General features: G+C 69.0%; 92 protein-coding genes, 1 other RNA gene, 1 pseudogene and 1 CRISPR repeat array (1 of these 95 running past the window's edge). Of the genes and pseudogenes, 49 read left to right on the forward strand and 45 right to left on the reverse strand.

Annotated elements, in window-relative coordinates; translation table 11 throughout:
* Positions 1–126: 126 nt before the first annotated feature.
* Both AB3X07_RS09145 and AB3X07_RS09150 read right to left on the reverse strand, forming a co-directional pair.
* Positions 127–894 (reverse strand): TatD family hydrolase, encoded by a 768-nt coding sequence (locus tag AB3X07_RS09145; protein ID WP_369944174.1) that lies wholly within the window; start codon positions 892–894, stop codon positions 127–129.
* Positions 895–903: 9 nt separating this feature from the next.
* Positions 904–1,137 (reverse strand): DUF6116 family protein, encoded by a 234-nt coding sequence (locus AB3X07_RS09150; protein WP_369944175.1) that lies wholly within the window; start codon positions 1,135–1,137, stop codon positions 904–906.
* Positions 1,138–1,311: 174 nt separating this feature from the next.
* Here AB3X07_RS09150 and AB3X07_RS09155 point away from each other — a divergent pair, with 174 nt between their 5' ends.
* The 13 genes from AB3X07_RS09155 to AB3X07_RS09215 all read left to right on the forward strand — a co-directional run bounded on the left by AB3X07_RS09155 (position 1,312) and on the right by AB3X07_RS09215 (position 15,749).
* Complete coding sequence (locus tag AB3X07_RS09155) at positions 1,312–2,136, forward strand: glycine zipper 2TM domain-containing protein (RefSeq protein WP_369944176.1); 825 nt, start codon at positions 1,312–1,314, stop codon at positions 2,134–2,136.
* A gap of 111 nt (positions 2,137–2,247) precedes the next feature.
* On the forward strand, positions 2,248–3,411 hold the full coding sequence (locus tag AB3X07_RS09160; protein ID WP_369944178.1) for an acyl-CoA dehydrogenase family protein: 1,164 nt from the start codon (positions 2,248–2,250) through the stop codon (positions 3,409–3,411).
* A 56-nt stretch (positions 3,412–3,467) separates the two neighbouring features.
* A complete protein-coding gene (locus AB3X07_RS09165; RefSeq protein WP_369944180.1) occupies positions 3,468–4,007 on the forward strand; it encodes a GNAT family N-acetyltransferase in 540 nt (179 codons plus the stop codon).
* Positions 4,008–4,115: 108 nt separating this feature from the next.
* Positions 4,116–4,781 (forward strand): glutathione S-transferase family protein, encoded by a 666-nt coding sequence (locus tag AB3X07_RS09170; protein ID WP_369944182.1) that lies wholly within the window; start codon positions 4,116–4,118, stop codon positions 4,779–4,781.
* A gap of 79 nt (positions 4,782–4,860) precedes the next feature.
* On the forward strand, positions 4,861–5,415 hold the full coding sequence (locus AB3X07_RS09175) for an NADPH-dependent FMN reductase (RefSeq protein ID WP_369944184.1): 555 nt from the start codon (positions 4,861–4,863) through the stop codon (positions 5,413–5,415).
* A gap of 271 nt (positions 5,416–5,686) precedes the next feature.
* The gene (locus tag AB3X07_RS09180; RefSeq protein ID WP_369944185.1) at positions 5,687–7,105 is read left to right on the forward strand and encodes a replicative DNA helicase; all 1,419 of its coding nucleotides are present in this window, start codon (positions 5,687–5,689) and stop codon (positions 7,103–7,105) included.
* A gap of 164 nt (positions 7,106–7,269) precedes the next feature.
* Complete coding sequence (locus AB3X07_RS09185; protein WP_369944187.1) at positions 7,270–8,379, forward strand: FIST signal transduction protein; 1,110 nt, start codon at positions 7,270–7,272, stop codon at positions 8,377–8,379.
* Positions 8,380–8,381: 2 nt separating this feature from the next.
* Positions 8,382–9,512 (forward strand): sensor histidine kinase, encoded by a 1,131-nt coding sequence (locus AB3X07_RS09190; protein ID WP_369944188.1) that lies wholly within the window; start codon positions 8,382–8,384, stop codon positions 9,510–9,512.
* Between the two features lie 3 nt (positions 9,513–9,515).
* Complete coding sequence (locus AB3X07_RS09195; protein ID WP_369944189.1) at positions 9,516–10,622, forward strand: HDOD domain-containing protein; 1,107 nt, start codon at positions 9,516–9,518, stop codon at positions 10,620–10,622.
* Positions 10,619–11,770 (forward strand): HD domain-containing phosphohydrolase, encoded by a 1,152-nt coding sequence (locus AB3X07_RS09200; protein WP_369944191.1) that lies wholly within the window; start codon positions 10,619–10,621, stop codon positions 11,768–11,770. Before AB3X07_RS09195 ends, AB3X07_RS09200 begins: the two co-directional genes overlap by 4 nt.
* Before the next feature lie 195 nt (positions 11,771–11,965).
* Positions 11,966–13,387, forward strand: a complete 1,422-nt coding sequence (locus AB3X07_RS09205) for a cryptochrome/photolyase family protein (protein ID WP_369944193.1) — start codon at positions 11,966–11,968, stop codon at positions 13,385–13,387.
* A gap of 104 nt (positions 13,388–13,491) precedes the next feature.
* Positions 13,492–14,946: a WS/DGAT/MGAT family O-acyltransferase gene (locus AB3X07_RS09210; protein ID WP_369944194.1), complete on the forward strand. Its 1,455-nt coding sequence runs from the start codon at positions 13,492–13,494 to the stop codon at positions 14,944–14,946.
* Positions 14,947–15,050: 104 nt separating this feature from the next.
* Positions 15,051–15,749, forward strand: coding sequence for an OmpA family protein (locus AB3X07_RS09215; protein WP_369944195.1), 699 nt, complete (start codon positions 15,051–15,053; stop codon positions 15,747–15,749).
* 124 nt (positions 15,750–15,873) lie between these two features.
* Here the strand turns inward: AB3X07_RS09215 and AB3X07_RS09220 are convergent, their stop codons facing one another.
* On the reverse strand, positions 15,874–16,974 hold the full coding sequence (locus AB3X07_RS09220; protein WP_369944196.1) for a LysR family transcriptional regulator: 1,101 nt from the start codon (positions 16,972–16,974) through the stop codon (positions 15,874–15,876).
* A 128-nt stretch (positions 16,975–17,102) separates the two neighbouring features.
* Here AB3X07_RS09220 and AB3X07_RS09225 point away from each other — a divergent pair, with 128 nt between their 5' ends.
* The 6 genes from AB3X07_RS09225 to AB3X07_RS09250 all read left to right on the forward strand — a co-directional run bounded on the left by AB3X07_RS09225 (position 17,103) and on the right by AB3X07_RS09250 (position 24,848).
* Positions 17,103–17,327 carry a hypothetical protein gene (locus AB3X07_RS09225; RefSeq protein WP_369944197.1) on the forward strand — a complete coding sequence of 75 codons (225 nt, stop codon included), beginning with the start codon at positions 17,103–17,105 and terminating at the stop codon, positions 17,325–17,327.
* Positions 17,324–18,097: an SDR family NAD(P)-dependent oxidoreductase gene (locus AB3X07_RS09230; RefSeq protein ID WP_369944198.1), complete on the forward strand. Its 774-nt coding sequence runs from the start codon at positions 17,324–17,326 to the stop codon at positions 18,095–18,097. Before AB3X07_RS09225 ends, AB3X07_RS09230 begins: the two co-directional genes overlap by 4 nt.
* Before the next feature lie 11 nt (positions 18,098–18,108).
* Positions 18,109–19,302 (forward strand): efflux RND transporter periplasmic adaptor subunit, encoded by a 1,194-nt coding sequence (locus AB3X07_RS09235; protein WP_369944199.1) that lies wholly within the window; start codon positions 18,109–18,111, stop codon positions 19,300–19,302.
* A gap of 161 nt (positions 19,303–19,463) precedes the next feature.
* Positions 19,464–22,637: an efflux RND transporter permease subunit gene (locus AB3X07_RS09240; RefSeq protein ID WP_369944201.1), complete on the forward strand. Its 3,174-nt coding sequence runs from the start codon at positions 19,464–19,466 to the stop codon at positions 22,635–22,637.
* Between the two features lie 31 nt (positions 22,638–22,668).
* Positions 22,669–23,403, forward strand: a complete 735-nt coding sequence (locus AB3X07_RS09245; protein WP_369944202.1) for an SDR family oxidoreductase — start codon at positions 22,669–22,671, stop codon at positions 23,401–23,403.
* Positions 23,397–24,848, forward strand: a complete 1,452-nt coding sequence (locus AB3X07_RS09250) for an efflux transporter outer membrane subunit (RefSeq protein ID WP_369944203.1) — start codon at positions 23,397–23,399, stop codon at positions 24,846–24,848. The genes AB3X07_RS09245 and AB3X07_RS09250 overlap by 7 nt, the downstream gene beginning before the upstream one ends.
* 145 nt (positions 24,849–24,993) lie before the next feature.
* Here the strand turns inward: AB3X07_RS09250 and AB3X07_RS09255 are convergent, their stop codons facing one another.
* The 4 genes from AB3X07_RS09255 to AB3X07_RS09270 form a co-directional block, all read right to left on the reverse strand.
* On the reverse strand, positions 24,994–26,010 hold the full coding sequence (locus AB3X07_RS09255) for a sensor domain-containing diguanylate cyclase (RefSeq protein ID WP_369944205.1): 1,017 nt from the start codon (positions 26,008–26,010) through the stop codon (positions 24,994–24,996).
* Between the two features lie 118 nt (positions 26,011–26,128).
* Positions 26,129–26,302: a hypothetical protein gene (locus tag AB3X07_RS09260; protein ID WP_369944207.1), complete on the reverse strand. Its 174-nt coding sequence runs from the start codon at positions 26,300–26,302 to the stop codon at positions 26,129–26,131.
* 623 nt (positions 26,303–26,925) lie between these two features.
* Positions 26,926–27,277, reverse strand: a transfer-messenger RNA (tmRNA) gene (gene ssrA / locus AB3X07_RS09265).
* Positions 27,278–27,354: 77 nt separating this feature from the next.
* Positions 27,355–27,918 (reverse strand): hypothetical protein, encoded by a 564-nt coding sequence (locus AB3X07_RS09270; protein ID WP_369944868.1) that lies wholly within the window; start codon positions 27,916–27,918, stop codon positions 27,355–27,357.
* Between AB3X07_RS09270 and AB3X07_RS09275 the strand changes: the two genes are divergently transcribed.
* On the forward strand, positions 27,881–30,268 hold the full coding sequence (locus AB3X07_RS09275) for a S8 family peptidase (RefSeq protein ID WP_369944702.1): 2,388 nt from the start codon (positions 27,881–27,883) through the stop codon (positions 30,266–30,268). The genes AB3X07_RS09270 and AB3X07_RS09275 overlap by 38 nt on opposite strands.
* 682 nt (positions 30,269–30,950) lie before the next feature.
* On the opposite strand, the gene smpB is transcribed toward AB3X07_RS09275, so the two are convergent.
* Entirely contained in the window at positions 30,951–31,454 is a 504-nt protein-coding gene (gene smpB, locus AB3X07_RS09280; RefSeq protein ID WP_369937944.1) for an SsrA-binding protein SmpB, read from the reverse strand.
* 61 nt (positions 31,455–31,515) lie between these two features.
* On the opposite strand from smpB, the gene AB3X07_RS09285 reads away from it, so the two are divergent.
* Positions 31,516–31,947, forward strand: a complete 432-nt coding sequence (locus tag AB3X07_RS09285; RefSeq protein ID WP_369944208.1) for a type II toxin-antitoxin system RatA family toxin — start codon at positions 31,516–31,518, stop codon at positions 31,945–31,947.
* 5 nt (positions 31,948–31,952) lie between these two features.
* Positions 31,953–32,207 (forward strand): RnfH family protein, encoded by a 255-nt coding sequence (locus AB3X07_RS09290; RefSeq protein WP_369944704.1) that lies wholly within the window; start codon positions 31,953–31,955, stop codon positions 32,205–32,207.
* Positions 32,208–32,228: 21 nt separating this feature from the next.
* On the opposite strand, the gene AB3X07_RS09295 is transcribed toward AB3X07_RS09290, so the two are convergent.
* On the reverse strand, positions 32,229–32,627 hold the full coding sequence (locus tag AB3X07_RS09295) for an outer membrane protein assembly factor BamE (protein ID WP_369944209.1): 399 nt from the start codon (positions 32,625–32,627) through the stop codon (positions 32,229–32,231).
* Positions 32,628–32,730: 103 nt separating this feature from the next.
* Here AB3X07_RS09295 and fur point away from each other — a divergent pair, with 103 nt between their 5' ends.
* Positions 32,731–33,153 (forward strand): ferric iron uptake transcriptional regulator, encoded by a 423-nt coding sequence (gene fur, locus AB3X07_RS09300; RefSeq protein ID WP_179565169.1) that lies wholly within the window; start codon positions 32,731–32,733, stop codon positions 33,151–33,153.
* Positions 33,154–33,587: 434 nt separating this feature from the next.
* Here the strand turns inward: fur and recN are convergent, their stop codons facing one another.
* Positions 33,588–35,255: a DNA repair protein RecN gene (gene recN, locus AB3X07_RS09305; protein ID WP_369944211.1), complete on the reverse strand. Its 1,668-nt coding sequence runs from the start codon at positions 35,253–35,255 to the stop codon at positions 33,588–33,590.
* A gap of 113 nt (positions 35,256–35,368) precedes the next feature.
* On the opposite strand from recN, the gene hrcA reads away from it, so the two are divergent.
* From hrcA to AB3X07_RS09350, 9 genes are all read left to right on the forward strand, one after another.
* A complete protein-coding gene (hrcA, locus tag AB3X07_RS09310) occupies positions 35,369–36,427 on the forward strand; it encodes a heat-inducible transcriptional repressor HrcA (protein ID WP_369944212.1) in 1,059 nt (352 codons plus the stop codon).
* A gap of 182 nt (positions 36,428–36,609) precedes the next feature.
* Positions 36,610–37,131 (forward strand): nucleotide exchange factor GrpE, encoded by a 522-nt coding sequence (grpE, locus tag AB3X07_RS09315; protein WP_369944214.1) that lies wholly within the window; start codon positions 36,610–36,612, stop codon positions 37,129–37,131.
* A 150-nt stretch (positions 37,132–37,281) separates the two neighbouring features.
* Complete coding sequence (gene dnaK, locus AB3X07_RS09320) at positions 37,282–39,207, forward strand: molecular chaperone DnaK (protein WP_369944216.1); 1,926 nt, start codon at positions 37,282–37,284, stop codon at positions 39,205–39,207.
* Positions 39,208–39,357: 150 nt separating this feature from the next.
* Positions 39,358–40,488, forward strand: a complete 1,131-nt coding sequence (dnaJ, locus tag AB3X07_RS09325) for a molecular chaperone DnaJ (protein WP_369944218.1) — start codon at positions 39,358–39,360, stop codon at positions 40,486–40,488.
* A 159-nt stretch (positions 40,489–40,647) separates the two neighbouring features.
* Positions 40,648–42,729, forward strand: coding sequence for a hypothetical protein (locus tag AB3X07_RS09330; protein WP_369944219.1), 2,082 nt, complete (start codon positions 40,648–40,650; stop codon positions 42,727–42,729).
* Entirely contained in the window at positions 42,726–43,442 is a 717-nt protein-coding gene (locus AB3X07_RS09335; RefSeq protein WP_369944220.1) for a DUF3142 domain-containing protein, read from the forward strand. Before AB3X07_RS09330 ends, AB3X07_RS09335 begins: the two co-directional genes overlap by 4 nt.
* Positions 43,443–43,583: 141 nt before the next feature.
* Positions 43,584–44,492 (forward strand): pyridoxal kinase, encoded by a 909-nt coding sequence (pdxY, locus tag AB3X07_RS09340; RefSeq protein ID WP_369944222.1) that lies wholly within the window; start codon positions 43,584–43,586, stop codon positions 44,490–44,492.
* Complete coding sequence (locus AB3X07_RS09345) at positions 44,489–45,604, forward strand: prephenate dehydrogenase (RefSeq protein WP_369944223.1); 1,116 nt, start codon at positions 44,489–44,491, stop codon at positions 45,602–45,604. Before pdxY ends, AB3X07_RS09345 begins: the two co-directional genes overlap by 4 nt.
* A 123-nt stretch (positions 45,605–45,727) precedes the next feature.
* On the forward strand, positions 45,728–46,114 hold the full coding sequence (locus tag AB3X07_RS09350; protein ID WP_369944225.1) for a DUF2750 domain-containing protein: 387 nt from the start codon (positions 45,728–45,730) through the stop codon (positions 46,112–46,114).
* 269 nt (positions 46,115–46,383) lie between these two features.
* Here the strand turns inward: AB3X07_RS09350 and AB3X07_RS09355 are convergent, their stop codons facing one another.
* From AB3X07_RS09355 to AB3X07_RS09375, 5 genes are all read right to left on the reverse strand, one after another.
* On the reverse strand, positions 46,384–46,593 hold the full coding sequence (locus AB3X07_RS09355; protein WP_369944226.1) for a hypothetical protein: 210 nt from the start codon (positions 46,591–46,593) through the stop codon (positions 46,384–46,386).
* A gap of 128 nt (positions 46,594–46,721) precedes the next feature.
* Positions 46,722–48,488: an ABC transporter transmembrane domain-containing protein gene (locus AB3X07_RS09360; RefSeq protein WP_369944227.1), complete on the reverse strand. Its 1,767-nt coding sequence runs from the start codon at positions 48,486–48,488 to the stop codon at positions 46,722–46,724.
* Positions 48,485–49,087: an IMPACT family protein gene (locus tag AB3X07_RS09365; protein ID WP_369944228.1), complete on the reverse strand. Its 603-nt coding sequence runs from the start codon at positions 49,085–49,087 to the stop codon at positions 48,485–48,487. The genes AB3X07_RS09360 and AB3X07_RS09365 overlap by 4 nt, the downstream gene beginning before the upstream one ends.
* A gap of 317 nt (positions 49,088–49,404) precedes the next feature.
* Positions 49,405–50,571, reverse strand: coding sequence for a hypothetical protein (locus tag AB3X07_RS09370; RefSeq protein ID WP_369944229.1), 1,167 nt, complete (start codon positions 50,569–50,571; stop codon positions 49,405–49,407).
* On the reverse strand, positions 50,568–51,122 hold the full coding sequence (locus AB3X07_RS09375) for an RNA polymerase sigma factor (protein ID WP_369944231.1): 555 nt from the start codon (positions 51,120–51,122) through the stop codon (positions 50,568–50,570). Before AB3X07_RS09375 ends, AB3X07_RS09370 begins: the two co-directional genes overlap by 4 nt.
* 200 nt (positions 51,123–51,322) lie before the next feature.
* Between AB3X07_RS09375 and AB3X07_RS09380 the strand changes: the two genes are divergently transcribed.
* Positions 51,323–54,193: an EAL domain-containing protein gene (locus AB3X07_RS09380; protein WP_369944233.1), complete on the forward strand. Its 2,871-nt coding sequence runs from the start codon at positions 51,323–51,325 to the stop codon at positions 54,191–54,193.
* Positions 54,194–55,090: 897 nt separating this feature from the next.
* On the opposite strand, the gene AB3X07_RS09385 is transcribed toward AB3X07_RS09380, so the two are convergent.
* The 9 genes and pseudogenes from AB3X07_RS09385 to AB3X07_RS09425 form a co-directional block, all read right to left on the reverse strand.
* The gene (locus AB3X07_RS09385; RefSeq protein WP_369944234.1) at positions 55,091–55,684 is read right to left on the reverse strand and encodes a TIGR00730 family Rossman fold protein; all 594 of its coding nucleotides are present in this window, start codon (positions 55,682–55,684) and stop codon (positions 55,091–55,093) included.
* A 34-nt stretch (positions 55,685–55,718) separates the two neighbouring features.
* Positions 55,719–55,907: a hypothetical protein gene (locus AB3X07_RS09390; RefSeq protein WP_369944235.1), complete on the reverse strand. Its 189-nt coding sequence runs from the start codon at positions 55,905–55,907 to the stop codon at positions 55,719–55,721.
* A gap of 80 nt (positions 55,908–55,987) precedes the next feature.
* Positions 55,988–57,424 (reverse strand): dihydrolipoyl dehydrogenase, encoded by a 1,437-nt coding sequence (gene lpdA / locus AB3X07_RS09395; protein ID WP_369944236.1) that lies wholly within the window; start codon positions 57,422–57,424, stop codon positions 55,988–55,990.
* A 146-nt stretch (positions 57,425–57,570) separates the two neighbouring features.
* Positions 57,571–58,782 carry a dihydrolipoyllysine-residue succinyltransferase gene (gene sucB / locus AB3X07_RS09400; protein ID WP_369944238.1) on the reverse strand — a complete coding sequence of 404 codons (1,212 nt, stop codon included), beginning with the start codon at positions 58,780–58,782 and terminating at the stop codon, positions 57,571–57,573.
* 46 nt (positions 58,783–58,828) lie between these two features.
* Positions 58,829–61,654, reverse strand: a complete 2,826-nt coding sequence (locus AB3X07_RS09405) for a 2-oxoglutarate dehydrogenase E1 component (RefSeq protein WP_369944240.1) — start codon at positions 61,652–61,654, stop codon at positions 58,829–58,831.
* 183 nt (positions 61,655–61,837) lie between these two features.
* Entirely contained in the window at positions 61,838–62,740 is a 903-nt protein-coding gene (locus AB3X07_RS09410) for a GNAT family N-acetyltransferase (protein WP_369944241.1), read from the reverse strand.
* Between the two features lie 21 nt (positions 62,741–62,761).
* Positions 62,762–63,994, reverse strand: a pseudogene (locus tag AB3X07_RS09415) (JmjC domain-containing protein); the annotation flags it as partial.
* 262 nt (positions 63,995–64,256) lie between these two features.
* Positions 64,257–64,853, reverse strand: coding sequence for a DUF3060 domain-containing protein (locus AB3X07_RS09420; RefSeq protein ID WP_369944242.1), 597 nt, complete (start codon positions 64,851–64,853; stop codon positions 64,257–64,259).
* A 156-nt stretch (positions 64,854–65,009) separates the two neighbouring features.
* A complete protein-coding gene (locus AB3X07_RS09425; protein ID WP_369944243.1) occupies positions 65,010–65,513 on the reverse strand; it encodes a DUF3060 domain-containing protein in 504 nt (167 codons plus the stop codon).
* Positions 65,514–65,683: 170 nt separating this feature from the next.
* On the opposite strand from AB3X07_RS09425, the gene AB3X07_RS09430 reads away from it, so the two are divergent.
* Positions 65,684–66,898, forward strand: a complete 1,215-nt coding sequence (locus AB3X07_RS09430; RefSeq protein WP_369944245.1) for an OmpA family protein — start codon at positions 65,684–65,686, stop codon at positions 66,896–66,898.
* Between the two features lie 162 nt (positions 66,899–67,060).
* Here the strand turns inward: AB3X07_RS09430 and AB3X07_RS09435 are convergent, their stop codons facing one another.
* From AB3X07_RS09435 to AB3X07_RS09445, 3 genes are all read right to left on the reverse strand, one after another.
* Positions 67,061–67,678: a DUF3060 domain-containing protein gene (locus AB3X07_RS09435; protein ID WP_369944246.1), complete on the reverse strand. Its 618-nt coding sequence runs from the start codon at positions 67,676–67,678 to the stop codon at positions 67,061–67,063.
* Between the two features lie 64 nt (positions 67,679–67,742).
* Positions 67,743–69,110 (reverse strand): adenylosuccinate lyase, encoded by a 1,368-nt coding sequence (purB, locus tag AB3X07_RS09440; protein WP_369944247.1) that lies wholly within the window; start codon positions 69,108–69,110, stop codon positions 67,743–67,745.
* A gap of 38 nt (positions 69,111–69,148) precedes the next feature.
* Entirely contained in the window at positions 69,149–70,471 is a 1,323-nt protein-coding gene (locus AB3X07_RS09445; protein ID WP_369944249.1) for a hemolysin family protein, read from the reverse strand.
* 460 nt (positions 70,472–70,931) lie between these two features.
* Between AB3X07_RS09445 and AB3X07_RS09450 the strand changes: the two genes are divergently transcribed.
* Together AB3X07_RS09450 and AB3X07_RS09455 are read left to right on the forward strand one after the other, a co-directional pair.
* Positions 70,932–71,921 (forward strand): YiiG family protein, encoded by a 990-nt coding sequence (locus AB3X07_RS09450; RefSeq protein WP_369944250.1) that lies wholly within the window; start codon positions 70,932–70,934, stop codon positions 71,919–71,921.
* Positions 71,922–72,373: 452 nt separating this feature from the next.
* Positions 72,374–73,786, forward strand: coding sequence for a class II fumarate hydratase (locus AB3X07_RS09455; protein WP_369944252.1), 1,413 nt, complete (start codon positions 72,374–72,376; stop codon positions 73,784–73,786).
* A 222-nt stretch (positions 73,787–74,008) separates the two neighbouring features.
* On the opposite strand, the gene AB3X07_RS09460 is transcribed toward AB3X07_RS09455, so the two are convergent.
* The 7 genes from AB3X07_RS09460 to AB3X07_RS09490 are packed head-to-tail and all read right to left on the reverse strand — an operon-like array spanning position 74,009 to position 78,427.
* On the reverse strand, positions 74,009–74,449 hold the full coding sequence (locus AB3X07_RS09460; protein WP_369944253.1) for a hypothetical protein: 441 nt from the start codon (positions 74,447–74,449) through the stop codon (positions 74,009–74,011).
* 51 nt (positions 74,450–74,500) lie between these two features.
* Entirely contained in the window at positions 74,501–75,064 is a 564-nt protein-coding gene (locus tag AB3X07_RS09465; protein WP_369944254.1) for a DUF2884 family protein, read from the reverse strand.
* A 40-nt stretch (positions 75,065–75,104) separates the two neighbouring features.
* Positions 75,105–75,929, reverse strand: a complete 825-nt coding sequence (locus AB3X07_RS09470) for a GIN domain-containing protein (RefSeq protein WP_369944255.1) — start codon at positions 75,927–75,929, stop codon at positions 75,105–75,107.
* A gap of 47 nt (positions 75,930–75,976) precedes the next feature.
* Entirely contained in the window at positions 75,977–76,957 is a 981-nt protein-coding gene (locus AB3X07_RS09475) for an ABC transporter permease (protein WP_369944256.1), read from the reverse strand.
* On the reverse strand, positions 76,954–77,835 hold the full coding sequence (locus AB3X07_RS09480) for an ABC transporter ATP-binding protein (RefSeq protein WP_369944257.1): 882 nt from the start codon (positions 77,833–77,835) through the stop codon (positions 76,954–76,956). The genes AB3X07_RS09475 and AB3X07_RS09480 overlap by 4 nt, the downstream gene beginning before the upstream one ends.
* The gene (locus AB3X07_RS09485; RefSeq protein WP_369944258.1) at positions 77,832–78,194 is read right to left on the reverse strand and encodes a GntR family transcriptional regulator; all 363 of its coding nucleotides are present in this window, start codon (positions 78,192–78,194) and stop codon (positions 77,832–77,834) included. The genes AB3X07_RS09480 and AB3X07_RS09485 overlap by 4 nt, the downstream gene beginning before the upstream one ends.
* A gap of 2 nt (positions 78,195–78,196) precedes the next feature.
* Positions 78,197–78,427 (reverse strand): hypothetical protein, encoded by a 231-nt coding sequence (locus AB3X07_RS09490; RefSeq protein WP_369944259.1) that lies wholly within the window; start codon positions 78,425–78,427, stop codon positions 78,197–78,199.
* 130 nt (positions 78,428–78,557) lie between these two features.
* Between AB3X07_RS09490 and AB3X07_RS09495 the strand changes: the two genes are divergently transcribed.
* The 7 genes from AB3X07_RS09495 (at position 78,558) to AB3X07_RS09525 (ending at position 85,540) form a co-directional block, all read left to right on the forward strand.
* Entirely contained in the window at positions 78,558–79,124 is a 567-nt protein-coding gene (locus tag AB3X07_RS09495; RefSeq protein ID WP_369944260.1) for a glutathione peroxidase, read from the forward strand.
* Between the two features lie 86 nt (positions 79,125–79,210).
* Positions 79,211–80,176 (forward strand): FKBP-type peptidyl-prolyl cis-trans isomerase N-terminal domain-containing protein, encoded by a 966-nt coding sequence (locus AB3X07_RS09500; RefSeq protein WP_369944261.1) that lies wholly within the window; start codon positions 79,211–79,213, stop codon positions 80,174–80,176.
* Positions 80,177–80,191: 15 nt separating this feature from the next.
* Positions 80,192–81,538 (forward strand): UDP-glucose dehydrogenase family protein, encoded by a 1,347-nt coding sequence (locus tag AB3X07_RS09505; RefSeq protein WP_369944262.1) that lies wholly within the window; start codon positions 80,192–80,194, stop codon positions 81,536–81,538.
* On the forward strand, positions 81,501–81,764 hold the full coding sequence (locus AB3X07_RS09510; protein WP_369944263.1) for a SlyX family protein: 264 nt from the start codon (positions 81,501–81,503) through the stop codon (positions 81,762–81,764). Before AB3X07_RS09505 ends, AB3X07_RS09510 begins: the two co-directional genes overlap by 38 nt.
* A 22-nt stretch (positions 81,765–81,786) precedes the next feature.
* The gene (locus AB3X07_RS09515) at positions 81,787–82,515 is read left to right on the forward strand and encodes a DUF2058 family protein (protein ID WP_369944264.1); all 729 of its coding nucleotides are present in this window, start codon (positions 81,787–81,789) and stop codon (positions 82,513–82,515) included.
* A 5-nt stretch (positions 82,516–82,520) separates the two neighbouring features.
* Positions 82,521–84,665 (forward strand): acyltransferase family protein, encoded by a 2,145-nt coding sequence (locus AB3X07_RS09520; RefSeq protein ID WP_369944265.1) that lies wholly within the window; start codon positions 82,521–82,523, stop codon positions 84,663–84,665.
* Between the two features lie 134 nt (positions 84,666–84,799).
* Positions 84,800–85,540, forward strand: coding sequence for a transporter (locus tag AB3X07_RS09525; RefSeq protein ID WP_369944266.1), 741 nt, complete (start codon positions 84,800–84,802; stop codon positions 85,538–85,540).
* A 70-nt stretch (positions 85,541–85,610) separates the two neighbouring features.
* Positions 85,611–89,367: a CRISPR direct-repeat array (repeat unit 31 nt; unit sequence GTTTCAATCCACGCGTCCGTGAGGACGCGAC).
* 330 nt (positions 89,368–89,697) lie between these two features.
* Here the strand turns inward: AB3X07_RS09525 and AB3X07_RS09530 are convergent.
* The 4 genes from AB3X07_RS09530 to AB3X07_RS09545 form a co-directional block, all read right to left on the reverse strand.
* Complete coding sequence (locus tag AB3X07_RS09530) at positions 89,698–90,609, reverse strand: NAD-dependent epimerase/dehydratase family protein (protein ID WP_369944267.1); 912 nt, start codon at positions 90,607–90,609, stop codon at positions 89,698–89,700.
* 76 nt (positions 90,610–90,685) lie between these two features.
* A complete protein-coding gene (gene metH, locus AB3X07_RS09535; RefSeq protein ID WP_369944268.1) occupies positions 90,686–93,451 on the reverse strand; it encodes a methionine synthase in 2,766 nt (921 codons plus the stop codon).
* A gap of 106 nt (positions 93,452–93,557) precedes the next feature.
* On the reverse strand, positions 93,558–94,724 hold the full coding sequence (locus AB3X07_RS09540; protein ID WP_369944269.1) for a homocysteine S-methyltransferase family protein: 1,167 nt from the start codon (positions 94,722–94,724) through the stop codon (positions 93,558–93,560).
* Positions 94,721–95,722: an ArsR/SmtB family transcription factor gene (locus tag AB3X07_RS09545; protein WP_369944270.1), complete on the reverse strand. Its 1,002-nt coding sequence runs from the start codon at positions 95,720–95,722 to the stop codon at positions 94,721–94,723. The genes AB3X07_RS09540 and AB3X07_RS09545 overlap by 4 nt, the downstream gene beginning before the upstream one ends.
* Before the next feature lie 93 nt (positions 95,723–95,815).
* Here AB3X07_RS09545 and AB3X07_RS09550 point away from each other — a divergent pair, with 93 nt between their 5' ends.
* Positions 95,816–96,997 (forward strand): acyl-CoA dehydrogenase family protein, encoded by a 1,182-nt coding sequence (locus AB3X07_RS09550; RefSeq protein WP_369944271.1) that lies wholly within the window; start codon positions 95,816–95,818, stop codon positions 96,995–96,997.
* Between the two features lie 332 nt (positions 96,998–97,329).
* Here AB3X07_RS09550 and AB3X07_RS09555 read toward each other — a convergent pair whose 3' ends face one another.
* From AB3X07_RS09555 to AB3X07_RS09570, 4 genes are read right to left on the reverse strand one after another with little or no spacing between them, the layout of a single operon-like run.
* Complete coding sequence (locus AB3X07_RS09555; RefSeq protein ID WP_369944272.1) at positions 97,330–100,503, reverse strand: multidrug efflux RND transporter permease subunit; 3,174 nt, start codon at positions 100,501–100,503, stop codon at positions 97,330–97,332.
* 12 nt (positions 100,504–100,515) lie between these two features.
* Complete coding sequence (locus AB3X07_RS09560) at positions 100,516–101,793, reverse strand: efflux RND transporter periplasmic adaptor subunit (RefSeq protein WP_369944273.1); 1,278 nt, start codon at positions 101,791–101,793, stop codon at positions 100,516–100,518.
* Entirely contained in the window at positions 101,790–102,440 is a 651-nt protein-coding gene (locus AB3X07_RS09565) for a TetR/AcrR family transcriptional regulator (RefSeq protein ID WP_369944274.1), read from the reverse strand. The genes AB3X07_RS09560 and AB3X07_RS09565 overlap by 4 nt, the downstream gene beginning before the upstream one ends.
* A 30-nt stretch (positions 102,441–102,470) precedes the next feature.
* The gene (locus AB3X07_RS09570; protein WP_369944275.1) at positions 102,471–102,665 is read right to left on the reverse strand and encodes a hypothetical protein; all 195 of its coding nucleotides are present in this window, start codon (positions 102,663–102,665) and stop codon (positions 102,471–102,473) included.
* Between the two features lie 17 nt (positions 102,666–102,682).
* On the opposite strand from AB3X07_RS09570, the gene AB3X07_RS09575 reads away from it, so the two are divergent.
* The 5 genes from AB3X07_RS09575 to AB3X07_RS09595 all read left to right on the forward strand — a co-directional run bounded on the left by AB3X07_RS09575 (position 102,683) and on the right by AB3X07_RS09595 (position 112,133).
* The gene (locus AB3X07_RS09575) at positions 102,683–107,788 is read left to right on the forward strand and encodes an NAD-glutamate dehydrogenase (RefSeq protein ID WP_369944276.1); all 5,106 of its coding nucleotides are present in this window, start codon (positions 102,683–102,685) and stop codon (positions 107,786–107,788) included.
* Positions 107,789–108,189: 401 nt separating this feature from the next.
* Positions 108,190–108,960: an NAD kinase gene (locus AB3X07_RS09580; RefSeq protein ID WP_369944706.1), complete on the forward strand. Its 771-nt coding sequence runs from the start codon at positions 108,190–108,192 to the stop codon at positions 108,958–108,960.
* A 135-nt stretch (positions 108,961–109,095) separates the two neighbouring features.
* The gene (locus AB3X07_RS09585) at positions 109,096–110,061 is read left to right on the forward strand and encodes a 5'-nucleotidase (RefSeq protein ID WP_369944277.1); all 966 of its coding nucleotides are present in this window, start codon (positions 109,096–109,098) and stop codon (positions 110,059–110,061) included.
* Positions 110,058–110,867, forward strand: a complete 810-nt coding sequence (locus AB3X07_RS09590) for a transferase (protein ID WP_369944278.1) — start codon at positions 110,058–110,060, stop codon at positions 110,865–110,867. The genes AB3X07_RS09585 and AB3X07_RS09590 overlap by 4 nt, the downstream gene beginning before the upstream one ends.
* A gap of 267 nt (positions 110,868–111,134) precedes the next feature.
* Positions 111,135–112,133 (forward strand): YncE family protein, encoded by a 999-nt coding sequence (locus tag AB3X07_RS09595; protein WP_369944279.1) that lies wholly within the window; start codon positions 111,135–111,137, stop codon positions 112,131–112,133.
* A gap of 81 nt (positions 112,134–112,214) precedes the next feature.
* On the opposite strand, the gene AB3X07_RS09600 is transcribed toward AB3X07_RS09595, so the two are convergent.
* The 3 genes from AB3X07_RS09600 to sbcB form a co-directional block, all read right to left on the reverse strand.
* Positions 112,215–112,751, reverse strand: coding sequence for a DUF2939 domain-containing protein (locus AB3X07_RS09600; RefSeq protein WP_369944280.1), 537 nt, complete (start codon positions 112,749–112,751; stop codon positions 112,215–112,217).
* Between the two features lie 111 nt (positions 112,752–112,862).
* On the reverse strand, positions 112,863–113,549 hold the full coding sequence (locus AB3X07_RS09605; protein WP_369944281.1) for a DUF2461 domain-containing protein: 687 nt from the start codon (positions 113,547–113,549) through the stop codon (positions 112,863–112,865).
* On the reverse strand, positions 113,546–114,318 hold the 3' portion of the coding sequence (gene sbcB / locus AB3X07_RS09610; RefSeq protein WP_369944282.1) for an exodeoxyribonuclease I. 667 nt of this gene lie beyond the right edge of the window; 773 of the gene's 1,440 nt are visible here — the last part of the coding sequence; its start codon lies off the right edge, out of view; it ends in the stop codon at positions 113,546–113,548. Before sbcB ends, AB3X07_RS09605 begins: the two co-directional genes overlap by 4 nt.

Consider the following 114,318-nt stretch of genomic DNA (forward strand, 5'->3'; position numbering starts at 1 on the left):
GCGGAGAGGAAGCCATTCGCAATAGGCGCACACTATCAGAAGCGCATGCAGGCCGACGCTGCGCGAACGCGACGAGGCCGTCACCAGTTCACAGTTTCGCGAGAAAGCCGCGCCGGGCGCGGCTGCTCACGCGTCCAGGCCGAACAGCCGCCGTGCGTTGTCGGTGGTGTGCGCGGCGATGGCGGCCGCTGGCGCGTCGCGCAGCGCGGCGATGGTCTCCAGGACCGTGCGCAGCCGTGCCGGCTCGTTGCGCTGGCCGCGGATCGACGCATCGGGCTGGTCCGGCGCATCGGTTTCCAGCAGCAACTGCTGCAGCGGCACCGCGGCGGCCAGCCGGCGTAGCCGTTGCGCGCGGTCGTAGGTGACCGGGCCGCCGAGGCCGATCAGGAAATCCAGCGCGTGCAGTTGCTGCGCCTGCTCGGCGCTGCCGCCGAAGCTGTGCACCACGCCGCGCAGGCGCCCCACCTTGCGGATCGCCAGGATCACCGCGTCGACCGCGCGCCGCGCGTGCACGATCACCGGCAGGTCGAACTCGCGCGCCAGGTGCAACTGGCCGATGAAGTAGCGCTGCTGTTCGGTGGGGTCCAATCCCTCGACGAAGAAGTCCAGGCCGCATTCGCCGATCGCGCACGGACGTTCGCGCGCGATCCACTCGCCGAGCAACGCCAGATGCTCGGGCCGGTGCTGGTCGAGGAACAGCGGATGCAGGCCGTAGGCCGGATACAGCCCGTCGCTCGCCGCGCATACCGCGCGCAGCTTGGGCCATGCCGCCGCCGTCACCGCCGGCACCACCTGGGCGACGACGCCGGCCGCTTGCGCGCGCGCGAGCACCGCGGCGCGGTCGCCGTCGAATTCGTCCGCGTCCAGATGGCAGTGGCTGTCGATCAGGCGCATCGGCGGCGCTCAGCCGCGACCGCGCCGCGCGCGTGCCGGAACCGGCTCCGGCACGGCCGGCGTGCGCGTCTTCCAGTTGGCCAGCAGCAAGGTGCCCAGGCCGAACACGATCTCGTCGAGGAACGGAATCGGGTCGGGGATCAGCACGCTCGCCACGAACAGCGCGGCGGTCATCTTGAACAGCGTCGGGTAGCGCAATTTGCCGGCCCAGCGCAGCAGCGGCAGCATGATGGGATTGGGCATGACACGTCTCCGGCCGGTGGATGAAAACGCTAACACGCCCGATATGGCGGCATCCCTGCCGCGGGACCAGTCGGCGTCGCTGAATGTGGCTGAATAGGGAGCGGATTGGTTCAGCTTGGGCATGGTAATCACAGCACCGTAGATAGCGCGGCCCACAACCGCAGGAGAGCAACGATGAAGAGCAATACCACCACCATTCTGGTCGCGGCGGGTGCCTTGCTGGTCGGCGGCGCGGCCACCGCGGCGTTCATGAACAATCGCGACAAGCAGGAGTTCGCTGGCAGCGGCGACGTGCGCCCGGCGCTGGACGCGCGCGGCGACAGCGCGATCGGCAACGATGTCGGCGGCAAGCTGGAATACGCCGATGTGGTCCGGGTCGATCCGATCACGCAGAAGCAGCAGCGCTACGCCGAGGTGATCGGCACCGAGCCGCTGCGCGAGACCTCCACCACCACCACCCCGCGTCAGGTCTGCAACGACGTGGTGGTACAGGAGCGCCTGCCCGAGCGCGACGGCAACGTCGGCGGCACCGTGGTCGGCGCGGTGGTCGGCGGCCTGCTCGGCAACCAGATCGGCCACGGCAACGGGCGCAAGGCCGCCACCGCGGCCGGCGCGGTGGCCGGCGGCTTCATCGGCAACCGGGTCGATCGCAATCACGTGGGCGGCCGCGTGGTCGATCGCACCGAGCGCCAGTGCCACACCGAGAACAGCACCGCGCAGTCCTCGACCATCACCGGCTACAACGTGACCTACCGCAACGACGACGGCACCACCGGCACCATGCGCATGGACAGCAAGCCGGGCAGCCGCATCGCCATGGGCACCCAGGACGTGGTCAAGGGTTACGACGTGACCTACCGCTACGACGGTCAGCAGAAGACCGTGCGCATGGACGACAAGCCCAACAGCGACCGCCTGCCGGTGCTCGACGGGCGCCTGGTCACGCAGACCGCCTCGGCCCGCGACGCGATGGCCAACGACGCGATCAGCCAGCGCTGATCCAGCGCCGCGGTAGTCTCCAGCGAAAGGCCGGCCTGGAGCCGGCCTTTCGCTTTTCGCCGATGGCGCGCGCGCCGATACAATGCGGCTTTCCGTCCGTGCGAGTCCGCCATGCCGTTGCCTTGCGACGATCTGTTGAACGTGGCCGCATTGCTCAGCGAGGAGGAGCGCGCGATCCAGCAGGCGGTGGCGCGCTTCGTCGATGCGCGGGTGCTGCCGATCATCGGCGATGCGTTCGACCAGGCGCGGTTTCCCGCCGAGCTGGTGCCGGAGCTGGCGCGGTTGGGCCTGCTCGGGGCGACGCTGCCGCCCGCCGAGGGCGGCGCCGGGCTCAATGCGGTCTGCTACGGCCTGATCTGCCAGGAACTGGAGCGCGGCGACAGCGGCCTGCGCAGTTTCGTCAGCGTGCAGTCCTCGTTGTGCATGTATCCGATCCATGCCTACGGCAGCGAGGCGCAACGCCAGCGCTGGTTGCCGGCGATGGCCGCGGGCAGCGCGATCGGCTGCTTCGGCCTCACCGAGTCCCAGGGCGGCTCCGATCCGGCGGCGATGCAGACCCGCGCGGTCCGCGATGGCGACGGCTGGCGCCTGCGCGGCAGCAAGCTGTGGATCACCAACGGCAGCCTGGCCGACGTGGCGATCGTGTGGGCGCAGACCGAGGACGGCATCCAGGGCTTCCTGGTCGAGGCCGGCACGCCGGGTTTCAGTACCCAGCCGATCGCGCACAAGATGAGCCTGCGCGCCTCGGTCACCTCGGCGCTGTTCCTCGACGAGGTGCACGTGCCCGACAGCCAGCGCCTGCCCGGCGCGCGCGGACTGAAGGGCCCGCTGGGTTGCCTGACCCAGGCCCGCTACGGCATCAGCTGGGGCGCGATCGGCGCGGCCATCGCCTGCCTGCGCGAGGCGCTGGGGTACGCCGGCGAGCGCGTACTGTTCGGGCGGCCGCTGGCGGCCACGCAGAGCGCGCAGTTGAAGCTGGCCGACATGGCCCGGCGCATCGCCACCGCGCAGCTGCTGGCGCTGCAACTGGGCCGGCTCAAGGACGCCGGCACATTGCAGCCGGCGCAGGTGTCGCTGGCCAAGTGGAACAACGTGCGCATGGCGCTGGACATCGCCCGCGAATGCCGCGACCTGCTCGGCGCGGCCGGGATCAGCACCGAGTACGGCGCGATCCGTCATGCGCTGAACCTGGAATCGGTGATCACCTACGAAGGGACCGAGACCGTGCACCAGTTGGTGGTCGGCCGCGAGCTGACCGGTATCAACGCGTTCTGAGCGGTGGGTTCGACAAGGAGCGCGGCCGCGTCGGCCGCGCGCGAGGAGACAAGGACATGAGCATTTTCGATCTGCGCTTGGAGACCGAGCGCCTGCTGTTGCGCCCGCCGAGCGCGGCGGATTTCGAGGCATTCGCCCGGTTCACCGCCGATGCGGAGGCGATGCGCCACCTCGGCGGGGTGCAGGCGCCATCGGTGGCCTGGCGCAGCCTGGCCGCGCTGGTGGGGAGCTGGCAGTTGCAGGGATTCTCGATGTTCTCGGTGATCGAGAAGCGTAGCGGGCAGTGGATCGGCCGGGTCGGGCCGTGGCAGCCGCATGGCTGGCCGGGGACCGAGGTGGGTTGGTCGATCGTGCGCGCGTCCTGGGGCCAGGGCTATGCGCCGGAGGCCGCCGCGGCGACGATCGACTGGGCGTTCGCGCAGTTGGGGTGGACCGAGGTGATCCACACCATCGCCGCCGACAACGCCAATTCCAAGGCGGTGGCGGCCAAGCTGGGGTCGGGCTACCTGCGCCAGGCGCGCTTACCCGAGCCGTTGCAGGAGCACGAGGTGGAGGTGTGGGGGCAGTCGCGCGCGCAGTGGCAGGCGCGACTCTGAGCCACGCCCATGGCGAAGATCCGGTACTCCGTCAGGGACTGAGTCCCCGCTCTTGCGAATCCCCATTCCCGATTCCCCAATCCCGGCTCTCCAGCAAGGAGCGAACGCATGGCGACCGAACCGCTTCCCCTCACCGTGTACGGCATGGCGCTGTCCGGCAATTGCTACAAGGTGCGGCTGTTGCTGGAGCAGCTCGGCGTTGGCTATCGCTGGGTCGAGATCGATAGCGTCAACGGCCAGACCCGCACCCCGGCGTTCCTGGCCAGGAATCCCAACGGCAAGGTGCCGCTGCTGGAACGCGCGGACGGCAGCACGCTGGCCGAATCCAACGCCATCCTGTGCTGGCTGGCCGAAGGCAGCGCGTATCTGCCCGCCGATTCCTGGCAGCGCGCGCAGGCGCTGAGCTGGCTGTTCTTCGAGCAGTACAGCCACGAGCCGTACGTGGCGGTGGCGCGCTTCGTCCGCGGCTGGACGCCGGCCGATTCGCCGCGCCGCGCCGAGTTGCCGCGCCTGCGCGAGGGCGCGATGCGGGCGCTGGCGGTGATGGAGCAGCACCTGCAGGCGCAGGCCTGGTTCACCGGTCCGGACTACGGCATCGCCGATATCGCGCTGTTCGCCTACACCCACTGCGCCGACGACGCCGGCATCGCGCTGGCGCGCTATCCGGCGCTGGTGGATTGGCTACTGCGGGTGCGTGCGACGCCGGGCTTCGTGCCGCTGCCGCCGTTGCCGGAGGACGTGCAAGCGCGGCTGGCGCTGGCCGAGCGCGGCTGAGGCCGGCGGCGCGCGGCGTTCACCTGCTCGCCGCGTGCCGCCGGCTAGCCTGCAGGTCCATTCGGTCAGGAGCAAGGCCATGAGTCAGTACCGTATCGCCGTGTTCGTCGGCAGCCTGCGCAAGGAGTCGTTCAACCGGCGCTTGGCGCATGCGCTGGAGCGACTCGCCGGCGACCGTGCGCGTTTCGAGTACGTCGAGATCGGCGACCTGCCGCTGTACGACCAGGACCGCGACCATGACTATCCGGAGCAGGGCAAGCGCCTGAAGACGCAGGTCAGCGGCGCCGACGCGGTGCTGTTCGTGACGCCGGAGTACAACCGCTCCATCCCGGGCGTGCTCAAGAACGCCATCGACCTGGGCTCGCGGCCTTACGGCGAGAGCGCCTTCGCCGGCAAGCCGGCCGCGGTCTGCGGCACCTCGCCGGGCACGCTCGGCACCGCGCTGGCGCAGCAGCACCTGCGCAACGTGCTGGCCTACCTGGACATGCCGGTGCTGGGCCAGCCGGAGGTGTTCTTGCGGTTCAAGGAAGGCCTGATCGAGGCCGACGGCCGCATCGGCAGCGAGGACACGCGCAAGTTCCTGCAGGGCTTCGTGGACAAGTTCATCGCCTGGATCGACGAACTGCAGGCCTGAGCGCCGCTGCCGGGTGCGCGCCCGTGCGTTGGCGGGCGGCCGGGCAAGAGCGGCCCGCGGCCACGGTCGCGGCGGCTGCGACGCGTGCCGGCCATGCTGCTGCGTCGGCGGCCGCCGGCGCCTTGCGCCGCGGGGCGCGCGGGCGGTTCTCAACGGGTTGTCCACAGACTTGTCCCTAGCCGCGCCGTGCCGCGCTGACTAAGATGCCCGACCGGGTCGCGCCGTCCGCGCCGCCCGGCGTCCCGCGCCCCCAGCAGAGAAGATCCAGCCCATGTCCGCCCGTCCCGGCTACCGCGGCGACCGCAAAAGCGAGCGTGGCGAGCGCAGCGAAACGCGCATCGACCAACTGCGGGTCCCGCCGCATTCGACCGAGGCCGAGCAGGCCGTGCTCGGTGGCCTGATGCTGGCCCCGGACGCCTACGACCGGGTCAACGACCAGCTCACCGACAACGACTTCTACCGGCGCGATCACCAATTGATCTACCGCGCGATCCGCGAGCTGGCCGAAAAGGGCCGTCCGTTCGACGCGGTGACCCTGGGCGAATGGTTCGAATCGCAGGGCAAGCTCGACATGGTCGGCGACGGCGCCTACCTGATCGAACTGGCCAGCACCACGCCGTCGGCGGCCAACATCGCCGCCTACGCCGAGATCGTGCGCGACAAGGCGGTGCTGCGGCAGTTGATCGAGGTCGGCACCACCATCGTCAACGACGGCTTCCAGCCGGAAGGCCGCGAGAGCGCCGAACTGCTGGCATCGGCGGAAAAGGCCGTGTTCCAGATCGCCGAGGCCGGCGCGCGCGGACGCAGCGATTTCGTGGCGATGCCCGGCGCGTTGAAGGACGCCTTCGAGGAACTGCGCAACCGCTTCGAGAACGGCGGCAACATCACCGGCCTGCCGACCGGCTACAGCGACTTCGATGCGATGACCGCCGGTCTGCAGCCGACCGACCTGATCATCCTCGCCGCGCGTCCGGCGATGGGCAAGACCACCTTCGCGCTGAACATCGCCGAGTACGCGGCGATCAAGTCGAAGAAGGCGGTGGCGGTGTTCTCGATGGAAATGTCGGCCTCGCAGCTGGCGATGCGCCTGATCTCCTCCAACGGCCGCATCAACGCGCAGCGCCTGCGCACCGGCCAGCTCGAGGACGAGGACTGGGCCCGTGTCACCGGCGCGATCAAGATGCTCAAGGAGACCAAGATCTTCATCGACGACACGCCGGGCGTGTCGCCGGAAGTACTGCGCTCCAAGGCCCGCCGGCTCAAGCGCGAGCACGACCTGGGCCTGATCGTGATCGACTACCTGCAGCTGATGTCGGTGCCCGGCAACAGCGAGAACCGCGCCACCGAGATCTCGGAGATCTCGCGTTCGCTCAAGGGCCTGGCCAAGGAGCTGGGGGTGCCGGTGATCGCGCTGTCGCAGCTCAACCGCTCGCTGGAAACGCGCACCGACAAGCGCCCGGTGATGGCCGATTTGCGCGAATCGGGCGCGATCGAGCAGGACGCGGACATGATCGTGTTCATCTACCGCGACGACTACTACAACAAGGAAAATTCGCCGGACAAGGGCCTGGCCGAAATCATCATCGGCAAGCACCGCGGCGGCCCGACCGGGTCGTGCAAGCTCAAGTTCTTCGGCGAATACACCCGCTTCGACAATCTGGCGCACGATTCGGTGGGCGCGTTCGAATAACGGGAACGGCGGCGAAGCGGCTGCCGGTTGTTGCAGCGCGGCAGGCCGCGCCGCGCCGCGCATTCATCGCGGCGTAGCGATATCTCCATCACAGAGCGCCGCGCAGGCGCTCAACTGCGCCGCGCGCGGGTCGATAGGCCGGGAAACCTCCCGGACTCCACGTCATGGCGCTGGCCGTCACCCAAGCGGAAACCTCCGAGCGCGATGCCGCCGTCGCGGTGGCGGCGCTGCGTGCCCAGCTCGGGGCGGCGCCGCTGGACCTCGTGCTGGTGTTCTGCGACGCCCGCTACGACCTGGACGCGCTGGGTCCGGCGCTCAAGGCCGGTTTCGACTGCCCGGTGATCGGCTGTACCGCCGCCGGGCAGGTCGGTGCCTGTGGATTCGAGCGTGGCACGATCGTTGTGGCCGGCCTGCGCGGCGGCGTGCTGCAGGCGCAGCCCTTGCTGATCGCGCCCCTGGGCGACCTGCAGGCGCAGACCGCGGTGGCGGCCGCCGCGGTGCAGGCGGCGGCCGCCGACAAGGCCGGGCGCTGCTTCGCGCTGCTGTTGGTCGATGGCCTGTCCACCTGCGAGGAATACCTGGCCGCGGCGCTGTACCGGATGATCGGCGACGTGCCACTGCTCGGCGGCTCGGCCGCCGACGACCTGCGCTTCGAGCGCACCCGGGTCTACCACGACGGCCGCTTCCTGGCCGATGCGGCGGTGCTGACCCTGTTCCATTCGACGCATCCGTTCGTGGTGTTCAAGCTGCAGCATTTCGTCGCCAGCGACATCGAGCTGGTGGTCACCGAGGCCGACCCGGCGCGGCGCCTGATCCGCGAGATCAACGGCGAGCCCGCGGCGCTGGCCTACGCCGCGGCGATCGGGGTGCCGCTGCCGGCGCTGGACCCGCAGGTGTTCTCGACCCATCCGCTGGTGCTGACCCTGGCCGGCGAGCCGTACGTGCGCTCGATCCTGCGCGTCAACGACGACCTGTCGCTGACCTGCTACTGCGCGGTGGAGGAGGGCATGGTGGTATCGGTGGGCAAGGCGGTGGACGCGATGGAGACCCTGCAACAGGGCTTTGCGGAGATGCGCGAAACGGTGCCGGACCCGGCGCTGGTGATCGGCTGCGACTGCGTCCTGCGCCGCCTGGAGTTCGGCCAGTCGCCCCTGCAGCAGGAGGTCGGCGCATTCATGGCGCGGCAGCGGGTGTTCGGCTTTTCCACCTTCGGCGAGCAGTTCAATGGCCTGCACGTCAACCAGACCTTCACCGGCGTGGCGATCGGGAGATGAGCATGGGTGCCGATGCCGCGATGCAGGCAATGCCGCAGCACCTGCTGGCGTCTTGCATGGATGCCGACGCGGCGCTGATCGTCGAACTGCGGCGGCAACTGGCCGCGCGCGACAAGGTGATCGCGGTGCTGAAGAAGCGGGTCACCGCGCGCGACGACGCGGTGGCCTCGCCGTTGGCGACGCTGCAGCAGAACATCGCGCTGGGCAAGGTGGTGGCGCTCAAGACCCAGGAGCTCAACCGCGAGCGGCAGGAACTGGAGCAGGCGCTGGCCGAACTGGGCAAGGCGCAGAGCGCGCTGCTGCAGGCGCAGAAGATGGAATCCATCGGCCAGCTCGCCGCCGGCATCGCCCACGAGATCAACACCCCGGCACAGTACGTGCGCGACAACCTGGCCTTCGTCTGCAAGGCCAAGCAGATCCTCGACCAGGTGTTCGACATGACCTTCGCCATCGTCGATGCGGCGCGTGCGCAGGGCGTGGCGCCGGAGCTGGTCGCGGCGCTCGACGCGCAGGTGAGCTCGTCCAAGTTCCAGTACCTGCGCCGGCAGACCCCGGAAGCGCTGCAGCAGTCGCTGGAAGGGCTGGATCGCATCACCAGGATCGTCAGCGCGATGAAGGCGTTCTCGCATCCGTCCGCCGGTGTGAAGGAACCGACGGACCTGCGCGAACTGATCGAGACCACCATCACTGTCGCGCGCAACGAATGGAAGTACGTGGCCGAGGTCCAGACCGAGTTCGGCGCCGACGTGCCGCCGGTGCCGTGCCTGCGCGACGAGATCGCCCAGGTGCTGCTGAACCTGCTGGTCAACGCGGCGCACGCGATCGAGGACACGCTGGTGCCGGGTCGACGTGAGCAGGGCCGGATCCGCATCGTCCTGCGCCGGGCCGGCGATTGCCACGTGGACCTGTGCGTCGGCGACGACGGTGCGGGCATTCCCGAGGCGATCCGCGACAAGGTGTTCGATCCGTTCTTCACCACCAAGCCGGTCGGCAAGGGCACCGGCCAGGGCCTGGCGATCGCCTACTCGACGGTGGTGGAAAAACACCAGGGACGGATCTTCTTCGAATCGGCAGTCGGGCAGTCCGGCACCACCTTCGTGGTACGGCTGCCGTTGCGCGCCGACGCGGGGTGAGCGATGCGCGTGCTGTTCGTCGACGACGAGACGCAGGCGCTGGCCGGCCTGGAGCGCACCCTGTTCATGGCCGAGCGCGGCTGGGAGCTGGCCTTCGCCGCTAGCGGCGCCGACGCGCTGCGCGCGTTGCGCACGCAGCCCGCCGACGTGGTGGTCTCGGACATGCGCATGCCGCTGCTGGACGGCGCCGAGCTGCTGCGCCGGATGCGCGACAGTTGCCCGCGCAGCGTGCGCATCCTGTTGTCCGGGCAGACCGACCAGGACGCGGCGCTGCGGGCGCTGGACGTGGCGCAGCAGTTTCTGCTCAAGCCCTGCGACGGCGATGCGCTGATCGGCGTGATCGACCGCATGGCCGCGCTGCGGCGGCTGCTCGACGCGCCGACGTTGCAGGCGGCGGTCGGCCGCATCGGCGGGCTGCCGGCGGCGCCGCGCCTGCACGCGCAGTTCGAGAGCCTGCTGCACGATCCGCAGGCCGATGCCGCGCAGGTGGCCGCGGTGGTGCAGGCCGATCCGGCGCTGGCGGCGAAGGTGCTGCAACTGGCCAACTTCGGCTTGTTCGGCGACGGCCAGCCGGTGGCGGGGATCCACGATGCGGTGCGCCGGATCGGGCTGGGGCTGCTGCGCACGCTGGCGTCGGCCAGCGATGCCTTCCAGCGCGATGCCGCCGGCGCGGCCGAGGCGAGCGGCGTCGTTGCATTGCGCGCCTCGCGGCTGGCCACGGTGATCGGCGCGGACCATGCCGCCGAGGACGTGGTCGCAACCGCGGCCCTGCTCGCCGACATCGGCGCGCTGCTGCCCGGGATCGCGCGGCTGTGTCGCGAGGCGGATCCGCAGGGATGCGGCGTGCCGTCGGTGGCGGAGGTCGGCGCCTATCTGCTTGGGATATGGGGGCTGCCCGCGGCGGTGGTGGAGGCGGTGGCGCATCACCGCCATCCGCAGCGGGCCGCGCAGTGCCGGTTCGAGGCGGTCGGGGTGGTCCACGTGGCGGTGGCGTTGGCGCACGGGCAGGCGCCGGACACGGCGTACCTGCAGTCGATGGGCGTGGCCGCGCAGGTGCCGCAGTGGCAGGCGGCGTGCGCGCGGATGCGCCAAGACGAGCATATGCCATGAGCGAACCGATGCTGCCGCGCATCCTGTGCGTGGACGACGAACCCAATCTGCTGGCGGCGGTGGAGCGCAACCTGTTCGGCCAGTTCGACGTGGCCACCGCCACGGGTGGCGCGCAGGCGCTGGAGATCATCGCCGGCGGCGCGCCGTTCGCGGCGATCGTCTCGGACATGCGCATGCCGGGCATGGACGGCGCCACCTTCCTGGCCGCGGCGCGTGCGCTGGCGCCGGACAGCGTGCGCCTGTTGCTGACAGGGCAGACCGACGCACCGTCGGCGATCGCGGCGATCAACCAGGGCGCGATCTTCCGCTTCCTGTGCAAACCGTGCCCGACCGAGGACCTGGTCGCGGTGCTGGAGCAGGCGGTGGCCTTGCACCGCACCACGCTGCTGGAGCGCAGCCTGCTGGAGACCACGCTGGCCGGCACCACGCGCCTGCTCACCGAGGTGCTGTCGATGGTCGCGCCGTGGGCGTTCCAACGCTCGGCGCAGGTGCAGGCCTGCGTCGGCCACGTCACCGCCAAGCTGGCCTGGCCCAATCGCTGGACGGTCGAGGTGGCCGCGGCGCTGAGCCATATCGGCTGCGTCAGCGTGCCTGGCGATGTGCTCCAGCGTGAGATCGCCGGCGCTCCGTTGTCCGAGCAGGAGCAGCAGTTGGTCGATGGTCATCCGCTGGTCGCGCATCGCCTGCTGGCGGCGATCCCGCGCATGCGCCAGGTGGCGGAGATCGTGCGCTACCAGGCCATGCCGCCGCCGACCGACGCCGCACCCGAGGTGCAGCGTGGCGCGCAGCTGCTGCGCGCGGCGCTGCTGGTGGTACGCAACCTGGCGCGCAAGCTTCCGCCGGCGCAGGCGGTGCAGCAACTGCGCCACGTCGAGCCGCCGCTGCCGCCGGATCTGGTCGAGGCGCTGGCCGATCTGAAACTGCACGCGCGCAGCGGTATCCGCAAGGCCATGGTCGGCGATCTGGTGCCGGGCTGGCGCCTGGAGCAGGATGTGGTGTCCAAGCGCGGATTGATGCTGCTCGCGCACGGCAGCGAACTGAGCCTCACCTCGATCCTGGCCTTGCGCAACCTGCAGGCGGCCGGTGCCATCGTCGAGCCGCTGCTCGTCAGCTATGGCGGCGATGCGCAGGGCGACGCGGCGACGTAGGCGGTCGTGGGGTGTCGGGTCGGCGCAGCGTGGACGCGCCCGCGGCGAACACGTCGATGCGCATGCATGTGCGCGACCCGCGCGCGACCACCTGTCGCCGCCGCGGCGCATCCGGCGCGCGACGGCCGCCCCATGCTCACGCCGGCTGCGCAGGCGCCCCGTATCCTTGCGCGTCCTTCCCGGCCCGTGTCGCCCATGAGCTACGCCATCGTCTGGTTCCGGCGCGATCTGCGCCTGCAGGATCACCCCGCGCTGCACGCGGCGCTGGCCGCCGGGCACACGCCGGTGCCGGTCTACATCCACAGCCCCGGCGACGAAGGCGCCTGGGCCGCCGGCGCGGCGTCGCTGAGCTGGCTGAAGCGTTCGCTGGCCGCGCTCGATGCGCAGCTGCGCGCCCTCGGGTCGCGCCTGATCCTGCGCGAGGGGCCGGCCGAGACGGTGCTGCGCGACCTGATCGCCGACTGCGGCGCGGTCGCGGTGCACTGGAACCGCCGCTACGAACCGGCTACCCAGCCGCGCGACGCCCGGCTCAAGGCCGCGTTGCGGGCGCAGGGCCTGGAGGTGCGCAGTCACAACGGCGCGCTGCTGTTCGAACCGTGGCAACTGGCGACCCAGCAGGGCGGCCCGTACAAGGTGTTCACGCCGTTCTGGCGCAGCGCCTTGAGTCATTGGCAACTGCCGGCGCCGCTGGCCGCGCCGAAGACGCTGTCGCCGCCGCCGGCCGCGTTGCACAGCCTGCCGCTGCAGCGGCTCGGCCTGGCGCCCGCGCTCGGGTGGGACCGCGGCTTCTGGGAGGTGTGGCAACCGGGCGAAGCGGGCGCGCACGAGGCGCTGGAGGTGTTCGTCGATGGCGCGCTGCGCGGCTATGTCGAAGGCCGCGACCGCCCGGACCAGGTCGGTACCTCGCGGCTGTCGCCGCACCTGCACTTCGGCGAGATCGCGCCGTGGCGGATCGTGGCCGAACTGGAAAAGCAACGCAGCGCGGCCAGCGGCGCGGCGATCGACGGCTACATCCGCCAGCTCGGCTGGCGCGATTTCGCCCATCATTTGTTGCACCATTTCCCGACCACGCCCGAGCACAACCTCAATCCGCGCTTCGACCGCTTCCGCTGGGTCACGCCGGATCCGGCGCAGCTACGGGCCTGGCAACGCGGCCGCACCGGGGTGCCGATCGTCGATGCCGGCTTGCGCGAGCTGTGGCACACCGGCTGGATGCACAACCGGGTGCGGATGATCGTCGCCAGCTACCTGTGCAAGCACCTGCGCGTGCACTGGTCCGAAGGCGCGCGCTGGTTCTGGGACACGCTGGTCGATGCCGACCTGGCCAACAACACGCTCGGCTGGCAATGGGTGGCCGGCACCGGCGCCGACGCCGCGCCGTACTTCCGCGTGTTCAACCCGGTGACCCAGGCGCAGAAGTTCGATCCGCAGGGGCGCTACATCGCGCGCTGGGTGCCGGAACTGGCGGCGCTGCCGGTCGCCGAGCGTTTCGCGCCGTGGCTGTCGCCGCAGCGCCTGGCCGCGAGCGCGCCGCGTTATCCGCGGCAGCCGATCGTGGACCTGGCCGCCGGGCGCGACGCGGCGCTGGCGGCCTACCGCGCCACCGGCGGCGCCTGAGCGCGGCGCGGCAGTGGCGCGCCGCCGGGTGAACCGCGCCGCGTGCCGCGATTGACGCCCTTCGCCGCGCCATGATTCACTCCGGCCACGCACAGGGAGCATGCATGGCCGCCAGCACAGCCCGCCGCAAGCCGCGGCGCGAACCGATGTCGCGTGTGGATACCGCCTGGCTGCGGATGGAGCGGCCGACCAATCCGATGATGATCACCGGCGTGCTGATGCTCGACGAGCCGCTGTCGCTGCCGCAGTTCAAGCAATTGGTGCGCAAGCGCTTCCTGTCCTTCCCGCGCTTCCAGCAGAAGCCGGTGGACACCGCCACCGGCGCCTACTGGCAGCACGACGACGACTTCGACCTGGATTGGCACGTGCGCCTGTCGGCCTTGCCCGGGCGCGGCGGCCAGAAGGCGCTGGAGCGTTTCGCCGGGCAGATGGCGTCCACGCCCTTGGACAAGACCAAGCCGCTGTGGCAATTCCATCTGATCGAGCGCTACGAAGGCGGTTCGGCGCTGGTCGCGCGCATCCACCACAGCTACGCCGACGGCATCGCGCTGGTGCAGGTGCTGCTGTCGCTGACCGACCTGCAGCGCGTGCCGGACCCGTCCGCGCAACTGGGGCGGGCCTGGCTGAAGGACGACGGCAAGGACGTGGTGCGCCGGGTCGGCGCGATCGACCGCTACCTGAAGCTGGGCGGGCGCATGCTCGACAAGGGCCGCGAGATGTACCAGGACCCGAACCTGGCGCAGATGCTGGCCAGGGAGGGCGGCCTGATCGGCCGCGAACTGGCCAATGCGCTGTTGCTGTCCGACGATCCGCCGACGCTGTTGCGCGGGCGCCTGGGCGTCAGCAAGCGGGTGGCGTGGGCCGAGCCGCTGCGCCTGGACGACGTCAAGGCGGTCGGCCGCGCCTGCGACTGCACGGTCAACGACGTGCTGATGGCGACGATGGCCGGCGCGCTGCGCGACTACATGCTCGAACGCGGCGAGCCGCTGGACGGGGTGACGCTGCGCGCCACCGTGCCGGTCAACCTGCGGCCGCTGGAGCATGCGCGCAAGCTCGGCAACCATTTCGGGCTGGTGTTCCTGGACCTGCCGGTGGGCGAGGCCAATCCGGTGCGGCGCCTGCAGCGCGTCGCCGCGGCGATGCAGCAGCTCAAGCAGTCGCGCCAGGCGATGGTGGTGTTCGGCCTGCTGGCGGCGGTGGGCATGGCGCCGGCGGCGCTGCAGTCGGCGGCGCTGGATCTGTTCAGCCGCAAGGCCAGCACCGTGGCGACCAATGTGCCGGGACCGCAGCAGCCGCTGTACCTGGCCGGCAGCCGGGTGCGCGAGATGATGTTCTGGGTGCCGCAGACCGGGTCGATCGGGGTCGGCGTGTCGATCATGAGTTACAACCACCGCGTGCATTTCGGCCTGATCGGCGATGCGCGGCTGATTCCCGATCCGGATGCGGTGATGCGCCGCATCGGCGCCGAGTTCGACAAGCTGCTGTACCTGGCGCTGATGGGCGACTGGGACCATCCGCTGCAGGCGGCGGACGCCGAGGCCTTGCTGCCGCTTTCCTGAACGCCGCGTCTGCGCCCGAGCCTTGCGAACGGGTCCGTTCATGCGGGTCTCGCGGGCCACTGTTTATGCTTGATCCCACCTCAATTCAGGTTCGGGAGAGCGCGATGAAACGTACCGCCATCCAAGGCATTTCCGTGGCGCTGGCCAGCGCGCTGGTGCTGTCCGCCTGCGCCACCGGCGGCTCCTACGTGCAGCGCGACCAGTACGGCAATCCGACCGAGCAGCAGAACAACCGCACCGGCCGCGGCGCGCTGATCGGCACCGCGGTCGGCGTCGCCGCCGGCCTGCTCAGCGGCAGCAGCGCCACCGAGCGCCGCCAGCACGCGATGATCGGCGCCGGCATCGGCGCGCTCAGCGGCGCGGCGATCGGCAACTACCAAGACCGCCAGGAACGCGCGCTGCGCGAGCGCACCGCCAACACCGGCATCGACGTGCGCCGCGACGGCGACAACATCACCTTGAACCTGCCCGACGGCATCACCTTCGACTTCAACCAGTCCACGCTCAAGCCGCAGTTCTATTCGGCGCTCAACGGCGTGGCCAGGACCCTGGGCGAATACAACCAGACCATGATCGAGGTGGTGGGGCATACCGACAGCATCGGCAGCGACGCGGTCAATCAGCGCCTGTCCGAACAGCGCGCCGCCTCGGTGGCGGCGTACCTGACCGCGCAGGGCGTGCAGAGCGAGCGCATCGAGACGCTGGGCGCCGGCAAGAAGTATCCGATCGCCGACAACAGCACCGAGGCCGGGCGCGCGCAGAACCGCCGCGTCGAGATCCGCGTGGTGCCGCTGCGTTCCTGAGCGCGGCCTGCGCTGGCGTAAACGCGAACGGGCCGCATGCAGCGGCCCGTTCGCGTTTCCGGTTCGGTAGGCTCGCCGCGGCGAGCACAAGGTCGCGCGCCGCGGTGACGCGCGGCGCCGACGCTCAGACCAGCGCTTCCTCCTCCAGTTCCGGCGCCGCCTCGGCGTCTTCCCGTACCTTCGGCAACGGCTGCGGCTGCGGCTGCGGCTGCGCCAGCGACGGCGCCTGGGTGGTCATCGCCACGCCGCCGCACAGGGTGAACTCCGCGCCATCGTCGGCCAACTGATTGGCGAGCTTGGCCGGGCACTGCGCCATCATGTAGCTGACGTCGAAGTTGAGCTTCTCGACCAGGAAATCGACGAAGGCGCGCACCTTCGGCGAGAGCATGCGCCCGCCCGGGAACACCGCGTTGAAGTCCAGGTCCGGCCCGACCCAGCCGCCGAGCACGCGCCGCGCCTTGCCGGCCTCGATCAGCGGCTTGATCGTCGCATCGCTGGCCAGCACCAGGCCTTCGCCGCAGACCAGGCCGCCGATCAGCGCCGCCGAATCGTTGGCCAGCAGGATCGGCTGGATCGGGAACTCGCCGCTCTGCTTGCCGTTGCGCAGCGGCCAGCACAGCCGGTTGCCGCCGTTGCGGCCAGTGCTCAGCGCCAGCGTGCGATGGTGCTGCAGGTCGTCCGGGTGCAGCGGCTCGCCGTGGCGCTCGATGTAGTAGGGACTGGCGAACACCTGGGTGCGGAAGGTGGCGAGCTTGCGCGCGACCATGGTCGAATCCGGCAGCGCGCCCATGTGCAGGGCCACGTCCACGCCCTCGGCGATCGGATCGACCTTGTCGCTGGTCATGACCATTTCCAGGCGCACTTCCGGGTGCTGCTTGTGGAACTCGCCCAGGATCGGCGCGACCCAGGAGATGCCGGCGGAGTAGGGCACGCTGAAACGCAGCCAGCCGCGCGGACCGGCCTGCAACTGGCCGACCGCGCTTTCGGCTTCCTCCAGTTCGCGGGCGATGCGCTGGCAGTGCTCGTGATAGACCGCGCCGGCCTCGGTCAGCCCCAGGCGGCGCGTGGTCCGGTGCAGCAGGCGCGCGCCCAGCCGCGCCTCCAGGTCCTGCACCTTGCGGCTGACGGTGGTCTTGGGCAGGCCGAGCGCATTGGCCGCGGCGATGAAGCTGCCTTGCTCGACCACCTTGACGAAGATCAGGGTGTCGTTCAGATCGTGGGTCATGGCGGATTCCTGAGGGAATGGGAGGATTGGACCGGTGACGGGACGATTATTCCCCTTAATTCGGACTAATCAAGTGCGACTTTGACGCCTAATTTGTACGCATCCGCCGCCAGCCAGGCCATTTGCCCATGTCGATGCGCACTCTGTTCCAGTTTTTCCTGGGCGCTCGCCGCCCGAACCAGCTAGATGGTACGCCGATCGACGCCGTGGAAACCGGTTACCCGCGTGCATTTCGTGAATTCACGCCGCCGCCGCGGCGCCAGGCCGGCAGCGCGTTGCAGCTGGGCCAGTCCGCTGGTGGCCGGCTTGGGCGAATCGCGATTGTCCCGTTTGCGGGAGTAAAAGTCCCGTGAGCGGGATGTTGGACCCCGAGGTGCTGGTGCTCGGCGGCACTGGCAACATCGGGCTCGGCGTGGTCGCTGCCCTGCTCGAAGCCGGCAGCCCGGTGCTGGCGGTGGCGCGCGAGCGTGGCCGCCTGCGCGCCTTGCGCGACCGCTACAGCGACGAGCCGGCGCTGGACACGCTGTCGGGCTCGGTGGCCAACGACGCCACTGCCGCGGCCCTGGCCACCGCGGTGGCGCAACGTACGCGCCCGCTGGCCGGCATCGTCGCCTGTCTCGGCAGCCCGCTGCGCGCCGGGCGCCTGCTCGACCAGCCGCTGAGCGCCTTGCGCCGGCGCCTGGACGCCGACCTGCTGCCGCAGCTGGCCGCGGCGCGGCACCTGCTGCCGCTGCTGGCGCAGGCCGAGCGCGGCGGCCGCTACCTGCTGCTGGGCAGCCCGTGCGCGCTGCGCGCGTGGGCCGGGCACGGCGACAGTTCGGTGGTCGCCGCGGCGATCCGCATGCTCGCCCAGGTCCTGCACGAAGAGGCCAAGCCGCTGGGCGTGCGTGTGCAGTTGCTGTCGCTGACCCAGCCGGTGTGCCGCGGCGATGCCGCCGCGGACGATTGCCCGGAGTGGTTCACCGCGCTGAGCGTGGGCCGCGCCGCGGTGGCGCTGCTCGCCGACGACGGCGTGCCCGGCCGGGCCGTGGTCGAGGTCGACAAACGCCAGTACGCGCAGCCACGCACTTCCTTGATGACCGCCGCCCCTTTTTCCCCTTCCACTCACCAGGTGTTTCCATGAACCCCATTCCCATGTCTCTCCCGTCCCCGCCGCGCGCCTGGCGCCCGCTGGCGATCGCGCTGCTGACCCTGGCCCTGGCCGCCTGCGGCGGCAAGGCCGATGGTCAGGGCGCGCCGCCGCCGCCGGCGGTCGGCGTCGCTCCCGTCCTGCAAAAGGAAATCAGCCAGTGGGACGAGTTCAGCGGCCGCGTCGAGGCGGTCGAGCACGTCGACCTGCGCCCGCGCGTGTCCGGCTACATCGACAAGGTCAACTATGTCGAAGGCCAGGAAGTGAAGAAGGGCGACGTGCTGTTCACCATCGACGCGCGCAGCTACCGCGCCGAACTGGCGCGCGCCAATGCCGATCTGGCGCGGGCGCGCACCCAGGCCACGCTCAGCGGCAGCGAGGCGGCGCGCGCCAAGAAGCTCTCCGACCAGCAGGCGATCTCCACCGAGAGCTGGGAACAGCGCCACGCCGCCGCGGAACAGGCCAAGGCCGATGTGCTCGCCGCGCAGGCCGCGGTGGACAACGCGCGCCTGAACCTGGAATGGACCCAGGTGCGCGCGCCGATCGACGGCCGTGCCGGACGCGCGATGGTCACCGCCGGCAACCTGGTCAGCGCCGGCGACAGCGCCAGCGTGCTGACCACGCTGGTGTCGCTGGACAAGGTGCACGTGTACTTCGATGCCGACGAAGGCACCTTCCTGCGCTATGCGCAGATGGCGCGCAAGGGCGAGCGGCCGAGCGAGCGCGACGGGCAGTTGCCGGTGCAGATCGGCCTGGTCGGCGAGGACGGGTTCCCGCATGCCGGCAAGGTCGATTTCCTGGACAACCAGATCGCCCGCAGCACCGGCACCATCCGCGTCCGCGCGGTGCTGGACAACGCCGAGCGCACCTTCACCCCGGGCCTGTTCGCGCGCGTGCGCCTGCTCGGCAGCGGCCGCTTCAAGGCGCTGCTGATCGACGACCGCTCGGTGCTGACCGACCAGGACCGCAAGTACGTGTACGTGGTCGACAAGGACGGCAAGGCGCAGCGCCGCGACGTGCAACTGGGGCGCGACGCCGAAGGCCTGCGCATCGTGCTGGGCGGGCTGAACCCGGGCGACCGGGTCATCGTCGACGGCGTGCAGAAGGTGTTCATGCCGGGCATGCCGGTCCAGGCCAAGCCGATCGCGCTGGCCACCGCCTCGCCGGCCGCCGCACCCAAGACGGTCGCGCTCGACTGAGTCGTCCCGACTGACGCGGGCGGCGCGCGCAGCGCCGCAGGCCAGTCGCATTGGCGGCCGGCCATTGCCGGCCGGACCGCTGCGGTGGTCCGGCGCCGCCGCCGCATTGCCCGCGTTTCCGTTCGGCCACCCGATCCATCCCGTTTCCAGGACCACCACCCATGGACTTTTCCAGATTCTTCATCGACCGGCCGATCTTCGCCGCCGTGCTGTCGATCGTCATTTTCGCCGCGGGACTGATCGCGATCCCGATGCTGCCCATCGGCGAGTATCCCGACGTGGTGCCGCCCTCGGTGGTGGTGCGCACGGTGTATCCGGGCGCCAACCCCAAGGTCATCGCCGAGACCGTCGCCACGCCGCTGGAAGAGGCGATCAATGGCGTGGAAGGCATGATGTACCTCAAGTCGGTGGCCGGCTCCGACGGCGTGCTGCAGATGACCATCACCTTCCGTCCGGGCATCGACCCCGACGACGCCGCGGTCAAGGTGCAGAACCGCGTCGCCCAGGCGCAGGCGCGCCTGCCCGAGGATGTGCGCCGGCAGGGCGTGACCACGCAGAAGCAGTCGCCGACCTTCCTGATGGTGGTGCACCTGACCTCGCCCAAGGGCAAGTACGACACGCTGTACCTGCGCAACTACGCGCGCCTACACGTCAAGGACGCGCTGGCGCGGATCCAGGGCGTGGGCGATGCGCAGGTGTTCGGCGGCGGCGACTACGCGATGCGCGCCTGGCTGGACCCGGAGCGCATCGCCGCGCGCGGGCTCACCGCCGGCGACGTGGTCGCGGCGATGCGCGAGCAGAACGTGCAGGTGTCCGCCGGCCAGCTCGGCGCCGAGCCGATGCCCGAGAGCAAGTTCCTGACCCTGATCAACGCCCAGGGCCGCCTGCGCAGCGAGCGCGAGTTCGCCGACATCGTGCTCAAGGTCGGCGCCGACGGCGAAACCGTGCGCCTGGGCGACGTCGCGCGTCTGGAGCTGGGCGCCGGCGACTACACCCTGCGTTCGCAGCTGGACGGCAAGAACGCGGTCGGCATCGGCATCTTCCAGGCGCCGGGCGCCAATGCGCTGCAGATCCGCGACCAGGTCATCGCCGAGATGGACACGCTGACCAAGCAGTTTCCGGACGACGTGAAGTACGAGGCGGTGTACGACACCACCATCTTCGTGCGCGATTCGATCAGCGCGGTGGTGCACACCCTGCTGGAAGCGGTGCTGCTGGTGGTGCTGGTGGTGATCCTGTTCCTGCAGACCTGGCGCGCCTCGATCATTCCGCTGATCGCCGTGCCGGTATCGGTGGTGGGTACCTTCGCCGCGCTGTACGTGCTGGGCTTCTCGATCAACACCCTGACCCTGTTCGGCCTGGTGCTGGCGATCGGCATCGTGGTCGACGACGCGATCGTGGTGGTGGAGAACGTGGAGCGCAACATCGAGGAAGGGCTGAGTCCGCTGGCCGCCGCCCACCAGGCGATGCGCGAGGTGTCCGGCCCGATCATCGCGATCGCGCTGGTGCTGTGCGCGGTGTTCGTGCCGATGGCGTTCCTGTCCGGCGTGACCGGCCAGTTCTACAAGCAGTTCGCGGTGACCATCGCCATCTCCACGGTGATCTCGGCGATCAACTCGCTGACCCTGTCGCCGGCGCTGGCCGCGCGCCTGCTGCGCGCGCACGACGCGCCCAAGGACGCGCCGTCGCGGCTGATGGAGCGCCTGTTCGGCGGTTGGCTGTTCCGTCCGTTCAACCGCTTCTTCAACCGCAGCTCCGATCGCTACCAGGGCAGCGTGTCGAAGATCCTGGGCCGTCGCGGCGTGGTGTTCGTGGTCTACCTCGGCCTGCTCGCGGTCACCGGCGTGATGTTCAAGGCGGTGCCGGCCGGCTTCATCCCGACCCAGGACAAGATGTACCTGATCGCCGGCGTGAAACTGCCCGAAGGCGCCTCGCTGGAACGCACCGACGCGCTGCTGCGCAAGGTCACCACCATCGCCATGCAGACCGACGGCGTCGAGCACGCGATCTCCTTCCCGGGACTGAACGCGCTGCAGTTCACCAATACGCCCAACACGGGCGTGGTGTTCCTGACCTTGAAGCCGTTCGCCAAGCGCCATCGCAGCGCGCTGGAGATCAACGCCGAAATCAACCAGCGCGTGTCCCAGCTGGGCGAGGGCATGGCATTCGCCTTCATGCCGCCGCCGATCCTGGGCCTGGGCAACGGCAACGGCTACCAGTTGTTCATCGAGGACCGCGCCAACCTGGGCTACGGCGCGTTGCAGAACGCGGTCAACGCGATGCAGGGCGCGGTGGCGCAGACCCCGGGCATGAGCTTCCCGATCGGCACCTACCAGGCCAACGTGCCGCAGCTGGACGCGGAAGTCGACCGGGTCAAGGCCAAGGCGCAGGGCGTGGCCCTGACCGACCTGTTCGACACCCTGCAGACCTATCTGGGCTCGGCCTACGTCAACGACTTCAACCAGTTCGGCCGTACCTGGCAGGTGATCGCCCAGGCCGATGCGCCGTTCCGCGAGAGCGTGGAGGACATCGCGCGGCTGCGCACCCGCAACGCCGCCGGCGAAATGGTGCCGATCGGCTCGATGGTGACGATCAAGCAGAGCTTCGGTCCGGACCCGGTGCTGCGCTACAACGGCTATCCGGCGGCCGACCTGGCCGGCGAGGCGGATGCGCGCATGCTGTCCTCGGCCGAGGCCATGGCCAAGATCACCCAGCTCGCCAAGCAGGTGCTGCCCAACGGCATGGAGATCGAGTGGACCGACCTGAGCTACCAGCAGGCCACCCAGGGCAAGGCCGCGCTGGTGGTGTTCCCGCTGGCGGTGCTGCTCGCGTTCCTGGTGCTGGCCGCGCTGTACGAAAGCTGGACGCTGCCGCTGGCGGTGATCCTGATCGTGCCGATGACCCTGCTGTCGGCGCTGTTCGGCGTGTGGTTGACCGGTGGCGACAACAACGTGTTCGTGCAGGTCGGGCTGGTGGTGCTGATGGGCCTGGCGTGCAAGAACGCGATCCTGATCGTCGAGTTCGCCCGCGAGCTGGAGCTGCAGGGCAAGGGCATCGTCGAGTCGGCGCTGGAAGCCTGCCGCCTGCGTCTGCGTCCGATCGTGATGACCTCCATCGCCTTCATCGCCGGCACCGTGCCGTTGGTGTTCTCGCATGGCGCCGGCGCGGAAGTGCGTTCGGCCACCGGCATCACCGTGTTCGCCGGCATGCTGGGCGTGACCCTGTTCGGCCTGTTCCTCACCCCCGTGTTCTACGTCGCCCTGCGCAAGCTGGCCGGGCGTCCGCTGGTGTCGCATGCGCCGGCGCACGCCGCCGATGCGCCGAGCCACGCCTGATCCCTTCCATCCCGCATTCAAGGACATTCGCATGAGCACGACCCAGAAAATCGCCCTCGTCACCGGCGCCACCCGCGGCATCGGCCTGCACACCGTGCGCCAGCTGGCCGAAGCCGGCGTGCACACCCTGCTGGCCGGCCGCGATTCCACCCGCGCCACGGCCGCCGCGCTGGAACTGCAGGGCGAAGGCCTGCCGGTGGAAGCACTGACCCTGGACGTCACCGACGCCGCCAGCATCGCCGCCGCGGTGGCGATGGTGCAGGCGCGCCACGGCCGCCTCGACATCCTGGTCAACAACGCCGGCATCATGATCGACGACATGAAGCTGGCGGTCTCGCAGCAGAGCCTGGACACCTGGCGCACCACTTTCGACACCAACGTGTTCGGCCTGATCGCGGTGACCCAGGCATTCCTGCCGCTGCTGCGCGCCGCGCCGGCCGCGCGCATCGTCAACGTCTCCAGCCTGCTCGGCTCGTTGACGCTGCACAGCCAGCCCGGCTCGCCGATCTACGACTTCAAGGTGCCGGCCTACAACGTCTCCAAGAGCGCGGTGAACGCGTGGACCGTGCAGCTGGCCTACGAACTGCGCGACACCCCGATCAAGGTCAACACCATCCACCCCGGCTACGTGAAGACCGACATGAATGCCGGCGAGGGCGAGCTGGAGGTGGCCGACGGCGCGCGCAGCAGCGTGATGATGGCGCTGCTCGACGCCGACGGCCCGACCGGCAGCTACACCCATGTCGGCCAGGTGCTGCCATGGTGATCCGTCCTGTCATCGGCGCGCTGGCGCTGGCGCTGCTCAGCGCCTGCGCCAGCGTCGGCCCCAACTACCGCGCGCCGGAACAGGCGCCGGTGACCCTGCAGGGCGCGGCGGCGCCGGTGTTCGCCAGCGACTCGCCGGTGGCGTCGTGGTGGGCGCAGTTCGACGATCCGGTGCTGGAGCAACTGGTGCACGAGAGCCTGGTCGCCAACCTCGACCTGCGCATCGCCCTGTCGCGCGTGCACCAGGCCCGCGCGGCCTTCGCCGAGCGGCGCCTGGACCAGGCGCCGCACGTCACCGCCGACGGCAGCTACAGCCGCGGCAAGGCGCCGGATCCGAACGCCGGCGGCGCGCGCGTGCTGACCGAAAGCTACAGCCTCGGCTTCGATGCGGGCTGGGAACTGGACCTGTTCGGGCGCCAGCGCCGTGCCAGCGAAGCGGCGCGCGCCGACCTGGAAGCCGAGCAGGCCGGCATGGCCGATGCGCAGGTGACCGTGGCCGCGGAAGTGGCGCGCAACTACTTCGAGCTGCGTGGCGCGCAGAAGCGCATCGCCGTGGCGCGCACCACGCTGGAGAACCTGCGCGATACCCAGCGCCTGACCGAGACCCGCCTGCAATTGGGCGCCGGCAGCGAACTGGACGTGCAGAGCAGCCGCGCCCGGCTGAAGGCGATCGAGGCCGACATCCCGCTGCTGGAAGTGAGCGAGGCGCAGGCGCGGCATCGCCTGGCGGTGCTGCTCGGGCGCACCCCTGGTGCGCTGGATGAGCTGTTGGCACCACGCGACACGCCGGCCTACGCACGGGCATTGCCGCTGGGCGACACCACCCAGTTGCTGCGCCGCCGCCCGGACGTGCGCATCGCCGAACGCCGGTTGGCGGCGGCGACCGCCCGGGTCGGCGTGGCCACCGCCGACCTGTTTCCGCGGATCAGCCTCAGCGGCTTCGTCGGCTTCTTGTCCGGCGATGCCGGCTCGCTGCTGCAGGGCAGCAGCAAGGCCTGGTCGCTGACCCCGTCGATCAGTTGGGCGGCGTTCGACTTCGGTACCGTGCGGGCGCGGCTGCGCGCCAGCGAAGCGCAGGCCGACGGTGCGGCGGCCGATTACGAGAAGACCGTGCTCGGCGCGCTGGAGGACACCGAAAACGCCTTGACCGCCTACGCCAAGCAACAGGCGCGGCTGGCGATCGTCGTCGATCAGGCGCAGGCCGCACGGCGCGCGGCGGCGCTGGCGGAGATCCGCTACCGCGAGGGGTCGGAGGACTTCCTGACCCTGCTCGACAGCCAGCGCACGCAACTGGCGGCCGACGATGCGCTGGCCGACGCCGAGGCGCAGGTCAACGTCGGCGTGGTGCGGGTGTACAAGGCGCTGGGCGGCTGGGGCCAGGACGCGGTGATGCCGCAGGACGTGGCGCTGGCGCCGCCATCGGCGCCGATGGCGCGGTCGCGCTGATCGCGGTCGGGATGGCGGGCGAGGGTGCTGCGGCGGCAACGCCGCAGTGCTCGCGTGGGGTACACGTGACGGCACGTTGGCTGTGGTGTGGTCGCATTGCCGTGCATCGAGCGCTATCTCGCGCAGACCGCCTCGCCGCGCGCAGTCACGGCTGTCGCGGCGGCTGGCCGTCCTGCGGCACGTCCTCGGCCACCACGTACATGTCGCGTCCGCCGTTCTTGGCCTGGTACAGCGCCGCGTCGGCGCGCGAGAACCAGTCCTGCCAATGCAGTTCGTCGCACAGCATCGCCGCGCCGAAGGAGACGGTGATGCGGCCGCCGGGACCGCGCAAGGTCTCGCGTACGACCTGGTGCAGGCGCTCGCTGAAGCGGATCAACTCGTGGCGCGACTGCAGCCGCGCCACCACCACGAACTCCTCGCCACCGAAGCGGAAGACTTCGTCCGGCGCGCGCACCTCGAAGCGCAGCAGCGCCGCCAGTTCGGCCAGGGTCGCGTCGCCGGCGGCGTGGCCGTAGAGATCGTTGATCACCTTGAAGTGGTCGATGTCCAGGACCACCAACCCGTGCCGACGTTGCTTGCGACGCGGATCGGCCATGCGCTGCGACAGGCTGCGCTCGAGCATGCGCCGGTTCGGCAACCCGGTCAGCGCGTCGTGCGACGCCAGTTGTTCCAGGCGCAGGCGATCCTCCTCCAGGCGCAGCGACAGCATGTAGCCCAGGCCGGTGATCAGCAGCGACACCGCGATCAGCGAGAAAGCGAGTTCGGTGCCGGGGATCGCGCCCGGGCCGCTCGAGGTGAACAGCAGGATCACGATCAAGGTGACGTTACAGGCCAGTCCCACATTGCGCGCGACGATGAAGAAATTGCTCATCATCGCCAGGTACAGCCACGGAATCGCGGCCTGATGCAGCGCGTGGCCGACCAGCGCGCTGCCGAGCAGCCAGCTCAGCGCCAGCAGCGCGTCCATGTGGGTGTCGGCGCGGCGCAGCGCCAGCCACGTCGCCAGCGCCGCCAGCGCGGCCACGCCGATTCCGGCCGCGGCCATCCACGGCTGCGCGTTCGAGAACTGGTAGATACCGAACAGCAGCAACAGCCCGGCCGTGGTCGGCCCGAGGATCCTGATCAGGCCGAGCCGGAACTGGTGCTGCATCGAGACGCTCACGGCGGCAGCAGATCCAGGTCGGCGCGCACGGTCCGACGGCGGCCGTTGGCCGCTGGCCGGCGGCGCTGGTAGAGCGGGGCGTGCGTGCGCATGAACGGCCGGCGTGGTGGCGACGCGGTTACGGTTCGGCGCTGCCGAGCAATCGCAGCCCCTCTGGCTTCAGCGCAAGGTCGCCGTCCTCGCCCTGCGCGGCATAGCCCTGCCGCACCGCCCAGTTCGCCTCCTCCTCGCTGACCGGGGTGGTGGCATGGATGTCGTGCAGGATGCGAAGCTGGTCGCGGGTCAATTGCATGGCGCACCGTGGTCGGCGAATCGAGGGCAATACCGTACAGGCCGAGCGTGATGGGGATGTCGCCGCTGTCGCGGCCATGCACGCCCTTCGTGCCGTGCCGCCTGCCGGTTGTGACACCGTGCGGACACGCCGCGAGGACATCATCGTAACGCCTGCCGACCCATCATATGTTCACCAGCTGTGCGGCCGAGGTCATTCCGGGGCTGCTTCAAGGATGCAGGCATCCGCGGCTGGACCATCTTTCCTCGTGCACCGGCAGGCGCCTCGCCTGCCGGTGCGTTTGTGTGTCCGTCCACGTCCAGGGCGTTCGCGATACGCCAGTCGGTGGCGGTATGCGCCGCGCTGCGATCGGAGATCGGCGCATTGGCCTGAAAGGCTCGCTCACTAGCAGGCGGTGCCGCGGTAGCGTAGAGCTGATGGCGCATGCCGTGGACGCGATGGCATCTTCAATCGGACGCGTTTTCCCGCATCTCGCGGTGGCCGTCGGTAGATGAGGTCGCGGACGCCGAAGGAAACATGGTGGAGCGTCAGGGCACCTGTACGCGGCGATTGGAGTGGGCAAACCGGTCGCGTGGCAAACGCCGGGCAATAAAAAACCCCTGATAAATCAGGGGTTCTCAAGATGGTGGAGGTGGGCGGAATCGAACCGCCGTCCGAAGGCACTCCATCCCCGGCACTACATGCTTAGCTCATCGTTGGATCTCGCCCCGGAACAGCACGATGTGCGAAGCGCATCCCGGGACCAGCCTGCTTTATTTAGCCAATGGCTGACAGGCAGCCACCACCGGCGATTCCGTGATAATGACCCTACGTCGCGAGCACGGACACAAGCGATTTCGGGGCTAGGCCTTAAGCGGCCAGAGCGTAGTTGTCGTCGTTGGCAACTATAAGTTTGCGGCTGGATTTACGAGGAAAGCTGCCCCCTCGGCATGCGCCAAGCGATTTTGCAACCCCCGTCGAAACCAGTGCACCCCCGGGGACAACGTCAAACGCTGACGTCGCACAGTGTAGGGATCGGGGAGGGCAGTCACAAGTCTTGCGACTGGGGCGGCTTAAGCTGGCTTCACTCGGCGGCCGGCACCGGGCACGTTCCGAGGGCTCTCCCCCACATGGAGCATCGCGATGGCGACCAGGCAACAGCGCACGCCCGGCGGCGGGCGCGACCGCAAGCGTGCGACCGCGGCAACCGCGTCCACCGAACAAGCGGCATCATCGAATACGACCAACGCTGCCGACCCCGCGCCGCCGGCGAAGCGGGGCGACGCGGCCAGGAAGGCGGCGCCGCCGAACAAGAGCGCTGTCAGGCCGACCCGCGCGCAGTCCACCAAACAAACGGCCGCCAGTGCGGACAAGCGCGGCCGGGAGCGTGTGGCGACGTCGGCCAGTACCAAGCCTGCGGCGCCCAAGTCGCGAGTGGCGAAGACCGCCAGCGCGGTAGGTGCGGCCAAATACACGCGGCCTGCTTCCGCGGACGCCGCTGTCACCAAGGCCGGATCCGCCGCGCCGTTGCGGCGCAATCCCAATCCGACCGCCGCGACCAGGCGCGCAGCGCCTGCGTCCGTGGACGCCGACGCCGCGATGGCCGCCGCCGGGCCGCTCGTCCCGGCGGCGCGCATGCCCCGTCCCAAGGCCACTGGCGAAGGCTCGCTGGCGCAGGGCAGGGCGCGCACGGTCGTCTACATCCACGGCATCGGCAACAAGCCGCCGGCCGAGGTGTTGCGCTGCCAGTGGGACCGTGCCCTGTTCGGCCGCGCGATGGGCGAGCGCACACGCATGGCCTACTGGGTCAACCGCGAACGCTATCCGTCGCCGGAGCCGGGCGACTGCCAGGATCAGGACCGCGGGCCGGTGCTGAACCAGGCCGAGCAGCGCGTGCTGAGCGCGCTGGGCGTGGTTCCGCAACTGGCCGATCTACGCCAGCTCGCCGACACGCTGGCCGGTAGCGACGCCGAGCGCGCGCGGCTGCACCAACTGCTGGACGAAGTGGAGACTGCGGCGCCGGCACCAGCCGCGGCGACCGCCGATGTACATGCGCAGGGTGTGATCGACGTGCTCAACCGCGCGCTGCTCAAGCTGATCTCCGCGGCGCTGCTGCAGGACGTGCACGACTTGTTCTTCGTGCCGGCGCGGCGCACGCAGATGCGCGAGAGCCTGCTGCAGCGCATCCGCGCCGGCGGTGGCCCGTTCGTGGTGATCGCGCACAGCCAGGGCTCGCTGATCGCCTACGACGTGCTGCGCGAGCTGCAGCCGCAGGAGTGCGAGGTGTCGCTGCTGCTCACGCTCGGCTCGCCGCTGGGGTTGCCGGTGGTGCGCAGCATGTTCAAGGCGTGGACCGGCACGCCGAAGCTGCCGTTTCCGCCCTGCGTGGCGCGCTGGGTCAACGTCGCCGAGCGGCGCGACCCGGTGGCCCTGGACGACGATCTCGGCGACGACATCGCCGATGCCGCTGGCCGCTTCCACAACATCGCCGGGTCGAAGATCAACCCGGATTGGCAGCACAACCCGCATTCCGCCGCCGGCTACCTGTCCATCCCCGACGTGCGCGCCGAGGTGCGGCGCGCGGTGGGGGTGGGCTTCGATCAGCCGATCGCGCATCCGGTACTGATCAAGGACCTGTCCGACCAGTTGGAGGCGCGCGCGCCAGACTATCGGCATGAAGTACTCATCGAGCTGGAGCGGTTGTCCGAGGCCGGCGATCCGGCGCAGCGCAAGCATGAGCTGATCGCCGCGTTGCGCACGCTCACCGAGGCCTCCACGGGCCTGCACGGCGAGGCGCTGGATGCGCAGATCGAACTGGAGGACACCCTGCAGCGCTACGTCTCGGCGCGGTTGACCCGGTTCGAGATCGAGAGCCTGCGCGAGCGCTATCGCGACCTCAACCTGAAGCGTTTGTGGCGTGATGCCGGCAAGCGCGCGCTGATCTACCAGTCGCGCAGCACTATCCAGGTGGACGCGGCGCAGGTGGCCTATCGCGCGTTAGGCGCCGGCATCGGCTGGGCGGTGCTGGACAGCGGCATCGCCGCGGCGCATCCGCACTTCCACGCCGCCGGGCAGCCGCCGACGGTGCTGGCCCAATGGGACTGCACCCAGCGTGGACGTCCGCGCGCGTTGCGCCCGGGCGAGGCCGGCTTCGACACCCTCGACGGCAATGGCCACGGCACCCACGTGGCCGGCATCATCGCCGGGCAATGCGCCGCGCCGTTGCCCGGCGCGTTGGCTGCAGCGCCGCTGCAGTTCGCCGCTATGGCGCCGCTGGCGCGGCTGTACGGGCTGAAGGTGCTGGACGACGACGGCAACGGCCGCGACTCCTGGATCATCAAGGGCGTGCAGCAGGTGGCCGAACTCAACGAGCGTGCCGGCGAACTGGTGGTGCACGGGGTCAACCTGAGCCTGGGTGGCTACTTCGATGCCGAGAGCTACGGTTGCGGCTTCACCCCGCTGTGCAACGAACTGCGCCGGCTCTGGCGGCAGGGCGTGGTGGTGGTGATCGCGGCCGGCAACGACGGCCTGGCCTGGCTGATGCAGGGCGATGGCGAGGCCTACCCGCTGAACCTGGACCTGAGCATCGGCGACCCCGCAAACTTGGAGGAATCGCTGGCGGTAGGCTCGGTGCACAAGAGCAGCCCGCACAGCTATGGCATTTCGTATTTCTCCTCGCGCGGCCCAACCGCCGATGGCCGCTACAAGCCCGATCTGGTCGCGCCGGGCGAAAAGATCCTGTCGGCGCACCATGCCTTCGCGCTCGACGAGCCAGGCACCTGGATGGTGGAGATGAGCGGCACCAGCATGGCCGCGGCGCACGTCTCCGGGCTGCTCGCCGCGTTCCTGTCGGCGCGCCGCGAATTCATCGGCGCCCCGGACCGGGTCAAGCAACTGGTGCTGGCGCAGTGCCTGGACCTGCAGCGCGATCGCTACATGCAGGGCAGCGGACTGCCGAGTCTGATGCGGATGCTTGGTGGGACGTGAGTGAGTGTGGGGCCGGGATGATCAGCCATTCGGCTGCTGAAAAGCTGGGGATTCGGGATTGGGGATTCGCAACGGCGGTCCCGAGGGCGGTACGGCCTCCCCTGTAGGAGCGGCTTTAGCCGCGACGCGGTGAGGCCGGAATTGGGGATTCGGGAGTGGGGATTCGCAACGGCGGCTCCCTGGGCGGCACGGCCTTCCTCGTGGGGGCGGCTTAGCCGCGACGCCGTGAGTCGGGATTGGGAATTCGTGAGTAGGGATTGGCAAAGCGGTTCTCAGGCCGCATCGCCTTTGATATGGGAATCTGCTTTCCGCGTGGGGATGAGTGCCAGTTTCGGGATGAGGGCATGAAGCGCGCTGGCGCGCCTTCTGAAACCGTCGCGTCCGAAGTACCGCGATTTCGTCGCGTCGCGGCTGAAGCCGCTCCCACCAGTGGATTCATGCCGCCGAGGCGCTCTTGCAGCCGCTGAATTTCGGCGTCACTGCGCTGCGCTCGCGGTTGAGCTTGTGCGCGTGAGAGCCGCTGTTGCGACTCTCCAACGCTGGCTTCCCAATCCCAACCCCGAGCTTAGCGTCTCAAGGCTTAAGCCGCTGCCAGAGAAAAGCCTGGACGGGCGGGAACGTGGGGCCAAGCAGGGAGTCCGCGGTTGCGAATCCCAACTCCCGACTCCCCAATCCCCGCCCCTCAGGCATTCTTGTTATGCCGCCGCATGATCCGCTGCTTGTCGCGTGCCCAATCGCGGTCCTTGGCGGCGTCGCGCTTGTCGTGGTCCTGCTTGCCCTTGGCCAGCGCGATCTCGAGCTTGATCTTGTTCTTGCTCCAGTACATCGCGGTGGGCACCAGGGTGTAGCCGTCGCGCTCGACCCGGCCGATCAGCTTGTCGATCTCGTGCCGGTGCAGCAGCAGCTTGCGGGTGCGGCGGTCGTCGGCGACCACGTGGGTGGAGGCCTGGATCAGCGGGGTGAACTGCGCGCCGAACAGGAACAGTTCGCCCTGGCGCACGAACGCATAGCTCTCGCCGATGTTGGCGCGGCCGGCGCGGATCGACTTGACCTCCCAGCCCTGCAGGGCCAGGCCCGCCTCGTAGCGGTCCTCCAGGTGGTATTCGTGGCGCGCGCGCTTGTTCAACGCGATGGTCTTGTTGGCCGTCGCGCCGTTTGCTTTATCCTTGGCGGGTTTCTTGCTCATCTTGCTATTGTCTCCGATTCGGGGTCCTCCCGAACGTCTTGGTCCACTTTCCCCGCACCGAATGCCTATCATCCGCCGCAGCGCCCTGGTCGAACACCCCGCAACGCGCATGTTCGACCTGGTCAATGATGTCGCCGCCTATCCGCGCCGGTTCGCCTGGTGCGATGCGGCGCACGTGCTCGAGCACAGCGACCAGCTGGTGGTGGCGCGGCTGGACCTGGGGCTTGGCTCGTTCCGCACCTGGTTCACCACCGAGAACCGGCTGCAACGCCCGGACCGCATCGATATGCTGCTGCGCGATGGCCCGTTCAAGCGCCTGCAGGGCCAATGGGAGTTCCAGGGGCTCAGCGACCAGGCTAGCAAGGTCAGCCTGATGCTGGACTTCGAGCCGGCCTCGCGACTGCTCGGGCCGGCGCTGGCGCTGGGCTTCCAGAGCCTGGCCGACCGCATGGTCAACGATTTCGTCCGCGTCGCCGACCGCGAAGACCCGTGAGCGGGCTGCGGGTCCAGGTGGTGCTGGCCTGGCCGGAGCGCTTCCTCGCGCGCGACCTGCACCTGCCCGATGGCGCCACCGTCGCCGATGCCGTGGCGGCGGCCGATCTGGCCGAAGCCACGCCAGGAATGCCTTGCGCGGTGCATGGCAGCATCGCCGCGCCGAACCAACCGTTGCATGACGGCGACCGGGTGGAACTGCTCAGGCCCTTGCTGGCCGATCCGAAGGAAGCGCGGCGCCGGCGCGCGAAACCGCGCTAGCGCCGCCGCGCCACTGCGCGCTTACTCGCCGCGGCGCTGCTTCTTCTTGTCCTTGGCCAGGTTGCGGCCGAACTGACGCACGCTGTTCTTGGCCAGTTCCGAATCGCGGTCCGGGAAATAGTCGCCTTCCCAGCGGGTCACGGTGTCGTTGTCGAAGTACACGACGAAGTTCTTGATCTCGGTCTTGCCCAGGCGATCGACGCGCTCGGTGGAGGTGTAGTCCCAGCGCTGGGCGTGGAACGGATCCGGAATCGACGGCGTGCCCAGCAACGCGCTGACCTGCTGCTTGCTCTGCCCGACCTTGAGCTGGTCGACGGCCCCCTGCTTGATCAGGTTGCCTTGATAGATGGGCTGCTTGTAGATGATCCCGCAGCCAGCGGTGGACAGGGCAACAGCGGCGACCAGCAAGAGATTGCGCATCGGGGACAGTACTGAGGGAAATCAGGTCGATGATACACTTCTGACGACCGCCGCGACCCATTCCCAGGCAGCTGGCGCTAAACCAGCTATGAACGGAGACGCCATGGAATCCCACGACCTGCGCAAAGTCGGCCTGAAGGTGACGCATCCGCGGATGCGCATCCTGGAGCTGCTCGAGCAGAAATCGGCGCGCCACCACATGACCGCCGAGGAGATCTACCGCCAGCTGCTGGACCACGGCGACGAGATCGGGTTGGCCACGGTGTACCGGGTGCTGACCCAGTTCGAGGCGGCCGGGCTGGTGCTCAAGCACAATTTCGAAGGCGGCCAGGCGGTGTACGAACTGGACCGCGGCGGCCACCACGACCACATGGTGGACGTGGACACCGGCAACGTCATCGAGTTCGAAAGCGCCGAGATCGAGGAATTGCAGCGCAAGATCGCCGCCGATCACGGCTATGAGCTGGAAGAGCACTCGCTGGTGCTGTACGTGCGCAGCAAGCGCCCGGCCGGCAAGAAGGGCTGAGGCGCGGCGCCTGGGCGGGGCATCTCGAACCTCGCCTGTGGTATGGCCGCAAGCGCGATGCGGAGCCGGCGCCGTTGGTCGCAGCTGAGGTTGCTTACCATTGGGGGCTGCGACAGGCAGGCTGAAGTTTAGGAGGGACTTCCGTCCTGGCAGTTTCTGGTGCCTGGATGGTTTGAGGGCTTCGTTCGTCGCGGCTGAAGCCGCTCTTACAGGGGTCTGCGAGGGGCCGGCTGGTGCAGTGTGGGAGGGACTTCAGTCCCGACAGCCTCTGCATCTTATGGTTCGACTGCTCCGTTCGTCGCGGCTGAAGCCGCTCCTACAGGGTGCACGCTCGTGGCTGGGTGTTGCGGCTGGGGCTGGGCAGGGGCGGCTTGCCTCGAAGCGGATCCGATCCGAGGCCTGCTGCGGGCTTCCCCGCGCAATAGACGGCGGCCTCAGCCGGCGCTCTGCAGCAGCCGCTTGGCGGCGGCGCGGGCTTCCTTGCTGACCTCGACCCCGCCCAGCATCCGCGCCAGTTCCTCCTCGCGCTGGCGCGGCCCCAATAGCTCGACCGCGCTCTGGGTCATGCCCTCGACCGGCGCCTTGCTGACCCGGTAGTGGGCGTGGCCCTGCGCCGCGACCTGCGGCAAATGGGTCACGCACAGCACCTGGCGCTGCTCGCCGAGCGCGCGCAGCTTCTTGCCGACGATGTCGGCGACGGCGCCGCCGATGCCCGAGTCCACTTCGTCGAAGACCATGGTCGGCACCGCGTCCAGGCCCAGCGCGGCGACCTCGATCGCCAGCGAGATGCGCGACAGCTCGCCGCCGGAGGCGACCTTGCGCAGGGCGCGCGGCGGCTGCCCGGCATTGGCCGCGACCAGGAATTCCACGCGCTCGGCGCCGGTCGGATCGGGGCGCTCGACCTCCTGCGCTTCGAGCTGGATTTCGAAGCGGCCGCCGCCCATGCCCAGTTCGCCGATCAGCGCGGTGGTGTCGCGCGACAGCGCCTGCGCGCCGCGCTGGCGGGTGCCGGTGAGGGCGGCGGCGGCCGTGCGCCAGGCCTGCGCCGCGTGCCCGATCTCCGCGTCCAGTGCGTCCAGCCGTTCGCCGGCACCTCGCAGGCCCTCGACCTCGGCCAGCAGCGCGTCGCGGTGCTCGCCCAGGGTGTCCGGGGTGACCCGGTGCTTGCGCGCCAGGTCGTGCAGCCGGCCGAGCCGGCGTTCCATGTCCTCGAACTGCGCAGGGTCGGCATCGAGGTCGTCGCGGACCCGGTCGATCAGCGCCAGTGCCTCTTCCAACTGGATCGCCGCGCTGTCGAGCAGCGCCTGCACCTCGGCCAGGCGTTCGTCGTACTCGCCGACCTTGCCCAGGTCGTGGCGGGTCTGCTGCAGCAGGTCCAGCACCGCCGGCGCCTCGTCGCCGTTGATCCGCTGCGCGGCGGCCTCGCAGGCGCCGATCAGCGCGGCGGCATGGGCCTGGCGGCGATGGTTGGCATCCAGGGCGGCGATCGCCGCCGGCTCCAGGTCCTCGCGCTGCAGTTCGGCCAACTGGTGTTCGAGGAAGCCGATGCGGTCGCTGACGTCGCCCTGCGCCAGCAGCGCCTCGCGTTCGGCCAGCAGCGCCTGCCAGCGTGTGGCGGCGGCGCGCACCGCGGCGCGTTCGGCCTCGTTGCGGGCATAGGCGTCGAGCAGGCCGAGCTGGCTGCCGCGCGACAGCAGCGCCTGGTGCTCGTGCTGGCCGTGGATCTCGACCAGGCGCCCGGCCAGTTCCGCCAGCTGCGACAGGGTCACCGGCCGGCCGTTGATCCAGGCGCGCGAGCCGCCGTCGGCGCGGATCACCCGCCGTAGCTGGCACTGGTCCTCGTCGTCGAGTTCGTTGTCGCGCAGCCATGCGCGGGCCGGGGCGTCCGCCGGCACGGCGAATTCGGCCGACAGTTCGGCGCGGTCGGCGCCGTGGCGGACCACGCCGCTGTCGGCGCGCAGCCCGGACAGGAAGCCGAGTGCGTCCACCATCAGCGACTTGCCGGCGCCGGTCTCGCCGGACACCACGGTCATGCCAGGGCCGAATTCCAGTTCGGTGCCGCGGACCACGGCGAAATCCTTGATCGAGAGATGTCTGAGCATGGGGGTCGCAAATCCAGGGCCGCGCAACGCTAGCACGCGCGGGTAGGTGGGCCAATGACTTGCCAAGCCGGCAGGCAGCCATTATCTAGTGTCCAGTCTCACGGAGTGATTCCATGCGCGCCTCCCCGGTCCACTCCTCGCTCGATCCGCGTGCCCGGCAGCTTCTGCGCACGCTGATCTCGCGCTACATCCGCGATGGCGAACCGGTCGGCTCGCAGACCCTGGCCCGCCACGCCGGGCTGGACGTGAGCCCGGCGACGATCCGCAACATCCTCGCCGACCTGGAGGACGCCGGGCTGCTCAGTTCGCCGCACACCTCGGCCGGGCGCGTGCCCACCGCCACCGGCTACCGCGTGTTCGTCGACAGCCTGGTGCAGATGCGCCCGCCGGCCGAGGGCGAGGTGGCGCGGCTGCGCGCGGAGATGGCCAATGCCGCCGGCACCCAGGCGCTGCTGGGCAGCGCCTCGGAGCTGCTGTCGGCGATGACCCATTTCGTCGGCGTGGTCAGCGCGCCCAAGCGCGAGCAGTTCGCGTTCCGGCACATCGACTTCGTGCCGCTGGACGCGCGGCGGGTGCTGGCGATCCTGGTGTTCGCCGACAACGAGGTGCAGAACCGGGTGATCGAGCCGCGCAAGGCCTACGAGCCGGCCGAGCTGGAGCGCGTCGCCAACTATTTGAATACGCATTTCGCCGGCCGCGCGCTGGCCGACATCCGCGCCAGCCTGCTGCGCGAGCTGCGCCATGCGCGCGACGCGATGGAGCAGTTGCTGGCGCACAGCGTGGAGCTGGCCGAGCAGGCGCTGGCCCCGGCCGGCGACGACATGGTGCTGGCCGGGCAGACCAAGCTGATGGGGGTGCAGGACCTGTCGGACCTGGACCGGCTGCGCGAACTGTTCGAGATCTTCGCCAGCAAGCGCGAGATCCTGCAACTGCTGGAGCGCACCATCCGCGCGCCGGGCGTGCGCATCTTCATCGGCGAGGAGACCGGGGTGGTGCCGCTGGAGAGCGTGTCGCTGGTCACCGCCCCGTACATGGCCGGCGGCCAGGTGCTAGGCGTGCTCGGGGTGATCGGCCCCAAGCGCATGGACTACGACCGGGTGATCCCGCTGGTGCAGACCGCCGCCGACGTGCTGGGCGCCACCCTCGACCCGACCCCACCGGCCGAACGCTAGCTGTGATCTGTCGGTAGCGTGTTCCTCCCGGGCCGGCCAGCCGGCCGCCGCGCACCCGCTTTCCCATTCCCGATTCCCGCCTCCCCATTCCCCCAAAATGCAACACAGCATCTTGAATCCCGTCCCGACGCCCACATAGGTGGTCCGGTAGGGCGGGTGCACCTCCCGCCAGGGAACCGGAAATGAACCAAGACCACCCCGAATTCGATTCTGAACACCTGTCCGAGGCGCAGCAGCCCTCCACCGATCCGCTGCAGGCGGAGCTGGAGACGCTGCGCAGCGAACTGGCGCTGGTCAAGGCCGATGCGCTGCGCGAGCGCGCCGACCTGGAAAACCAGCGCAAGCGCATCGCCCGCGATGTCGAGCAGGCACGCAAGTTCGCCAACGAACGCCTGCTCGGCGACCTGCTGCCGGTGTTCGACAGCCTGGACGCCGGCCTGGCCGCCGCCGGCAGCGAGCCCAGCCCGCTGCGCGACGGCCTGGAGCTGACCTACAAGCAACTGCTCAAGGTCGCCGCCGACAACGGGCTGACCTTGCTCGACCCGACCGGGCAACCGTTCAACCCGGAACACCACCAGGCGATCAGCCAGGCCGAGGCCGAGGGCGTCGCCCCGGGCCACGTGATGCAGGTGTTCCAGAAGGGCTACCTGCTCAACGACCGTCTGCTGCGGCCGGCGCTGGTGGTGGTGGCCAAGCACGACTGAGGCGCGCCGCCGCCGGTGCGCGCCTGAATCGGGCGCGTCCGCGGTGGAACGCTTGTTTGCGGTGATGGCTTGAATGAACCCCGGCCATCCCTATATCCGAACCAGACCCCGGCTGCGGCCGGATACCCGACATTTTCAGGAGTCATTCCAATGGGCAAGATCATCGGCATCGACCTGGGCACGACCAACTCGTGCGTGGCGATCATGGACGGCGGCAAGGCCCGCGTCATCGAGAATTCCGAGGGCGACCGCACCACGCCTTCGATTGTGGCCTACACCAAGGACGGCGAAGTGCTGGTGGGCGCCTCGGCCAAGCGCCAGGCCGTCACCAACCCCAAGAACACCTTCTACGCGGTGAAGCGCCTGATCGGCCGCAAGTTCACCGACGCCGAAGTGCAGAAGGACATCGGCCTGGTGCCGTACGGCATCGTGCAGCACGACAACGGCGACGCCTGGGTGGCCACCGCCGACGGGCGCAAGCTGGCCTCGCAGGAAATCTCCGCGCAGGTGCTGGAGAAGATGAAGAAGACCGCCGAGGCGTTCCTGGGCGAGACCGTCACCGAGGCGGTCATCACCGTGCCGGCGTACTTCAACGACAGCCAGCGCCAGGCGACCAAGGACGCCGGCCGCATCGCCGGTCTGGACGTCAAGCGCATCATCAACGAGCCGACCGCCGCGGCGCTGGCCTACGGCCTGGACAAGGGCCAGGGCGGCGACCGCAAGATCGCCGTGTACGACCTGGGCGGCGGCACCTTCGACGTGTCGATCATCGAGATCGCCAACGTCGACGGCGAGAAGCAGTTCGAAGTGCTGGCCACCAACGGCGACACCTTCCTGGGCGGCGAAGACTTCGACAAGCGCGTCATCGACTACCTCGTCGACGAGTTCAGCAAGGACCAGGGCATCGACCTGCGCAAGGATCCGCTGGCGCTGCAGCGCCTGAAGGACGCCGCCGAGCGCGCCAAGATCGAGCTGTCGTCCTCGCAGCAGACCGAAGTCAACCTGCCGTACGTCACCGCCGACGCGTCTGGTCCGAAGCACCTCAACATCAAGCTGACCCGCGCCAAGCTGGAAGCGCTGGTCGACGACCTGGTCAAGCGCACCATCGAACCGTGCCGCACCGCGTTGAACGACGCCGGCCTGCGCGCCAGCGACATCACCGAGGTGATCCTGGTCGGTGGCCAGACCCGCATGCCGAAGGTGCAGCAGGCGGTGGCCGAGTTCTTCGGCAAGGACCCGCGCAAGGACGTCAACCCCGACGAGGCGGTGGCGCTGGGTGCGGCGATCCAGGGTGGCGTGCTGGCCGGCGACGTCAAGGACGTGCTGCTGCTCGACGTGACCCCGCTGAGCCTGGGCATCGAGACCCTGGGCGGCGTGTTCACCAAGATCATCGAGAAGAACACCACCATCCCGACCAAGGCCTCGCAGACCTTCTCCACCGCCGAGGACAACCAGTCCGCGGTGACGGTGCACGTGCTGCAGGGCGAGCGCGAGCAGGCCCGCTACAACAAGTCGCTGGCCAAGTTCGACCTGTCCGGCATCGAGCCGGCGCCGCGCGGCCTGCCGCAGGTGGAGGTGTCCTTCGACATCGACGCCAACGGCATCCTGCACGTGTCGGCCAAGGACAAGAAGACCAACAAGGAACAGAAGGTCGAGATCAAGGCCGGTTCGGGTCTGTCGGACGACGAGATCCAGCGGATGGTCGCCGACGCGGAAGCCAACCGCGAGGAAGACAAGAAGTTCCACGAACTGGTGCAGGCGCGCAACCAGGCCGACGGCCTGATCCACGCCACCCGCAGCGCGATCACCGAGCACGGCAGCAAGGTCGGCGGCGACGTGATCGGCAAGGTCGAGTCGGCGCTGGCGGATCTGGAAACCGCGATGAAGGGCGACGACAAGGCCCAGATCGAGGCCAAGACCAAGGCGCTGGAAGAGGCCGGCCAGTCGCTGTACGCGGCCGCGGCGGCGGGCGAACAGCAGCCGGGCGGCAACGCCGGCGGCGCGCAGGCGTCCTCCGCGGCCGACGACGTGGTCGACGCCGAGTTCACCGAAGTCAAAGACGACAAGAAGGCCTGATCCAGCCTTAGGGAATCGGCTCGCGAAGGAGCGGTGCTCAGGCTCCGCTCCTTCGCCGTTTAAGGTTCCCGGTTCCAGCGCCGCTATGACGTATCGCCACAGGATGCCCGTTTTGAACCATTCCCCATTCCCGATCGCCCATTCCCTGCCATGAGCAAACGCGACTATTACGAGGTGCTGGGCGTGGCCCGCGGCGCCAGCGACGACGAGCTGAAGAAGGCCTATCGCCGTTGCGCGATGAAGTACCACCCCGACCGCAACCCGGGCGACCAGGCCGCCGAGGCCGCGTTCAAGGAGTGCAAGGAGGCCTACGAGGTCCTGTCCGACGGCAACAAGCGGCGCATGTACGACGCGCACGGCCATGCCGCGTTCGAGCATGGCATGGGCGGCATGGGCGGCGGTCCCGGCGGCCCGGACATGGGCGACATCTTCGGCGACATCTTCGGCAACATCTTCGGCGGGGCCGGCGGCGGCGCGCGCGCGGCGCGGCGCGGTGCCGACATCGGCTACGTGCTGGAGCTGGACCTGGAGGAAGCGGTCGCCGGGATCGAGCGCCGCATCGAGATCCCGACCCTGGGCGAATGCGAGCACTGCCACGGCAGCGGGTCGGAAGACGGCAAGGTCGAGACCTGCGGCACCTGCCACGGCCGTGGCCAGGTGCGCATCCAGCGCGGCATCTTCGCCATGCAGCAGAGCTGCCCGCACTGCGCCGGCCGCGGCCAGATCGTGCAGAACCCCTGCGGCACCTGCCATGGCGCCGGGCGCGTCGAGGAGACCAAGGTGCTGTCGGTCAAGATCCCCGCCGGCGTGGACAATGGCGACCGCATCCGCCTGTCCGGCGAAGGCGAGGCCGGGCCGGCCGGCACGCCGCCGGGCGACCTGTACGTGGAAGTGCGCGTGCGCGAGCACCCGATCTTCCAGCGCGACGGCGACGACCTGCACTGCGAGGTGCCGATCCGCATCTCCCAGGCCGCGCTGGGCGACACCGTGCGCGTGGCCACCCTGGGTGGCGAGGCGGAAATCCGCATTCCCGCCGAGACCCAGACCGGCAAGCTGTTTCGCTTGCGCGGCAAGGGCGTGCGGTCGGTGCGCAGCCGGAGCGAGGGCGATCTGTACTGTCGCGTGGTGGTGGAAACCCCGGTCAATCTCACCGCCGATCAGCGCAAGTTGCTGGAGCAGTTCGAGGCCACCTTCACCGGCGAGGACGCGCGCAAGCATTCGCCCAAGTCGGCGACCTTCATCGACGGCGTGAAGGGCTTCTGGGACCGGATGACGTCCTGATCCTCGCGCGCGTGTGGCGCGCCGGCATGGTGCCGGCGTGACCACCGCACGCTACACGCGTGGCGCAACGCTGCGCGTGCCGGGTTCTGCCGCTGGCGCGCTCCGGCATGCGACACTGCCGCGGCGCCGACCCAGGCGCGTACGCTTGCAGGATCCGCCATGGACGTCGGCCGTGTTTTTCTCGTTTTCCTTCGCCTCGCCGCGCTGTTGGTCTGCGCAGGCGGCGCGGCGCCCGCGCTGGCCAGTTCCGACGCCGGCTGCTCGCCCGGCCTGTCGCTGCAGTTCGGCGAGTACGGCGGCTGCCAGAACACGGTCGCGCTGGCGCCGGGCAGCGACACGCGGATCAACCTGCTGCTGTTGATGCGCGATGGCGCGGCGCCGGCCATCGCGCGTGCCGGCGCGCTCGCGCCGGCGTTCACCTGGGAGGATGCGGTGGCGGTGCTGCAACCGCCCGGACAGCCGCAGAGCAGGGGCGCCGACGCACTCCTCGACGGCGACGCCAACCGCTGCAACAGCCATGCGCGCGGCGGCAGCGCGTTCGACGCCGCGCTCGACGCCAATCCGCGCGTGCCGGCGGCCGAAAAAGCGCGCCTGCGGCAGGCGCGGCCGGCGCAGTGCCCGGACCAGGAAATCGCCGTTCCCACCGAGGTCGCCTCGGCGGCGGGCAGGGAGTTCGCGCAGTACCTGCAGGCCGCCAGCGCGTTCTATGCCGGCGCGTTCGATGCGTCCGCGCAGGGGTTCGATGGGTTGGGCAAGGCGGCCGATCCCTGGCTCAGGGAAACGGCCCGCTACATGCGCGGGCGGGTGGCGCTGAATGCGGCGCAGGTCGACAGCTTCGACGAGTACGGCGTTCAGCGCGATCCGCCACAGGTCGACCGCGCCGCGTTGGCGCGCGCCGAACAGGCATTCGCCGACTACCTGCGCGACTACCCGCGCGGACGCTACGCCGCCTCGGCGCGCGGCCTGCTGCGGCGCCTGGACTGGCTCGGCGGCGACACCCAGAAGCTGGCCGCCGAATACGAGCGTCTGCTGCATCTGCCGGCTGCGCAGCGTGGCCTGTCGGACGCGGAACTGGCAGCGGAAATCGACAACAAGCTGCTCGCGAGCGCCGATCCCGCGGCACTGAGCACGCCATGGTTGCTGGCGGTGGCCGATCTCAAGGCGATGCGCCCGGGCGGCGAGCGCCAGCGGCTCTCGTTGGCGGCACTGCAGGCGCAGCGGCCGAAGTTCGCCGACACGCCGGCGCTGTTCGCGCTGGTGCTCGCCAGCTACCACTACTACGTGGCCGATGCGCCAGCGCAGGCGCTGCGGGTGCTGGAAGCGGAGACCGGCAAGGCCGCGCCCGGGCGCGGCAACGTGGCCTTCGCCATCGCCATGCTCAAGGGCCTGGCACTGGAAGCCAGCGGCGCGCCGGACCTCGCCACCTACTGGCGGCACCTACTCGACAGCGCCGACCCGGCCTCGCAGCGATCGCTGGCGCAACTGGCGCTGGCGCGGCGCCTGGAGCGCGACCGTACGCTCGACCAGGCGTTCGCCCAGGATTCCCCCATCGACCACCAGGCGGTCCGCGACCAATTGCTGATCTATGCCGCCAGCGCCGATCTGCTGCGCCGCCATGCCCTGGCGCCGACCGCATCGGCGCACGAGCGCCAGCTCGCCGCCTTCGTGCTGCTGTACAAGGACCTCACCCGGGGCCAGCCCAAGGCCTTCCTGCAGGACCGCGCGTTGCTGGCCAATCTTCGGCTCGACCGCGACGAGGCGGTGAGCGAGCCGTACTGGCTGCCGCGGTTCTCCTCGCCGCTGGAGGTGTTCTCCAGCGCCGCCGAGCAGGGCGAGGACGCCTGTCCGGCGATCGAGGCGGTGGCCGCGCGCCTGGCCGAGCGCCCTGCCGATGCGCGCGCGCAACTGTGCCTGGCCCGGTTCGTGCAGAACAACCAATGGGACGATTTGCCGATCAACCTGCCGCCGCCAGCCGCCGAACTGGGCGGGGCGCCGGCGCAATTCCCCGGTCCCGTGTACTTCCGCATGCCGGTCTACCAGCGCATCATCGACGACCCGCAGGCGGCCGCCGGCGACAAGGCACACGCCCTGTACGAGGCGATCAGCTGCTATGCGCCCACCGGCTACAACCACTGCGGCGGCAAGGAGGTGCCGGTGGCCGAGCGCAAGCGTTGGTTCCAGCGGCTGAAACGCGACTTCTCGTCCTCGTCGTGGGCGCGGGACCTGAAGTACTACTGGTGAGGCGATCGCTCGGGTACTGCGCCGTGCTGCTGGCGCTGTGCGCCGGCTTCGGCGCAGCCAGCGCCGCGCCGGTGGACGCGCGCCGCCACGACGCGTTCTGGCTGTGGGCCGGAGTGCGTCCGCAGCCGGTGCTGGCCAGCGCGCGGCGCGTGTATCTGCTGCAGGCCGAAGTGCCGATGGAGGCGGGGGCGCCGCCGCGTCTGCTGTCGCAACGCGCCGCGTTGCCGCGGCTGCGCCACTGCCAGGTGTGGATGGTGCTGCGGGTGGAACGCATCGACTGGACGCCGGCCTTGTATGCGGCGGTGCTGGCGCAGTTGCAACGCTGGCGCGAGGCCGGCAACGCGGTGGCGGGCCTGCAGATCGATTTCGATGCCGGCACCGGCCGGCTCGCGCAGTACGTGGCCTTCCTGCGCACCCTGCGCGCGCACCTGCCGGCCGACTACCAACTCGGCGTCACCGGCCTGCTGGACTGGAGCGTCAACGGCCGCGCCGAGGCGCTGGACGCGCTGGGCCAGGTGGTGGACGAGGTGGTCTTGCAGATCTACCAGGGACGCGCGGTGATCCCCGACTACCCGCTCTATGTCGCGCGGCTGGGCAGATTGCGGGTGCCGTTCCGCATCGGCCTGTTGCAGGACGGCGACTGGCAACCGCCGGATGGATTGCAGGCCAATCCATGGTTTCGCGGCTACGTGGTGTTCCTGCGCAACCGCTGAGCGGTCCGGACTGGACGCGCGTTCGCTGATTGGCCGACTGGCGCTGCATGGTCGCGCGGCGTGTCATCCGCCGGCGCTGGGCGCATCTCCGATCGGGGCGCGGGCCCTGCGCGCGCCGGTGCCGCGGCCTAGAATGGGCGCATGAACGCAGACACCGCCAGCCATCTCGTCCACGGCCGCCGCCAGCGCCCGGATGGACCCTCGCCGATCGATGTGATCTCGGTCCAGTCGCAACTGGTGTACGGCCATGCCGGCAACAGCGCGGCGGTGCCGCCGCTGCGCGCGCTGGGCGTGCGCGTGGCCGAGATCCCCACCACCTTGCTGAGCAATGCGCCGTTCTACGCCACGTTGCGCGGCAAGGTGCTGCCGTCGGACTGGTTCGCCGATCTGCTGCTCGGCGCCAGCGAGCGCGGCCTGCCGCAGCGCGCGCGCATGCTGGTGTCCGGCTACTTCGGCAGCGTCGGCAACGGCGCCGCGTTCGCCGACTGGCTCGATGCCACGTTGCCGCAGTGCCCGACATTGCGCTACTGCCTGGACCCGGTGATCGGCGATACCCACACCGGCCCCTATGTCGAACCGGGGCTGGAACGCGTCTTCGCCGAGCGCCTGTTGCCACACGCGTGGCTGGTCACGCCGAACGCGTTCGAACTCGGCCGCCTGACCGGCATGCCGGCGCTGGCCCAGGACGATGCCATCGCCGCCGCGCGCGTGCTGCTGGCGCGCGGACCGCAGTGGGTGCTGGCGCACAGCGTCGGCGGCGATGCCGGGCAACTGGTGACGCTGGCGGTGAGCCGCGAGGCGGTCTATCGCTGGTGCTCGCCGCTGCTGCCGGTGGACGTGGCCGGTACCGGCGACGTGCTGATGTCGCTGCTGGTGGCGTTCCTGCTGCGCGGCGAGGCGTTCGAACTGGCGATCGGCCGCGCCATCGCCGGCGTGCACGCCGCGCTGGAAGCGACGCTGGCCGCCGACTGCGAGGAACTGGATGTGCTCGCCGCCGCGCCGGCGGCGCTGGCCACGCCGCTGCGCTTCGCCGCCGAGCGGCTGGCGTGAGCCTGCGCCCGGTCGTCGGCATCGTCGGCAGTGCCGGCGCCTACGGCCGCTGGCTGGATCGCTTCTTCCGCGAACGCATGCAATTGGAGGTGCTCGGCCACGATCCGGCCGACCCGCAGTCGCTGTCGCCGCAGGCGCTGCTGGCGCGCGCGCAGGTCCTGGTGTTCTCGGCGCCGATCCGGCAGACGCCGGCGGTGATCGGCGAGTACGTGCGCCTGGCCGAGGGACGCGAGCGCGGGCAACTCTGGTTGGACGTGACCTCGGTGAAGCGCGCGCCGGTGGCGGCGATGCTGGCCTCGCAGGCGGAAGTGGCGGGCCTGCATCCGATGACCGCGCCGCCGAAGTCGCCGACCTTGAAGGGCCGGGTGCTGGTGGTCTGCGAAGCGCGGCTGTCGCACTGGCAGGCGTGGCTGCAGCAGGCGTGCGTGGCGCTGGAGGCCGAGTGCGTGCGCAGCACGCCCGACCACCACGACCGGGTGATGGCGCTGGTGCAGGCGATGGTGCACGCCAGCCACCTGGCGCAGGCCGGCGTGCTGCGCGCGCATGCGCCGACGCTGGGGCCGCTGCAGGCGCTGCTGCCTTACCGCTCGGCCTCGTTCGAATTGGATACCGCGATCATCGCGCGCATCCTGGCGCTGAATCCGGCGATCTACGAGGACATCCAGTTCGGCAACCCGTACGTGGGCGAGGTGCTCGACGGCCTGATTGAGCAGCTCTCGCGCCTGCGCGACCACGTGCGCGGCGGCGACGACGCGGCGCGCGGCGCGTTCCGCGCCGAGTTCCTCGACGCCAACCGGCAGGCGCTGGGCGAGGCGGCGATCGCGCAGGGCAACTACAGCTACGAACGCGTCGGCTATCTGCTCGCCGATCTCACCGAACCGCTGACCCTCAGCGTCTACCTGCCGGAGGATCGCGCCGGTTCGTTGCGGACCCTGCTGTACGTGTTCGAGCGCCATGGGGTGAGCCTGACCTCGATCCATTCCTCGCGCACGCCGGCCGGGGAACTGCATTTCCGCATCGGCTTCGATCCGGCCACGCCGGCGACGGCCTTGCAGGCGGCCGCGGCGGAGATCGACGCCAGCGGGATCGGCCGGGTGCTGCCGCAGCAGTGAAGCGGCGCCCATTGCCCCTGTAGGAGCGGCTTTAGCCGCGACATGCACCGTGCGAGCGCGATGTGGGAGGCGCTTCAGTCCCAATGGGTGGCAGCGTCGGCATCAGATGGATGGATAGTGATGATGCATCGAAATAAAATAGAAAACCTCATAAAAATGGATGCGGAAGATCGTTATCGGTACTTTTTGAGGAAGGTCGCTGATTACGAGGAGGTTTGGGGTTTGAAGGGGGCGAACGGTTGGTTGACGGTCGATGCCTGCGATCATGGAAGGATCGGGGTGCCGCTCTGGCCTGAAAAAGAATTCGCGGTGGTAAATTGCGTCGGGGAGTGGGCTCGTGCCAATCCTGAGAAAATAGAGCTATCGGTTTTCATCGAAAGATGGATTCCCGGATTGATTCGGGATAATAGGGTTATATCTGTGTTCCCCGTTGTTGCTGGAAAATCGGTTCATGTCGATCCGAGGTTATTTCTGTCGGAAATCGAGAAGGAAATGGATCAATATGAGTAACGTGTCGCGTGCGCGGGCCGCCGCACAGACGTTGCTTCCTGGCCTCCTCTCGGCTTCAGCCGCGACAGGACGTTCGTCGGTTGGATCCTGTCGCGGCTGAAGCCGCTCCTACAGGGAGGATGGAGGCAATCGGCGCGTCATCCACAGGCGGTGTGGATGGAATGCGCGCAAACATGTGGATAAGTGACTGCGCGCCTTGCAGGACAGGCCTGGCGAGACGCTGGTCAATTATTGACCACGTGTCTCATGCGTGCCTCGCGACGATGCGCTCACACCGCGGTCAGGGTCAGCTCGCCGCCAGTGGTGGTGAATTGCTGGCCGCGGCGGATCAGTTTGCGGCCATCGGCCAGTTCGTAGCGCAGCGCCGGTGCGGCGTGGGCGTCGTGCTGCGCCTGTTGCTGTTGCGGTTCGTCCTGGAACTCGGTGATCAGGTAGGCCTCGCCATCGGGGCCGAGGGCGGGCAATTGGCGGAAGGACATGGCGTTCTCCTGTCGAACGCAGCGTCGAACGAAGGGGCAGCAAGCGCCCATGTGGCGGGCGCGTGGCGCCGCGGACGCTGCACCGGGCGCAGCGCGACCGTAGCCCCGGCGTCGTTAGCGCGGCGTGCTCAGTCGATGAATTGCAGGCGCGCCAGTTCCGCGTACAGGCCGCCCTGCGCCAGCAGTTCGGCGTGGGTGCCCTGGGCGACGATGCGGCCTTTGTCCATCACCACGATGCGGTCGGCCTTGAGCACGGTGGCCAGGCGGTGCGCGATCACCAGCGTGGTGCGTCCGGCCATCAGCCGTTCCAGCGCCTGCTGCACGGCGTGCTCGCTCTGCGCGTCGAGCGCGCTGGTGGCCTCGTCGAGCAACAGCAGCGGCGCATCCTTGAGCAGGGCGCGGGCGATGGCGATGCGTTGTTGCTGGCCGCCGGACAGGCGCGCGCCGCGTTCGCCCAGTTCGCTGGCATAGCCCTGCGGCAACTGGCGGATGAACGCGTCCGCCTCGGCCGCGCGCGCCGCGTCCTCGACCTCGGCATGGCTGGCGTCGAGCCGGCCGTAGCGGATGTTGTCGGCGGCGCTGGCCGCGAACAGGGTCGGGTGCTGCGGCACCAGGGCGATCTGGTCGCGCAACTGCGCCGGGTCCAGATCGCGCAGGTCGGCGTCATCCACCCGCACCGCGCCGGCCTGCGGATCGTGGAAGCGCAACAACAGCGACAGCACGGTGCTCTTGCCCGCGCCGGAGGGGCCGACCAGGGCCACGCTCTCGCCCGGATGCACGTGCAGGTCGAAGCCGTCCAGCGCCGGGTGGTCGGGGCGCTGCGGATAGCGGAACACCACGTTGTCGAAGCGCACCTCGCCACGCAGCGGCTGCGGCAGCGCGCGCGGTTGCGCCGGTGCCACCACTTCGGGACGTTCGGCGAACAGTTCGGCGATGCGGCCCATGCCGCCGGCGGCGCGTTGCAGGTCGTTCCACACCTCGGCCAGGGAGGCCACCGAGCCGCCGCCGAACATGGCGTACAGCACGAACTGGCCGAGCGCGCCGGCGCTCAGTTCGCCGGCCGCCACTTCATGTGCGCCGGACCACAGCACCAGCACGATGGCGCCGAACACCAGCACGATCGCCGCGGCGGTGATCATCGCCTGCGCCCGCACGCGGCGCCGCGCCACGTCGACCGACAACGCCAGCGCCGCGCCGAAGCGACCGCGTTCGTAGGGTTCGCGCGCATGCGCCTGTACCGTGCGCACCGCGCCCAGGGTCTCGGCGGCGAGCGTGTTGGCGTCGGCGACGCGGTCCTGGCTGCTGCGCGAGATCTTCTGCAGGCGGCGCGCGCCGAGCACGATCGGCAGGACCGCCAGCGGAATGCCGAGCAGCGCGTAGGCGGCCAGGTGCGGGCTGGTCACGAACAGCATGACGATGCTGCCGACCACCGTCACCGTGCTGCGCAGCGCCACCGACATGGTGCTGCCGATCACCCCGCGCAGCAGTTCGCTGTCGGCCGACAGCCGCGACACCAGTTCGCCGCTGCGGTTGCGGTCGTGGAACCCGGCGTGCAGCCCGATCAGGTGCGCATACAGGCGTCCGCGCAGGTCGGCGACGACCCGCTCGCCCAGCAGCGACACGAAGTAGAAGCGCAAGGCGGTGGCGACCGCGAGCACCACCGCCACCGCGAACAGCAGCGCGAAGGATTGGTTGATCCGGCTGCCGTCGCTGAAGCCGTGGTCGATCATCTGGCGGACCGCGACCGGCAGGCTCAGCGTGGCGCTGGAGGACACCGCCAGGGCCAGCAGCCACGCGCAGAACAGGCCACGCTGGCGCTGCACGAACGGCCACAAGGTGCGCAGGCTGCCGAGTTTGCGCAGCGACTTGGCCTGGTCGGCCGACGGATCGTTCATGCGGGGGCGGTTTCCGAACAGCGGACTCTGTTCCGGGTGGCGTCGCGCAGCCGGGTTTTCAAGGCGGCGAGCCGATCGCCGGGCAGGCGCACGCGCAATTCGGCGCCGCCGGCATCGAAGCGTTCATCGAGCTTCTCCGCGGCGCAGGCGCTAAGCGCCGCATGCACCAGGCCCAGATCGTCGAACGCGCAGTGTACGGTCAGCGTGCACAGGGCCAGCAACGGTTGCCGCGGCGCCAGCCGCAGGCACTCGGCGGCGCTGCCGCCGTAGGCGCGGACCAGGCCGCCGGCGCCGAGCTTGATCCCGCCGAACCAGCGCGTCACCACCACCACCACGCGATCGAAGCCCTGGCCGTCGATCGCGGCCAGGATCGGGCGGCCGGCGGTGCCGGCGGGTTCGCCGTCGTCGCTGGAGCGGTAGGCGTCGCCGAAGCGGTAGGCCCAGCAGTTGTGGGTGGCGTCGGCCACGGCGACCTGCTGCACGAACGCCAGCGCCTCGCCGGCGTCCTGGATCGGCGCGGCCTGCGCCAGGAAGCGGCTGTGCTTGATGTCCACGCTATGGCTGACGGGATGGGGGAGCGTATCGGGCATCGGCGCCATTCTAGTCGAGGTGCCGCGCTGGGCCGCGGAGGCGGTCGCTGGCGACGCCTGTGCGGACCGGATGCGCGCCTGCGACCTGCTTTTGCGCGGCTCTCGTGCAAGAGGCGGCGGCAGCGCTGGTCAGCGCATGGCAGTGGGGGCGGCGCGACCGATTCTCATGGTGCGGGTGCGGGTATCAGCGTCGGCACCGGTATGGGGAGTACCGGTGTTGCCGTAGGCCAAGTGGCGCCCGCATGGCACGCAGGAACAGCGAGTGTCGGCCCAGCGTCGCGTGGCGCGGGCCAGCGTGGCTCAGTGCCGCAGTTGCGGGCGGCGCGTCAGTCGTCGAGCAGCGTGCGCAGATCCTTGGGGATGCGTGCGTGCGGATGCTCGTGTCGGAAGCGTTGCAGGCTGGCGCGCGCGGTCGCCTCGTCGCCGGCATCGCGGTGCGCGCGTACCCGCGCCAGCCATCGCCGCGGCGACAGTTGCGCATCGTCCTGCACTGCGGCCGCACGCGCCGGATCGGAGGCGATGGCCTGTTCGGATGCGGGCAGGGGGGACGCCTGCGCCGCGATCGGCGCTGGCGCAGCCATCGGCGCATTGGCCTGCTTCCGCGCGAGGTTGCCCGTCACGTCCACAGTGGAGGCGTCAGCGTCGTGCGTTTGCCGTGACGTGTCGTCGTCGGTGCGCTCGGCCCTCGTGCTGGGGAGAGCGCGGCGCATGCGGTCGTCCTGCGGCTGCACGCGTCTGGGCGTTGCCGGCTTCGCCAGTGCTTCAGGCTGCTCGGGAAGCGGCGCGAGCTCCATTGCCGGGGCAGGCGCGGCCGGTGGCGCGGGCGGCGACGGGGGGGCGACGAACGGCGCGGGCTCGGGCTGGCGTGGCGTGTCCACAGGCGGCGGCGTGGCCGCGGCGCGTTTGGGAGCGCGCGCAGCGGTCGTCGACACCTGTTCCAGCGGCGCGGCCATGGCTGGCGCTGGCGGCGGGGGCGGCGAGGGGGGCGTGAGCGTTCGTGCAGGTGCAGGAGCATCGGATGCGCTCGCCGCATCCGCGGATCCAGCCGCCGGCTCGGCAGTCGACTCCTGCGCCGTGCTCTCGGTGGCCGCGTCCCCGGTAATCAGGGCAGGCGCCACCGGCGTGGCCATCGGCGCGGGGGGCGTGCGCAGTTGCCAGGCGATACCGGCCGCCAGCGTCAGCGATGCGGCCAGCCCGGTCCACGCCGGCCAGCGCCTGCGGCGGCGCCGCGCTAGCGTGCCGGGCTGCGGATGGTCCGTCGCCGAAGCGGCGGACCGCGGCGGCATCGGCGCTGGCGTGGCGCCGGTGTCAGCTTCGGCGTCGGCGTCGGCATCGTGCGGCGGCGCGGCCGTCGCCGGCGCTGCCGTCACCGCCGCGCGTGCCGCGGCCAGGATGCTCGCATCCAGCGCCGCCGACGGCAGCGCCTGCCGGCCCAGGCGCAAGCGTTCGGCCAGGGCGCGTTCTTCGGGGGTCAGCGGTTCGTCGCGCTTCATTCGCCCAGCCTCGCGCGCAGCTTGTCCATCGCGTAGCGCAGCCGCGACTTGACCGTTTCGCGGCCCACCCCGGTGATCTGTCCGATCTCCTCCAGGCTCAATTCCTGTTCCAGGCGCAGCAACAGCACTTCGCGTTGTTCCTCGGGCAGATCGTCGAGCGCCAACTGCAACTGGCGCCGCTGTTCGAACGCCGACAGTTGCCGTTCCGGCGTCTCCGGATCCGGCACGCTGGCGGTGCGCAGGTCGGCATCGACCGGCGCCGGCGGCCGGTGCTTGGCCGCGCGCCAGTGGTCGCCCAGCCGATTGTGGGCGATGCGCAACAGCCAGGTGCTGAACGCGGCCTGCGGCTGCCAGCCCTGGCGTGCGGCGATGACCCGCTGCCACACGTCCTGGAACATCTCCTCGGCCAGCGCCACGTCGCGCAGTTGGCGCAGCAGGTAGTGGTAGAGGCGGCCGCGGTGGCGCGCGTACAAGGTCTCGAACGCGCCGGCATCGCCGGCCGCATAGGCCAGCATCAGGGCTTCGTCGCTCGTTTCGACCAGGGCGTCCACGGCGGCAAGCCTAAGCGTTCGGCGGCCCGGCGCATAGCGTGGCGTGGTGGGGGTGGCAGGCGAGGGCGGAAAGGCGAGCATTGTGACAATGAACGCCCCACGATCACGCGTGGGGTTATGCGTGCGTCCCCGTATGTACCGGTATGCTGGCGGCAGGGGAGGCGTCGGGCAGGTCCGACGTCATCTAGGAGTTGTTGTCGATGTTCAAGCCGTCTGCGATCGCGCGCCAGGATCAACCCGACGGCCGTGTGTCCGAACAGGCCGCCAGCGTGCTGTGCGGCCTGCTGCCGCCGGGCAGCGATGTGGCCATCGCCTGTGGCGACGGCGCGGTCGGCTGGCTGGTCGGCGCCACCGCGCAGGCGCCGGCGTGGTTGCTGGCGCTGGTCCGGCGCGGCCTGGTGGAGCCGGTGACGGCGCCCGCGCAGGCGCTGCTGCATGTATTGAAGACGCCCGATGGCGCCTGCGTGGCGGTGGCCGCGCGCCTGCAGCAGCCGCTGGAGGCGGCGCAGGGCGCGGCCTGGGGCGAGATGGCGGTCGCGCACGGCCTGGCGCTGCTGGAAACCGAGCGGCTGCGCGCGCGCATCGAGGGCCTGGAGAAGTCCAAGCAGCTGCAGCAGGCGCTGTACGAGATCGCCGACCTGGCCGGCGCGGACCTGGAAATGGGGCAGATGCTGCAGCGGGTGCATTCGGTGCTGGCGTCGCTGATGTACGCGGAGAACTGCTACATCGTCGAGTACGACGAAGAGCAGAAAAGCATGCGTTTCCTGTATTTCTGCGACAAGCACGACGATTTCGTCGCCGACCCGCAGCAGTTGTACTTCCAGCGCGACATGCCCAACAGCCTCACCTTCGCCCTGCTGCGCCACGGCCAGGCGGTGCGTGGACCCTCGGAAGAAGTGCGCGCACGGCTGCTGGTGGGCCAGGACTCGCGGCATGGTCCGGACAGCAAGGACTGGCTGGGCGTGCCGATGCTGCGCGAGGGCCGCGTGTGCGGCGCGATCGTGGTGCAGAACTACGACCGCGCGCTGCACTACACCGACGCCGACCGCGCGCTGCTGGCCTACGTCGCCCAGCACGTGCTGACCGCGATGGACCGCCGCCATGCCCAGGTGCAGTTGGAGCGGCGCGTGCAGTTGCGCACCCAGGAGCTGCAGCGCGCCAACCACGACCTGCAGGACGAGATCCTGGAACGCAAGCGCGCCGAGACCCTGCAGCTGGCCTTGTTCCGCATCGCCGAGCTGGCGATCCGCTCGGAGAGCCTGCAGCAGTTCTATGCCGAGGTGCATGGCATCGTCGGCGGCCTGATCGATGCGCGCAACCTGTACATCGCCCTGCTGTCGGACGACGGCAAGATGCTGGAGTTCGTCTATTCGGTCGACGAGTACACCCCGCGCCGGCCGCGGCGCCGCCGTGGCCGCGGCCTGACCGAGTACGTGATGCGCAAGCGCCAGCCGTCGTTGCTGGAGCTGGCCGACATCGAGGCGCTGGTGGCGCAGGGCGAGGTGCAGGAATACGGCACCCGCTCGCACAGCTGGCTCGGCGTGCCGTTGTTCGACGAGGGCGAGGTGGTCGGCGCGATCGTGGTGCAGAGCTACGCCTCGCAGGTGCGGTTCACCGAATACGACCAGCGCCTGCTGACCTTCGTCGCGCACAACGTCGGCGGCGGCCTGGCGCGGCAACGCGCGCAGGAACGTTTGCAATTGGCGCACGCCGAGCTGGAGCAGCGCGTGGCCGAGCGCACCCGCGAGCTGGCCGAGGTCAATCAGCAGTTGCTGGCGCAGATCGCCGAACGCTGGCGCGCCGAGCAGCGCCTGACCCACCAGGCGCTGCACGATGCGCTGACGGGATTGCCGAACCGCTCGCATCTGCTGGACCGGCTCGGCGAAGCGATCAGCCGCGCGCGCCACGGCGACGGCACTTCCTTCGCGGTGCTGTTCCTGGATCTGGACCGGTTCAAGCTGGTCAACGACAGCATCGGCCATGCCGCCGGCGACGAGATGCTGGTCGAGGTGGCCAAGCGCATCGTCTCCACCATCCGCAGCGACGATGTGGTCGCGCGCCTGGGCGGGGACGAGTTCGCGATCCTGGTGCAGTGCGCGGACGACCTGGACGGGGTGCGCGAGCTGGCGCAGCGCCTGCTCGGCGTACTCGGCCAGCCGATGTGGGTGGCCGGCCGCGAGCTGTTCCCCTCCGGCAGCCTGGGCATCGCCGCCTGGCATCCGCGCTACAACAGCGGCGAGGAATTGCTGCGCGACGCGGATGCGGCGATGTACCGGGCCAAGGCGCAGACCCAGGACCGCTGCGCGGTGTTCGACGAGGCGATGCGCGAGGCCGCGCTGCGCAGCCTGGATCTGGAGGCGGACCTGCGGCGCGCGATCAAGAGCGGCGACTTCGAGCCCTTCTATCAGCCGATCGTGCGCCTGGGCGACGGCCAGGTGGCCGGCTACGAGGCGCTGTTGCGCTGGCGCCACGAAAGCCGCGGGCTGCTGGTGCCCAGCCAGTTCATCGATCTGGGCGAGGACAGCGGGCTGATCGAGCAGGTCGACTGGCTGCTCTACGAGCAGGTGATCCAGCGCCTGGCCGGGGGCGAGGAGTGGTACGTGTCGGTCAATGTGTCGCCGCGCCATTTCCGTTCGCCGGACTTCACCGAGCGGCTGTTCGGCCTGATCGACGGGGCCGGCGCCGATCCGCGGCGGCTGCGCGTGGAGATCACGGAGGTGGCCTTGCTCGACGATGCGCCGCGAACGCTGACGATCCTGCAGGCCTTGCGCGAGCGTGGGGTGCTGGCGCAGTTGGACGATTTCGGGACGGGGTTTTCGGCGTTGTCGTATCTGCACCGGTTCCCGATCTCGGCGCTGAAGATCGATCAGAGTTTCGTCGCCGGGTTGCATGGCGACAGCGGTGCCGGGAGTTACGCGCTGGTGCGCAGCATTCTCGCGCTGGCCAGTACGTTGGGGATCGAGACGATCGGGGAGGGGATCGAGACGGAGCAGCAGTTGGAGACGTTGCGGGAGTTGGGGTGCGATTATGGGCAAGGGTATTTGCTGGGGCGGCCTGCGCAGTTGGATTGAGGGTTGGTGAGGGGCGTTCGTGGGGCGCGCTGGGATCGGCGGCGGAAAGGGGGACGTAGCTCTGTTTGTGTTATGTGGTTGGTGGTGTGCGAGGGATAGGTCGGCTTAGTGATTAAGTCGTAGTCGTAGTCGTAGTCGGAGCAGGAGCAGGAGCAAAGCTTTCGCGCTTTCGCGCGAGTCACTTTTCTTTGCTCGTGCAAAGAAGCGCTCCTCAGCAGCCGCAGGCTGATCAAAGTAACCAAAAGAAGCGCTTCACCACAGCCGAAGGCTGGTCAAGCACGCCCTGCCTTGCGCCCTCCGCGCTGCGCGCTACGGGTCCGCGTCCGTGACGGGGATTCGCGGAAGGGGCATCCTGCCCCTGCCGCGAACGGCGCACATCCATGTGCGCCGCCCCTCCGGGGTTCTTCCCCGCCACGGCCGCCGCTACGGAAGGGAACCCGATAAATCAAAAGCAACAGCAACAACAACAGCAGCAACAACAACAACAATCCACAGCAACAGCGGCGCACTGCGATTGGTCTGGCAGGAGCCCTTTGTGGGGGAGCGACTTCAGTCGCGACGAACGGAGCGGGGAAGCTACAGGCTTGAAGTCGTCCGGGACGGGACCGAAGCCCGCCACAGCGCACCGGCTAACGCTTCGAAATCCCTGTAGGAGCGGCTTCAGCCGCGACCGGGTCTGGCCCGCATGCAGCGGGCTGTGCGGGCTATAGGATTTGCAATGACCACGAGGGCGCCAGGCGCAACGCCGCGTGCTCTCGGTTTGCGGCTGGTCGAAAAAGCGAGGTTCAACGCAACGCGTTGCGGCGCTTCTCGTCGATCCGCGCCGTAGGAACTATGAGGCGCCGGATTCTGTAACGCGTCGCCACGCGCCAAGCGCTGACCGCCGATCGGCTGCTGTTAGCGCAGCGCGTTCCGGCGCTTTTCGTCGATCCACTTAGAAGCCTGCGCCGGCATGTAATCCCGCATCCAGCCCAGCATCGTGTCGATGTCGCTGCCATACCACAGGTCGGCGCGCTGGTCCGGATGCAGGAAGCGCTCTTCGACCATGCGGTCGATCATGCCGATCAGCGGGGCGTAGAAGTCCTCCACGTCCAGGAACGCGCACGGCTTGTTGCCGATGCCGAGTTGACGCCAGGTCAGCATCTCGAAGATCTCTTCCATCGTGCCGAAGCCGCCGGGCAGGGCGACGAAGCCGTCGGACAGGTCGAACATGCGCGACTTGCGCTCGTGCATCGAGCCGACGATCTCCAGTTCGGTCAGACCGCGGTGCGCCACTTCCCAGTCTGCCAGTTGCTTGGGGATCACACCGGTGACCTGGCCTCCCGCGGCGAGTACCGCATTGGCCACGGTGCCCATCAGGCCGACGTTGCCGCCGCCGTAGACCAGGCGCAGGCCCTGCTCGGCGATGCGCGTGCCCAACGCGGCTGCGCGCTCGGCGTAGGCGGGTTTGTTGCCGGCGTTGGAGCCACAATAAACGCAGATCGATTTCATTGAGTGTGTTCCGTCGATGCGACCGGGAAAGCGGTCAGTCAGTCGGTGTACGTTCTTGCTTTTTGCTCTTTGCGCGTAGCAACCACGACGCGCCGATCGCGACGAACATCGCGCCGCATCCGGCAAAGGCCAACTGCCTGCCGAGCGCGGCGGCGGCGAAGAACATCAGTCCGGCGGCGACGAACAGGATGCCGCCGAGGGCGGGGTGGGTTGGAACTGCCATGGCGGGTTCCTTCACTGGAAAACGAAAGAAGGCTTCGTCACGAGACGAAGCCTTCTGCAACGACGAGTGACACAGGCGCCTCAATTGGCCTTGTGGATCGCCCGCTTGCTGACCGCCATCGCGGCGTCGTGGATCGCCTCGGACAGGGTCGGGTGGGCGTGGCAGATGCGCGCCAGATCGTCGGCCGAGCCGTTGAACTCCATCGCCAGCACGCCTTCGTGGACCAGTTCGGAGACGCCGACGCCGACCAGGTGCAGGCCGAGCACGCGGTCGGTCTCGGCATGCGCGATGACCTTGACGAAGCCCGCCGGCTCGCCCATCGCCACCGCGCGGCCGATCGCCGCGAACGGGAAGCTGCCGGTCTTGTACGGCACGCCCTCGGCCTTGAGCTGTTGCTCGGTCTTGCCGACCCAGGCGATTTCCGGCTCGGTGTAGATGACCCACGGAATCGTGTCGAAGTTGACGTGGCCGGGCAGGCCGGCGATCAGTTCGGCGACCGCGATGCCTTCCTCGAAGCCCTTGTGCGCCAGCATCGGCCCGCGCACGCAGTCGCCGATCGCCCACACGCCGTCGACGCCGGTGTGGCAGTGCGCGTCGACCTCGATCTGGCCGCGCTCGTTGACCTTCACCCCGGTGCCCTCGGCCAGCAGGCCCTTGGTCGCGGCGCGGCGGCCCACGGCCACCAGCAGCTTGTCCACGGTCAGGCTCTGCTCGCCGGCGCCGTCGGTGTAGCTGACGACCACTTCCTTCTTCTTGCCCTTGCCGGTGACCTCGGTCTTGGAGACCTTGGCGCCGAGATGGATGTCCAGGCCCTGCTTCTTGAATTCCTTCAGCGCGGTCTTGGCCACTTCGGCATCGGCCAGGGCCAGGAAGTCCGGCAGCGCCTCGAGGATGGTGACCTCGGCGCCCAGGCGCTTCCACACGCTGCCCAGTTCCAGGCCGATCACGCCGGCGCCGATCACCGCCAGGCGCTTGGGCACTTCGGTGAAGTCCAGCGCGCCGACGTTGTCGACGATGGTGTCGCCGTCGAACTTGGCGAACGGCAGTTCGATCGAATCCGAGCCGGCGGCCAGGATCACGTTGGTGCCCTTCAGCTCAACGACGCTGCCGTCGTGCTGCTTGACCTTGACCACGTTGCCCGGCTGGAGTTCGCCGAAGCCGTAGTACGGGGTGATCTTGTTCGCCTTGAACAGCATCGCGATGCCGCCGGTGAACTGTTTGACGATCTTGTCCTTGCGCCCGACCATCGCTTCGACGTCGATCTTGGCGTCCTTGAAGCTGATGCCGTGCTCGCCGAACAGGTGGCCCATGTTCCAGAACTGGCGCGAGGAATCCAGCAGCGCCTTGGACGGGATGCAGCCCACGCGCAGGCAGGTGCCGCCCAGCGCCGGCTTGCCGTCCTTGCCCAGCGCCGCGTCGATGCACGCGGTCTTCAGGCCCAACTGCGCGGCGCGGATGGCCGCGTGATAGCCGGCAGGACCGGCACCGATGACGACGACGTCGAATTGTTCGCTCATTTCATTCGCTCACACGGGAATGGGGAATAGGGAATGGGGAATGGCAACGGCGCAAGCGCCAGCGCTCTCCCATCCAGGTCCAGGCGGGAATGGAGCGGGGACGGGGCTTGCCCGATTCCCGAATCCCCATTCCCGATTCCCGGCTCTTACAGACCGAACAGCATCCGGCCCGGGTTTTCCAGCTGGTTCTTGATGTCGACCAGGAACTGCACCGAGTCCTTGCCGTCGATGATGCGGTGGTCGTAGGACAGCGCCAGGTACATCATCGGCGCGATCACGACCTGGCCGTTCTCGGCGATCGGACGCTCCTTGATCGCGTGCATGCCCAGGATCGCGCTCTGCGGCGGGTTGATGATCGGGGTCGACAGCAGCGAGCCGAAGGTGCCGCCGTTGGTCACGGTGAAGGTGCCGCCCTGCAGTTCCTCCAGGCTCAGCTTGCCGTCGCGCGCCTTCTTGGCGTAGTCGGCGATGCCCTGCTCGATGTCGGCGAAGGACTGCCGCTCGACGTTGCGCAGCACCGGCGTGACCAGGCCCTTGTCGGTGGACACGGCGATGGAGATGTCGCTGTAGCCGTGATAGATGATGTCGTCGCCGTCGATCGAGGCGTTGACCAGCGGGAAGCGCTGCAGCGCGTTGGCCGCGGCCTTGACGAAGAAGCTCATGAAGCCGAGCTTGATGCCGTGCGCCTTCTGGAACTCGTCCTGCAGCTCCTTGCGCGCGGCCGACACCTTGGCCAGGTTGACCTCGTTGAAGGTGGTCAGCATCGCGGTCGAGTTCTTCGACTGCATCAGGCGCTCGGCGATGCGCTTGCGCACGCGGGTCATCGGCACGCGCTCTTCCGGGCGCGCGCCGCTGGCCTTGCCGGCGCCGCCGTTCTTGGCGTAGTTGAGGATGTCTTCCTTGGTCACCGCGCCGCGGCGGCCGGTGCCTTCGACCTGTGCCGGATCCACGCCTTCGGTGATGGCGCTGAAGCGCGCGCCCGGCGGCAGGCTGGCCACGTCGCCGGCGGCCTTGGGCGCCTCGGCCTTGGTGGCCTTCGGCGCTTCCGCGGCGGCGGCCTTGGGCGCGTCGGCCTTCGGCGCCTCGGCCTTGGCCTCGGCCGGGGCGGCCGCGGCGGTCGCGCCTTCCTCGATGATCGCCAGCAACTGCGAGCTGGTCACGGTGGCGCCGGCCTCGAACTTGATCTCCTTCAGCACGCCGTCGACGGGCGAGGGCACTTCCAGCACGACCTTGTCGGTCTCCAGGTCCACCAGGTTCTCGTCACGCTTGACCGCGTCGCCGGCTTTCTTGTGCCAGCTGGCGATGGTGGCGTCGGATACGGATTCGGGCAGTACCGGAACTTTGACTTCGGTGGCCATTGCAGGGGGCGTCCTAGTGGTGTCTTTATTGGAAGGTGAAGGAGGTTTATTCAGCGACCTGGTCGTTGAACGGATTCAATAGCGCATCGGCGACCAGCTTCACCTGCTCCTCCACGTGCTCGGCGAAATGGCCGGCGGCGGGGGACGGCGAACGCGCGCGGCCGGCGTAGTGCAGGCTTTGCCCGTCGGCCAGGCAGGCCTGCAGGTGGTGCTTGATCTGGTACCAGGCGCCCTGGTTCTGCGGCTCTTCCTGGCACCAGACCAGGTCGGTGGCGTTGCTGTAGCGCTTGAGTTCGGCCGACAGCAGCTCGCGCGGGAACGGGTACAGCTGCTCCACGCGCAGGATGGCGACGTCGTCCTGGCCGCGCTTGGTCTGGTCCTCGAGCAGGTCGTAGTAGACCTTGCCCGAGCAGGCGACCACGCGCTTGACCTGCTTCGGGTCGGCCTTGGCATCCGGGATCAGATGCTGGAACTCGCCATCGGCCAGTTCTTCCAGGGTCGACACCGCCAGCTTGTGGCGCAGCAGAGACTTGGGCGTCATCACCACCAGCGGCTTGCGCGTGGACATGCGCATCTGCCGGCGGATCATGTGAAACGCCTGGGCCGGGGTGGTCGGCACGCAGACCAGCATGTTCTCCAGCGCGCACAGCTGCAGGAAGCGCTCCAGGCGCGCGGAGCTGTGCTCCGGACCCTGGCCTTCGTAGCCGTGCGGCAGGAACAGCGCCAGGCCGGTGATTCGGCCCCACTTGGCCTCGCCGGCGGCGATGAACTGGTCGATCACCACCTGCGCGCCGTTGGCGAAGTCGCCGAACTGCGCTTCCCAGATGCACAGCGCATTGGGGTCGGTGGTGGAGTAGCCGTACTCGAAGCCCATCACCGCTTCCTCGCTGAGCAGCGAGTCGATCACGGTGGCGTCTTCCGGGTTCTCCACCAGCTGGCGCAGCGGCAGGTAGTAGCTGTCGGTCTTCTGGTCGTGCAGGATCGCGTGGCGGTGGAAGAACGTGCCGCGGCCCGCGTCCTGGCCGACCAGGCGCAGCTTGTGGCCTTCGCCGAGCAGGGTGGCGTAGGCCAGGTTCTCGGCGAAGCCCCAGTCGCCCGGCAGTTCGCCGGCGGCCATCTTCACGCGATCCTCGTAGATCTTGGCCACGCGCGGGTGCAGCTCGACGCCGCCCGGGATGGTGGTGATGAGCTTGGCCAGCTGGTCCAGGGTCTTGCGCTTGACCGTGGTGTCGACCTTGTCGGTCAGCTTGCCCGACAGGTACTTGGACCAGTCGATGGCGAATTCGTCCGGCTTGCGGGTCGCCAGCTCGGTGGTGTACTCGCCCGAGTCCAGCTTGTTGCGGTAGCCGTCGACCAGCGCCTGCGCCTCGCCGGCCTGCAGCACGCCCTCGCTTTCCAACTGGGCGGCGTACAGCTCGCGGGTGGTCTTGTGCTTGCGGATGGTCTGGTACATCACCGGCTGGGTGGCCGCCGGCTCGTCGGCCTCGTTGTGGCCCCAGCGGCGGTAGCAGACCAGGTCGATGACCACGTCCTTGTTGAACTGCTGGCGGAAGTCGTAGGCCAGGTTGGCCACGAACGCCACCGCGTCCGGATCGTCGCCATTCACATGGAACACCGGCGCGCCGATCATCTTGGCGACGTCGGTGCAGTACAGCGTGGAACGGGCGTCGTCGCGGGCGCTGGTGGTGAAGCCGATCTGGTTGTTGACCACGATGTGCACGGTGCCGCCGACCGCGAAGCCGCGCGCCTGCGACATCTGGAACAGCTCCATGACCACGCCCTGGCCGGCGAACGCGGCATCGCCGTGGATGATCACCGGCAGCACCGAGGTGCGCGCGGCGTCGCCGTAGCGCTCCTGGCGCGAACGCACGCTGCCGACCACGACGGGGTCGACGATTTCCAGGTGCGAGGGGTTGAACGCCAGCGCCAGATGCACCGACTTGCCGTCGGCCACCGCCACGTCGGCGGAGAAGCCCATGTGGTACTTCACGTCGCCGGTGTGGGCGCGGTCGTCGTGGGCGTGCTCGAACTTGCCTTCGAACTCGTCGAACAGCTTGCGCGGGTTCTTGCCCAGGGTGTTGACCAGCACGTTGAGGCGGCCGCGGTGGGCCATGCCGACCACGATGTCCTTGACCGCGTCGTGGCCGGCGCGCTGCACCAGCACGTCCATCATCGGGATCAGCGAATCGCCGCCTTCCAGCGAGAAGCGCTTCTGGCCGACGTACTTGGTGTGCAGGTAGCGCTCCAGGCCCTCGGCGGCGGTGATCCGCTCCAGGGTGCGGCGGCGGCTGGCGGCGTCGCCGGCGATGTTGCCGCCCGCGTTCTCCAGGCGCTGGTAGATCCACTGGCGCTGTTCGAACTCGGAGATGTGCATGAACTCGCTGCCGATCGACCCGGTGTAGGTCGCCTTCAGCCGCGCCAGCAGGTCGCGCAGTTTCATCCGCGGCTGGCCGCCGAGGCCGCCGGTGCTGAACTCGCTGCCCAGATCGCTTTCCGACAGGCTGTGGAACGGCAGGCCCAGGTCCGGCGGGTTCACCGGGGGGGTCAGACCCAGCGGATCCAGGCGCGCGCCGAGGTGGCCGCGCGACCGGTAGGCGGTGATCAGGCGGCCGACGTGGCGCTCGCGCTCGTCGCCGCTCGGGCCGGTGCCGCTGTTGGCGGCCTGGCGCGCGGCGCTGGCGATGTGGGCGATGACCGCAGAGTGGGGAACGTCACCGGCATCGCGGCCCTGGAAGCCGTCGAAGTAGGTTTTCCACTTGGGATCGATGCTGTCGGGAGAGACCAGATACTGTTCGTACAGGTCTTCGATATAGGCGGCATTGCCGCCGGCGAGTTGCGATGACTGCGCAAACTGCTTGAGTAGATTGTCCACGATGGTGGGGTCGGGTCGCTTTATGGGTTGGCTTGCGATAGGAACCGGCGGGCGCTGGGGCCTGCGCGGGCGTAATCGAGCGAAAAAATTATACCCCCATGCGCCAGTCGGGGTGTGCATTTCGGATACACAGGGGTGACGTCGGTTCATCCGCCGCGCCGCGGCGGGCACGGGCGCGCCGCGCTACCAGCCCAGTGCGCGCAGTTCCGTGCAGTCGCGCGAGCGCTCCCAGACCCGCGCGAACGTGTCGCGCAGCTGGCGCGCGCGCGGGCCGCCGAGCAGGTCGGTCTCGCCGTCGTAACGGTGACCCAGCGCACGGAAGTAGACGCCGCCGCCATCGTTGACCAGGTAGGCGGCGGCGTCGCCGCGATCCACCGGATCGGCCACTTCGCGGAACTGGAACACGCTCGGCAGGCGTTGCGCCAGGCCCAGCAGTGGCGCGGCGGCGCGCTGCGCCGCGGCCGCGTCGTGCAGCAGGACCCGCACCTGCTTGGGGTGCGCGGCCACGGCGAAGCGGCGCAGTTGCGCCAGCACCGGCGGGCTGTCCAGCAGGCCCGGATCCAGCGCGCGGCTGTAGATCAGCACCTGGCGCCGCGCCTGCGCGAGCAGGCCGATGCTGGCGGCGATCGCCGCGGCGGCGTCCTCCACCGCCGCGGCGCCGCCGAACAGGCGCTGCATCGGCTGGCGCTCGCCGTCGGCGCCAGCCACGCGCGCGCCGCGCGGCAGGAAGCCGTGCCGTGCATAGAAGTCCTGGGCGGCCGGCGGCGCCTGCAGCGTCAACTGCGGCCAGCGCCGGCGCTGCGCTTCCTCCAGCAGCGCCGCCAGCAGCGCGCCACCGACGCCGCGGCCACGCCAGGCCGGCGCCACCGCCAGGCCGTCGATGCGCTGGTCGGGGCGCAGGCGCGCGCTGCCGAGCGGCTGGCCGTCGTCGGCACGGGCCAGCGCGTGGTGGCTCAGCGCATCCAGGGCGGCCTCCGCGGACGCCGGCGGCATGGCCAGGCCGGCTTGCGCGCGCAGCGCCCGCAGTGCGTCGGCCTGGTGTGCCGGGTCGAGGATTTCGATGCGGAAGCCGGGGGCGGAGGGCATGGCGGCGGCTCAGTCCTGCGCGTCGGCGTCCTCGTCGTCGAGGCCGGCGGTGTCCAGCGGCTGGTAGAAGCCGGCTTCGACCAAGTGCAGCAGGGTCTGGCGGCCGGCGGCCGACAGCGTGGCGTAGTCGCTGCCGTCGATCCGCTCGGCCGCGGCCAGGTGGCGCGCGTCCTTGATCGGCAGGGCGAATTCCAGGCCGCTGCAGAACAGGGTCGCGCCGCGCGTGGCCCGGCGCCAGGCCAGCCGCGCCCACGGGTGGCGCTGCAGCGTGAGGCCCTGCGCCAGGGCCGCGGCCACCGCTTCGGCGGTCGGCGGCTCGGCCGGCGGCAGGATCTCGCCGGCGGCGCGGTAGGTGGTGATGAAGCGGCCGAACCAGGCGCCGAGCTTGTCCGGGTCGTTCATGCGCAGCGCGTTCAGCGCCTCGACCACGCGGCCCATCGCCGCCGCGTCGATCTCGTAGGGGTCGGCCGGCGCCTGCAGGTCCTCGTCGTGGTAGCGCAGTGCCTCGTCGGCGCCGTCGATCAAGGTGTCCAGGTAATCGGCGATCAGCTCGGCCGAGGACGGCGCGCGCATGCCCACCGAGAAGGTCAGGCAGGCGTCCTCGGCGACGCCGTGGTGCGGCACCAGCGGCGGCAGGTACAGCATGTCGCCCGGCCCCAGCACCCAGTCGTGGGTCGGGTCGAACTGGCGCAGCAGCTTCAGCTCCACGTCGTCGCGGAAGTCGGTCGGTGGGGCCGGGCGGCCCAGCGCGACGCTGGCGTCGATCTGCCAGCGGCGGTGGCCCTGGGCCTGCAGCAGGAACACGTCGTAGTGGTCCACGTGCGCGCCGACCGAGCCGCCGGGCGCGGCGAAGCTGACCATCACGTCGTCCACGCGCCAGCGCGGCAGGAAGCGGAACTGCTCGAGCAGGGCGCGGATGTCCGGGTCCCACTTGTCCACGTCCTGCACCAGCAGGGTCCAGTCGTGGTCGGGCATGCCGGGGAATTCGCTTTCCTCGAACGGGCCGCTGCGCACCTGCCAGCGGTCGTTGGCGCGGTCGTGCGCCACCAGCCGCGACAGCGCCGCCTCCTCGCAGGCCAGGCCGGCCAGGTCGCCCGGCTCGATCGGCGAGACGAAGCCGGGGAAGGCGTTGCGGATCAGCAGCGGACGCTTGTGCCAGTAGTCGCGCAGGAAGGTCGCGGCGGGCATGCCCAGCGGTTGCCCGGGGCGGGCGTGGAGTTCGATGACGGGAGCGGCGGTCTTGCGGGCGGCCATGGAGGGTCCTTGCGGCATGATGGGGAGGGCGGCGAATGCTGGCGCCGGGCCGAAAGCGGCCATTGTCCGCCGGTTTGACGCGTTCAGCCATCGCGTGCGCCGCGGCATCCGGATCGGTTTGCGGTGGCGGCGGCCGCGCATGTGGCGTTCGGATACCGAAACGCCAGCCTGCGTGGTGCGCACCTGGCGGGCGCCGGAATCACGGGCGGAGGGAGGAGTGGCGCCGGACGCACCGCGGGCCAGGTGACGCCGCGGCGTCGCGCTACTGGCGGAGGACGCGGTTGTCGCGGCCGCCGTCGCTGACCTGGGCGCTGCCGGTGCGCTGGACGATGGCGTTGTCGCTGCCCTGCAGGGCGATGCTGCCGATCTCGGTGGCGTGCAACTGGTTCTGGTCGCCTGACACCTCCAGCGTGGCGATGCCCGCCGTCTGCAGCCTCGCCTGGCGGCCGAACAGCGCGACCGTGCCGACGTCGCCGCGCAGCGCCACCTGGGCGTTGTCGCCCAGGATGCGCAGCGTGTCGGCCTGGTCGATCTGCAGGTTGCCGTTGCGGCCGAACAGGCTGACCGTGGCGCAATGCCCGCGCAGTACCAGGGAGGCGTCGCGGCCGACGATATTCAGGTCGCGGCCGTCGCAGTCGATCTCGCCGCTGTCCGAGGGCGTCATGCGGATCCCGGACTCGGTGTCGCGCGCGCCGTCCTCGCTGGCGCTGGTCGACAGCGCTGCCGTGGGCGGCGCTGCCGCCGACATGACGACGGTACGGGTGGCATCGCCGGCGCCAGGGCCGTCCGGCGGGCGCGGCGTCCGTGTGCAGCCCGCCAGAGCCAGCAGCGATAGCGAGAACAACAGGGGGTGTTTCATCGCGGGACTCGTGCTGCGAGTCGCCAGCATGCGCCGGCTGGATTAACCCAGGATGGATGGCCACGGCGCGGTTGCAGTGTGCGAGGTCGGCGACCATGCGGGCTCGCTCGGTCGCATGCTGCGCGGTCCTGCACGTGCCGCGCGCGGGCAGGGCGACTACAGCAGCGCGTTGCCGTGACCGCGGTCGTCCAGGGCCGGCGTGTTGTCGGGGTTGACGCTGTTGCGGTCGCCGATGAAGCGCACCTGATCGATCTTGCGGGCGATGACGCGGTTGTCGTTGCCGCGCAGTTCGACGCTGCCGGCGTCGGTGAGGTTGAGGATATTGTGCTGGCCGCCGACGATCACCTCGTCCACACGGCTGTTGAGCACGGTGACGTCGCTGCCGTCGATGCGGATCGAGCGCGCCCCGTCCAGGTTCAGGGCGACGTGCGATGCGCTGATCGTCACCGCGCCGCAGTCGCCGTCGATGACCAGCCGCGCGTTGTCCTGGGTGATCGCCAGGTCCTTGCCGCCGCAGTGTGCGCCGGATGCCGGATCATGCAGGGCTGAAGCTGGCGCCGCCGTGGCCGGCGCCGCGGATGGGGCCGTGCCACCGCAGCCGCCGGCGATGCCGGCGGCGAGCAGGGCCAGTGCCTGGGAAAGGATTCGTTTCGTGTCCATGGCGTGTTTTCTCCTGACGCTGTCGACGGCGCACCTTACGCAAGCCATTGGCGGAGCGGGTTAATTTCGCGTGAGGCGCCGCCGGTGCCGGTCGGCATTTCGCAGCGCTGTTTGACAAGGGCCAGGCGCGACCGCTTAGAGTTGCCGCCGCATAACAGAAGGACCATGCGATGCGCGTACTCTCGATTCTGCTACCACTGCTGTTGTTGACCGGCTGTGGTGCGTCGGACACCACCACTCCTTCACCGGCCCCCTCCACCACGCCGAAGGCGCCTGGCGGCGCCGCGGGGGCGACGCCTGCGGACGCGGCCGAGACGCGGGGCGCGAACGCGTCGGAGGCGCCCGCCGCCATGGAGTTTCCTGCCATTCCCGCCATCGTGGTTCCCGAAATCTTCGGGGTGACGCCGGCGCAGCGCGCGCTGGAAGCGTCCATGCAGGATGTTCTGGATCCGATGCAGGGCGTCAGCATCGCTCCCGCGCGCTGCGACGGCGGCGGCCGCCTGGTCAACGATGCCGGCATCACCTCGGTGGATGCGCAGGGCAATCTGACGCGCAATGGCGACGAAGGACTGTTCCGGATCAATGCCGACGGCAGCGGTACCGCCAATTTCGAAGGCGGCCTGGTGCGGGTCGAGGCCGACGGCAGCGGTACCATCAACGGCGAGGTCGGCGAAGGCGAGCGCGCGATCGTGCGGGTGGAGGCCGACGGGTCGGGCAGCTACAACGGCCCCGCCGGCCTGATCACGCTCGACGGCAAGGGCGCCGGCAGTTGGAACGGCAAGGGCGGGCTGATCCGCAACAATGGCGACGGCAGCGGCACCTGGAACGGCGCGATGGGGTTGGTCACCGTCAACGGCGACGGCTCCGGTACCTGGAACGGCCCACAGGGCCTCGTCCGCAACCTGGGCGACGGCACCGGCATGGTCGGCACTCCCGGGCGCAGCGTGGCGATGGCGCCATTGCCCAAGCTGCCGCCCGCCGGGCGCTTCCCGCCGCTGCGCAAGTTCGCGCCGCCGGGCGCGCCGTGCGGCTACCTGATCACCTTGAACGACCGCGTGCTGTTCGATTTCGACAAGTCCGAGATCCGCGCCGACGCGGCCAAGGTGCTGGACACGCTGGCCGCCGCGCTCGGTCGCGTGCAGGCGCACGACCTGGAAGTGGGCGGGCATACCGACAGCAAGGGCAGCGACGCCTACAACCAGGCGCTGTCCGAACGCCGCGCCCAGGCGGTGCTCGATGCGTTGCGCAGCCGCGGGCTGGCGCTGCAGGCAGCGGCCAAGGGCTATGGCGAAGCGCGGCCGGTGGCGCCAAACGAGTTGAACGGCGAAGACAATCCGGCCGGGCGGCAGTTGAACCGGCGCGTGGAGATCTTTGTCAGGACCTGAGCGTGCGCTAGTCGCGTGCGCGAGACGCCGCGGCACGCGGGAAACCCACTTGAACCGACGCCAGCGCGCTTGGCGTGCGCTGGCGTCGGTTGCCAGGCGGGAATGGCCTGGCCTGACGCAGTGGAGCGTCGCGATGCGTGCGGCGGGACGCGCCGCACGGTATCAGTTGCCGGCGACTTTGTTGTCGCGGCCGTAGTCGCTGACCTTGGCGCTGCCGGTCTGCTGGGTCAGTTCGTTGTTGTTGCCTTGCAGATACGCTTCGCCGATCGCGGTGGCGCGCAGCTGGTTGTAGTCGCCGGGCACCGTCAGTTGTTCGATGCGGCCGATCTGCAGGTTGCCGTGCCTGCCCAGCAGGTCCACGGTCCTGGCGTCGCCGGCCATGGTCACCTGCGCGTTGTCGCCGACCACGCGGATGTCGTCGGCATGCTCGATCCGCAGCGTGCCGTTCGCGCCGAGCAGGGACACCGTGGCGCAGTGGCCGCGCAGCACCAGGTTGGTGCCGTCGCCGATGACGTCCAGGTTGTGGCCGCCGCAGTCGACGCTGCCGTTGGTCGAGGTGATCGTCAACGTGCCGTGGTCGCCGGCCTGAGCGTCGTCCGCCGGCGATCCTGATTCGCGCGCGGCGGCGGCTGCCGGCGCGACCGGCGCCTCCGGTGCGGCGGGTGCAGCAGGCGCGGGGGCTGCGGCCGGCGCGGTATCCGTGGGTACCGCCGGCGCGGGCTGCTGGGTGCAGGCGGCCAGCGCAAGCAAGGGCAGGCAAAGGCGCAGGATCCGTGTCATCGCAATCTCCTTGTCGGCTGCGCGGCCGGGTGGCCGCGACGGGGAATCGTGCGCGCGACCTCGCTCAGATCGCGCGCGCCAGGCGCTCGGCCAGGCCGGTGTAGGCGCCCGGGGTCAGCGCGCGCAGGCGCTGCCTGGCGTCCTCGGGCAGGTCCAGGGTTTCGACGAAGGCCTGCATCGAGGCCGCGGTGATGCCCTGGCCGCGGGTCAACGCCTTGAGTTGTTCGTAGGGGTTGGGCAGGCCGTGGCGGCGCATCACCGTCTGTACCGCTTCGGCGAGCACTTCCCAGGCCGCGTCGAGATCGGCGTCCAGGCGCTCGGGATTGACGGTCAGCTTGCCCAGGCCCTTGGCCAGCGAATCCAGCGCCACCTGGGTGTGGCCGAAGGCGGTGCCGAGCGCGCGCAGCACGGTGGAATCGGTGAGGTCGCGTTGCCAGCGGCTGATCGGCAGCTTGGCGCTGAAATGCTCGAACAGCGCGTTGGCGATGCCGAAGTTGCCCTCGGCGTTCTCGAAATCGATCGGGTTGACCTTGTGCGGCATGGTCGAGGAGCCGACTTCGCCTTCCTTGAGCTTCTGCTTGAAGTAGCCCAGCGAGATATAGCCCCAGATGTCGCGCGCCAGGTCGATCAGCACGGTGTTGGCGCGGCGGGTGGCATCGCCCAGTTCGGCGACGTTGTCGTGCGGCTCGATCTGCGTGGTGTAGGGGTTGAACACCAGGCCCAGGCCTTCGACGAAGCGTTGCGCGAAGGTCGGCCAGTCCACGTCCGGATAGCTGGCCACGTGCGCGTTGTAGTTGCCGACCGCGCCGTTGATCTTGCCGGTCAGTTCGACCGCGGCGATCTGCCGGCGCTGCCGTTCCAGGCGCGCCACGACGTTGGCGATCTCCTTCCCCAGCGTGGTCGGCGAGGCGGTCTGGCCGTGGGTGCGCGACAGCATCGGCTGCGCGGCCTGTGCGTGGGCCAACGCGCGCAGCGTGGCAGTGACCGCGTCCAGGGTCGGCAGCAGCACCTCGCGCCGCGCCTGCTCCAGCATCAGTCCGTAGCTGAGGTTGTTGATGTCCTCGCTAGTGCAGGCGAAGTGCACGAACTCCAGCGCCGGGCCGAGTTCGGCGTCGTCCTTGAGCTGCTCCTTGATGAAGTACTCCACCGCCTTGACGTCGTGGTTGGTGGTGCGCTCGATCTGCTTGACCCGCGCCGCGTGCTCCACGCCGAAACCGTCGGCCAGCGCGCGCAGGCGCTGCGTGGCCGCGGCCGAGAACGGCGCCAGTTCGGCGATGCCCGGTTCGGCGCCCAGCGCCAGCAGCCATTCGATCTCCACCTTCACCCGCGCCTTGATCAGGCCGTACTCGGAGAAGATCGGCCGCAGGGCGTCGACCTTGCCGGCATAGCGGCCATCGAGCGGGGACAGGGCGAGCAGGGCGGAGTCGGACATGGCGGGGGCGTCAGGGCGGTGGCGGTGGGGCGGCCATTCTACGTCGGCGCGGCCGCGGCGGCCTGCGCCAGGCGCACCGTGACCGCCTGGATGCGGTGCCCGGCCATGCGTTTGACCGTGAACAGGTGGCCATCGATCTCCAGGCGTTCGCCCTCCTCGGGCAGGCGCTGCAACTGATGCACGATCAGCCCGCCGACCGAATTGAGGTGCTCCGGCGCGCGCAGGTCGCGGCCGAGAAGGCGTTCGAGGCGGAAGATCGAGGTCGAGCCGGCGACCAGCACGCTGCCGTCGGCGCCGCGGGTCGGCGCGTCCTTGACGAGATGCGGGTGCTCGTCCTCGATCTCGCCGACCACCACTTCCAGCAGGTCTTCCAGGGTGAAGTAGCCGAGGATGCGGCCGTGCTCGTCCACGCACAGCGCCAGGTGCGTGGTGCCATGACGCAGGCGTTCCAGCACCTGCGGCACCGGCGTCTCCAGCGCGAACAGGTTGGCCGGGCGCAGCAGCGCGCGCGGATCGTCGCCGCGGCGGCCGCTGGCGATCTCCACCAGCAGGTCCTTCATGTGCAGGATGCCCAGCACCTGTTCGCCGTCGCGGTCGAACCACGGATAGCGGCTGTAGCGGCTGTCGGCGAACTCGGCCATCACCGCCTCCATCGGCATGCCCTCGCGCAGCACGCGCAGGTGGTCGCGCGCGCGCATCAGGTCGCCGGCCACCAGCTCGGGCAGTTCCAGCGCGTGGCTCATCAGGGTCAGTTCGTGGTCGGGCGCGCCGCCGGCGGGCTGCTGGCGGCCGACGATCAGCTTCAGTTCCTCGCGCGAATAGCGGTGCGAGGCGTGTTCGACCTCGCCCCAGCCCATGGCCTTCAGCAAGCGGTTGGCGCTGCTGTTGAGTAGCCAGATCGCCGGATACATCGCCCAGTAGAACAGGTACAACGGCGCGGCGGTCCACAGCGACATGCGCTCCGGGCGCCGGATCGCCATCGACTTGGGGGCCAGTTCGCCGAGCACGATGTGTAGGAACGAGATGACGCTGAAGGCTATGACGAAGGCGGTCAGGCGCGACGCCTCGGCGCTCAGCCCCAGCAGGTCGAACAGCGGCTGCAGCAGGTGCGCGAAGGCCGGTTCGCCGACCCAGCCCAGACCCAGCGAGGACAGGGTGATGCCGAGCTGGCAGGCGGAGAGATAGGCGTCGAGATGGCCGTGCACGTTGAGCAGCAGGCGGCCGCGCCAGCCATGGCGCTCGGCCAGGCCCACGGCCTGGGTGTGGCGCAACTTGACCAGGGCGAACTCGGCGGCGACGAAGAAGCCGTTGAGCAGCACCAGCAGCATCGCCAGCGCCAGCAGCAGGAGGTTGCCGATCATGCGCGTTCCCCGCTGTGCGCCGCGGACGCGTCATGGCGCCAGGCGGGAGAGGTGGAAACGGCGGGGTACGTGGTCCGGCGCAGGCGCCGGCATCTACTGTCTGAGTCGTCGCCCATGGCGGCGTGAAGGTTCCATCGGTGGTACGTCCTCGCAGTCTAGCCGATGCGGTGCGTCGCTGGCATTGCGGGATGCGCGCGGTCTCGCGTAGTCCGTCACAGCTGCGCGCGGCGAAACACGCAGCGCGATGGCGCGCATTTCGCCTCTGCCGCGTGTCGCGCGCACGCAGCGCATTGGCGCAACGCGTGTCATTGCAACACCTGATCAGGGTGCGGGAAGCCGCATCTTACGAATCCCAAATCCCAAATCCCAAATCCCAAATCCCGGCGCCGCGCCATCACTCCACTCGCACCGTCGTGTTTGTTACACTTTATGAAATCGTTTTCAACAGGGATGTTCCCGCATGAAATCCTCTTTGCGTCTGGCGGCGCTGGCTGCCGCTGTGTCCATTTTCCTGAGCGCCTGTGGTGGCAAGCCCTCGGCCACGTCCACCGATCCGGCTGCCGGCCACGCGTCCGCCGACGCCGCACCGAGCGAGGCGGACGAAGCGCTGACCCGCAAGCTCAACGCCTATATCGAGTGCTTCAACAAGGTCGACGCCGACATCCACCGCGGCGCGCAGTCCTATACCCAATGGATGGACGATCCCGCCGCGGGCCCGACCGGCAAGGAAACCCACGTGTACGGGCCTGCGCAAATCGACGAGTACGACATGAAGCTCTGCGACGCGCCGATGACGGAGGCGATCGCGGCCCGGCCGTCCCTGCCGGCGCTGGACGCGGCGGCCAAGCGTTACCTGACCGCCCTGAAGACGCTGCAGCCGCTCGGCAACCAGGTGCGCGACTATTACGAGCGCGAGGACTACCAGGACGACCAGTTCGCCAAGGGCAAGCAACTGCACGCGCCGCTGATGGCCGCGCTGTCCGAGTTCGGCAGCGCCAGCGAGGCGTTCAGCCATGAGCTGGACGTGCAGAACGACGCCGCGCAGCGCGAGCAGCTCAAGGCGATGGAAAAGGCCGAAGGCCGCACCCGCGATTTCTATCGGCTCTCGATGATGCTCGAAGCCAAGGAGATCGTCGGCCTGCTGCAGGAGGATGCGTTCGATCCGGCCAAGGCCACTGCCTTGCTCGACGGCTTCAACAAACTGTCGGACGAGGCGCACGCCAAGGTCGCCGACCAGGAACCGGGCAAGCTGGACTGGAACAGTTTCGAGACCGCCGCGGAGAACTTCCGCAAGGAAGGCAAGGCGCGGATCAAGCGGGTCGTGGACAAGACCCCGTACAGCAAGATCGAACAGGGCTGGCTGGACAACCCGACGCTGGCGCCGGAAGGCTCGCCGGGACGGCTGCTCAAGCGCTACAACGAGCTGGTGTTCCAGAGCAACCGGCAGTAATCGCGGCGGCGGCGCACTGCCGCCGCCGACGCCGCCGGAGCGTGCGTGGATGGAGCGCGCCGCGGCATCGCACCGCGCGTGCGCACGCACGCCGGCGTAGGCGCGACCGACGGCCGGTGCTTGGCGCCAGCGCCGCCGCAGGTGCACGAAGGCGCATTGCCAGAGGAGCGGGGGGCGGCACGATGCGTGTCGCCATCGTCACTAGTGCGCCGTCTCCAGCGCCACCGTGCGCATGCCGGCCGCGGTACGCCTGTCGCGGGCGGCGCACGCGAGGCGCGCGACAGGCCGCTCCTCCAGACATTGCTAACATTCGCGGGCGCACACTGGCTGACGCCGGGCGCTGCGCGGCGGATAATGCGCGCGCCAGCCGCAGCCCCGCCAGCCTGCCTTCCCGGACGTCCTTCGCGACCGCGCCGGGTGGATTCCTCTTATGCAGATGCGGAGATTGCGCAATGAGTGACAACTTCAGGGTCGAGCACGACAGCATGGGCGAGTTGCAGGTGCCCGCCGATGCCTTGTGGGGTGCCCAGACCCAGCGTGCGGTGCAGAATTTTCCGGTCTCCGGGCAGCCGATGCCGCGCGGCTTCATCCGCGCGCTGGGCCTGATCAAGGCCGCCGCGGCCGGCGTCAACGCCGACCTGGGGCTGTTGCCGAAGTCCGTCGCCAAGGCGATCCAGGCCGCGGCGCTGGACGTGGCCGCCGGCCAGCACGACGCGCACTTCCCGATCGACATCTACCAGACCGGTTCGGGTACCTCGTCGAACATGAACGCCAACGAGGTCATCGCCACGCTGGCCACGCGCGCGGCCAAGCCAGGCGCGGCGGCGGTGCATCCGAACGACCACGTCAACCTCGGCCAGAGTTCCAACGACGTGGTGCCGACCGCGATCCGCGTCTCCGCGCAACTGGCCACGCAGGAACAGTTGCTGCCCGCGCTCAAGCACCTGCGCAAGGTCATCGACAAGCGCGCCAGGCAGCTGGACAAGGTGGTCAAGACCGGGCGCACCCATCTGATGGATGCGATGCCGCTGACCTTCGGCCAGGAGTTCGGCGCATGGGCGGCGCAACTGGCGTCGGCGCAGGAGCGGCTGCAGGACAGCCTCGCGCGGGTGCGCCGGCTGCCGCTGGGCGGTACCGCGATCGGCACCGGCATCAATGCCGATCCGCGGTTCGGCGGCAAGGTCGCCAAGGCCCTGTCCGCGCTCACCGGCTGCAAGTTCGACAGCGCCGACAACAAGTTCGAAGGCCTGGCCGCGCAGGACGATGCGGTGGAACTGTCCGGCCAGCTCAACGCGCTGGCGGTGGCGCTGATCAAGATCGCCAACGATCTGCGCTGGATGAACGCCGGGCCGCTGGCCGGCCTGGGCGAGATCGAGTTGCCGGCGCTGCAGCCGGGCAGTTCGATCATGCCGGGCAAGGTCAATCCGGTGATCCCCGAGGCCACGGTGATGGTCTGCGCACAGGTCATCGGCCACCACACCGCGATCACCGTGGCCGGGCAGACCGGCAATTTCCAGTTGAACGTGGCCCTGCCGCTGATCGCGGCCAACCTGCTGGATTCGATCAACCTGCTGGCCAACGTGTCGCGGCTGCTGGCCGACAGCGCGATCGCCGGGCTGAAGGTGCGCCAGGCACGGGTGCGCGAGGCGCTGGACCGCAATCCGATCCTGGTCACCGCGCTGAATCCGATCATCGGCTACGAGAAGGCCGCGGCGATCGCCAAGCGCGCCTACAAGGAAAACCGCGCGGTGCTGGAGATCGCGATCGAGGACAGTGGCCTGGGCGAGGCCGAGCTGCGCAAGCTGCTCGATCCGGCGGCGCTGACCAAGGGCGGCATCCACGCCGGCGCGGGCGGCGGCGGCTGAGGCGGCGCGCATGGCGCGGCGGATCGCCGTGCCATGCCGAGGTGGCGGGGCTGGGCCGCGTGCCGGCTGGCCCCGATTCGATTCACGTGCCGGCGTGGTGGCCGTGATGCGCCCAGTTGCGCGGCAGCGACGCCATGCGGGGGTAGGCTAGCGGCTGCGCCGTCGCCATTGCAGCCTGGAATGTTCAGGGCAACAGCGTCGCCCGCACCGCGGTCGCCGCGCTCAGCGCCGCTCCGCCTGCAGGTTGCCGAAGCTCTCCCGGTACGGCTGCAGCGAGGGAATCTCTTTCAGCACCGTTTCCTGCAACGCGGTGATCTCCGGCGTGGTGGCGAAGCCGACCGAGCGCATGTTCGGGTCCGGCGGCGCGGTCTCCAGGGTGCGTTGGCGCTGCATCTGCAGGTGCATGAACAACTGCTGCAGTTCGGCGCGCTGCGCCTGCGGCAGCGGTAGTTCGATGTCGTCGATGCGCAGGCTGCCGTCGGGGCCGATCGAGGCGTTGGCGGCCGGCGCGCGGCGCAGCATCACGGTCATGCTGTCCACCGCCACGCGCGGCTTGCCGCGTTCGGCGCGCGAGGATCCCGGGCTCGCGCCGTCGCGCGCGCCGCACGCGGCCAGCAGCAGGCAGAGCGCAATCAGGGAGAACCAGGCGGTGAGCTTGTTCATCGGTCGGTCGGGCAGGGAAGACCCGGCCATTTTAGGCCGGGCGCCACGCAATTACTTGGCCGAATCCTCACAGTCGTTGATGTCGCTGGCATCGAGGCTGGCGTAGGGGCGGAACGCCGGCAGTTGTTGCGCCAGCGCGTCCTGCGCCTTGCGCAGCGCCATCACCTGCTGGCAGATCTTCAGTGCTTCCTGCTTGAGCTTGTCGGCCTGGGCTTCGATATGCTCGCCGACATGCTCGGTGTCGCCACTGAATACCCCGGCCAAGGCGTCGCCGGCCGCCTTGACGCCGAGCGCGGCGCCTTGCTTGCCGACCTCCAGGCCCTGTGCGCCGATCGCGCCGAGTTGCGCGCGGTAGGCCACCAACAGCGCGTGCTGTTCGGCATTCACCGCGACCTGCTTTCCATCGATCAGCAGATCGCCTGCGCTGGTGATGGTCGCCGGCGGATGGCCGGAGGCCTTCAGGGTGATGTCGCCGTTGTTGAAGCTCAAACTGTGTTGGCCGCTGCCGCTGCCGCCGGCACCGGTGTCGGTCTTCGGGGCGGAGCGGTCGCAGGCGGTCAGCGCCAGCACGGCGGCCACGGCGATGCCGGCCAGTTGCAGGGAACGGTGCTGCATGGGTGTGTCCTCGTTTTGAGAGAGAGGAAAAGACCTGGGTTCAACGCGGCTTGGGGATGCTGACGCTGCCGCGCACGCCGCTATGACGGACGTCGCCGCTGCCGACCCGCTCGACGTTGAGGTTGCCGCCGACGCCGTCGACCTCCAGGTCGCCGGAACCGACCGATTGCACCGTCACGTTGCCGGTGACCTCGCGCAGCTGCGCGTCGCCGGAACCGATGCTGCCGATCTGCACCGCGCCGCGCACGCCGTGCACGCTCAGGTCGCCGGAGCCGACCGTGCCGATCCTGACGTCGCCGCCGATCTGGCGGGCGGTGACGTCGCCCGAGCCCAGCGTCGGCAGCGCGACGCTGCCGACATTGCGCAGGTCGATGTCGCCGGAGCCGACCGTGGCGCTGACCGCGCCGCGGAGATCGTGTGCGTGCAGGTCGCCGGAGCCGACCTTGGCATCGAGCGATGCCACGCCGCTGATCTCGGCATCGCCCGACCCCAGTTGCAGTTGCACCGGCAGGTTGGCGGGGATGCTGCCGGCCACGTTCAGGTAGGCGTAGCGGTTGCCGGCGCTGATGCCGTGGATCTTGCCTTCGTGCTTGAGGGTCACCACCAGGGTGTCGCCGTCGCGGCGCTGGCGCAGGGTCAGTTCCTTGAGCATGTCCGCGTCGGAGGCGCAGGCGCGACCGCGCAGCGCGTAGCCGCCGGCACCGGCACCGGTCAGCTTGATGTTGTTCTGCTGCACGTCCAGCAGCACCGACTTGATTCCGGTCAGGTCCAGCGCCAGTTCGCGCGGGTCGGAATACTTGCAGTCGTCGGCCATGGCCAGGCCCGGCAGCAGCAGCGCGCACAGCGCGAAGGTCTTGCGCATCATCGGAAACTCCTTGCGGAAAGAGGGAAGCGGGCGGGCTGTCGGACGCATCAGTTTTCGTCGCGCCAGCGGCGCAGGTAGATCGCGGCGACGATGAAGGCGAGGCCGATGGCGGCGCCGACCCAGATGTCTGCGCTCTGGAAGATGCGCCAGGCGTCGCTGAGCTGGATCACGTTCGCCAGATCCTGCGGGCCGGAGATGTGCGTGGGCGGCGCGGTTTCGTTGAGGACCGGCAGCCAGGTGCCCGGCAGCACGCTCAGCAGGCCGCGGTAGACCACCGTGTACCAGATCAGATTGTGGTTGACGTGCAAGCTGGGCAGGATGCCCATCATGCTCGCCATCACGCAGCCCAGGATCGGGACCAGCACCGCCCACAGGAACGGCTTGGAGCGGGCCCAGGCCGAGCAGAACATCAGCCAGCCGATGGTCGGCAGCGACCACATCACGTAGATCGGCAGGTTGGCCAGCACGCCGCCGATGATGCGCAGCGGATGCGAGTGGGTGAACAGCGCGCTGCTTTGCGGGATGCCGTTGACCGAAATGGTCAATGCGGTCACCACCCACAGCGCGATGCCGATCAGCAGGCCGATGCCGATCGCCACCAGCGGCGCCAGCAGCAGCGCCCAGGCGGCCTTGGACAGCACCGTGCTGAGATCCGACAGCGGCAGCGACTTCCAGAACAGCACGCTGCGGTCGCGGCGGTCGTCGTACAGCGCGCCCAGCGCGTAGAAGAACACCACGAAGCCGAGCACGATGCAGGCCATCATCACGCCGGCCAGCATGGTGCCGTCGCCGACCGCGCCGATGATCTCGTTCACCTTCTGCGGGTTGCCGTTCCAGTCGATGCTGTTGGCGTTGTTGCCGTGCCCGGCCATGGTGCCGATCAGTGCCAGCAGCGCGTACAGCACGGTGACGATGGTGCCGGCGATGACCGGCGCCCACAGGAAACCGCCGCGGTGTTCCCAGTACTCGCGCTTGAGCAGCCACTTGAACGTGGACAGGGAGGAGATGGACTTGGCGGGAGCGTTCATGCGTAGGTGCCCTTCATGATGGCGACGAACAGGTCGGCCAGGCCGGGGGTGCGGGTTTCGCCGAGCGCGGCCAGTTGCGCCTGCGGCACGCCGTCGAACAGGAACACGGTCTTGCCGAACGGCAGGCCGCGCTCGTCGATCGGCTGCAGCGCGCGCGCGGCCTCCACGCGTTCGGCCGGTACCAGCAGTTCGGTGTAGCGGGTGGCCATGTGCTCCATGTCGGCGCTGAGCACGATGCGGCCGTCGCGGATGAACAGCACGTCGGTGAGGATGTGCTCGATCTCCTCCACCTGGTGGGTGGTGATGATGATGGTCTTCTCTTCGTCGAAGTAGTCCTCCAGCAGGCGCTGGTAGAACTCCTTGCGGTACAGGATGTCCAGGCCCAGGGTTGGCTCGTCGAGTACCAGCAGGCGCGCGTCGATCGCCATCACCAGCGCCAGGTGCAACTGCACGATCATGCCCTTGGACATCTCGCGCACGCGCAGCTTGGGCGAGAGCTTGGTATTGGACAGGAAGCGCTCGCACTTGGCGCGGTCGAAGCGCGGATGCACGCCGGCGACGAAGTCGATCGCCTCGCGCACCCGCATCCAGCGCGGCAGCACCGCCACGTCGGCGATGAAGCACACCTCGTTCATCAGCGCGTCGCGCTGCTTGCGCGGGTCCATGCCCAGCACGCGCAGTTCGCCTTCGACCGCGGTCAGGCCGAGCACCGCCTTCAGCGCGGTGGTCTTGCCGGCGCCGTTGGGGCCGATCAGGCCGACGATGCGGCCCGGCGCGATCGCGAAGGAGGTGTCGGCCAGCGCCGGCTTGTGGTTGTAGGTCTTGCGCAGCGAGCGCGCGGAGACGACGGATTCGGATGCGGCGACAGCGGCAGTCATGGTGTTTTCCCCGGTGGCAACAAGTCTTCCAATGTCAGGCCCAGGCGCTGGATCCGTTCCAGCACCAGGGGCCACTCTTCGTTGAGGAAGCGGTCGCGCTCGCTGCCGCGCAGCTTCTTGGCCGCTTCCTCGGTCATGAACATGCCCAGCCCGCGGCGCTTCTCGACCAGGGCCTCGTCGGCCAGTTCCTGGTAGGCGCGCGAGACGGTGATCGGGTTGAGCTGGTACTCGGCGGCGACCTGGCGCACCGAGGGCAGGGCGTCGCCGGGCTTGAGGATGCCGTCGAGCATCATCGCGATGACCCGGTCCTTCAGTTGGCGGTAGATGGGAGCGCCGTCGCTCCATTGGATGTCGCTCATGGTCAGCTCCGTGGGCGCAGCGTGTGCGCGAAGGAGAAATAGGGCATCGACAGCGAGGCGCGCATCCGCCGCGCGGGGGCGGCGGGTGCATCGTCGCTGTCTTCCTGCGGCTCGCTGGCGCCATAATCGGACGACCGTCCCTGGCCATACTGGGCGCCGACCCAACTCGCCGAGAGCAGGGCGCCGACGATGACCAGGGCCGGAAGGCTGCGCTGCATGCGTTGAAGGTTCATCGTGTCCCCTGCTCTGGATGAGTGGTGTTGTATTTAACTATAACACCGTTACACGTCATGTCAACACGATGACCGACCCAACCTATGGGCGACGTCCCGCCCATCCCTTTCTCCATGACACGGTGTCCCGATGAAACTTCCCAAGCGACTGTTTTTCCTTGCGATCCTGGCCGCCGCCGGCACCGTCGGCAGTGCCTGGGCAGCCTCGCTGCTGGACCAGGACTACCGTCCGCTGGCCGGCAAGGACAAGGTGAATCTGAACAAGGCCTATGGCGGCAAGGTGCTGCTGGTAGTCAACACCGCCAGCAAGTGCGGCTACACCCCGCAGTACGACGGCCTGGAGAAGTTGCAGCAGCAGTACGCGGCGCAGGGCTTCAGCGTGCTCGGCTTCCCGTCCAACGACTTCAAGGGCCAGGAGCCTGGATCGGAGAAGCAGATCCAGGAATTCTGCACGCTGACCTACGGCGTGAAGTTCCCGATGTTCGAGAAGGTGCACGTGCTCGGCGACGCGGCGACGCCGCTGTACAAGCAGCTGACCCAGGCCACCGGCGTGGCGCCGGGCTGGAACTTCCACAAGTATCTGATCGCGCGCGACGGACGCGTGGTGGCGCAGTTTCCGAGCAAGGTCGCGCCCGACGATGCGGCCTTGCGCGCGGCCATCGAACGCGAACTGAAAGCGCAGCCGGCATCACACTGAAACCGGGTCGATATCGTTGCCGCGCATGCGACAATGCGGCCTCTGCGCCATCGCGGCGCTCCAGTTCACTTCCAGGAAAGTAGCGAATGAAGAAGGGAATGCGCGGCGTTGCGGCGTCGCTGTTGATGGGGATGGCCGTGGTGGCGGGTAGTGCGTTCGCGCAGGCGCCGGGTGCCAAGCCGGCGGCGCTGACCAGCGAGAAGCAGAAGGTCAGCTACGCGATCGGCATGGACGTGGCGCGTTCGTTCGAGCCCATCGCCCAGGACATCGACGTGGACGCCATGCAGCGCGCGATCGAGAACGCGTTCAAGGGCGGGCAGCCCCTGCTGTCCGACGAGCAGACCAAGGCCACCGACGCCGCGTTGCGCACCCAGTTGGCCGCGCGCAGCGGCCAGCCGGTGCCGGGGATGGCGCCGGGCAGCCAGCCGCCGCCGGTGTCCAAGCAGAACGTGGGCCTGATGCTCGGCGATCGCGCGGTCGGCCCGTCGCTGGCGCAGATCAAGGACGAGATCGATCTGCCCACGCTGATGAGCGCGTTGCGCACCGCCTTCGCCAAGGGCGAGCCGGCGCTGACCCAGGAACAGGCGACCGCCGCCCTGCAGTCCTTCGCCGCCGCCAAGCAGGCCGAGATGAGCGCCAAGCAGGCCGGCATGGCCGCCGAGAACCGCCAGAAGGGCAACGATTTCCTGGCCAAGAACAAGACCCAGAAGGGCGTGGTCACCACGCCGTCGGGGTTGCAGTACATGGTGCTGCGTCAGGGCAGCGGCGAGCGGCCGATGCCGACCAGCAAGGTGCGGGTCAATTACGAGGGCCGGCTGATCGACGGGCAGGTGTTCGACAGCTCGTACAAGACCGGGCAGCCGGCCGAGTTCTCGCTCAACCAGGTGGTCCCGGGCTGGAGCGAGGGCGTGGCGCTGATGCCGGTCGGCTCCAAGTACCGTTTCTGGATTCCGTCCAACCTGGGCTACGGCGCGCAGGGCACGCCGGGCGGCCCGATCGGTCCGGATTCCATGCTGACCTTCGACGTGGAACTGTTGGGCATCCTTCAATAACCGAGAGGAGATTTCATGCGCGTAGCGATATTCGGCACCGGCTATGTCGGGCTCGTCACCGGAACCTGTCTGGCCGAGGTCGGCCATCACGTGGTGTGCGTGGACATCGACCAAGCCAAAGTGGATGGGCTCAACAAGGGCGTAGTCCCGATTTACGAGCCTGGCCTCTCGCCGATGGTCAAGGCCAATCACGCCGCACGGAGGCTGTTCTTCACCACCGACGCGGCCAGCGCCATCGCGCATGGGGATATCGTGTTCATCGCCGTCGGCACGCCGCCGGACGAGGACGGTAGCGCAGATCTGCAGTACGTCCTGGCGGTGGCCCGCACCATCGGCCAGCACATCCAGGGGCCGACCGTGGTGGTCAACAAGTCCACCGTGCCGGTCGGCACCGCCGACAAGGTGCGCGCGGCGATCGCCGCCGAACTGGACAAGCGCGGCGAGGCGATCGAGTTCGACGTGGTGTCCAATCCGGAATTCCTGAAGGAAGGCGACGCGGTCGCCGACTGCATGCGCCCGGACCGCATCGTCATCGGCAGCAGCAAGCCGGGCACCGCCGCGCGCCTGCGCCGCCTGTACGCGCCGTTCAACCGCAACCACGACCGCATCGTGGAGATGGACGTGCGTTCGGCCGAATTGACCAAGTACGCGGCCAACGCGATGCTGGCGACCAAGATCAGTTTCATGAACGAGATCGCCAACATCGCCGAGCGCGTCGGCGCCGACGTGGAGAAGGTGCGCCAGGGCATCGGCTCGGATCCGCGCATCGGCTGGCACTTCATCTATCCGGGCGCCGGCTACGGCGGCTCGTGCTTCCCCAAGGACGTGCAGGCGCTCGCCCGCACCGCACAGCAGTACGGCCACCAGGCCAAGCTGCTGGATGCGGTGGAGGCGGTCAACGAGGCGCAGAAGGGCCACCTGTACGAGCTGATCCAGCGCCACTACGGCGCGGCGCAGCCGCTGGCGGGCAAGACCTTCGCGGTGTGGGGCCTGGCGTTCAAGCCCAATACCGACGACATGCGCGCCGCGTCCAGCCGCCGTCTGTTGGCGCAGCTGTGGGAGGCCGGGGCGAAGGTGCGCGCCTACGATCCGGAAGCGACCCATGAAGCCAAGCGCATCTTCGGCGAACGCGACGACCTGAGCTTCTGCGAGGACGCCTTCGCCGCGCTGGAAGGCGCCGATGCGCTCGTCGTGGTCACCGAGTGGAAGCAGTTCCGCAGCCCGGATTTCACCCGGATCAAGGAACTGCTCGGCGACGCGGTGGTGTTCGATGGGCGCAATCTCTACGATCCGCAGGAAATCGAGACCTTCGACCTCGCGTACTATGGCATCGGCCGCGGGCGTTCGATCCGTGCAGCATGATTTCTCCACCCAGGATCGATTGCTGGAGAACCGGTTGATCGAGTTGGAGACGCGCCTGTCCTTCCAGGAACAGGCGCTGTCCGACCTGAGCGATGCGTTGGCCGAGGCGCGTGCCGAAAGCCAGCGCAACGCGACGTTGCTGCGCCACCTGCTGGAAGACCTGGGCAAGGTGCGCAGCACGCTGTACGCCGATCCCGCCGACGAACCGCCTCCGCCGCACTACTGATCCACCAACCGATCCCGACCCGATGAGCGATACCCTCCGCGACCAGTTGCTCGGCCTGGGCTTCAAGCCCGTGCCCAGACCCGAACGCAATGCGCCTTCCGCGCCGCCCGCATCGCGGGCACGGCCGGGACAGCGCCCGGCGCATGGCGATGCGGCGCGTGGCGAGCGCAATGCCGGCGGCGGTGCGCCGGGCGGCAAGCCAGGCGGCGCGCGCGCACAGGCGCCCGGCGATCGCCGCGGCCGACCGCAGGGTGCGGGTCGTCCGCAAGGCGCGCCCGGGCAGCCGCAAGCGCGGCCGCAGGGCGCACGGCCGCCGCGCAGCCGCGAGGACATCGACCTGGCCAAGGCCTATGCGATCCGCGCGCAGCGCGAGAAGGACGAGCGCATCGAGGCCGAACGGCTCAAGCAGGAACAGGCGCGCCTGCGCCGCGAGGCGCGCGCCAAGCTCGATGAACTGCTGCAGGGCCAGGCATTGAACGCGGCCGATGCCGACATCGCCCGCCATTTCCCGTATGGCGGCAAGATCAAGCGCATCTACGTCACCGCCGAGCAGCTCAAGGCGCTCAACGCCGGCGAGCTGGGCGTGCTGCAGCAGAACGGGCGCTATCTGCTGGTGACGGCGGCGCTGCTGGACCAGGCCGAGGCGATCTTCCCGGCGGCGGTGGCGCTGCGGGTCGACCCGAATGCCAGCGCCGAGGAAGACCCCTACGCCGATCCCAAGTACCAGATCCCCGACGACCTGATCTGGTAAGCGCCATGGATCCAGGGAAGGAGGCGCCAGGCGCGGCGCGTCTGCATGCCGCGCCGTCGGTGCACGCGTCGGGCTATCTGCCCTATGTGGATGGCTTGCGCGCGCTGGCGGTGGTGGCGGTGATCGCCTACCACCTAGATCCTCGCTGGCTGCCGGGCGGCTTCACCGGCGTCGACGTGTTCTTCGTGATCTCCGGGTTCGTGGTCAGCGCCTCGCTGCAGCGCCTGCCCGCGGCCGGCAGCCTGGGCGTGTTCGCGCAGTTCTACGCGCGCCGCATGCGCCGCATCGCGCCAGCGCTGGTGGCCTGCCTGCTGGCGACCGGTCTGGCCAGCGGTCTGTTCATTCCCGACTCCTGGTTGAGCGAAACCAGCGCCAAGACCGGGCGCATGGCCTTCGTCGGCCTCAGCAACTGGGTGCTGGCCGCCACCGGCAACGACTATTTCTCGCCCAAGGCCGAATTCAACCCGTACACGCATACCTGGTCGCTGGGCGTGGAGGAGCAGTTCTACCTGCTGTTCCCGTTGCTGTTCCTGGCCTGGAACCGCGGCGGCCGCGGCCGCGCGTGGTCCACGCTGCTGGTGGCGCTGGCGTCGGCCGCATCGCTGGCCTATGCGTTCGTGCGCAGTCGCGGCGGCGGCGATGCCGGCGACGCGTTCTACCTGACCACCGCGCGTTTCTGGCAACTGGGCAGCGGCGTGTTGCTGTACCAGGCGCTGGCGCTGAGCGGACGTTTCGATGCCGGCCTTGCGCCTGCGCCGCGTGCGGCCTGGCACTGGCGTTCGCCGTTGTTGGCGCTGGCGCTGGGGGTGGTGGGCTACGGTTTGTGGCGCGCGCGCCCCGGCCATTCGCCTTGGCCCGATGGCCTGTGGCCGGTGCTGGGCACGCTGGGCCTGCTGGGATTGCTGCACGGCGCGCCCGCCGGCTGGATCAAGCGCGCGCTGTCTCAGCGTGCGGTGGTGGCGATCGGCCGCGTCTCCTATTCGCTGTACCTGTGGCATTGGCCGGTGTTCGTGGTGTTTCGCTGGACGGTGGGCCTGGACTCGGCGCTGGCCAAGGCGCTGGCGCTGCTGCTGCTGGCGGCGCTGGCGATCGCCTCGTACCGTTGGGTGGAGTTGCCGTGGCGCAGCGGCCGCATCGGCAAGGCGCGTACGCCGGCGCGGACCATCGCCGCCGGGCTGGGCCTGATCCTGCTCGCCGCCGGTGCGCATGCGCTGCTGCTGGACACGCAGCGCTACTACTCGCTGAGCACGGTGAGCCGGCATCCGCTGGACTGGTATGCCTACGCCAAGGATCTACGCAAGGACTTTCCGCACTGCGCGCTCAGGACCGGGCATGTGGGGGGCGCCAAATCGTTCGAGCGCGGCGACTGCGACCTGCGCGCCAGCGGCCTGGAGGCCCCGCGCACGCCGACCCAGTTGTTCGTCGCTGGCGATTCGCATGCGCTGGCCTACAACGAACTGCTGCGCCGTTTCGCCCTGCAGCGCGGCGTGGCGGTCCGCCTGTATGGTGTTGGCGGTTGCGCGATCGTCGGCCTGCAGGCCTGGCAGGCGACGCACGCCGGGTGCCAGGCCTACGAGCGCAGCACCCTGGACGACGTCGCCGCGCATGCGCGCGATGGCGATGTGCTGTTCCTGCCGGCGTTGCGGCTGCTGCGCCTGGCCGAGCAGACCGAACTGTTCGACGAGGCGGCGGTCATGGCCGAGCAGGACAGCGCCGCGGCCCGGGCCGCGCGCGCGGCCGGCGAGGACGCGGCGGTCGCGCTGCTGCACCCGCTGGCGCAGCATGGCGTGCGCATCGTGTTCGAGGCGCCCAAGCCGCTGTTGCGTGCGCCGCCCTACCGCTGCTCGGACTGGTTCAACCGCGGCAATCCGATCTGCGCGCGCGGCACCGAGATCCAGCGCGCGACCATGGAACGCTACCGCGCGCCGGTGCTGCAGAGCCTGCAGCGGATCGCCGCGCGGTTGCCGCATGCCACGGTGTGGGATCCGCTGCCGGCGCTGTGCGATGCCGAGCGCTGCGCGGGCATGCGCGACGGGCGACCGTTGTTCTTCGATGCCGACCACCTCAGCGGGTACGGCAATCGCGTGCTGTTGCCGGGCTTCACGGCGCACATCGAGTCGATCCAGGCACACTCGCCAACGGCGCCTTGAGGCGTAGCCGTCGTCCCCCGCACGCAAGGAGTTCGCGCATGCCTGTCTCATCCTCTCTTGCGCCACGGCCGTCTTTGGGGTCCTGCGCCGCCACAGATCGGGGGCGGCACAGAGCGGCCGCGCTTGTGCGCTGCATGCTACTGCTGGCCGCCCATGCGGGCATCGCCGGCGTGGCCAGCGCCGAGGATGCGCCGGCCTTCGACCGGCCCGGGATCGGCTTCGCGTCGACCACCCTGGGGCGCGGCCAGGTGGCCTGGGAGCAGGCGTTCTTCGACGGCAGCTACGATCGCAGCGGCGGCGTGCGCAGTACCGAGTACGTCGCCGACAGCCGGCTGCGGATCGGCCTGAGCGCGCGTACCGAGTTGCAGTTGGCGATCGACAGCCAGGTCTGGCAACGGGTACGCGGCGGCGGTGAGGACCGGCGTGGGCACAGCGGCGGCGATGCCAGCATCGGCATCAAGCAGGCCTTGCCGAGCGCGCGCGACGGCTTCACCTGGGCAATGCTGGGCAGCGCCAGTCTGCCGGTCGGGCGCCCGCCGTACGGCGAGGCCGGACACCGCTACGACCTCGGCGTGACCGCCGGCTGGGATCTTCCCGCAGGGCGCAGCCTGGCGCTGTACGGCAACCTCAGCGACAGCGAGGACGGCTCCGGCTGGAGCGTCTCGCCCAGCTACACCTTCTACGCCGGCGACACCCTCAGCGCCTACGTCGAAGCCGGCATCGGTGGCGGCGAGGACGAGATGCGCGCCCTCGGCAGCGGTGTTACCTGGCTGTTCGCCGAGCGCGTGCAACTGGATCTGTCGGTATTGCGCGGCCTGTCGGCGCAGACCGACGACTGGCAGGGCGGCCTCGGCATTTCGGTGTTGTTGCGCTGAGCGTTGAGTGCCGCCGCTCCTGTGAGGGCGCGACCCACGTGCCCTTAGGCGTGGTGGTCCCGATCGCGAAGTTTCAATGCACGCGCCCGTGAGGGCGCGACGCGCCTGCTCTGCTTCGAGCTGGTCCATGTGGATGTTTCAATCCACGCGTCCGTGAGGACACGACCGCCGCATCGCGCAGCAGTGGGAACGTCTGAAACGGGTTTCAATCCACGCGTCCGTGAGGACGCGACGGTTGGTCGGATCGGGGCAGGGCGATGCCCAATGTTTCAATCCACGCGTCCGTGAGGACGCGACGCTGCGATGATCGATGCCTTGCGCGATGCCATGGCGTTTCAATCCACGCGTCCGTGAGGACGCGACCGTATTTCGAGCAGTACGGCGACGCCCGGGTAAAGTTTCAATCCACGCGTCCGTGAGGACGCGACACCAGTACGCGGGCGGGTTGGCGAGCGCGGATGCGTTTCAATCCACGCGTCCGTGAGGACGCGACTTGCCGTGCGCATGCAGGCTGCCGCGTCGCGCCTGGTTTCAATCCACGCGTCCGTGAGGACGCGACGAATGTCGCCGTCGCAACGCACACGTGGGTTCTGTTTCAATCTACGCGTCCGTGAGGACGCGACCTCGTGCGGCGCCCACTCCCCCCACTGCTTTAACAGGTTTCAATCCACGCGTCCGTGAGGACGCGACCGTGGGCAACGGGTCAAGCAGCAGAGCTATGGCCCGTTTCAATCCACGCGTCCGTGAGGACGCGACCGCGCCTGTGTGTTCGGCGTCGTCCAGCCCGCTTGCGTTTCAATCCACGCGTCCGTGAGGACGCGACGAGCGCCCAGCGAGCTTGAACTGCATCATCGCCGTGTTTCAATCCACGCGTCCGTGAGGACGCGACCCTGTTGCGCAACGTACTTCTTTGCCAGCGTATCGTGTTTCAATCCACGCGTCCGTGAGGACGCGACTACAGCGTGTTCGCCCGCCTGCGTTGTAACTGCATGTTTCAATCCACGCGTCCGTGAGGACGCGATGCTCCAGCTTGGCCTGCACCTTGGCGTTGGTGATGACGTTTCAATCCACGCGTCCGTGAGGACGCGACAAATCGGCCCGGTGTTGCCCAAGGTGCCGACGAAGTTTCAATCCACGCGTCCGTGAGGACGCGACACAGCTGCTGGATTAGCTCGCGGTCGGCCGGCGTGTTTCAATCCACGCGTCCGTGAGGACGCGACTCGACGATTCCATCCTCCTCGGGTGGAAGCAAATGTTTCAATCCACGCGTCCGTGAGGACGCGACCAGCTCGTGGACCAGCGGGACTTTCAGCTACGCGTTTCAATCCACGCGTCCGTGAGGACGCGACACTTTGATGCGCGCCGGCTGGCTCGGCGACCTTACGTTTCAATCCACGCGTCCGTGAGGACGCGACGGCGGATGCCGTGGAGCGCCTGGCACAGCTACAGTTTCAATCCACGCGTCCGTGAGGACGCGACCAGGTAATTGCTCCCCTGGTGGCGTCCTAAGTGGCTGTTTCAATCCACGCGTCCGTGAGGACGCGACCGGCCATAGCCGTATCTCCTCGCGAGTGGCATGTTTCAATCCACGCGTCCGTGAGGACGCGACCCAGTGCGATGGACTGGTCGTGCCGATCCAGCTTGTTTCAATCCACGCGTCCGTGAGGACGCGACGTGGCCGCGTGCGGCGCCAATCCGCGAGCCTGAGGTGTTTCAATCCACGCGTCCGTGAGGACGCGACGACGCCGCCGGCTGGTTCTGGACCGTCTACAAAAGTTTCAATCCACGCGTCCGTGAGGACGCGACGGTGCGCGCGGCGTCATCGAAGACGCATTGAAAGTTTCAATCCACGCGTCCGTGAGGACGCGACAATTTGGAATTTTGCAGCGGTGATCTGCAAATTTTGGTTTCAATCCACGCGTCCGTGAGGACGCGACATCGTCGCCCTGCTGCTGTGGCTGGCGTTTCGGCGGTTTCAATCCACGCGTCCGTGAGGACGCGACCTGGCGCTGATCGCCGGGCACCTAGCAGACGGGTTTCAATCCACGCGTCCGTGAGGACGCGACGCGCCAGCACCACCGCAACCCCTGACCAAAAGGTTTCAATCCACGCGTCCGTGAGGACGCGACAGTACGGGAGCCATCTGGCTGATGCCCTAGACGAGTTTCAATCCACGCGTCCGTGAGGGCGCGACTCGCCGGCGTGTCCAACTTGCTGTCCGAGGGCAAGTTTCAATCCACGCGTCCGTGAGGACGCGACAAGATGGGCTGTCGGGCATGGGGGCGAGTGTCACTGTTTCAATCCACGCGTCCGTGAGGACGCGACGCTCGCGCACTGGTGCTTGTCGATCAGGATGGCGGGTTTCAATCCACGCGTCCGTGAGGACGCGACCTGGCACATCACGCAGAACGGGTGCTGTTTTAGGTTTCAATCCACGCGTCCGTGAGGACGCGACGGCATGCGACGCTGCCGTCACGCATGCGATACGTTTCAATCCACGCGTCCGTGAGGACGCGACGGCATGCGACGCTGCCGTCACGCATGCGATACGTTTCAATCCACGCGTCCGTGAGGACGCGACCATGCTTACGCCTGCGAAGATCGATTCCGCCATCAAGTTTCAATCCACGCGTCCGTGAGGACGCGACACATGGAGGACATGCGCGACGCGATCGAGGCGGCGTTTCAATCCACGCGTCCGTGAGGACGCGACAGGCGCGGTGCGACCCAGGCCCCGAAGTTCTTTGAGTTTCAATCCACGCGTCCGTGAGGACGCGACGCGAAACCGGCGGCGACGGCGGCGCGGGTGCGCGAGTTTCAATCCACGCGTCCGTGAGGACGCGACCAGGAACGACGCATATGCCTATGGGCGGAAATGGTTTCAATCCACGCGTCCGTGAGGACGCGACTCGCGCTTCGCTTCCTCGACCATGACGAACGCGCGGTTTCAATCCACGCGTCCGTGAGGACGCGACTCCGCCTGATGATCCTATGCGGCCAGCGCGTGCAAGTTTCAATCCACGCGTCCGTGAGGACGCGACGGGATCCATCGGCGCAGGCTTCGGCGCGCTAGCGTTTCAATCCACGCGTCCGTGAGGACGCGACGGCCGCAATTCGCTCGATGCCGCGTTCGGCCTGGTTTCAATCCACGCGTCCGTGAGGACGCGACTCGTCGCGTGCCGGCACAGGCGGCTGCATGAACCTCGTTTCAATCCACGCGTCCGTGAGGACGCGACCGTGTAGCTGCTACCAAGCTTGGACGGCGACTCTGGTTTCAATCCACGCGTCCGTGAGGACGCGACCTGTAGCGGCTCTTTTTCTTTGGTGGCCGGCATGTTTCAATCCACGCGTCCGTGAGGACGCGACGCGGTGGTCTCGCAAGAGACCTACAACGACAACGGTTTCAATCCACGCGTCCGTGAGGACGCGACCGCATCGGTCTGGACGCCATCGAAGCGGTGATCGAGTTTCAATCCACGCGTCCGTGAGGACGCGACCAACTACAAAACTGAACAACATGTCCGATTTCAAGTTTCAATCCACGCGTCCGTGAGGACGCGACCGACACGGAAATCCCCTACCCCCTGCGCCCCGTAGTTTCAATCCACGCGTCCGTGAGGACGCGACCTTGTTCAGTTGCAGCGACGCCGGATCGATTTCATAGTTTCAATCCACGCGTCCGTGAGGACGCGACGAGCGTGCAGCCGTCGCCGTTGCCATGATCGTCCATGTTTCAATCCACGCGTCCGTGAGGACGCGACCCGCCGCCGAGCAGCACGCACGCACGCTGTTCCCGGTTTCAATCCACGCGTCCGTGAGGACGCGACACCGTCAGCATAACTGTCGGCGGGGATTAAGGAAAAAATGTCGATTCCGCGAAACGGGTGTGTGGCGACCTGCAGGGGAAGGAATCGTCTTGCTCAGTTTCATGGTGCTCAGGAATTTCGCTTTACTGATCAATTGCTTGCCGGGATTCGCGAACCCGCCGGAAAAACACCGGGTGCTTCCGGTTCGCGGCCGTCGGCGCATGCGGAGCGCGCAATGCGTTTGCGCGTTGGCGAATCCGGCGTATCCGCCAACGCGGTGCCAGGCCCGCGGGTAGCGCTCGCGTCCTTGCATCACCGTCCGACCACGATATGCCGATCGGGGCCGGGCGTTCAGTCGCTGGCCGCGCTTCCATCATTAGGCGGGAGCACCTCGGGAACATGCGTGTCGTACTGGTGCAACACCTCGGCGAAACCATGGCGCGGTTGCCAGCCCAGTGCGTCAAGCGCCCGTTGCGGCGAATAGACGCGATCGATCCGTTCCGGCAGCGCCCAGCCGCGTTGCGCGAACGCCGCCACCAGCGCCGGCGCACGGCGTTGCAGGACCGCCGGTGCCGCGCCGTGCAGGTCGGCGCGATCCTCGCGCAGGAACGGTGTGGCCCCGGAAATCACGAACGTCGCCGCCGCTGGTCCGGCATGCCGCAACGCCGCGGCATGGGCCTCGGCGACGTCGCGTGCGTCGATGCCGCGATGCAGGCGGAACGCGGCCATCACGTTGACCGGCTCCGGGAAGCAGCGCGACATGCGCAGGATGCGCACGCTCGGTCCGCCCTGGACGGCCGCCTCGTGCAGCAGCGCCTCGGCTTCCAGCTTGGTGTGGTGATAGATAGTCTGCGGCTGCGGCGGCAGCATTTCGTCGACCCAGCCGGCGCTGCCGTGGGGAGTGGCGGCGCTGCCGTACAGCGCGGTGGTGCTGGTGAACACGATGCAGCGCACGCCGGCCGCCGCGGCGGCATCCAGCACGCGGCGCGTGCCGTCGACGTTGACCTGGCGGAAGCGCGCCGCCGGCACATGTGCGACGTGCGGGGCATGCAGCGCGGCGGTGTGGATCACCGCGTCCGCGCGGTGCAGCGCCCGCGCCAGCAGTGCGGCGTCGTCGAGGTCGCCGACCCAGTCGGCGGTGGAGCAGGGCGTCCGGTCGAAGCCACTGACGCGGTGCTCGCGCGCGAGCCGGATGTGGATCGCGCGGCCGACCCGGCCGGCGCTGCCGGTGACCACGATCTTCAGCGGGGACGAGGTGGGCATCGGCATCGGCAGTGGGTGGGAAGGGCGTGTGTGATGGCGAAGCAGGCAATGCTGGCGCCTGCGACGGCCCAGGGCCTCACTCCGGATCGTAATCCAGGTTCGAGGCCAGCCAGCGCTCGGCCTGCTGTACCGGCACGCCCTTGCGGCGCGCGTAGTCGGCGACCTGGTCCTTGCCCAGGCGCCCGACCACGAAGTACTGGCTGCGCGGGTGGCTGAAGTAGTAGCCGGACACCGCCGCGGTGGGCAGCATGGCGAAGCTCTCGGTCAAGGTCATGCCGGCGTTGCGCCCGGCATCGAGCAGTGCGAACAGGGTCTGCTTCTCGCTGTGCTCGGGGCAGGCCGGATAACCGGGGGCAGGGCGGATGCCGCGGTACTGCTCGGCGATCAGGGCCTCGTTGCTCAGCGCCTCGTCCTGCGCATAGCCCCAGAACTCGGTGCGCACGCGCTGGTGCAAGCGTTCGGCCAGCGCCTCGGCCAGGCGATCGGCCAGCGCCTTGAGCAGGATCGCGTTGTAGTCGTCGTGCGCCGCCTCGAAGCGCGCCACATGCGGCTCGATGCCGATGCCGGCGGTGACTGCGAAGGCGCCGATCCAGTCCTGCTTGCCGCTCTCGCGCGGGGCGATGAAGTCGGCCAGGCAGAAATCCGGGCGCTCGACGGGCTTGTCGACCTGTTGGCGCAGGAAGTGCAGGAGGTGCCGGGATTGGGGATTCGGGAATGGGGATTGGCCTTGCTCTTGCGATTCCGAATTCCCGATTCCCGATTCCCGGTGGGCCGTCAGGACCACCTCGACATCGTCGCCCACGCTATTGGCCGGCCATAGCCCGAACACCGCCTTGGCGGTCAGCCACTTCTCGGCGACGATGCGTTCGAGCATGGCGCGCGCGTCGCGGTACAGCTCGCTGGCCTGCTGGCCGACGATCTCGTCGGTGAGGATCGCGGGGAACTTGCCGGCCAGCTCCCAGGCCTGGAAGAACGGAGTCCAGTCGATCAGCGGCAGCAGGTCGTCCAGCGGGTAGTCGTCGAACACGTGCAGGCCGGGCTGCCGCGGCGCCGGCGGCGTGTAGCCGTCCCAGCCGCCGTCGAAGCGTTGCGCGCGCGCCTTGTCCAGCGACACCAGGCGCTTGGCGTCGCCGCGGTTCTTGTGACGCTGGCGGATCTCGGCGTAGTCGGCGTCGTTGGCGGCGACGAAGGCCGCGCGCAGGTCCTTGGAGATCAGCGACTGCGCCACGCCGACCGCGCGCGAGGCATCCTTGACCCACACCGTCGGCGCCGCATAGTGCGGGTCGATCTTCAGCGCGGTGTGCGCGCGCGAGGTGGTGGCGCCGCCGATCAGCAGCGGCATCGAGAAGCCCTGCCGCTGCATCTCGCGGGCGACATGGGTCATCTCCTCCAGCGACGGGGTGATCAGCCCGGACAGGCCGATGATGTCGGCGTTCTCGGCGCGCGCGCGGTCGAGGATGGTCTGGGTCGGCACCATCACCCCCAGGTCGATCACGTCGAAGTTGTTGCAGGCCAGGACCACGCCGACGATGTTCTTGCCGATGTCGTGCACGTCGCCCTTGACCGTGGCCATCACGATCTTGCCGTTGGACTTGCCGGTGTCGCCGGTGCGCAGCTTCTCGGCCTCGATGTAGGGCAGCAGGTAGGCCACCGCCTTCTTCATCACCCGCGCCGACTTGACCACCTGCGGCAGGAACATCTTGCCGGCGCCGAACAGGTCGCCGACCACGTTCATGCCGTCCATCAGCGGCCCTTCGATCACGTCCAGCGGCCGCGTCGACTGCTGCCGCGCCTCCTCGGTATCGACCTCGACGAACTCGTCGATGCCATGCACCAGCGCATGGCTGAGCCGGTCGCGCACGGTTTTCTCGCGCCACGCGAGCTTCTCGCGATTCCCGATTCCCGAATCCCGATTCCCGGCTTTTTTGTAACGCTCGGCGATCTCCAGCAGGCGTTCGGTGGCGTCGCGGCGGCGGTTGAGGATCACGTCCTCCACGCGCTCGCGCAGCTCCGGGTCCAACTCGTCGTAGATCGGCATGCCGCCGGCGTTGACGATGCCCATGTCCATGCCGGCGGCGATGGCGTGGTACAGGAACACCGAGTGGATCGCCTGGCGCACGGTCTCGTTGCCGCGGAACGAGAACGACACGTTGGAGACGCCGCCGGAGACGTGGCAATGCGGCAGGGTCTGCTTGATCAGGCGGGTCGCCTCGATGAAATCGACCGCGTAGTTGTCGTGTTCCTCGATGCCGGTGGCCACGGCGAAGATGTTCGGATCGAAGATGATGTCTTCCGGCGGGAACCCGACCTGCTCGGTGAGGATGCGGTAGGCACGGGTGCAGATCTCCACCTTGCGCGCGCAGGTATCGGCCTGGCCGACCTCGTCGAAGGCCATCACCACCGCCGCGGCGCCATAGCGCAGCACCTTGCGCGCCTGTTCGACGAACGGCGCCTCGCCTTCCTTGAGCGAGATCGAGTTGACCACGCTCTTGCCCTGCAGGCACTTCAGCCCGGCCTCGATCACGCTCCACTTGGAGGAATCGACCATCACCGGGATGCGCGCGATGTCCGGCTCGGACATGATCAGGTTGAGAAAGCGCACCATCGCCTTCTCCGAGTCGATCAGGCCCTCGTCCATGTTGACGTCGAGGATCTGCGCGCCATTGGCGACCTGCTGGCGCGCCACCTCCACCGCTTCCTCGTAGCGCTCTTCCTTGATCAGCTTGCGGAACTGCGCGCTGCCGGTGACGTTGGTGCGCTCGCCGATGTTGACGAACAGCAGGTCCGGGGTCAGCAGCAGCGGCTCCAGGCCGGACAGGCGGGTGTGGCGGGCGGAGGACATGGTTCAGCGTTCCGGAAGCGGGGACAGGCAGGCGCGCACGCGGACGGCGTGGCGCATGCGCGGGGCGATGCGGGTGGCGAGGACGGGCGTGCGCGCGGCGGGCATCTCAGGCGGCCTGCGCCTGCGCCGCCAGCGGCACGCGCGGCGGCAGCCCGCGCACCGCCTCGGCGATGGCGCGGATATGCGCGGGGGAGGTGCCGCAGCAGCCGCCGACCAGGTTCAGCAGCCCGGATTCGGCGAACTCGCGCAGCGTCGCCGCCATTTCCTCGGGGGTCTCGTCGTACTCGCCGAACGCGTTGGGCAGGCCGGCGTTGGGGTGCGCGCTGACGTAGCCGTCGGCGATCCGCGCCAGGGTCTCCACGTGCGGGCGCAGGTCCTTGGCGCCGAGCGCGCAGTTCAGCCCGACCGACAGCGGCCGCCCGTGCGCGACCGAGGCGTAGAACGCCTCGGCGGTCTGCCCGGACAGGGTGCGGCCGGAGGCGTCGGTGATGGTGCCGGAGATCATCACCGGCAGGCGCCCGCCGCGCGCGTCGAACACTTCCTCGATCGCATACAGCGCGGCCTTGGCGTTGAGCGTGTCGAAGATCGTCTCGACCATCAGGGTATCGGCGCCGCCGTCGATCAGGCCCTCGATCGCCTCGCGATAGGTCCCGCGCAGTTCGTCGAAGCTGGTGTTGCGGAAACCGGGATCGTTGACGTCCGGGCTGATCGAGGCGGTGCGGCTGGTCGGGCCGAGCACGCCGATGACGAAGCGCGGCTTGTCCGGCCCGCCGTCACGGACCTGCTGTGCTTCGACCGCGTCGCAGCAGTCGCGCGCGACCCGCGCGCCGGCCTTGTTGAGCTCATAGACCAGGTGTTCCAGGTGATAGTCGGCCTGGCTGACCGAGGTCGCGTTGAAGGTGTTGGTCTCGAGCAGGTCGGCACCGGCATCGAGATAGGCGCGGTGGATCTCGGAAATGACGTCGGGGCGAGTCAGCAGCAGCAGGTCGTTGTTGCCCTTCAGGTCGTGGCCCGGCGGCGGCGCGTGATCGCAGCCGGGGCCGTGCACGTGCGCGGCCTGGGTGCTGTCGTAGCCCTCGGCGAAGCGTTCGCCGCGGTAGTCGGCCTCCTGCAGCCCGTGCCGCTGGATCATCGTGCCCATCGCCCCGTCGATGATCAGGATGCGCTCGGACAGGGCCTGCAGCAGTTTCTGCGCGCGCTGTGGGTTTAGCCACCTGGTGGCTGAGAGTGGGGAATGGGGAATAGGGAATGGGGCGGAAGCGTCGGCGTTCATGCAGTTTCTCCTGCGACCGCTTTGCGCTTGGCGGTCGCTTTTTCGATTCCCGATTCCCGATTCCCGATTCCCGGCTTCCCAGCAATCAAGGAAATCACCTCGAAATGCGGCGGCCGTTTCTCGCGGGTCACGGTTTCCAGGCTGGACACCTCCAGCTCTGCCTTGTCCACGAACTTGCGAAGTTCCTTGGAAGAAAAGCCCAGGTTGACGTGGCCATAGGCCTGCACCGCGGCCTTGTGCTCGTGGCGGGCCAGGCTGCACAGCAGCAGGCGCCCGCCGGGGCGCAGCACCCGCGCCGATTCGGTCACCGCCTGCGCCGGCTTGGTGGCGTAGGTCAGCGCGTGCATCATCACCACCAGGTCGAAGCTGGCATCGGCGAAGGGCAGGGCGTGCATGTCGCCCTCGCGCACCTCCACATTGCTCAGACGGCGCAGGCGTTCGCTGGCCGCGGCCACCACCCGCGCGCTGGTGTCGATGCAGACGTAGCGGTGCGCGTGCGGGGCGACCAGTTCGGCCAGCACGCCGTCGCCGGAGGCGATATCGAGCACGTCGCCGGTCTCCAGCAGCGGCAGCGCGGTGCGCGCCAGCGCTTCCCAGGTGCGGCCCGGGGAGTAGTGGCGTTCCATGTCGCCGGCCACCGAATCGGCCCAGTTTTGGTCGGCGGCACGGTTGGCCAGGACCGCGGCCACGCGTTCGGCGTCCTGGCGCAGCAGCGGGTCGTCGCTGCCGGTGCTCAGCGCCAGCCACAGCGCGCGCTGCGCCGGATCCAGCAGGGTCTCGTCGAAGCGATAATAGGCGGACACGCCGGCGCGGCGGTCGCGCACCAGCCCGGCCTCCTTGAGCTTGGCCAGATGCGTGGACACGCGCGGCTGCGCCAGCCGAGTGATCGCCGACAGCTCGGCCACGGTCAGCTCCTCCTGTTCGAGCAGGGCCAGCAGGCGCACACGGGTCGCATCGGCGAACACCTTGAGCCGGCTCGACCAGTCCTCCAGATCCATAATATCTTCCTATCGCGATATAGAGATATTTTGGTCCGATGGGCGCGTCGGGTCAAGTCGCGCACACGCCTGCGTATGGTCTGGGTGGCTACAATGGCGGACCAGACAGCCCGGGAGGGGTTCTACGTGGATTTCAGCTTTACTGAAGAACAATTGATGATCCAGGACGTGGCGCGACGCATCGCCCAGGAGCGGATCGCGCCCAGCGCCGAGCATCACGACCGCACCGGCGAGTTCCCGCTGGAGAACATCCGCCTGCTCGGCGAGAACGGCTTGATGGGCATCGAGGTGCCGGAGGAATACGGCGGCGCCGGCATGGACCCGATCGCCTATGTGCTGGCCATGGTCGAGATCGCCGCCGGCGACGCCGCCCATTCCACCATCGTGTCGGTCAACAACTCGCTGTTCTGCGCCGGCATCCTCAAGAACGGCAACGAGGCGCAGAAGCAGAAGTACGTGCGCGCCATCGCCGAGGGCCGCGAGATCGGCGCCTTCGCGCTGACCGAGCCGCAGTCCGGCTCCGACGCCACCGCGATGCGGTGCCGCGCGGTGCGCCAGGACGACGGCAGCTTCGTCATCAACGGCAAGAAGAGCTGGATCACCTCCGGCCCGGTCGCCAAGTACATCGTGCTGTTCGCGGTCACCGATCCGGAGCAGGGCGCGCGCGGCATTACCGCCTTCGTCGTCGACACAGACAAACCCGGCTTCCACCGCGGCAAGACCGAGCCCAAACTCGGCATTCGCGCCTCGGCCACCTGCGAGATCGAGTTCCAGGACTACGTCGCCACCCCGGAGGAAGTGTTGGGTACCGCGGGCGAAGGCTTCAAGATCGCGATGAGCGTGCTCGATGCCGGCCGCATCGGCATCGCCTCGCAGGCGATCGGCATCGCCCGCGCGGCCTACCAGGCCACCCTGGACTACGTGAAGGAGCGCAAGGCGTTCGGCGCGCCGATCGGCACGTTCCAGATGACCCAGGCCAAGATCGCCGACATGAAGTGCAAGCTCGATGCGGCCTTGCTGCTGACGTTGCGCGCGGCATGGGTGAAGGGGCAGGGGCAGCGCTTCACCACCGAGGCTTCGGTGGCCAAGCTGACCGCCTCGGAAGCGGCGATGTGGATCACCCACCAGGCGGTGCAGATCCACGGCGGCATGGGCTATTCCAAGGAAATGCCGCTGGAGCGCTACTTCCGCGATGCCAAGATCACCGAGATCTACGAAGGTACCTCGGAGATCCAGCGCTTGGTGATCGCGCGCAACGAGACGGGGCTGCGGTGAAGCTGGGATTCGGGATTCGGGATTGGCCGATTTCGTAACTGTTGAAAGGTGAGGGGAAGGCGGCCGCAGGGCCGCTTTTTCCTTGCGTGGATCGCGGCGGGGAGCGAGCGATCCTTCCCGCCGGAAGCGGCGGGACTGGAGCCCCTCCCGCAGGATTTGCCCAGGCGTGGAATGCCGGCTCGAAGGTAGCTTCAGCCACGCGTTTCCCGATCCATACCCGGACAACAAAAAAGCGGCCTTGCGGCCGCTTTTTTGTTTGCCTCCACAGGATGGAAGGATCAGAACGGAGGGAGGACTCGAATCCCGAATCCCCACTCCCCAATCCCGGCCCCTCACCGATCCGGCTGATGCCGCGACTGTCCTTCCATCTGCAGCGCCTGGTACTCCTTCGACGGCTCGTCCAGCTTGTCGCCGAGCATGCGCCGCACCATCACGAAGAACAGCGGGATGAACAGCACGCCCAGCACGGTGGCGAACAGCATGCCGCCGATCACGCCGGTACCGATGGCGTGGCGGGCGTTGGCGCCGGCGCCGGTGGAGATCGCCATCGGCAGCACGCCGAGGATGAACGCGAACGAGGTCATCAGGATCGGGCGGAAGCGCAGGTGCGCCGCCTCGGTCGTGGCCTCGCGCAGGGTCTTGCCCATCGCGCGCTGCTCCACCGCGAACTCGACGATCAGGATCGCGTTCTTGGCGGCCAGGCCGATCACCGTGATCAGGCCGATCTTGAAGTAGATGTCGTTGGGCAGGCCGCGCAGCAGCGAGAACGCCACCGCGCCGAGCACGCCGATCGGCACCACCAGCAGCACCGCCACCGGAATCGACCAACTTTCGTACAGCGCCGCCAGGCACAGGAACACCACCACGATCGACAGCACCAGCAGTAGCGTGGCGGTGTTGCCGGCGATGATTTCCTGGTACGACATGCCGCTCCAGTCGAAACCGAAACCCGGCGGCAGGTCGTTGTTGACGATGTCCTCCATCGCGGTCATCGCCTGGCCGGAGCTGCCGCCCGGCGCCGGGTTGCCGACGATGTTGACCGCCGAGTAGCCGTTGTAGCGGTCCAGCGACGGCGAACTGTAGATCCAGTCAGACTTCACCACCGTGCTCAGCGGGATCATCTGCGGCAGGCCGTTGCTGTCGGTCGCGTTGCTGCTGGGCACGTAGAAGCTGCGCAGCGATTCGGGTCCGGTGCGGAACGGCGCGTCCGCCTGCAGGTTGACGCGCTTGATGCGGCCTTCGTAGAAGAAGTCGTTGACGTACACCGGCGCCAGCATCAGCTGGATCGACTGGTAGATGTCGCTGACCGACAGGCCCATCGATTGCGCCTGCACGCGATCCACGTTCAATTGCAGCTGCGGCGAGTTTTCCAGGCCGTTCGGGCGTACCCCGACCAGCGTGTCCTTGCGCTCCCCGGCCTTGCCGAGCACGATGTTGCGCGCCTGCAGCAGGGCGTCCTCGCCCTGGCCGCTGCGGTCCTGCAGCCACATGTCGAAGCCGCCGAACTGGCCCAGGCCGTTCACCGTGGGCAGGTTGACCACGAAGATCTGCGCGTCCTTGATCCCGTAGAACATCCCGTTCAACTGCTGGATCAGGTCGCCGGCGGCGATGTCGCGCTCGTCCCAGGGCTTGAGGCGGATGAAGCCCATGCCCACGTTCTCGCCGCGGCCCAGGAAGCTGAAGCCGGCCACCTGCAGCATGCCTTCGACCGCCTTCTGCTGCTGCAGCACGCCACGCATCTGCGCGAACACCTCGTTGGTGCGGGCCTTGGTCGCGCCCGGCGGCAGCTGCACGATCGCCAGTGCGAAGCCCTGGTCCTCCTCGGGCAGGAAGCTGCCCGGCATGCGCGTGAACAGGAAGCCGCACAACACCACCAGCAGCGCGAACACCGCCATCCAGCGCGGCGCGCGGCGGATGGTGCCGCCCACCGCGCCGACGTAGCGGTGGGCCAGCTTGTCGTAGTACTTGTTGAAGGTGCGGTAGACCCAGTTCGGGTTGTCGTTGTGGGTCGGCTTGAGGAACGCCGCGCACAGCGCCGGGGTGAAGCTCAGCGCCAGGAACGCCGAGAACGCCATCGACATGGCGATGGTGATCGCGAACTGCTTGTAGATCGCGCCGGCCGCGCCGGGCTGCATCGCCGAGGGGATGAACACCGCCGCCAGCACCACGGTGATGGCCACCACCGCGCCGGTGATCTGGGTCATCGCCTTGTGCGTGGCCGGCTTGGGCGCCAGGTGCTCCTCGGACATGATGCGTTCGACGTTCTCGATCACCACGATCGCGTCGTCGACCACGATGCCGATCGCCAGCACCATCGCGAACAGGGTCAGCTGGTTGATGGTGAAGCCGATCGCCCACATGCCCAGGAAGGTGCCGAGCAGCGCCACCGGGATGACCAGGGTGGGAATGATGGTGGCGCGGAAGTTCTGCAGGAACACCAGCATCACCAGGAACACCAGCACGATCGCCTCGATCAGGGTCTTGACCACTTCCTCGATCGAGATCTTGACGAAGGTGGTGCTCTCGTACGGCGTGAACCAGGTGACGCCCTGCGGGAAGCTGGGCTGCAGCTCGTCCATCTTGGCCTTGACCGCCTCCGACACGTTCAGCGCATTGGCGCCGGGCAGCAGCTGGATGGCGAAGGCGCCGGTCGGCTTGCCGTTGTACTGGGTGTCGAAGCCGAAGTTGGTCGGGCCGAACGATACCCGTGCCACGTCCTTCAGTCGCACCACGGTGCCGTTGCCGTCCGCGCGCAGGATGATGTTCTCGAACTGCTCGGGCGAGGTGAAGCGGCCCTCGGCGCTGACCGTGGCGGTGAACGACTGGCCCTGCGGCGCCGGATCCGAGCCGATCGAGCCGGCGGCGAACTGCACGTTCTGCGCGCGGATCGCGGTGTACACGTCGTTGGCGGACATGTGGTAACCCTGCAGCTTCTCCGGGTTGAGCCAGATGTCCATGGCGTACTCGGCGCCGAACTGCTGGGTGCTGCCGACGCCGGGCACGCGCGAGATCTGCTCCAGCACGCGCGAGCCGACGATGTCGTTGAGCGCGTCGCGGTCGATCGACGGGTTCTCCGAACGCAGCGCGATCACGCTGAGGAAGCCGGCGTTGGCCTTGGCCACCACCACGCCCTGCGCGGTCACTTCCGAGGGCAGGCGCGGGGTCGCCAGCGACACCTTGTTCTGCACCTGCACCTGGGCGATGTCCGCGTCGGTGCCGGTCTCGAAGGTCAGGGTGATGGTGGCGGTGCCGCTGGAGGACGACGACGAGTTGAAGTACAGCAGGTGGTCGATGCCGGTCAGCTGCTGCTCGATCACCTGGGTGACCGAGCGTTCGGTGGTGCTGGCGCTGGCGCCGGGGTAGGTGGCGGTGACGGTCACCTGGGGCGGGGCGATCGTCGGATACGACTCGACGCCGAGATTGAGGATGGCGATCACGCCGCTCAGCGAGATCAGGATCGCCACCACCCAGGCGAAGACCGGGTGTTCGATGAAGAACTTAGGCATGGGGGGAGTCCGTTACTGCTTCGGCTGGTCGGAAGGCGAGGCCGCGTCCGGCGCGTCGCCGTGCGCGGCGTCCTGTGCCGGGGCGGGGTTCTTGGCCGGCGCCGCGGCGCCCTGCGCGCCGTTTGCGGGTGCCGCGCCAGCGCCCTGGCCCTGGGCGGCGGCGTTCGGATCCCACGGCTTGGCCACGGCCGGTGCGCCTTCCTTGACCTTGGGCAGGCCGCTGACCACGACCTGGTCGCCGCTCTGCAGGCCGCCGCTGACGATCCACTTGTCGCCCTGCTGGCCGACCGTGGTCAGATCCTTGCGCACCACCTTGCTGTCCTTGCCCACCACCAGGGTATAGGCGCCCTTCGCGTCGCGCAGCACCGCCGCCTGCGGGATCAGGTACACGTCCTTGCGCTGGCCCAGGTTGGCCGAGAAGCTGACGAAGGCGCCGGGCAGCAGCACCCGGTCCGGGTTCGGCAGCAGTGCGCGCAGCGTCACCGAGCTGTTGCTCGGATCGACCGCGGCGCCGGAGAAGTCCAGGGTGCCTTCATGCGCGTAGGTGCTGCCGTCGCCGAGCTTGATCTGCACGGTCGACTTGCTCTGGTCGCTCAGCGCCACGTTGCCCTGCGTCTGCGCCTGGCGCAGCTGCGCCAGTTCGTCGGCGCTCATCGAGAAGTTGACGTACAGCGGATCGAGCTGGTCGATCGTGGTCAGCAGGGTGCTGTCGCCCTGGCCGACCAGCGCGCCCTCGGTAACCTGCTGCTTGCCGGCGCGGCCGGCGATTGGCGCGGTGACGGTGGCGTAGCCGAGGTTGATGCGCGCCGATTCGACCGCCGCGCGGGCCTGCTGCACCGCGGCCGCGGAACTGCGCTCGGTGGCTTCGGCCGCGTCCAGGTCCGACTTGGAGACATAGGACTGCGGCGCCAGGCTGCGCGCGCGGGTGGCGGCGGCCTTGGCGTTGGCATAGGTGGCTTCGGCCGCGGCCAGTTGGCCCTGCGCCGAGGCCAGGGTCGCGCGCAGCGGCGCCGGGTCGATCTGGAACAGCGGCTGGCCTTCCTTGACGTCGGTGCCTTCGGTGTACAGGCGCTTTTCCAGCACGCCGGGGACGCGGGCGCGCACGTCGGCGCTGCGGAACGCGGACAGGCGGCCGACCAGTTCGCGCTGCAGCGGCACGGTCTGCGGCTGCGCCTGCAGCACGCCGACTTCCGGCGGCGGCATGGCCTGCTGCTGTTCCTGTTTCTTGCAGGATGCCAACACCACCACGACGGCGCAGGCCAGGGCGAGGGAACGCAACGGGGAGGTCATCGGGTGGTACTCCGGTCTGGTGTTGATAAGGAAAGGGAAGGGGCTGCGGCGAACGCGCGCAGAAAATTGTCGACCGCGAATTCGGCCCAGGCACGCTGCGCGTCGCCGCGGCGATGCGCGGTGTGGAAAAACTGCCGCTCGAAATCCAGACCGACGATCATGCTCAACAGCAGTTCGGCCATGAAGTGCGGATCGTCATGGCGCAGCTGGCCCGCGGCCATCGCCAGTTGCAGGCGCTCGCTCAGGCGTTGCATCAGCGCGCCGGCGCTGTCGCGGAACAGGGCGCGCGCTTCTTCCGGGAAATGCCGCGATTCGGCGGCGATCAGCTGGCAACTCTGCAGGACGCGTGGTTCGGACAGCTGTTCCAGATGCTCCCGGGCGAAGCGCAGCAGGCTGCCGCGCAGGTCGCCCTGGGCCGGGCCCAGGTGGGTGGCGCTCAGTTCCATATGGTCCTGCATCACCCGCTGCAGCAGGTCCTGCTTGCTGCGGTAGCGGCTGTACAGGGTCTGCTTGGAGCAACCGGCGCGGGCGGCCACCGCGTCCATGCTCAGGCGCATGCCTTCCTCGGCCAGCAGCTCGCGTACGGCGTCGTACACGCGCTGATCGCGCGCCTGGCGTTGTGCGGCAGAGGCGAGGGGGAGGCTCATCGATTGTGGACTATACCGTCCAGTTTAGAATTAGAACAGCCTTGACAAGGTGACGTTCATGGTCACCGCTACGCCATTGCCAAAGCATGGTGAGCGCCGCGTGACGGCGGCGTTGCGGCCGCTTTGCGGGTTCTGGCGCGTCGCCGTCGACGTGGCCAGCCGGTTGCGATGCAGCAAGGTAGTTGAACGGCGCACCGGTACAATTTCGGCTTTCCCATCGAGCATCGTTGCTGCTCTCCGTCATGAAACCCAAACACGCCGCTCCCCGTTCCAGCAAATCCCCGGCCGCCACCCGCACTGCCGCGGCCCCGTCGCCCGCCAAGTCGGCCAAGCCCTCCGCCAAGCCTCCCGCCGCGTCGCCGGCCAAGCCGGTCGCTCCGCGCAAGGCCGCGGCCAAGCCGGCCGCCGCCGCGGCCACCGCCAAGGTGGTCGACGCGCTGCCCGCCGCCGCCGGCTTCAGCTTGGCGCCGGTGTACGCGGCGCTGCGCAAGCGTTACCCGGCCGCCCGCCAGGAGGAGGCGCAGGTGTTCGCCGAGGCGTTCTACAAGCGCATGGAGGAGGACGAGTTCCCCCACCACAGCCCGCAAGAGTGGGCGGCGCTGGCGGCCTCGATGCTGGAGTTCGCGCGCAAGCGCAAGCCGGGCACGGTCAACGTGCGGGTGTTCAATCCGGACCTGAAGCACGACGGCTGGGAGTCCTCGCGCACGGTGCTGCAGATCGTCAACGACGACATGCCGTTCCTGGTCGATTCGGTGAGCATGGCGCTGGCGGAGCTGGGCATCGGCGTGCATGTGCTCGGCCACCCGGTGCTGCGCATGAGCCGCGACAAGGCCGGCAAGCTCGACAGCGTGGGCGAGGGCAAGGCGGAATCGCTGATGCTGCTGGAGATCGACCGGCAGCCGCCGGAAGACATGCCGCGGGTGGAGGCGGCGATCCAGCGCATCCTCGGCGAGGTGCGCAACATCGTGCGCGACTGGGGCGGCATGCGCGAGAAGATGCTGACCCTCGCCGACGACCTGACCACGCGGCGCCTGCCGGTCGACGACAAGGGCCGGCGCGAGGCGCAGGAGTTCCTGCGCTGGGCCGCGGCCGACCATTTCACCTTCTTCGGCTACCGCGAGTACCGCGTCGAGAAGCAGGCCGGCGAAGACGTGCTGGCGCCGCTGGAGGACAGCGGGCTGGGGCTGCTGCGCGGCCACGACAAGTCGCCGGCGCGGCCGGTGCGCACCCTGGCCGCGCACGGCCTCAGCGAGTCCGGGATCAAGGACGCGCTGATCCTGACCAAGACCAACGCGCGCTCGCGGGTGCACCGCAGCGGCTACATGGACTACATCGGCGTGCTGGAATTCGACGCCAAGGGCCGCATCGTCGCCGAGCAGCGTTTCCTGGGCCTGTTCACCTCCAGCGCCTACAACCGCCGGCCGTGGGAGATCCCGCTGGTGCGCGAGCGCTACGACGCGGTGATGCGCAGGTCCGGGCTGACCGCCAGCAGCCACAGCGGCAAGGCGCTGCGCCACATCCTGGAGACGCTGCCGCGCGAGGAACTGTTCCAGTCCAACGAGGAGGAGCTGTACCGCACCGCGATGGGCATCCTCGGCCTGCAGGAGCGGGTGCGTAGCCGCCTGTTCCTGCGTCGCGACAAGTACGGCCGTTTCATCTCGGCGCTGGTGTATATCCCGCGCGAACGCTTCAACACCGACGTGCGCCTGCGCATCGAGGCGCTGCTCAAGGACGCGCTGCACGGCGAGTACATCGACTCCAGCGTGGTGCTGGGCGAATCGCCGCTGGCGCAGCTGCACCTGATCGTGCGGCCCAAGCCCGGCGAGGCGCTGGAGTTCGACACCACCGAACTGGAATCGCGCCTGGCGCACCTGCTGCGCAACTGGCAGGATGACCTGCGCGAAGCGCTGGTCGCCAGCCGCGGCGAACGCGACGGCCTGCGGCTGTCGGCCGGCTACGGCCGCGCGCTGCCGGCCGGCTACATCGAGGAATCGACCGCGCAGATCGCCGCGCGCGACGTCGAGCGCCTGGCCGCGCTGCGCGGTCCGGACGACCTGCACCTGAGCCTGCAGGCGCTGCGCCGCGACGGCGCCGACAGCCTGCGCCTGAAGCTGTACCGCCAGCGCGACGACCTGCCGCTGTCGGACGTGCTGCCGATGATGGAAAACCTGGGCCTGCGGGTGATCTCCGAGCGCCCGTACCGGCTCACCGTGGACGGTACCGTGCTGTACATCCAGGACTTCGAGGTGGAGCCGCTGGCCGGCAGCATCGATGTCGCGCGCGCCGATGCGCCGCTGTGCGAGGCGTTCGTGCGCATCTGGCGCGGCGATGCCGAGAACGACGGCTTCAACCGCCTGATCGTCGGCGCCGGGCTGGACTGGCGCCAGGTGGCGATCCTGCGCGGCTACTGCAAGTACCTGCTGCAGACCGGCGTGCCGTTCTCGCAGGCCTACGTGGAAGAGACCTGCAGCCGCTATCCGCTGCTGGCGCGGCTGCTGGTGGAACTGTTCGAGGCGCGCTTCGACCCGGCCACCGGCAACGAGAGCAAGGCGCAGATCGCCGAGGGCCAGGCCGCGCTGGCGGCGCAACTGCGCCTGCTGGCCGGTGCCGACGAGGCCGCGCTGAAGGCGCTGCAACCGGTGATCGACGCGCGCGGCGGCGACCGCGCCGCGCAGCTGGAGGCGGCCAATGCGGCGTTGCTGAAGCTGTTCGATCAGGTCGCCAGCCTCGACGAAGACCGCATCCTGCGCAGCTTCAAGGGCGTGATCGAAGCGACCCTGCGCACCAGCTACTACCAGGCCGGCAAGGACGGTCAGCCGGGCCACTGCATCAGCTTCAAGCTGGATTCGGCCAAGGTGCCGGACCTGCCCAAGCCGCGTCCGTACCGGGAGATCTTCGTGTACGGCCCGCGCGTGGAAGGCGTGCACCTGCGCTTCGGCGCGGTGGCGCGCGGCGGCCTGCGCTGGTCCGACCGGCGCGAGGACTTCCGCACCGAGGTGCTGGGCCTGGTCAAGGCGCAGATGGTCAAGAACACGGTGATCGTGCCAGTCGGCGCCAAGGGCGGCTTCTTCTGCAAGCGTCCGCCGGTCGGTGGCGACCGCGACGCGGTGCTGGCCGAAGGCATCGCCTGCTACAAGCTGTTCATCCAGGGCCTGCTGGACATCACCGACAACATCGTCGGCGGCAAGATCGTGCCGCCGCCGCAGGTGGTGCGCCACGACCAGGACGACCCGTACCTGGTGGTCGCCGCCGACAAGGGCACCGCGACCTTCTCCGACATCGCCAATGGCCTGGCGCTGGACCATGGCTTCTGGCTGGGCGACGCGTTCGCCTCCGGCGGCTCGGTCGGCTACGACCACAAGGGCATGGGCATCACCGCGCGCGGCGCCTGGGAGTCGGTCAAGCGCCACTTCCGCGCGCTGGGCCGCGATTGCCAGAGCGAGGACTTCACCTGCGTGGGCATCGGCGACATGTCCGGCGACGTGTTCGGCAACGGCATGCTGCTGTCGCGCCACATCCGCCTGTTGGCCGCGTTCGACCACCGCCACATTTTCCTGGATCCCAATCCGGATGCGGCGGCGTCCTTCGCCGAGCGCGAGCGCCTGTTCAAGCTGCCGCGGTCCAGCTGGGCCGACTACGACGCCAAGCGGATCAGCGCCGGCGGCGGCATCTATCCGCGCACGCTCAAGTCGATCGAGATCAGTGCGCCGGTGCGCGAGGCATTGGGCCTGGAGCCGGGCGTGAAGCAGCTTTCGCCGAACGAGCTGATGAACGCCATCCTCAAGGCGCCGGTGGACCTGTTCTGGAACGGCGGCATCGGCACCTACGTCAAGGCCGCCAGCGAGACCCACGGCGACGTCGGCGACCGCGCCAACAACGGCCTGCGCGTCAACGGCGGCGAACTGCGCTGCAGGATCGTCGGCGAGGGCGGCAACCTCGGCCTGACCCAGCTCGGCCGCATCGAGGCCGCGCAGGTCGGCGTGCTGCTCAACACCGACTTCATCGACAACTCGGCCGGCGTGGACACCTCCGACCACGAGGTCAACATCAAGATCCTGCTCAACGACGTGGTGCAGGCCAAGAAACTGACCCTGGAGGCGCGCAACAAGCTGCTGGCATCGATGACCGACGAGGTCGCCGAACTGGTGCTGTGGGACAACATCCGCCAGAACCAGGCGCTGAGCCTGATGGAGCGCATGAGCGTCAAGCGCCTGGGCTCCAAGCAGCACTTCATCCGCACCCTGGAAGCGCAGGGCCTGCTCGACCGGCAGATCGAATACCTGCCGTCGGACGCGGAGATCTCCGCGCGCAAGGCGCGCGGCCAGGGCCTGACCCGGCCGGAGCTGGCGGTGCTGCTGTCCTATTCCAAGCTGGTGGCGTTCCAGCAGCTGCTGGAATCGGACATCCCCGAGGACCCGTACCTGTCCAAGGAGCTGCAGCGCTACTTCCCGCAGCCGCTGCAGAAGAAGTACGCCGATGCGATGGAGCGGCACCGGCTCAAGCGCGAGATCATCGCCACCGCGGTGACCAACACCACCATCAACCGCATGGGCGCCACCTTCCTGATGCGCATGCAGGAAGACACCGGGCGCAGCATCGGCGAGGTTGCCAAGGCCTACACCATCAGCCGCGAGACGCTGGATGCGCGCGCGCTGTGGACGCAGATCGACGCGCTGGACGGCAAGGTGCCCGAGTCGGTGCAGATCGACGCGCTGGAGGTGATCTGGACGCTGCAGCGCGCCTTCGTGCGCTGGCTGCTGTTCCGCCCGGGCCCGATGCCGGGCATCACCGCGGCGGTGGAGCGCTACCACGAGCCGTTCAACGACATCCGCGTCGCCTCCGGCGTGCTCCCCGATTCGCAGCGTCCGCTGTACGAGGCGCTGGTGCAGGAGTGGCAGGACAAGGGTCTGCCGCCGGCGCTGGCGCAGCAGTTGTCGGAGCTGCGCTTCCTGGAACCGGCGTTCGACATCATCGAGATGGCGCGCACCCGCAAGCTCAAGCCGGTGGAGGTGTCGAAGGTGCACTTCCGTCTCGGCGAGGCGCTGCAGTTGCCGTGGCTGTTCGAGCAGATCGACGCGCTGGAGGTCAACGGCCGCTGGCATGCGGTGGCCCGCGGCGTGCTGCGCGACGAACTGGCCAAGCATCACGGTGCGTTGGCCGGCCAGGCGCTGAGCCTGCCGGGCGGCAACGCCGAGGCCAAGGTGCAGCACTGGCTGCAGCGCGACGACAGCAGCCTGCGCTTCACCTTGAACATGCTGCAGGAACTGGCCGCGCAGAAGACGCTGGACTATCCGACGGTGTCGGTGGCGGTGCAGCGGCTTGGCCAGTTGGCGGCGCACGGTGTTTAACACCGTGGTCAGGCCCGCTGTGCGGGCCTGACCCAACGTTTGCGGCGCAAACGTTGGCGCCGCACGGCGGCCTTGCCTATCCCCCGCGGCTTCGCCGCGCCCCCCTTAACAGAAGGGGGGCTTTGCTCCAGTAAGGACTGTGGCGGTGGGTTAGGGCAGGTGTGGCGGCAGGGATTGGAGAGTCGGAATTGGGGATTCGCCAAGCGGCGACGCTCTTTCGCTACGGCGCAACAGGCGGCTTTTACAATCCCCAATCCCGAATCCGGCCTTTCGTGGATGCGCAAGACGCGGCTTACGGCTCTCTCCGTCCCGTCTCCGCCACGACAGCTCGCTTCTACCATTCCCGAATCCCGGCTTTTCATGATCGGCCGGGTATGATCGGGGCCATGAATGCTCCCGCGCTGCCTTCCGCTCCCCGTATCTGTTTTCTTGCCAGCACCGCGCCGCCCGCGATGCAGGCGCGCGATCAGTTGATCGCGCGCTACGGCGACCATGCGCCTGACGATGCCGACGTGCTGTGCGCGCTCGGCGGTGACGGCTTCATGCTGCAGACCCTGCATCGCCACGGCAGCCTGGGCAAGCCGGTGTTCGGCATGAAGCTGGGCACCGTCGGCTTCCTGATGAACCAGTTCCGCGACGACGACCTGGTCGCGCGCCTTGCCCTGGCCGAACCGGCCAAGCTGCGGCCGTTGGAGATGCTGGCGCAGACCGAGTCCGGCACCAGCACCGGCTCGCTGGCCTACAACGAAGTCTCGCTGCTGCGGCAGACCCGCCAGGCCGCGCACGTCAGCATCGACCTCAACGGGCAGACCCGGGTCGACGAACTGATCTGCGACGGGGTGATGGTGGCCACGCCGGCCGGCAGCACCGCCTACAACTCCTCCGCGCACGGACCGATCCTGCCGCTGGGCTCGCACACGCTGGCGCTGACCCCGATCGCCCCGTACCGGCCGCGGCGCTGGCGCGGCGCGATCCTCAAGGCCGACACCGAAGTGCGCCTGCGCGTGCTCGACCACTACAAGCGCCCGGTGAGCGTCACCGCCGACTCGCACGAGACCCGCGACGTGGTCGAGGTCACCATCCGCGAATCGCGCGACCGCCTGGTCACCCTGCTGTTCGATCCGGAACACAATCTGGAGGAGCGGATCTTGAGCGAGCAATTTATGGTTTGAGGGCTGGGAATGGGGAATCGGGAATGGGGAATCGCAACAGCGGTTTCCGTGTTCCTGATTTTTCCCGTATCACATCCGCGCCGGTAAACCGCTTCTCCCCATTCCCCATTCCCGACTCCCCATTCACAGCCCCCAATGTCCGACAACACCCCCCGCCTGCTCACCGTCGCCATCACCTCGCGCGCCCTGTTCGATCTGGAGGAGGGGCATGCGTTGTTCGAGCAGCAGGGTGTGGAGGCGTACAGCGCGTATCAGCGCGAGCGCGAGGACGATGTGCTGGCGCCGGGGGTGGCGTTCCCCGTGGTGCGCAAGCTGCTGGCGTTGAACCAGGGCACGCCGCCGGAGACACCGCCGGTGGAGGTGATCCTGCTGTCGCGCAATTCCGCCGACACCGGCCTGCGCATCTTCAATTCGATCCAGCACTACGGGCTGGGTATCGTCCGCGCCACCTTCACCTCCGGCGAGCCGACCTGGCCGTACGTCAAGCCGTTCGGCACCGACCTGTTCCTGTCCGCCAATCCTGAATCGGTGCGGCGCGCGCTGAGCCACGGCATCGCCGCGGCGACGATCCTGCCCAAGCCGCCGGGCGAGCGCGCGCAGGAAGCCGCCGCCGCGGCCGGGACGATCGCTTCGGAACGGTTGTCCACGCAGTTGCGCATCGCCTTCGATGGCGACGCGGTGATCTTCGGCGACGAGGGCGAGCGCTTCTCGCGCGAGCAGGGCGTGGAGGCGTTCGGTCGCTACGAGCGCGAGAACGCGCGCGAGCCGCTGACCGGCGGGCCGTTCCGCAATTTCCTGTCGGCGCTGCATGCGCTGCAGGCCGCGTTCCCGGCCGGCGAGGCCTCGCCGATCCGCACCGCGCTGGTCACCGCGCGCTCGGCGCCGGCGCACGAGCGGGTGATCCGCACCCTGCGCGAATGGGGCGTGCGCCTGGACGAGGCGCTGTTCCTCGGCGGCCGCCACAAGGGGCCGTTCCTGCAGGCCTTCGGCGCCGACATCTTCTTCGACGATTCGCAGCACAACATCGACAGCGCCGCGCGCGAGCGCGTGGCCGCCGGGCACGTGCCGCACGGCGTGGCCAACCTCATCGCCAAGCCGTGAACCCGGCGCCGGGCGGCCGCTGGGCGACGCTGCGCCAGTTGCTGCGGGCACAGGGCGCGCAGACGCAGGCGCTGCGCCCCGGCCGCCCCTACGTGGAGCGCGGCTGGCGCTACACCAGCCTGCAGTTCAAGGGCGAGGTGACGCAGAGCCGGATGCTCACCTGGTGGCCGCATGTGCTGGAGGTGGGCTACACCCGCAGCATGCTCGGCGCGCTGCTGCTGCGTCCGGACCCGCGCCACATCGGCATCGTCGGCCTCGGCGGCGGCTCGCAGGCCAAGTTCTGCTACCGGCACCTGCCGCAGGCGCGGATCGAGGCGATCGAGGCCGATGCCGACGTGCTGGCGCTGCGCGATGCCTTCCACATCCCGGCCGACGATGCGCGCTTCCAGGCCGTGCACGGCGACGGCGCGCGCCTGCTGCCGCAACGCCGTGGCCGTTACGACCTGCTGTTGCTCGATGCCTACGATGCCGACGGCATCCCGGCGGCGCTGCTCAGCCGCGGCTTCTACGAGGATTGCCACGCGGCGCTGGCGCCGGGCGGGGTGCTGGCGGTGAACCTGTACGACACCGACACCCGTCGCCATCTGGCGCATCTGCGCGCGCTGTTCGACGGCCGCGTGCTGCGCCTGGACGAACCGGAGATGGACAACCACGTTGCATTCGCCTGGACCGGCGCGCTGCCGGCGCTGGATGCGCGTGCCGCATTGGCGCGCCTACCATGGTCGGCACGCTGGCAACTGCGTGTACCGTTCCGGCGGGTGCAGCAGGCGATGACGGCCGCAGCGGCGCGGCAGGCGCGACCGTAGGTGGGCGGCACCCAATCGCGCCGTTCCTGCCTTGGCAGCCAATCGTGAGTGCGGATGCCCTTGTGCGGCGCCATGCCGCGCTTGGGGTGGCTACCTCGCTTGCCCGCTGTACGGAGTGCGATGGCTTGGCGCAATCCAGGTGCGTAGCACTGCCGCTGTGCCGACATTGGCCGAAACGCGCAACGCCGCCAACCGTCGCATGCGAGCACGCAACGCCGCGCCGCGATCCTGCAAACTCCAGGCTCCGCATGCACGCCGTTCGCACCGATGAGTCCGCACGCTGATTCGCCTCTCCAGCCCGCCACGGTCCTCTGGCGCACCACCGTCCCAGGCACGGCCGCGCAGCGGTTGTGGGTGGACGACCGAACCGGGCGCGTCTTGGTATCGGATGGATGGGGCGTCGGTTTCGGCGCGCTGCGGCTGCGCGCGCTCGACATGGCGACGGGCGCTGAAGTGGCCGCGGTCGCGCTCGGCAACCAGGCACGGGCTGTGGCGCGCGATGGCGAGGACGGCGTGCTGGTCGCGACCGACACCAGGCTGTTCCGGCTCGATGCCGACACGCTCGAGGTGCTACAAAAGTGGACGACCCGCATTCCCCGATACAGCGATCAGCTGTTGCTTGCAGGCGGCCACGTGCATGCGATCAATGCCAGCGCGGCGCATCTGAGCGCCATGCGCCTGCCTGAGGGAAGCGTGCGCCGACGCGTGCTGGAAGAGGATCTGCAGATTCACCCGACCCTGGACGGGAACATCCTGGCGGTCGCTGCCACGGGCAGCGTCTGGTTGGCGCAACCGGGTTTGGATCGCCCGCCGCAACGCATCGCGCGGACCCAGCCGGTCTGCCATTCGACGATGGACGGAACGGGTCGCCTCTGGCTGTCGCTTGGGCGCGGGCGGGTGCGCGAAGGCAACAGGGTGTCCTGGGCGGCGCCGACCCCCAACGCCGGATGCATGGACCCGCCGTACAACACATTCACCGCGTTCGATCTCGGTATGGACTTCTGGCAGATGGCCAGTACCCAGGACGGCAACGTGGTCTCGGTCGCCGCGGCGACGATGACACGTGGCGAAGCGCCTCGCTACGTCCAGGCGAGCGTCGCCTCGTTTCGTACCCATGATCGCCATCGGCTTAGTTGGGTGCAGGCGCCTGAGGACTTCGAGATCGTGTCGATGTACCCGCAGGCAGGCCGGGCGTTCGCCACGCGCTGCCTGTGGCAAAAGGAGGGAGATGCGGAAGTCTCCGAGCTTGTCTGCCTGCGGCTTTAGGCGCTTGCGGCGCCTGCTGCGTCATGCCGTTCCCGCTCGACGCAGGGCGCCGTGGCGCTGCGCGCCTTGCCGAGGCTGCGCCTACAGCGGCAGCAGGATGTTGCTGAGCTTCCAGCGCAGGCCGTCGCGGGTGAACACGCAGGGGATCGCGGTGCCGTCGGCGGTGTGGATCGTGGCGACGAAGCGCGAGGTGGATTCGAAGCGATGTTCGGCCTGGCGCAGCGGTTGCGGCGGGCGCGGCGCGGCATAGGTGTCGCCGCCCACGGTGTCGCCGCGGGCGCGCTTCCATAGCGCATCGCCCTGCAGCAGCGCGCCGATGCCGGCCGGGGTGACCATCGCGTCCACGCCGATGCCGCTGACGCTGCCGGCCAGCGACAGCAGCGCGCCGCCGAACAGGCCGGATTGCAGATCCGGACCGGCGCGGCGCACCAGCGCATCGTCGACCTGCGCCTTCAGGTTCACGCGCAGGGTGGGGAAGTCGACGTAGCGTTCCAGCGCCGCCGCGTCGCGCTGTTCCAGCGCCTGGCTGATCCCGCGTATCGCCAGGTACGGCCCGGCGACGACGTAGCCGCCGACCGCGAGCAGGGCGAGGAACAGCAATGCCAGCCATTTCTTCATGGGATGCCTCGGTACGAAACCAGCTTTTTGTAGGAGCGGCTTCAGCCGCGACAGAACCTGCGACGGAGACCTGTCGCGGCTGAAGCCGCTCCTACAGGGAGCGCGGTCATCTCAGAATTCCAGGTCCAGCGCCGCGCACAGGTAATCCACGAACGGGCCCAGCGTCTGCAGGTCCGCCGCCACCAGCGCGCGCAGCTTGGGCCCGGTCATGGTGGCGTCGTCGAGCTGGCGCCAGAACACCCAGTTCTTGTGCTTGAGGTCGTCGATGAACTCGAACTCGGCGGGGAAGCCGCGCGGCGGCCGAACCAGCACCTCGCTGGCCTCGAAGTCGAAGCGGCGGCGCAGCTTCGGCGCGTGCGCGGCGGCTTTCCAACTGCCCGGGTTGTCGAAGATGAACTGGCGCACCTTGCGTTGCGTGTCCGGTTCCGGATGCCACAGGCCGGCGCCGACGAAGCTCTCGCCCGGTTGCAGGTGGATGTAGAACGAGGGCGCAGGCACCTGCTTGCGTCGCTCATGGAACAGGCGCGCGCCCTGCCAGGTCTTGTACGGCGACTTGTCGTTGGAAAAGCGCGCGTCGCGATGGATGCGGAACAGCGACCCGCCAACGCCGCGCGGATCGGCGCGGAAATGCTCGCTGACCTGGGCCAGGTCCGGCTGCAGGTCGGTGATCAGGCGCAGGAACGGCTGGCGCACGTGCTCCTCGTACTTGTGCCGGTTGTCGTTGAACCAGGCCTTGTCGTTGTGCCGCGCCAGGGCACGCAGGAACTTGAAGCTGGCGTCGCTGAAATAGCTGGTCATAGGGTGCGTTGCAGGTCTTGGGCCCAGGCGGCGAGCTGGTCGAGCAGAACCTGCTTGGTAGCATCGTCGGGGTGAGCCAGGCGTAAATCGGCCAGTTGCGCGTAGTAGCCGTCGAAGGTCAGTTCGGACAGGCCGTTATCGTCGACCAGGCGCCGCCGCCGGTAGTCGTCCCAGCGTTGCTGCTCGACGATCGACAAGGTCTGCGGCCAGTTGCGCGCGCGGTAGCGGAACAGCAGTTCGGGCAGGCGTGGATCGCGGAAGCCCTGTTCCAGCGGCGCCAACTGCGCCGGCGGGGTGGCGCGGACCTGCGCCATCGCACGCTTGTCGGCATCGGCCAGGAAGCCGTCGTACAGCGACGCATCCGCATCGGCGGGCATCGCCGCACGCTCGTTGCCGAACACGCGGCGCACCTTCTCGGCCAGTTCCGGCCCGGCCTCGCGCAGGCGCGCGGCCTTGGCCTGGATCTGCGCCGGATCGATGCCCAGGCGGGCGAAGTCGGGGGCGCGCAGGTGCGACCAGGCGACCAGCGCCGGCGCCTTGTTCAGATGCACTTCCTTCAGCGGAATACGCTGTTCGCCATCGGGCAGGTCGGCCTGCGGCGTGTACAGGCGGTCGGCGATCTGGTCCGGGGTGCAGCGCAGCAGCGGCTCCACGTCCCCCTCCAGGTCGAACACCAGCACCCGGCTGTCGATGCGCGGATGCCGCGCCAGCGGCAGCACCGGCGCCGCGCACAGGCGCGCGGCCGGATAGCGCATCGACACGTGCAGCA

The sequence above is a fragment of the Xanthomonas sp. DAR 35659 genome, assembly GCF_041242975.1.
In the GTDB taxonomy this organism is placed as follows: Bacteria; Pseudomonadota; Gammaproteobacteria; order Xanthomonadales; family Xanthomonadaceae; genus Xanthomonas_A; species Xanthomonas_A medicagonis.

What these genes read in the sequence shown, in the direction of transcription:
- AB3X07_RS09145 (WP_369944174.1), bottom strand. Translation starts at nt 894, where the DNA reads ATGCGCCTGATCGACAGCCACTGCCATCTGGACGCGGACGAATTCGAC.
- AB3X07_RS09150 (WP_369944175.1), bottom strand. Translation starts at nt 1,137, where the DNA reads ATGCCCAATCCCATCATGCTGCCGCTGCTGCGCTGGGCCGGCAAATTG.
- AB3X07_RS09155 (WP_369944176.1), top strand. Translation starts at nt 1,312, where the DNA reads ATGAAGAGCAATACCACCACCATTCTGGTCGCGGCGGGTGCCTTGCTG.
- AB3X07_RS09160 (WP_369944178.1), top strand. Translation starts at nt 2,248, where the DNA reads ATGCCGTTGCCTTGCGACGATCTGTTGAACGTGGCCGCATTGCTCAGC.
- AB3X07_RS09165 (WP_369944180.1), top strand. Translation starts at nt 3,468, where the DNA reads ATGAGCATTTTCGATCTGCGCTTGGAGACCGAGCGCCTGCTGTTGCGC.
- AB3X07_RS09170 (WP_369944182.1), top strand. Translation starts at nt 4,116, where the DNA reads ATGGCGACCGAACCGCTTCCCCTCACCGTGTACGGCATGGCGCTGTCC.
- AB3X07_RS09175 (WP_369944184.1), top strand. Translation starts at nt 4,861, where the DNA reads ATGAGTCAGTACCGTATCGCCGTGTTCGTCGGCAGCCTGCGCAAGGAG.
- AB3X07_RS09180 (WP_369944185.1), top strand. Translation starts at nt 5,687, where the DNA reads ATGTCCGCCCGTCCCGGCTACCGCGGCGACCGCAAAAGCGAGCGTGGC.
- AB3X07_RS09185 (WP_369944187.1), top strand. Translation starts at nt 7,270, where the DNA reads ATGGCGCTGGCCGTCACCCAAGCGGAAACCTCCGAGCGCGATGCCGCC.
- AB3X07_RS09190 (WP_369944188.1), top strand. Translation starts at nt 8,382, where the DNA reads ATGGGTGCCGATGCCGCGATGCAGGCAATGCCGCAGCACCTGCTGGCG.
- AB3X07_RS09195 (WP_369944189.1), top strand. Translation starts at nt 9,516, where the DNA reads ATGCGCGTGCTGTTCGTCGACGACGAGACGCAGGCGCTGGCCGGCCTG.
- AB3X07_RS09200 (WP_369944191.1), top strand. Translation starts at nt 10,619, where the DNA reads ATGAGCGAACCGATGCTGCCGCGCATCCTGTGCGTGGACGACGAACCC.
- AB3X07_RS09205 (WP_369944193.1), top strand. Translation starts at nt 11,966, where the DNA reads ATGAGCTACGCCATCGTCTGGTTCCGGCGCGATCTGCGCCTGCAGGAT.
- AB3X07_RS09210 (WP_369944194.1), top strand. Translation starts at nt 13,492, where the DNA reads ATGGCCGCCAGCACAGCCCGCCGCAAGCCGCGGCGCGAACCGATGTCG.
- AB3X07_RS09215 (WP_369944195.1), top strand. Translation starts at nt 15,051, where the DNA reads ATGAAACGTACCGCCATCCAAGGCATTTCCGTGGCGCTGGCCAGCGCG.
- AB3X07_RS09220 (WP_369944196.1), bottom strand. Translation starts at nt 16,974, where the DNA reads ATGACCCACGATCTGAACGACACCCTGATCTTCGTCAAGGTGGTCGAG.
- AB3X07_RS09225 (WP_369944197.1), top strand. Translation starts at nt 17,103, where the DNA reads ATGTCGATGCGCACTCTGTTCCAGTTTTTCCTGGGCGCTCGCCGCCCG.
- AB3X07_RS09235 (WP_369944199.1), top strand. Translation starts at nt 18,109, where the DNA reads ATGTCTCTCCCGTCCCCGCCGCGCGCCTGGCGCCCGCTGGCGATCGCG.
- AB3X07_RS09240 (WP_369944201.1), top strand. Translation starts at nt 19,464, where the DNA reads ATGGACTTTTCCAGATTCTTCATCGACCGGCCGATCTTCGCCGCCGTG.
- AB3X07_RS09245 (WP_369944202.1), top strand. Translation starts at nt 22,669, where the DNA reads ATGAGCACGACCCAGAAAATCGCCCTCGTCACCGGCGCCACCCGCGGC.
- AB3X07_RS09250 (WP_369944203.1), top strand. Translation starts at nt 23,397, where the DNA reads ATGGTGATCCGTCCTGTCATCGGCGCGCTGGCGCTGGCGCTGCTCAGC.
- AB3X07_RS09260 (WP_369944207.1), bottom strand. Translation starts at nt 26,302, where the DNA reads ATGCAATTGACCCGCGACCAGCTTCGCATCCTGCACGACATCCATGCC.
- AB3X07_RS09275 (WP_369944702.1), top strand. Translation starts at nt 27,881, where the DNA reads ATGGCCGCCGCCGGGCCGCTCGTCCCGGCGGCGCGCATGCCCCGTCCC.
- AB3X07_RS09270 (WP_369944868.1), bottom strand. Translation starts at nt 27,918, where the DNA reads ATGCGCGCCGCCGGGACGAGCGGCCCGGCGGCGGCCATCGCGGCGTCG.
- smpB (WP_369937944.1), bottom strand. Translation starts at nt 31,454, where the DNA reads ATGAGCAAGAAACCCGCCAAGGATAAAGCAAACGGCGCGACGGCCAAC.
- AB3X07_RS09285 (WP_369944208.1), top strand. Translation starts at nt 31,516, where the DNA reads ATGCCTATCATCCGCCGCAGCGCCCTGGTCGAACACCCCGCAACGCGC.
- AB3X07_RS09295 (WP_369944209.1), bottom strand. Translation starts at nt 32,627, where the DNA reads ATGCGCAATCTCTTGCTGGTCGCCGCTGTTGCCCTGTCCACCGCTGGC.
- fur (WP_179565169.1), top strand. Translation starts at nt 32,731, where the DNA reads ATGGAATCCCACGACCTGCGCAAAGTCGGCCTGAAGGTGACGCATCCG.
- recN (WP_369944211.1), bottom strand. Translation starts at nt 35,255, where the DNA reads ATGCTCAGACATCTCTCGATCAAGGATTTCGCCGTGGTCCGCGGCACC.
- hrcA (WP_369944212.1), top strand. Translation starts at nt 35,369, where the DNA reads ATGCGCGCCTCCCCGGTCCACTCCTCGCTCGATCCGCGTGCCCGGCAG.
- grpE (WP_369944214.1), top strand. Translation starts at nt 36,610, where the DNA reads ATGAACCAAGACCACCCCGAATTCGATTCTGAACACCTGTCCGAGGCG.
- dnaK (WP_369944216.1), top strand. Translation starts at nt 37,282, where the DNA reads ATGGGCAAGATCATCGGCATCGACCTGGGCACGACCAACTCGTGCGTG.
- dnaJ (WP_369944218.1), top strand. Translation starts at nt 39,358, where the DNA reads ATGAGCAAACGCGACTATTACGAGGTGCTGGGCGTGGCCCGCGGCGCC.
- AB3X07_RS09330 (WP_369944219.1), top strand. Translation starts at nt 40,648, where the DNA reads ATGGACGTCGGCCGTGTTTTTCTCGTTTTCCTTCGCCTCGCCGCGCTG.
- pdxY (WP_369944222.1), top strand. Translation starts at nt 43,584, where the DNA reads ATGAACGCAGACACCGCCAGCCATCTCGTCCACGGCCGCCGCCAGCGC.
- AB3X07_RS09350 (WP_369944225.1), top strand. Translation starts at nt 45,728, where the DNA reads ATGCATCGAAATAAAATAGAAAACCTCATAAAAATGGATGCGGAAGAT.
- AB3X07_RS09355 (WP_369944226.1), bottom strand. Translation starts at nt 46,593, where the DNA reads ATGTCCTTCCGCCAATTGCCCGCCCTCGGCCCCGATGGCGAGGCCTAC.
- AB3X07_RS09360 (WP_369944227.1), bottom strand. Translation starts at nt 48,488, where the DNA reads ATGAACGATCCGTCGGCCGACCAGGCCAAGTCGCTGCGCAAACTCGGC.
- AB3X07_RS09365 (WP_369944228.1), bottom strand. Translation starts at nt 49,087, where the DNA reads ATGGCGCCGATGCCCGATACGCTCCCCCATCCCGTCAGCCATAGCGTG.
- AB3X07_RS09370 (WP_369944229.1), bottom strand. Translation starts at nt 50,571, where the DNA reads ATGAAGCGCGACGAACCGCTGACCCCCGAAGAACGCGCCCTGGCCGAA.
- AB3X07_RS09380 (WP_369944233.1), top strand. Translation starts at nt 51,323, where the DNA reads ATGTTCAAGCCGTCTGCGATCGCGCGCCAGGATCAACCCGACGGCCGT.
- AB3X07_RS09385 (WP_369944234.1), bottom strand. Translation starts at nt 55,684, where the DNA reads ATGAAATCGATCTGCGTTTATTGTGGCTCCAACGCCGGCAACAAACCC.
- AB3X07_RS09390 (WP_369944235.1), bottom strand. Translation starts at nt 55,907, where the DNA reads ATGGCAGTTCCAACCCACCCCGCCCTCGGCGGCATCCTGTTCGTCGCC.
- lpdA (WP_369944236.1), bottom strand. Translation starts at nt 57,424, where the DNA reads ATGAGCGAACAATTCGACGTCGTCGTCATCGGTGCCGGTCCTGCCGGC.
- sucB (WP_369944238.1), bottom strand. Translation starts at nt 58,782, where the DNA reads ATGGCCACCGAAGTCAAAGTTCCGGTACTGCCCGAATCCGTATCCGAC.
- AB3X07_RS09410 (WP_369944241.1), bottom strand. Translation starts at nt 62,740, where the DNA reads ATGCCCTCCGCCCCCGGCTTCCGCATCGAAATCCTCGACCCGGCACAC.
- AB3X07_RS09420 (WP_369944242.1), bottom strand. Translation starts at nt 64,853, where the DNA reads ATGAAACACCCCCTGTTGTTCTCGCTATCGCTGCTGGCTCTGGCGGGC.
- AB3X07_RS09425 (WP_369944243.1), bottom strand. Translation starts at nt 65,513, where the DNA reads ATGGACACGAAACGAATCCTTTCCCAGGCACTGGCCCTGCTCGCCGCC.
- AB3X07_RS09430 (WP_369944245.1), top strand. Translation starts at nt 65,684, where the DNA reads ATGCGCGTACTCTCGATTCTGCTACCACTGCTGTTGTTGACCGGCTGT.
- AB3X07_RS09435 (WP_369944246.1), bottom strand. Translation starts at nt 67,678, where the DNA reads ATGACACGGATCCTGCGCCTTTGCCTGCCCTTGCTTGCGCTGGCCGCC.
- purB (WP_369944247.1), bottom strand. Translation starts at nt 69,110, where the DNA reads ATGTCCGACTCCGCCCTGCTCGCCCTGTCCCCGCTCGATGGCCGCTAT.
- AB3X07_RS09445 (WP_369944249.1), bottom strand. Translation starts at nt 70,471, where the DNA reads ATGATCGGCAACCTCCTGCTGCTGGCGCTGGCGATGCTGCTGGTGCTG.
- AB3X07_RS09450 (WP_369944250.1), top strand. Translation starts at nt 70,932, where the DNA reads ATGAAATCCTCTTTGCGTCTGGCGGCGCTGGCTGCCGCTGTGTCCATT.
- AB3X07_RS09455 (WP_369944252.1), top strand. Translation starts at nt 72,374, where the DNA reads ATGAGTGACAACTTCAGGGTCGAGCACGACAGCATGGGCGAGTTGCAG.
- AB3X07_RS09460 (WP_369944253.1), bottom strand. Translation starts at nt 74,449, where the DNA reads ATGAACAAGCTCACCGCCTGGTTCTCCCTGATTGCGCTCTGCCTGCTG.
- AB3X07_RS09465 (WP_369944254.1), bottom strand. Translation starts at nt 75,064, where the DNA reads ATGCAGCACCGTTCCCTGCAACTGGCCGGCATCGCCGTGGCCGCCGTG.
- AB3X07_RS09470 (WP_369944255.1), bottom strand. Translation starts at nt 75,929, where the DNA reads ATGATGCGCAAGACCTTCGCGCTGTGCGCGCTGCTGCTGCCGGGCCTG.
- AB3X07_RS09475 (WP_369944256.1), bottom strand. Translation starts at nt 76,957, where the DNA reads ATGAACGCTCCCGCCAAGTCCATCTCCTCCCTGTCCACGTTCAAGTGG.
- AB3X07_RS09480 (WP_369944257.1), bottom strand. Translation starts at nt 77,835, where the DNA reads ATGACTGCCGCTGTCGCCGCATCCGAATCCGTCGTCTCCGCGCGCTCG.
- AB3X07_RS09485 (WP_369944258.1), bottom strand. Translation starts at nt 78,194, where the DNA reads ATGAGCGACATCCAATGGAGCGACGGCGCTCCCATCTACCGCCAACTG.
- AB3X07_RS09490 (WP_369944259.1), bottom strand. Translation starts at nt 78,427, where the DNA reads ATGAACCTTCAACGCATGCAGCGCAGCCTTCCGGCCCTGGTCATCGTC.
- AB3X07_RS09495 (WP_369944260.1), top strand. Translation starts at nt 78,558, where the DNA reads ATGAAACTTCCCAAGCGACTGTTTTTCCTTGCGATCCTGGCCGCCGCC.
- AB3X07_RS09500 (WP_369944261.1), top strand. Translation starts at nt 79,211, where the DNA reads ATGAAGAAGGGAATGCGCGGCGTTGCGGCGTCGCTGTTGATGGGGATG.
- AB3X07_RS09505 (WP_369944262.1), top strand. Translation starts at nt 80,192, where the DNA reads ATGCGCGTAGCGATATTCGGCACCGGCTATGTCGGGCTCGTCACCGGA.
- AB3X07_RS09510 (WP_369944263.1), top strand. Translation starts at nt 81,501, where the DNA reads ATGGCATCGGCCGCGGGCGTTCGATCCGTGCAGCATGATTTCTCCACC.
- AB3X07_RS09515 (WP_369944264.1), top strand. Translation starts at nt 81,787, where the DNA reads ATGAGCGATACCCTCCGCGACCAGTTGCTCGGCCTGGGCTTCAAGCCC.
- AB3X07_RS09520 (WP_369944265.1), top strand. Translation starts at nt 82,521, where the DNA reads ATGGATCCAGGGAAGGAGGCGCCAGGCGCGGCGCGTCTGCATGCCGCG.
- AB3X07_RS09525 (WP_369944266.1), top strand. Translation starts at nt 84,800, where the DNA reads ATGCTACTGCTGGCCGCCCATGCGGGCATCGCCGGCGTGGCCAGCGCC.
- AB3X07_RS09530 (WP_369944267.1), bottom strand. Translation starts at nt 90,609, where the DNA reads ATGCCCACCTCGTCCCCGCTGAAGATCGTGGTCACCGGCAGCGCCGGC.
- metH (WP_369944268.1), bottom strand. Translation starts at nt 93,451, where the DNA reads ATGTCCTCCGCCCGCCACACCCGCCTGTCCGGCCTGGAGCCGCTGCTG.
- AB3X07_RS09540 (WP_369944269.1), bottom strand. Translation starts at nt 94,724, where the DNA reads ATGAACGCCGACGCTTCCGCCCCATTCCCTATTCCCCATTCCCCACTC.
- AB3X07_RS09545 (WP_369944270.1), bottom strand. Translation starts at nt 95,722, where the DNA reads ATGGATCTGGAGGACTGGTCGAGCCGGCTCAAGGTGTTCGCCGATGCG.
- AB3X07_RS09550 (WP_369944271.1), top strand. Translation starts at nt 95,816, where the DNA reads ATGGCGGACCAGACAGCCCGGGAGGGGTTCTACGTGGATTTCAGCTTT.
- AB3X07_RS09555 (WP_369944272.1), bottom strand. Translation starts at nt 100,503, where the DNA reads ATGCCTAAGTTCTTCATCGAACACCCGGTCTTCGCCTGGGTGGTGGCG.
- AB3X07_RS09560 (WP_369944273.1), bottom strand. Translation starts at nt 101,793, where the DNA reads ATGACCTCCCCGTTGCGTTCCCTCGCCCTGGCCTGCGCCGTCGTGGTG.
- AB3X07_RS09565 (WP_369944274.1), bottom strand. Translation starts at nt 102,440, where the DNA reads ATGAGCCTCCCCCTCGCCTCTGCCGCACAACGCCAGGCGCGCGATCAG.
- AB3X07_RS09570 (WP_369944275.1), bottom strand. Translation starts at nt 102,665, where the DNA reads ATGCTCGATGGGAAAGCCGAAATTGTACCGGTGCGCCGTTCAACTACC.
- AB3X07_RS09575 (WP_369944276.1), top strand. Translation starts at nt 102,683, where the DNA reads ATGAAACCCAAACACGCCGCTCCCCGTTCCAGCAAATCCCCGGCCGCC.
- AB3X07_RS09585 (WP_369944277.1), top strand. Translation starts at nt 109,096, where the DNA reads ATGTCCGACAACACCCCCCGCCTGCTCACCGTCGCCATCACCTCGCGC.
- AB3X07_RS09595 (WP_369944279.1), top strand. Translation starts at nt 111,135, where the DNA reads ATGAGTCCGCACGCTGATTCGCCTCTCCAGCCCGCCACGGTCCTCTGG.
- AB3X07_RS09600 (WP_369944280.1), bottom strand. Translation starts at nt 112,751, where the DNA reads ATGAAGAAATGGCTGGCATTGCTGTTCCTCGCCCTGCTCGCGGTCGGC.
- AB3X07_RS09605 (WP_369944281.1), bottom strand. Translation starts at nt 113,549, where the DNA reads ATGACCAGCTATTTCAGCGACGCCAGCTTCAAGTTCCTGCGTGCCCTG.